This is a genomic window from Nocardia stercoris (assembly GCF_003696265.1).
Classification (GTDB): Bacteria; Actinomycetota; Actinomycetes; order Mycobacteriales; family Mycobacteriaceae; genus Nocardia; species Nocardia stercoris.
The window spans coordinates 1-110347 of the sequence record NZ_RFFH01000020.1 but is presented as its reverse complement, the minus strand read 5'-3'; the positions used below and the strand labels follow the sequence as shown (position 1 = coordinate 110347).

The following is a 110347-nucleotide window of genomic DNA, read 5'->3' as shown; positions in this document are numbered from 1 at the left end:
GGGCGCGCCGGTGGCGCGCCCGGCGCGCGATGCCGCGGCGCCGGGCCGGCGCGCGTCGCCGCCCACGGCCGGATCCGGCGCGGAGCCGGAATCGATGGTGACGAAGTCGAATTCGCTGGCAGCGTGACGCATCGGACTACCCTCCAGGGTGCGGTGGCGGGACGAGATCGACCAGTGACAGCCGGCTCTGTTCGATCATGTGTTCGAAGAACGTGTGTTCGATTTCTATCACGCCCCGGCGACAAAGTCACCCCTCGCACGACATATGTCGAACAGATGTTTGAAACCTGGCGATCGTCGGATTAGAGTCGGAACACGGCCACCGGCGAAGCCGGAGCACCAGCCCCACGGGCGAATTCACCTTCGCCGGGCCGGCGGCACGGCACGGCGCGACTCTGCCGGGAGCGCACCACACGTACACCGAGGAACGGAGGATGGCGACCGTGAGCGAACGGACGGCGGACGGACACGAGGGGCCGGCCATGCCGGCCACCGATGCCGACGGCGGCGAATCGCCCGGCACCGCAGCAGATCTCACCGCGCGGCAGCGAAAGGTACTGGAGGTCATCCGAACCTCGGTCAGCGACCGCGGCTACCCGCCCAGCATCCGGGAGATCGGCGACGCGGTCGGCCTGACCTCCACGTCGTCGGTCGCCCATCAGCTGCGCGCTCTGGAACGCAAGGGCTTCCTGCGCCGGGACCCCAACCGCCCGCGCGCCGTGGACGTTCGCGGCCTCGACGAGACGGCGGTGCGCGCCACCGGCACGGCCGCGGTGACCGCACTGCACCCGGTCGACACCGACGCCGGTTCCGAGCACCCGGTGCCGACCTACGTCCCCGTCCTGGGCCGGATCGCGGCCGGTGGGCCGATCCTGGCCGAGCAGGCGGTCGAGGACGTCTTCCCGCTGCCCCGGGAACTGGTCGGTGAGGGTTCGCTGTTCCTGCTGAAGGTCGTCGGTGAGTCGATGATCGACGCCGCGATCTGCGACGGCGACTGGGTCGTGGTCCGCCAGCAGAACGTCGCCGACAACGGCGACATCGTCGCGGCGATGATCGACGGCGAGGCGACGGTGAAGACGTTCAAGCGCACCGGCAAGGACGTCTGGCTGTTGCCGCACAACCCGCTGTTCGAACCGATCCCCGGTAACGACGCTCGCGTCCTCGGCAAGGTCGTCACGGTCATCCGCAAGATCTAGTAGCGGTCCGGTGAGCTCGCGGGACTAGCCGGTGGTCACCTCGGTGGCGGCACCGACGACGTGGGTCGTCACGTCACCGCGGGCCCGGTCCTCGCAGATCACCCGCACCCGGTGCCGCCCGGGCGGCAGCGCGCCGGAGTCCAGATCGGCGGTGCCGGCGCTGTCGACGGTCCGCCACGGCCCGTCGATGTCGTGGGCGGCGATCTGGCAGGAGTAGCCCGGTCGCTCGCCCTGCAGGTGCGCGGTGATCGTGGCGCCGCCCCGGTACGTCACCGCCGGCAGGGCACCGGCGGCGCCCGGTCCGGCGCTCACCCCGATCGCAACGACACCCGCGACCGAACCTGCGCACAGGGCGAGCCAGTGACGTCGAGTCATACCCCCATGGTGCCCCGCGCGCGCCCGTCCGGCGTGGACCTCACCGGGGTGTCGGGAGGCGCGCCGCTCAGCGGCGGAATCGCGCGCGTAGCTGCGGGTCGTTCTCCCACCACAGCCCGCTCGCGGCGGGTGTGGCCTCGGGTTCCGGGACCGCCGCCGCGTCCACGGCCGCCGTGGCGGCCGGAATCGGTTGCGCCGCATCGAGTTCGGCGTCGACCTCGGCGGCGCGCCGGCGTTCGTCCGAGGCCCAGGCCCGCATCAGCGACAGCAGGTACGGCAGACCCAGCACGTCGCCGAGCACCCAGATGATCCCGGCGCCGATGATCTGATCCATCCGCAGGTCGGGACCCCAGTGTCGGCCGACCTCGGTGTAGTAACCGGACGCGACCAGCGGGCCCATCCACAGCACCAGGCCCAGGATGCCGTCGGCCAGCGACTCGAAGATTGTGATCAGCAACGAGATTCCCTGCGAATACCGTTGCGGCACCGGGTCGACCTGCAGACGCGAGTAGAAGTAGCCGAACCCCACGGCCACCACCACGACCCGGCTCACCGCGTCGACGACACCGTGCCGCAGCACCGCCTCGTACCAGGGTGTCAGGAACAGCGCCCACGGCAGTACGAGCACGAAGACCGAACCGACCAGCGGATAGGTCAGTGTGCGGGCCCATTCCGAGTCCAGCAGCCGGTCCAGGCGCGCCTGCCCGCCCGGCCCGAGCGCGGCCCGCAGGACCGTGACCGGCCGGCCCTTGGCCAGTGCGAACGGCACCACGTAGAGCAGCAGCAGAATCTGCAGCGCCCGCACCCAGATCAGGGTCCCCGAATACGCTCCGACCACGCTGATCCCGGTCAGCAGCCACACCCCGAGGCCGGGACCGAGGAAGGCCGCCGCCTGCGTGCGTGCGACCGGGCTGCCGTTGCGGGCGGCTCGCCGCGCCGCCCAGCAGTAGCCGCCGGCGAGCGCCACGGTGAGTACCACCACCGAGGTGTCCCAGCGCCACGCTGTCAGCAGGGACGACAGGGTCAGCGGAGTCGACATCCAAGCCACGGGCCCAGTATCCCCGCGCCCGGGACGCGGCTGGAGCGCACCCCCGGCGGGTCAGGCGCGAGTGGGCGGCTTGCCAGGTTCCGGGATCTCCGCGCAGTGGGTGGCGGGGCGGGTGCCGACCTGTAGCGTGGCCGGCTGCGCGTGATCCACCTGCAGTGTGGTGTGTTCGATGTGGTGCTCGGATTCGAGCCAGTCGGCCAACTCGACGCGCACGGCGTGGCAGTCGCTACCGGGATCGACGAGGACGTGCGCGGAGAGCGCTGGCGAACCCGAGGTTATCTCCCAGATGTGCAGATCGTGGACCTCGACGACATTGTCCCGGGCGGCCATCGCGCGCCCGATCTGCCCGGGATCGACATCGGCGGGCGCGGCCTCGAGGAAGATCCGGCTGGAGGCCCGGACCAGCCCGGCCCCCGCCTTGATCATCAGCGCCACTACGACCAGGGTGGCGATGGCGTCGGCCCTCCCGAAGCCGGTCCACACCATCACCCCACCGGCGACCGCGGTGGCGACGAAGGCGAACAGGTCGGTGAGGATGTGCTGGAACGCCCCCTCCACATTGAGGCTGGTCCGGTCGGCGCGCGAGATCATCCAGGTGGCAACGAGATTGACCACGATGCCGATCAGCGCGGTGCTCAGCACCGCACCGCCGGTGACCGGCGGTGGCGAGATCAGGCGGCGGATCGCCTCGAAGCCCAGCCAGGCGGACAGCAGCAGCAGTGTGATCCCGTTCGCCTGCGCGGACAGGATCTCGACCCGGCGCCAGCCGAAGGTCATCCGGCCGGCCGGCGGCCGGGCGGCGAGCCGCATCGCCCACAGCGCCAGGGCGATCGAGGCGGCGTCGGTGAGCATGTGCGCGGCGTCGGAGAGCAAGGCCAGCGAACCTGCGGCAATACCGACGATCACCTCGCCACACATGAAGGCGACGATCAGCGCGAGGGCGCCGGCTAGCCAGCGCCGGTCCGCGTCGGCACCGGCGCCGTGCGTGTGCCCGGCGTGCCCGCCGTGACTGTGCGAGTGGCCTGCGCCCACCGTTTCACCCTTCCCTCGGTCCGTTACCACGGGCAATCATATGCACACATCGCTATGTGTACAAGCGGGTGGCTCCCGGCCCCCGACTTGACTTTTCCGGAGGTCGGCCCCACCATTTCCAGGTCAGCACCTCGCTAGGCGAGGCTCCTGTACGAACACAGGCCACTGATCCGACGACGTCGAGAGACGCCCAGGGTTAGGACAGATCTCCCCGGATTAAGGGGTGATCCGAAGTGGCTTCCCGAATCCGGGACACGTCGTACAGTGCCGAAGCTCTGACGAGAGGGGTGCTCGCCTACCGTTCCGGTGGGCGTTGTCCTCCATCGATGCTGATCCAGGGTGTAACGACGCGCACGTGCGTCTCGGCGGCAAGGAGGTGAGGGTACGAATGAAACCCGGCGATAGTCCGGCTTCGAGTCCGGTTCGAAAACCCCCCTCATCGTCGCCTGCCCGCCCAGGGCCCCGCGCCGCCTGAGTCCGGGAAACCGTAGCCATCCCACCCGCCGCCGTTCCGGCCGCGGGCCGGTGTACTGCTGCGCCCGTACTCGACCGCGTGATGCCCGTCGGCGGCAGCCCGCACCGAAGGAGCCGATCATGGCCTTCGTCACGCCGACCATCCGCGCCGCCGCACTGCGGACGGCCGTTTCCACCTCGGCCCGCCGCTTCTGGGCGCGCCACCACCTCACCGCCGCCGAGCGGCACAACCTGCGGGTCGCCATGAGCCCGGTCGCCGTCGTGACCGCCTCGCTCGGCGGCCACAGCCGGTAATCAGCTCCACCCGCTCCCCCCACACAGTTGTGGGCACGGTGCCGGGGACGCGGGACCGCGCGTGCGCGCGGTCACCGCATCACCCAGCTCGGTGTCCACCCTGTTCCGGATCCGTTCGAATCAGGAAGGGAGAGAACGGCAATGGCCTTCTTCTCCACCGGTGGCCGCCGCACCTCGGCCACCGCGACCGCCTCCGCCCCGGCCACCGAGGCCTCGACCGCGGTCATGGACAGCGCGCATGTCGGCGACATCGTCGGCGCGCTGGGCAGCATCGGTCAGCACGACACCCTCGAGGGCCGCAGCCGGTGGCAGCGGTTCCGCATGCTGCTCGCCGTGATCGGCCCCGGCCTGATCGTCATGGTCGGCGACAACGACGCGGGCGGTATCGCGACCTACGCCCAGGCCGGCCAGAACTACGGCATGGCCCTGGTCTGGACCCTGGTCCTGCTCGTCCCGGTGCTGTACGTGAACCAGGAGATGGTGGTCCGGCTGGGCGCCGTCGCCGGCGTCGGGCACGCGCGGCTGATCTTCGCGCGCTTCGGCAAGTTCTGGGGCGCCTTCAGCGTGGGCGACCTGTTCCTGGTGAACGCGCTGACCATCGTCACCGAATTCATCGGTGTCTCACTGGCTCTCGGCTATTTCGGGCTGCCGAAGACGATCGCGGTACCGCTGGCCGCGGTGGGCCTGTTCGCCATGGTGGCGGGCGGTTCGTTCCGGCGCTGGGAGCGGTTCCTGTTCGGGCTGATCGCGGTGAACATCGTGCTGTTCCCGATGGCGTTCCTGGTGCACCCGAGCTTCGCCACCAGCGCCCACGGCCTGGTCCCGTCGTTTCCCGGTGGCCTGAACTCGACGCTGCTGCTGCTGATCGTGTCGATCGTCGGCACCACCGTAGCGCCGTGGCAGCTGTTCTTCCAGCAGTCCAACATCATCGACAAGCGCATCACCCCGCGTTGGATCCGCTACGAGCGCATCGACCTGTGGGTCGGCATCGTCGTGGTGATGCTGGGTGCCGTGGCCATCATGGCCGCGACCGCGTTCGGGCTGGGTGGCACCGCGGCCTTCGGCGACTTCACCGACGCGGGCGCGGTGGCGCAGGCGCTGCACGACCACGCGGGCGGGTCGGTGGGCGCGCTGTTCGCGATCCTGCTGCTGGACGCCTCGCTGATCGGCGCCAACGCGGTCGGGCTGGCCACCACCTACGCCCTGGGCGACACCCTCGGCAAGCGGCACTCGCTGCACTGGAAGATCACCGAGGCCCCGGTGTTCTACGTGGGTTACGCCGCGCTGCTGCTGATCGCGGCTTCGGTGTCGTTCGCGCCGGACCACGTGCTGGGTCTGATCACCCAGGGTGTGCAGGCGCTGGCGGGTGTACTGCTGCCGTCGGCCACGGTGTTCCTGGTCCTGCTGTGCAACGACAAGGCGGTGCTCGGCCCGTGGGTCAACACCACGCGGCAGAACATCGTGGCCGGCATCATCGTCTGGGCGCTGGTGCTGCTGTCGCTGGCGCTGACCGCCTCGGTGTTCTTCGGCCACCTGACGGCGCGCACGATCGAGACCGGTTTCGGCGCGGGTGCGGTGATCGGGCTGCTGGGCGCCGGGGCCATCGCGGTGGCACGCGGCCGGGCCGAACGCCGGGCGGCGGTGCTGACCGCCGCCGAGCTCGGCGGCCTGGACCCCGGCCAGGTCGAGGAGCTCGACTCGACCCGGCTGTCCCGAGCCGAGCGCAAGAAGATCCTCGAGCAGGACCGGGACGCCTTCCGCACCCCGGCCCTGGACACGCTGGAACGGCCGGTGTTCTCCCCGCTGCGCGCGGGCGGCATGATCGCGCTGCGCGGCTATCTGGTGGTCGCGGTGACCCTGGTCGTGGTGAAGATCGTGCAGTCGATCGGCGGCTGAACCGGCCCACCGCGGCGGCCCCGGGCGTATTCGCCCGGGGCCGCTGTCGGTTTCGGGCCGGTCACGACTCTCGACGGCAAACCTTCAGCAAAGTAACATCAGGTTTCAATTTCCGTCGCACCGGCTACATATCAGTTAATGCAACAACCGGTCCCCGGATCGGTCGCCGATATTCCCTACTCGAGAGACATCGACCCTGTTCGAACTGTATCGAGAGAGGTGGCAATGACGCCGCATCGGAGACTTCGCGCGCAGCTCTACACGGTCTTATCGCTCAGCGGCATCATGTTCGCTATCGGCTCGTGGCACGGGTCGTCCCCAGCTCACGCCCTGCCCTTCCTGCACGACTGGGAAGGGGTCGCACGGTGTGAGAGCGGCGGTAATTGGCGAATCAATACCGGAAACGGATACTACGGCGGCCTGCAGTTCAGTCTGGCCACCTGGCGCTCCTACGGCGGATTCGGACTGCCCTCGGACAGCCCGAAGAACGAACAGATAAGGGTTGCCGAACTCGTGCTCGTGGGGCAGGGCGTCAAGGCATGGCCGGTTTGCGGCCGATTCTTGCGCGACGCCAATCCCCTGTCCTTTCTCAACACCGGGAGCGGATAAGTCCGAATTCACGGCGTGTATTACACCGGCGTTATCCGGATCCCGTCGGTAATGAATTTCGTCTGCGGCACAAACGCCTCCGCCCGGCCGGACGCGCGGCGCTTTCGACGAATCGGAGCGCGCGTCCGACCGGCAGATACGCCGTCGCGGTAATCTGGCATGGTTGCCAGTGCCGACAGGGGGCGGAGGTGCCAGACATAACCGCACACGAGACGTCCGACGTCGTAGCCCGGCGCTGGCGATCCGCACTGACCGAAACCGGGTTCGTCCCGATGACCGTGGCGGAGTTCGACACGCTCCTGGCGCACCTGCTCGCCACCCTGGTGAATGCCGTCCACTCCGAGCCGTTCGCGCCGCTGCCCGCCGCCGCCGTCGGCGCGGAGCTGGTCCGGCTCAACCTCACCGACCCGCGTGCGCTGACCGTCACCGCCCGCGCGCTCACCGAGGCGGCCGGATCCGGTCCCCGGCTGCCCGAGGTGGTGGCCGAGCTGGCCCGCGGGTACACCGAGGCCCTGCTGCGGGTCAGCACCCGCCGGACCGAGATGCTGCAGGCCGCGATGGCCGAGGCCCGGGAGGCGGCCGAGAAGCGCTTCCGCATCGTCTTCGACAACGCGGCCTTCGGGATCGCCATCGGCGACACCCGCGGGCGGCTGGTCGACGCGAACCCGACCCTGGTCGCCATGCTCGGCAAACCGCTCGCCGCCATACAGGGCAGTCTCATCTCCGGCCTGGTCTATCACGAGGACCGGGCCGGCGCGGTCGCGCGCATCGACGAACTGCTGGCCACGGGCGCCGGAACGGTCCGCATGCAGACCCGGTACCGGCGGGCCGATCTGCGGCTGGGCTGGGCCGAATGGGTAGCGACGCTGGCGCCCGCCACCGGCGGCCACGGCGCGTATCTGCTCGCGATCGGCGAGGACATCACACTGCGGCGGGCACAGCAGGACGAGCTGCAGCACGAGGCCCGCCACGATCCGCTGACCGGGCTGCCCAACCGGCGGCAGCTGGTGGACGTACTGACCGGGCTCATCGCCGCGAGCGATCCCACCGACCGGATCGGTGTGGGTTTCATCGACCTGGACGGATTCAAGACGGTCAACGACACTTTCGGCCACAGTGTGGGCGACCGCTTGCTGGCCGCGGCCGCCGACCGCCTCTCCACACATTCGGGTGACGCGATGCTGGCCCGCCTCGGTGGCGACGAATTCGTCATCCTGTTCTCCCCGCCCACCGATGCCGCGCAGATCAGCCGGGTGGTGGAGGCCCTGCTGGCCGCGCTGGTCGACCCGGTCCGCATCGACGAGCACCTGCTCACGATCTCGGCCTGCATCGGCGCGGTGGTGTCGACCGCGGTGGGTACGACGCCGGAGGAGTTGCTCGAAGCGGCCGACTCCGGGCTCTACCGGGCGAAGGCGGCGGGCCGTAACCGCTGGGTACTGCACAGTGTCGACACCACAGCCGGCGCGGGTCATGCAGGCGGCCCGGCGTGACGTCGGCCGGCTCGCCGGGGCCCGACTGGGCCGCCGACGCGATCGATCCGCAGATCCCGAGTCCGGCGCGCATCTACGACTACTTCCTGGGCGGCTTCGCGAACTTCGACATCGATCGCCGCATCGCGGCCCGGTTGTCGGCGATCCTGCCGGACGCGGCGCGGATCGCCCGGGCGAACCGGGCCCTGCTGCGCCGGGTGGTCCGGCACATGCTGGACGCGGGCATCGATCAGTTCCTCGACCTGGGCTCGGGTATCCCGGCGGCCGGGAGCGTGCACGAGATGGCGTGGGCGGTGAATCCGCTGGCCCGCGTCGCCTATGTCGACATCGACCCGGTCGCGGTGACGATGAGCCGGCGCCAGCTGGGTGCCGACCCGCGGGCCACCGCGGTGCGCGGGGATCTGATCGAGATCGACGAGATCCTGGAGAACGCCCAGATCCGCGGTGTGCTCGATTTCCGGCGACCGATCGCCGCCCTGCTGATCGGCGTCCTGCACCGGGTGCACGACGACGTGGCGGCCGAGCGGCTGGGCGCCCGGTTGTACGAGGTGATGGCCCCGGGCAGCCGGTTCGCGATCTCGCAGATCGGCCGGGCCGACGACGGCGACCGGGGCGAGCGAATCCAGGCGGTCAACCGGATCGTGATCGGGAAGGCGGACCGGTTGCGGTCCCCGGCGGAGATCGCCGCTCTGCTGTCGCGATTCACCCTGGTACCACCGGGCGTGGCGCGCGTGTCGGCCTGGCATGCGGAGCCCGAGCAGCCGGCGCCGGCGCCGCCGGTCCTGGACGGTTATGTGGCGGTCGGGCTACGGGAATGACGAAATGGCCCGTACCGCAGTGCGATACGGGCCATTCATGCCGAATTACGGGATTCAGACTACGATTCCGATAACCGCGGCGACTGCCCCGAGAGCCAAGCCGACCAGACCGACGATCACTAGTTCCGCCCTTCTGTTGCATTTCGGGATCGAGAACTGCACGGGCGGTATCGGTTACGCGCCCGAGCGGGCACGCTATCATGCTCAGCGGATCCGCCGGTCGTTGCGGACCGTTGCAGAATCACGCCGCTGATGTCGCGGGCGGCGGTGCAGTCTCACCACATGGAAATCACAATTCCCAGCAGATTGTAGAGCCCAGTGAGAAGCGTGCCGACAAGACTTGACAGCATCACTGTTACTTCCTTTCGCCCTAGTGTCGCGGCCATCTACTCATGATTCGGAGCCGACAACCGGACGTATGGGGCGAAGCGCTCAAAACCAGCCGAAGTTGCCGACGGCCCACTTCGCGTATTCGTCTTCGACCGCATTCCACAGGTCGTGCCACGTTTCGGGTAGCGCATGCCGCAGCACCGGCAGCGCCGGTTCCCGGCCGATGCGGAACGAGATCATGCCCGGCGGCAGGATCAGCGGCCGGTCGGCGTCGCCCCAGACCATGCCGGGATCGGCGACCCGCGGGTCACGCACGCCCTTCACCCGGATCGATGCCGGGGATTCCGCGGTCGCGAACCATTTGGCCCATCGACCGTCGGCCAGCTCGGTGTGAAACAGCCATCGGATGCCACCGCCACTGGATACGATCATGTCGGTCGCAATCGGGCGATCGCAGAATGCGGAACAATGCTCCGGTGGGCCGCCCGCGACTCGGCGCGAGACCCCATGCCCATGGCCCCCATCATCGGCACCGCCGCACTCCTCACGTGTCGACGTTAACCGACCGCAACGTTTCCCCACCAGCGTTCTCGCACGGCAGTGCAATTTCTCGCAGTGGCACGACTGCGCCACTTCTGTCCCATCGAGGTAACGAAAGTACCTCGGGCAGGCGGATGCCCGCCATCGGGATCTCGAATCCGTTGTGCCGCCGTCACAATCGCCGCACCCATCAGGTCGCTTGACCAGTCATTAGTCAGACTGGCTATCACTGCGAGGCCGGCTCCGGCCGGGATCAGTCAGCCGATTCGACTCTGGAGGAGTGCGATGCGTTCACTCAATCGCCGACACGCTCTGGCCGTTCTCGCCGGCGGTGCCGCCGCTCTGGCCGTCCCGTGGTCGCGCGCCGGTGCGCGCCCGCTCGCACCGACGGAGATCGCCCCGCTCGGCTCCGACTTCATGTGGGGTGTGGCAAGCGCCGGCTTCCAGTGCGAAGGCCATGCGCCCGACAGCAATTGGTCGCGCTATGTGCAGCAGCAGCCCTGGCAGTACGAGCCCGTCCGCGACTCCGTCGACTTCTACACTCGGTACAGCTCCGATATCGACCTGGCCGTGGGCTTGGGCGTGAACGTCTACCGGATCAGCGTCGAGTGGGCCCGCGTCCAGCCCCGCCGCGGCGTCTGGGACGAGGACGGATTCGCCTTCTACGACGCGGTTCTCGACACCCTGGCCGCGGCCGGCATCCGCCCGATGCTGACCCTGGACCACTGGGTGTACCCGGGCTGGGCCGCCGACCGCGGCGGCTGGGGGCACCCGGACATGGTCGGCGACTGGCTGGCCAATGCGCGAAAAGTGGTGGACCGCTACGCCTCCCGCAATCCGCTGTGGGTCACGTTCAACGAGTCGACGATCTACACCCAGATCGAGGTGGCCAACCTCACCCTCCCGCTGACCTCGGCCCCGATGATGCAGCAGGGAGTCGACTACGCGCACAACACGATCTACGACTACATCCACCAGGTCCAGCCCGGTGCCATGGTGACCATGAACATCGCCTTCACCACCGGCACCACCGAGCCGGTTTTCAACGGCCTGCTGTTCGATCCGGCGTCGCGGCATCTCGACTACATCGGCATCGACTACTACGACGGGTTCAGCGCGGGCACGCTGCCGCCGTTCACGCCGGGCCCGCTCGGCAAGGCGTGGCAGAAGAACCGGCAGCCCGAAGGCGTGTACTACGCGCTGAGCTACTACGCGAACCGGTATCCCGGCCTGCCGCTCTACATCGTCGAGAACGGCATCGCCACCCAGAACGGGCTCCCCCGCCCGGACGGGATCACCCGGGCCGACGACCTGCGCGACACCGTCTATTGGCTCCAGCGCGCCAAGGCCGACGGCTTCGACGTCATCGGCTACAACTACTGGAGCATCACCGACAACTACGAATGGGGTAGCTACGACCCGCGTTTCGGGCTCTACACCGTCGACGTGGTGAACGATCCGTTCCTGACCCGCCGGCCCACCGACGCCGTCGCGGCGTATTCGGCCATCACCCGCAACGGTGGCGTCCCCGCCGATTTCCGGCCGGCGCACCGGCCGGTGGACTGCTCCTGGGCGAACCTGCCCGACAGTTGCTCCGACCCGGTCCGGTTACCCGATTCGTAAGCGGCTCAACAGAACCCGGGCACAGTCTCCCACGCCTGCGGCACCTCTGCCGCGCCAGCGCGCTGGACGGTCGCCTCGATCAGGCCGTAGGGCCGGTCCGCGGCGAAGAACACCTCGTTGGGGTTGTCCAGCCCGAACGGCGCGAGATCGACGGCGAAGTGATGCTTGTTCGGGCACGACAGCTTGATCTCGGCGACCTCGGGGCAGGCCTCGAGGATCGCCGTGCCGATGGCGAACATGGTCTGCTGCAACGCCAGTGAGTGCACGCTCGCGAAGGTCCGCAAGGCCAGATCGACGATCTCGGCGTGCCGGGCGTTGAAGTCGACCTCGGTGTGGGCGTAGCGCCAGCGCGCGGTGATCGAGGTGGCCAGGATCCGGTCGTCGGTCTCGGCCAGGGTGGTGTATCGGTCGCGCGGGAAGCCGTGGAACTCCGAACCGGTCGACTTCAGCACCACGCAATCGGTGAATCCCGCTATCACCCAGGTGTTCTCGCCTGCCGTCTGCACCACGGCGGTGCGCACGAGCCGGCCGCCGCGCACGAACGCGTGGTCGTGCGGGGCGCCGTCGACCACGATCCGGTCCCAGCCGTATTCCTCGGCCGCCCACCGTCCGCCGGTCAGCCAGTCGTAGGAGACGGTGAAGTGCCGGGCGAGCGCGAGCAGGAACTCCTCCGGCGAGGCCACCCCGATCTCCTTGGCCAGGGCGTAGACGATGTTCTTCTGGGTGTCGGTGGCCACGACGAGCGAGTTGTCGCCTGCCGCATAGCAAGCCGAGAAGTCTCCGCGCAGCTGCGAGGTGACGTTCAGATCGATGATCCGGTGCACGGGGGTGTCGCGCACGATCCGCACCAGGCGGACCTCGGCCTTGCCGTACTGGTTCGCGCCCAGTACGACGGCGCCGGGGGCGGCCGGCTCCGATCCGGTCGATGTCATAGGCGATCTCCCTCGGCTGATGGGTGCGCGGCTGCGATCCCGCCATCGTAGGAACAGCGGGTCACCAACGGTGGACATCGGTGTCACGCGCCGGTGTCGGGTGCGACGCAGCCGAGGCGCGCGATCGTCCGAAACAACAGACAAAAGGAACTGTTCGAGCAGAACGAATTCGCTCCACCAAATTCGTTTTCCGGGCAGCGAATACCGACCGATCAGTAGTGCACGTTATTTATTCTATTGAATTCCTTCGATCGCTTTACGCTCCGTCATCGGCGGCTTTAAGGTTTGATCTCGAGCTAGTTCATCAGATCGAGATCAGAAATTATTCCTTACCAGGTGCCGTACCGCACCCCTGTCGTAGCTGCTTGCCGAGGAGTCTCGTGATCCGCAGAAGAATGCTGTCCGCCGCCGGAGTGCTCGTCACAACCCCGCTGGTCCTGGCCGTGCCGCCACCGGCGACGGCCAGTGCGCACGGCTATATCTCGTCCCCGCCCAGCCGCCAGGCGCAGTGCGCTTCCGGCGTAGTGTCGTGCGGCCCAGTGCAATACGAGCCGCAGAGTGTGGAGGGCCCGAAGGAACTGCACAATTGCAGCGCCGACAAATATCCGGAACTCGACGACGACAGCAAGGGCTGGGCGGCAACGAAGGTCGGCAACAGCGTGGATTTCTCGTGGACCTTCACCGCTAATCACCGGACCTTGAATTGGCAATATTTCATCGGCGACACCCTGCTCACCACCATCGCGGGAAACAATGAACAGCCACCGATGTCCGGCGTGACCCATCATGTCGATCTGGGCTCCTTCACCGGGAAGCAGAAATTACTCGCCGTCTGGAATATCGGCGACACAGCGAATGCCTTCTACAGCTGCGTCGACCTGGACATCGCAGGCGGAACGGGGACCACGCCGCCGACTACGACTCCGGTGGTCACCACCACCCCCACCACACCGTCGGCCACCACCACACCGTCGGCCACCACGACGCCCCACCGGTCACGCCCGCGGCCCACGACCACCACCGCGCAGCCCACCACCACCCAGCCCACCCCTGGCGCCTGGCGGGTCGGCGCGCACTACGCCGTCGGCGACACCGTCACCTACGACGACATGACCTACCGCTGCCTGCAGGAGCACACCGTCTACGACCCGAGCTGGACGCCCGAGGCCGCGCCCGCGCTGTGGCAGATGGTGATGTGACGCCGGTCGCCGTGCCCCGCGTCCGGGGCACGGCGGCCGTCTGTGAGGATCGCTGCATGCGCGCACTCGCCGAACTCCCCTTCGCCGCACACCTCGAGCCGGCCTCGGGCCCGGTCGCCGACGGCGACTACGAGTGCAAACGGTTCAACGGTGACGAGTACAAGGAACCGGACCTGCGCGGTATCCGGTTCTCCGAATCGGTGCTCACCGACCTCACGTTCGCCGGCGGCCTGCTGCTGCACGGCCGCTTCCACGATGTCTGGCAGCGCAATGTCACCATGACCGGCACCTCGCTGGCCGATACGTCGTGGCGCGACACCGAACTCGGCGAATGCGCCTGGAACGGGGTGGAGGCCCCGGGCGCGGAGCTGCGCCGGGTCGAGTTCGCCGGCTGCAAGCTCGACCACGTGAACTTCCGCGGCGCCACCCTGGACAAGGTCGTCTTCCGCGACTGCGTGCTGCGCGACCCGGACTTCGCGGGCGCCCGCCTGTCCGGGGTCACCTTCCCCGGTTCCCGGGTCGAGGGCCTCGCACTCACCAAGGCCACGTTGAAGCAGGTCGATTTCCGGGGCGCGCACAGCATCGGCGTCAGCGCGGGATTCGAGGCGCTGCGCGGCGCGATCATCGACCACGAGCAGCTGCTGTCCCTGGCCCCCACCCTGGCCGCCGCACTCGGCCTGATCGTCGAGGACTGAGCGCTGTCCAAGCCGAACACTCACGCGGACAGGCGATTATCGGCCGCCAGCCCGGCCAGCGCCGCGGGCAAGGGCCGCCGGTGCAGCACGCCGAGGCGCTGGGTGGCGCGGGTGAGCGCCACGTAGAGTTCCGCCGCGCCACGCGGGCCGTCGGCCAGGATGCGGTCCGGATCCACGACCAGCACCGCGTCGAACTCGAGTCCCTTGGTCTGCGCGGCGCTCACCGCCCCCGGCACGTCCGGCGGCCCGATCACCACACTTGTGCCCTCCCGCCCCGCTTCGTCGCGCACGAATTCCGCTACCGCATCGGCGATTTCGTCGTCGGCGACCTGCCGCGACCAGGGTTGCACCCCGCAGGCGCGCACCGATTCCGGCGGCCGCACGCCGGGCGCGAACTCTGCCAGCACCGCGCCCGCCACCGCCATGATCTCCGCGGGCGTACGGTAGTTCACCGTCAGCCCCCGGTAGGCCCAGCGGCTGGGAACGTACGGTTCCAGCATCGCGCCCCACGCGGTCGCACCCGCTGCCGAACGCCGTTGCGCGAGATCACCCACGATCGTGAAGGACCGGCCGGGGCAGCGGCGCATCAGCACCCGCCAGTCCATTTCCGACAGCTCCTGCGCTTCGTCGACCACGATGTGCCGGTAGGTCCAGTCCCGGTCCGCCGCAGCACGTTCGGCGAGTTCGCGGGTGTCGCGCTCGACGAACCGGTCGGCGAGGTCCGAACCGTAGAGCAGGTCGGTGGCGAACAGATGGTCCTCGTCGTCCATCATGTCCGCGCGGCCGACCATGAGGTCCAATACCCCACTGGCATAGGCGATCTCGGCGGCCCGCTCCCGTTCGGCGGTCGGGTCGACGGGGCGGTCGCCGCCCAGCAGTTCGGCCAGTTCGTCGAGCAGCGGCACGTCCGACACCGTCCACGCCGCGCCGTCGGCCCGCGCCAGCACCGGGTCGGCACCGGCCGCCCGCAGTCGCTCGGGCGACGAATACAGCTGCGCCAGCAGCGTTTCCGGGGTGAGGATGGGCCAGAACTCGTCCAGTGCGGCAAGGAAGGCGGCGTCCTCGGCGAGTTCGGTGCGCAGGTCCGCGCACAGGTTGTCCCAGGCCTCCCGGTCGTCGCGGGTCAGCCAGCCCCGGCCGATCCGCGCCGCGGCCCGCTCGGTCAGCACGTAGGCGACGATGTCGGTGAACACGGCACGCGCCTCGTTGTGCGGCTGCCCGCTCCCCCGCGCCTCCTCGCGGGCCCAGCTCACGATGTCGGCGTCGAGGCGCAGCACCACGTCGCGCAGTTCGACGGTCACCGGCGCCTCGGGCAGCCGTTGCCGGTCGGCGACCGCGGCCGCCAGCACGTCCACCATGGCCAGCGAGCCCTTCACCCGCGCGGCCGCCGGGGAGTCCTCGGCGGTGACGTGCAGCCCGGGCACGAGGTCGCCGGTGGTCGTGAACACCACGTTCGATTCGCCCAGCGAGGGCAGCACGCGGCTGATGTGGTGCAGGAACGCGGGATTGGGCCCGACCACGAGCACGCCGTGCCGTTCCATCCGCTCCCGCTGGGTGTAGAGCAGGTAGGCGACTCGGTGCAGCGCTACCACGGTCTTCCCGGTGCCCGGGCCGCCCTCGATCACCAGGACCCCGGGATGGTCGAGCCGGATGATCTCGTCCTGTTCGGCCTGGATGGTGGCCACGATATCGCGCATGCCCTCGCCGCGCGGCGCGTTCACCGCCGCGAGCAGCGCGGCGTCGCCGTGCTCGCCCGTGCCCGGCCGGCCCAGCACCTCGTCCGTGAAGGCGACGACTTGCCTTCCGCGGCTGTGGAATTGGCGGCGCCGCCGCATGTGTTCCGGATTGGCGGCGGTGGCGACGTAGAACGGCCGGGCCGCGGGCGCCCGCCAGTCGAGCAGCAGCGGTTCGAAGTCGTTCTCCTCGTCGAAGAGACCGATCCGGCCGATGTAGGAGTGCTCCCCCGATTCGGCGTCCAGCCGCCCGAAGCACAGTCCGTGGTCGGCGACGTCGAGGCGCCGGGCCTGCTTCGCCAGCGCGCGCACCTCGACGTCGCGATCGACGAGATCCTGCCCGTTGCCCCGCAGCGCCGCCGCGTAGCGCCGCTTCACCTGGGCGCGCTCGGCGTCCAGCCGGGCCTGCAGGCCCGCCACGTAGTTCTGTTCGGTTCGCAGTTCGTCTTCGTATCCGTCGGTTGCCACACGACTCCTGTTTCCGCTGGTCATTTGCTTCGGCCAGCGATTGTGCGCCATCACCCGGGCCTTGCCGCAAGCCCCGGTGTGCGTTGTATGGTGAAAGGGGCAGGGGAATCGGTCCCGGGTTTCGGGCGAATCACAGTGCGGTGCGGGAATGCCCGCGGGGGTGTGTGCGCTGTTATCGGAGAGCTTCGATACCCCTGAAAGGCAGTATTCGCATGTCCCCTGCGCTGTCCATTCTCGATCTGGCGACCATCGCCCGCGGCCGGTCCGCCCGGGAGAGCTTCGCGCACAGCGTGCGGCTGGCGCAGACCGCGGAACGCGCCGGGTATCGGCGAGTCTGGTATGCCGAGCATCACAACATGGGTTCGATCGCCTCCAGCGCCACCAGTGTGCTGATCGGTCACGTGGCCGAGCACACCGAGACGATCCGGGTCGGCGCCGGCGGCATCATGCTGCCGAACCACTCCCCGCTGGTCATCGCCGAACAGTTCGGCACCCTCGAGACCCTGTTCCCGGGGCGCATCGATCTCGGGCTGGGCCGCGCGCCCGGCAGCGACCGCAACACCATGTACGCGTTGCGCCGTGACCCCAACTCGGCCGACCGGTTCCCGCAGGACGTCCTGGAGTTGCAGGGCTACCTGAGCGGCGAGTCCCGGGTGGCCGGTGTGAAGGCGGTACCGCGCGCGGAAGGCATTGTGCCGCTCTACATTCTGGGCTCGTCGCTGTTCGGCGCGCAGTTGGCCGCGCAGTTCGGCCTGCCGTACGCCTTCGCCTCCCATTTCGCGCCGGCCGCGCTGCACGAGGCGGTGGCGGTGTACCGCGCGAACTTCACGCCCTCCGAACAACTGGCGCAGCCGTATGTCATGGCCGCGCTCAACGTCTTCGCCGCCGCCGACCACGAGACCGCGCAGGACCAGCGCGCGGCGGCCTACCGGGACCGTGCCCGCCGCATGATCGCGCGCGGCCCGGCACACGGCGAATTCACCGATGCCGAGATCGACGCATTCCTGGCCTCCCCCAACGGCAGTCAGCTCGCCGATATGACGCGGTACACGGCGGCCGGCACCCCCGACGAGATCCGCGACTACCTCACCGATTTCGCGCAGTCGATCGGGGCGGACGAGCTGATCACCGCCCATCACGCCATCGATATCGAGGACCGGATCCGCTCGGTGGAACTCACCGCCGCGGCCCTGGCCACCGAACCGGCCGCCGCCGGCTGATCGATCGACCCCGCGCGCCGGACACTGCGGACAGACCGGATGGGTTAGCCTGACGGTTGCTCTCGCCGACCCAGCCTGACTTGCTTCGCTGACCGCAGACGAAGGAGAACGCCGTGGTGGTCCGACGCATCGCCCGCCCGTTGCTTGCCGGAGTGTTCGTGGTGGACGGTCTCTACACGCTCACCCACCCCCAGCCGAGCATCGCCGTCACCGAGGATCTGGTGCTGCGCGGACAGCGGGCGCTGCCCGACCCGCTGGCGGCCCGGATCCCGGAGGACGCCGGGACTATGGTCCGCGCGAACGCGGCCGCCCGGGTGATCGGCGGCACGCTGCTGGCGCTGGGCCGGCTGCCCCGGTTGAGCGCGGCCGTGATCGCGGCCACGGTCGTACCGTCGACCATCGTCCAGCAGTCCTTCCCGACCGACGGCGACCCGGCGCTGCGGGCCGCCAAGCGCCAGGCCCTGCTCAAGGATCTGGGCCTGCTCGGCGGACTGCTGATCGCCGCCACCGACGCCAAGGGCACACCGACCTGGACCGAACGCGGCCACAATGCCGCACTGCACGTCGAGAGCGCCGCCCAGCGCGCGGCCGGCGCGGTCACCGCGGCCCTGCCGGCGGCCGGCGCGGTGGTCGCCGAACACGCCCCGATCTGGCGGCAGCGCGGCGAAGAAGCGGCCCAGCGCGTCGCGACCGTCGTGTCCACCACGATCCCGGAGGCCACGGCCGCGGTCGCCGAACACGCCCCGATCTGGCGGCAGCGCGGCGAAGAGGCCGCCCAGCGCGTCGCGACCGTCGTGTCGAACGCGATGCCCGACGCCACGGCCGCGGTCGCCGAACACGCCCCGATCTGGCGGCAGCGCGGCGAAGAGGCCGCCCAGCGCGTCGCGACCGTCGTGTCGAACGCGATGCCCGACGCCACGGCCGCGGTCGCCGAACACGCGCCGGTCTGGCGCCGGCGGGGTGAGGAGGCGGCGCAGCGCGTGGCGACCGCCCTGCCCGCCTACGGCGCGGTGGTCGCGGATTCCGCGCGGGAGGCCGGGCAGTGGCTGCACAGCGAGGCCGACCGGCTGCGCGACACCGTCGTGGCCACGCCCGCACCCGCGAAGAGCCGGCGCGGCCGGCGGCGCGGCCGGCGGCGGCGCTGAGCTACGACGGGTCCGCCCGCGGCCGGACCAGCAGTAGCACCGCCACACCGATACCGACGCCGATCATGGTGTCCAGGCCACGGTCCACGACGAGTTCGCGCGGTGCGGTGGGGCTCGCCAGGTCGGTCATGAGCATGATCAGCGGGGTGAAGAAACCCATGGCCAGGGCATAGTTGCGCGCCATGAACTGCTCGGTCGGGAAGATCAGCACCATGACCACGATCGCCAGCGTGCGCGGCTGCGGATGCGGTAGCAGCAGCAGCGCCGTCGCGACCAGGCCCGCGTAGGTGCCGACGATCCGGTGGACCGCCCGCTGCACGCTGTACCCGGTGTCGGCGGCCCGCGCCGCCAGCGGGACCGCCGCCGAGATCATCGCCCAATTGGCATGCGCGACACCGAGAGCCACGCCGCAGGCGCCGGCCAGCCCGACCGCGAGCGGATAGCGGATCGCGTTCAGCACCGGAGTGACCTGCCGATCGGCGTCGACGTGGGTGCGATGCCGGGTACGGGTGTCGAGCCGGCCGATCACGATCGCCCACACCGCGGTGGCCGCACAGATCGCCACCGCGACCCCGGGCCACACCGCGCCGGCCGGCACCATTGCGCACGCGCCGAGCGCGAACAACGCGAAGAACGGGCCGCGCGGCAGCAGTTGCCGGCTGTCGGCGAACACCGAGCCGACAGCGGCGAACACGGTCTCCACCACGACCAGCCGGACCGAGGTGACACCGGTCGCGGCCAGGATCACGCCGACGGTCACGCCGGTGATCAGGAACGCCGCGGCCTCGCACTGATGGCGCAGCCGCGTCCGGCGGTCGTCGATCCGGCCGTACATCCCGGTGAACGAGCCGAACACGGCGTACAGCAGCAGGTCCGGGCGGCCCACGGCCACCAGGATCACCCCGGGTACCGCCAGGCCCGCCGCCACGCGCAGTGCGTGCTGGCGGTCGTCGGCGCGCGGTCCGACGGTGAACAGGCTGCCGATCGCCCTGCCCAGCATGCGAAGTACCTCCCGATGGTGCGGACTCGCATCATATGTGCTGCCTGATTGCTGTCCTTCCGCGAAGCATGCGCCCGCACCGCCGACCGGCCCGGCGTGTGGACCGCGGCGTGGACCGCCGCGGCGGCGGTGGCGATCGGTGGCGCCGGTCACCGCGGTCCGTGCTGGTTGTGTGGGCGGCGCTGCGGGTGGTCGTGCGCGACGCCACCGCGTGGCGGCTGCTACTGGCGGGCCTGCTCACCGGGCTGGGTGTTGTCGTCGTCAGGCACTGTCTCGGCATATGTCGGGCTCACCGAGTCCGAAGATCGTGAGGCCGCCGGAAGACCGAGCGGGACACGACGATCGGAAGCCACCGGCGCTAGGCGTCCGCCCGTCCCCGCGATGCGGCGGGCATGCCCGGAAACGGACAGTGCGTTCGCACGGCTGCGAGTGGGTAATTTCCAGTATTCCGCCGATCGGGTGGGACATGCTTCCGGAGACGAATCCGGAAATCACCTGTTTTGATCGTAATCCACTGTCGAACCACGGAATCGGCGGCCCGGCGAGGACAATGCCGACCTAATTTATTGCTATTGGCCGCTTTTCGAATGCCGGTGATCGAATAGTTGTAATCGGCGCGCGAATTCCCCCGTTCCGGCTACAGCAGATCAGCTAAGTTGGGCGCCTGTCCAAACATGAAACATGTTGCAGGACTATTTATCTCGATCGGGAGTCGTTCCATGTTTGATCCCATTTACGAAACCCCTGGTAAAAGCACCTACGGCCGCGTCAACCGGCGCGGCTTCCTGGCCGCGAGCGGTGCCGTCGTCGGCGCCGCACTACTCGCCCGGTCCGGCCGCGCGAGCGCCCTACCGACCCAGACCATCGCCGACGGCGCGAGCGTCCCGATCCTGATCATCGGCTCCGGCTACGGAGGTGCGGTGGCCGCGCTGCGCCTGGCCCTGGCCGGGCAGCAGGTCGCCGTCGTGGAGAAGGGAATGTCCTGGAGCACACCGGGTTCCGACGGCAAGGTGTTCTGCAACATGCTCAGCCCGGACGGCCGGTCGTTCTGGCTGCGCACCATGACCGATCAGCCGATCAACCACTTCCTCGGCGTGCCCTACAACAAGTCCATCTCCCGCTATACCGGCGTGCTGGACTCCGAGCAGTTCAGCGGGATCCGCATCTACCAGGGGCGCGGGGTCGGCGGTGGCTCGCTGGTCAACGGCGGTATGGCCGTGACGCCGAAACAGCAGTACTTCGGCAGCATTCTGCCCTCGGTCGACGCGGCCTCGATGTACAGCACCTACTATCCGCGCGCCAACGCGAACCTCAAGGTCAACAACGTCGACCAGACCTGGTTCGAGAGCGCCGACTGCTACCAGTTCGCCCGCACCGGCCGCCGCACCGCCCAGGCCTCCGGCTTCACCACCACATTCGTGCCCAACGTCTACGACTTCAACTACATGAAGCAGGAACAGGCCAATACGGCCCCGCGCTCGGCCCTGAACGCGGAAGTCATCTACGGCAACAACTACGGCAAGAACTCGCTGGACAAGACCTACCTGGCGGCCGCGGTCGCCACCGGCAAGGTCACCATCACCCCGCAGCACGTCGTCACCACCGTGAAGCCCTCCGGGTCGGGCTACAGCGTGGTGATGAACCAGATCGACACCAACGGCAGCACCGTCGCCACCAAAACCGTGACGGCACAGAAGGTCTTCTTCGCCGCGGGCAGCGTCGGGACCAGCAAGCTGCTCGTCACGCAGCGCGCCACCGGCGCCCTGCCGAACCTGCCCGCCTCGGTCGGCACCGGCTGGGGCAACAACGGAAATGTCATGGTGGCCCGGCAGAACCAGGCCTGGGACCCGACCGGCAGCCTGCAGTCCTGCATCCCGGTGATGGGTATCGACAACTGGGCCGACACCGGCGGCCCCGCGTTCGCCGAGATCTCCCCGTTCCCGGCCGGCCTGGAAACCTTCGCCAGTCTTTATCTTGCGATAACGAAGAATCCGAACCGCGCCACGTTCAGCTACAACTCGACCTCCGGTGGAGTGGACCTGAACTGGCAGCAGGCCTGGAATCAGCCCAGTATCGATGCCGCCAAACGCATCTTCGATCCGATCAACGCGAAACAATGGACCATCTACCGCACCGATCTGTTCGGTGAATACAAGACCTGGGGTGACGATTTCGCTTACCATCCGCTCGGCGGCTGCGTGCTGAACGTGTCCACCGACAACTACGGGCGCCTGCCCGGATATCCGGGTCTGTACGTCATCGACGGTTCGCTGATCCCCGGCTGCACCACGGTGAATCCGTTCGTGACGATCACCGCGCTGGCCGAACGCAATATCGAGAACATCGTCGCCAACGACTTCCACTAGTCACGCAGGGCGGCACGGGGTTTCGGGAATCCCGACCCGAAATCCCGTGCCGCCACCGGCGTTCAGTCCGGGAGCGGACGGCGGCCGGTGATGGTGAGCAGGATGTCCTTGGCCGGCAACAGCACCTCGGTGCCGGAGCCGATGGTCAGGTCCGCGTCGGTGGCGCGCAGTTGCCGACCGTCGAGGTCGACGCCGAAGTACGCCAACGACTTCGGGGTCGCATGCCGTACCACCGTGGCGATCCGCTCCGGCGGGGCGGGCGCCAGCCCGAGCGGCTCGGTGATGTCCAGGCCGTGGATCACGTCGTGGGACAGCGCGCCCGCCGGTCCGCCGCCCGGCGGCCGCCACGGGTGCTCGACATTGTCACGCAGCGCGGCGAGCAGGTCGGCGTCGCTCATCCGGGCGGTGTCGGCGCGCGCGGCGCGGTCGGCGAACCGGTGGAACGAGAATCCGGCGCCGACCAGGCCGAGCAGGAACCTCGGCGGCGAGAGCCGGAACGGCATGGTGAGGTGCGCGACGACCTCCCGGACCGTCCAGCCCGCGCACAGCGAGGGCGTACCCCACTCGTCGCGGGTGCGGCCGGTGAGCAGGTCGGCGAGGCGCTGCCGCTCGGCCACGGTCTGTTCGCGCAGGTAGGCATCGGTGTCAGGCATGTATCCGTCGTTTCGTCGGGGGCAGGTTCACTACTGATACGACCGCCCGGGCCCCGACTCATCGGCCGGCGGACACCAACTTCTCCGGCAGCCCGAACTCCGGGAACCGGTCACCGGAACCGAGGAAGGTCACCGTGCGCGCGATCCGGCCGTCGCGGGCCTCCACCGCGATCAGCGCGAACGGCCGCAACACGCCCGCGGTGTCGGGCCGGTACTGACCGAAACCCGCCGACCCGTTGAACGCCACCGGGACCAGCCGGTCGTCCACGCAGGCGTCGGTGGCCGCGAACATCGCGAGGAACGCGCCCCGGCCGGTGACCCGCCAGGCGAACGGCGGCATGCTCGTTTCGACGTCCGCGCACAGCAGCGAGGCCAACAGCTCGACGTCGTGGGTCTCGAATGCGGTGGTGTAGCGGTCGAGCAGCTCGCGATCGCGCGCGTCGGCGAGGTCGAGCGCGGCGGTCGGCGCGGGCCGCACCTCGTTCAGCGTCGCTCGCGCGCGCTGCACCGCGCTGTTGACCGCGGCGGTGCTGGTGCCCAGCATGCCGGCCACATCGGCGGCAGTGAACTCCAGCACCTCTCGTAGCACCAGGGCGGCGCGCTGTCGCGGCGGCAGATGCTGCAGGGCCGCCACGAACGCCAGTCGCACCGATTCCCGCCGGATCACCACGTCGGCCGGATCGTCAGGCCCGATCAGCCGGGCGTCCGGCGCGGGTTCCACCCACCGCTCCCCCGGCAGCACCGCGTCGGGATCGAAATCCGCCCCGGCCGGGCCCTCCCACACCAGCATCCGGCGCCAGGCGGCACGCAGCATGTCGAGGCAGATATTGGTCGCGATGGCGTGCACCCAGGTGGACAGCCGGGCCCGCGCCGGATCGAAGGTGTCGAGCCGGGCGCAGGCGCGGATCAGTGTCTCCTGCACGGCGTCCTCGGCATCGGCCGCCGAACCGAGCATGCGATAGCAGTACCCGGTCAAGGGGACGCGCAGCGCGTCGAGCGCGCCCGGCGAGACGTCGACCTCGGCAGCCATTCCACCCATGATGCCAGCCGGCGGGGTGGCGACCGGATCCGGCGGGTTTCCCCCCGGGCCGGATAGTTACCGAAAGTTTGCTCAACTCGGCTCAAGATCACGTAGCGTGTGCCGTTACGGCAGCTGCGCGCGGTGGCTGACGCCCCGCAGCAACGCCTCGATCTCGATCGGACCAAGCAATTCAGTACCGAACAGCGGAACTTCCGTAGGTAGAGGAGTACGCGTCAGGCAACCCCAGCTTCCGAGCAGAGGAGTTCGCGAGATGATTACTCGACGCCAGTATCCGAGCTACGTCTTCACCCTCGGCGGCGCCACCGCATTGGCCTTCGGACTGCTGACCGGGCCGCACTCCGCCACCGCCGACCCGGCCGCGGACGCCGCCGCCATCGACGCCCGCTACGCCGAATACGGCGGCGCCGGGTCGTTGCTCGGTGAGCCGCTCGGGCCGGCGACCGAGATCGCCGGCGGCGCCGAGCGCGACTACCGCGGCGGATACATCTACTACTCGCCGTCCACCGGCGCCAAGGTGATCTACGGCGATATCGCCGAGAAGTACCGGGCGATGGGCGGTCCGGCGAGCCCGCTCGGCTTCCCGATCAACGACGAGTCGCCCGCGACCGACGGGATCGGCCGGTTCAACGACTTCGCCGCACCCGGCGGGGCCGCCATGTACTGGAAACCCGACGGCGGCACCTGGCTGGTCAAGGGCCCGGTCCTGACCGCGTGGCGGGCCAGCGGCGACGTCACCGGACCGTTCGGGTATCCGACCTCCGACGTGACCGGCGTGAACGGCACCGACAGCGCGCAATTCGCCGGCCCCGGCGGCACCGAGATCTCCTGGTCGCCGGCGGCCGGTCTGGTCACCACACCGGCCGACCTCGCGACGAACCTGCCCGGCTACCACGTACCGGGCGGCGGCACCGAGGGCGCGCCGGCGGCACCGCCCGCGGCCGCGGCGTCCACGGACAACGGGATCAACCGCTGGTGGGGGCTGCCGATCGGCCTGGCCATCGCGGCCGCCGTCGGTTGGCTGCTGTCGCTGATCGGCAAGCAGCTGGCGAGCGAGCCACTGGTCGGGCGCAAGCCCGCCACCCGTACCGCCGAGCCCGAACCCCGGTACCGCACCACGGGCGACCACGTCACCCGCCGGCCGGAGGCGCCGCCGATCCCCGAACGCCCCGCCCCGACCTACCGCTCCGCCCGGCCCGACCTCCCGACCGAGCGGTCCGGCCGGGAGAAGCCGCGGATCACACCGGAGTCGGCGGAGGACGTCCCGTTCTCCTACGACCACAAGACCCTCGGCGACCAGGACCGGTAACCCGACTCGCAGCTCAGAAAGGGAAACGACCATGGATTGGTTGCTGGGTTTGATCGGCGGACTGGTCGGCGGCAATCTGGCCGGTCTGGGCAAGAACGCGCTGAGTCTGGGCGTCGGCGGTAACAGCGTCGCCGGTGCCGTCGGCGGTGGCCTCACCGGTGCGCTCATCGAGGCGCTGAGCAGCGGCGGCCTCGACTTCGGCCAGGTCATCGCGCAGGTCGGTGGTGGTGGCGCGGTGGGCGCGGTCCTGACCACACTGGTCGGCATGCTGACGAAGGGGCGAGCGACCGCGCAGCCCAGGTGATCTCGGCCCAGGGCGCCCGCCCCGGCACCCGCCGGCGGCGGGCGCCGCGCATCGATGCCCGGATGTCGGCCACCGCCGGTACAATCACGGCATTCCGAAGAGTAAGTAGTGGAGACAGTTCTCGTGCCGGACCGTGCCGTGGGCGCACCCGCCACCACCAATGTTCAACTCCTGCAGGCGGTGCTGCAGTCCTCCGTGCAACTCGGGGTGTCACCCGAGGCGCTCACGCGCGAATGCCGGCTCACCACACCGCTGCCCACTACCGAGCATGCCAGCATCCCCAGTACACAGTATCTGCGTGCCTGGGAAGTCATCGAATTTCTCACCGGCGCAACCGATATCGCGCAGCAGGTGGCGGAGCGCTACGACCCGCGCCTGATCGGGATCCACCATTACCTGACCATCACCGCACCCACGCTGCGCGACGCCATGGAGATCAACAACCGCTATCGCGCGACGCTGAGCACCGACCGCGGCGCCCGGGCCCGCACCTCCGGCAACGGCGCCGGCAGTTTCGATTTCGCGTCCGACCCGCGCGGCCCCCGCGGCGCGCAACTCTCGGCCCAGTTCGGTGTGTTCGCCTATTTCGTGCGCGCCTGTGACCTGACCGGCGCGCCGCTGGCCGCCGAACACGTGAGTTTCCGGCAGCCGGCGCCGGCGCACCACCGCCACCTGATCGAGTTCTTCCGGACCGATTCGATCGAATTCGACGCCCCCGCCGACCGGGTCACCTTGCGCGCGGCCGACCTCGAACTCCCGTCCCGCTTCGCCGACCCGAACCTCGCCGCCGTCCTGGCCGCCGCCGCGGCCGATATGCAGTCGCCGCCGGTCACCGACTGGCCCGGCCGGCTCGCCGAGATCCTCGTCGCCGCCCTGGACGACGGCCCGGTCACCATCCACCAGGTCGCCCACAACCTCGCCATGAGCCCCCGCAGCCTGCAACGCCGCCTCGCCGAGGAGGGCACCACGTGGCGCGCCGAACTCGACCACGCCCGCCGCCTCCGCTACGAACGCGGCCGCGCCGCCCACCTCAACGACACCGAACGCGCCCGCGCCCTCGGCTACACCGACCCCCGCTCCGCCCGCAGAACCATCAGCCGCTGGGCGAACTCCCAACCCTGACAGCGCTTTACGTCTTCTCGGCGGTCACGTATTCCATTCTCTCGGTGAGGCCGCGTAGTTCGGGAGGCAGGTCGTCGACCGCGCGGCCGTATTCGGCGGCGAGGTCGAAGGGGTTGGCGGTGTGGACATTCCAGCCGCGGCGGGACAGCAGGTCGGCGGGATCTTCGCGAGGGTCGTCGTACCAGAGGTCGCCGATGTCGACGGTGCCGAAGGGGTTGCTGCCGAAGTACTTGTCTTCCAGGGCGGCGAAAGTCGCGGGATCTACGCGACCGGTGAATTCGTCGGCGGCCACGCTGCTGCCGGGCGCGGATCGGGCGTCGATGCGGGTGAAGAGCGCGTCGTGGGCCGCGCCGGGCAGGAACGGGAGCAGGCCCTCGGCGGACCATACGGTGGGGCGGGCCGGGTCGAAACCGGCCGCGGCCAACGCGTACGGCCAGTCGTCGCGCAGATCGACCGCGATCGCGCGCCGTTCGGCGGCGGGAACGGCCCGATGGTCGGCGAGCACCCGGTGCTTGAACTCCAGGACCAGGGGCTGATCGATCTCGTAGACGACCATGTCGGCGGGCCAGTCCAGGCGGTAGGCGCGGGCGTCCAGGCCGGCGGCGAGGATCACCGCCTGGCGGACGCCGCTGGTCCATGCGGCCGCGAAGAATTCGTCGAAGAACCTGGTCCGGACGCCCATGAACCGGCCGAAGCGCTCGCGCGGGCCGGCCGCCGCCGGATCCGCCAGCAGCTGCACGAAGTGCGGTTCGTCGGCGGCCGCCACGAACCAGGGCGCGTAGTCGTCCCGGATCAGCCCGTCGGGATCGTTGCTCTCCAGTGCGCGAAAGGCCGCGACGCCCAAGGCGGTCAGGCCCACACTCGTCACGATGTCCCAGCTGTCTCCGTCGGTTCGCATGTCGTCACCTCGTTCAGCGATGTGTCAGGCGAGCATTCGTTGCCTTCAGTTGCCGGGCCGTGCCGGCGGTCAGCCGGTCGACCGCGTCGGCGTCGAGCCGGCCGCACACGTGGTCCCAATGCAGGGCCACCTGATCGCCGCAGGCAATGTCCGCGGCGACCACGGCCGTACCCGGGGTCACCGATACCGTCCAGACGTCCTCGGCCGACAGGGTGAGCCGATCGCCGGTCCAGCCCAGGCGTTTCCCGCACACCGTGAGCGTGCGGCTGTCGCGGGCACACACGCGGGCCGGTGTGATCCGGCAGCTGTCCAGGATCCGGATGGGCTGGTCGGCCGGTACCCGGCCCAGCAGATGGGTCCACGGGTAGATGCCGAAGACGTGGAAATTGTGGTCGGGCGCGGCCTCGGTGGCCAAGGCCGGGGTCAGGTGCTCCCAGTATCCGCCGACGATGGGGGCGATGATCGCCAGCAGCTCGGCCAGGAACTTCGCCGGCGCCACGCCGGAGCCGAGTCCGCCACCGAGCCAATAGGATTCGACCAGGCGCGGGTCGAGCGGGTCGGCGATCCCGGTGAGCGCGGACAGCACCCGCAGATACGGCCACGCCCCCGTGAAGTGCCGAGCCAGCACTCGGATCTCGGCATCGGTGCGATCGGCCAGGCCCTCGGCGGGACCGCAGTAGCCCAGCGCGTTCGGCGCATACGCGTAGCGCGCGAACAGTTGCGGCCCGCTCGGCGCGGTCACGGTGCGGGCTCCGCCGCCGGTCGAGTGCGCTTGGCGTCGCGGTAACGCCACGTCGCGACGGCCAGCAGCCACACGCCCAGGAACAGCGCCGCGATCGCGAACCCCAGCGATCCCAGATCCATGTTCCCGATCCACGCCACCGGACCCGATGTGATGCGCAGCCGCTCGGCGACCACCGACACGATCTGTTGGCCGCCGATCAGCAGCGCCACCAGCACCGACAGCCCCGTCACCACCAGGTTGTAGTAGATCTTGCGGCGCGGCTCGGCGAACGCCCAGCCGTAGGCGTAGCTCATGTACGCGCCGTCGAGCGAGTCGAACAGCGTCATGCCCGCCGAGAACAGCACCGGCAGTACGAGAATCGCGTACCACGGCACCTCGCCGGTGGCGGCACCACCGGCGAGCACCAGCAGGCTCACCTCGGTGACGGTGTCGAACCCGAGGCCGAACAGCAGTCCGATCGGATACATGTGCCGCGGCTCGCGCACACCGCGCACCAGCGGCGACAGCAGCCGGTTGATCGCCCCCCGCGTCTCCAGCAGCGCGTCGAGTGCCGTCTCGTCGTAGTGACCGCGGCGTTGCGCGCGCAGCGCCCGGCCGATGCCGAACAGCGACACCAGGTTCAGCAGGGCGATGAGGAGCAGGAACGTCCCGGAGATGCCACTGCCGAGTATCCCCGCGTAGGTGTGCAGCCGGGAGTGCTCGTCCCGCACCCCGGACGCCAGCGCCCGCACCCCGAACGCGAGTGCGAGCACCATCACGAAGACGACCGACGAATGGCCGAGCGAGAACCAGAACCCGACCGACAGCGGTTTCCGGTTCTCGGCCACCAGTTTCCGGGTGGTGTTGTCGATGGCGGCGATGTGATCGGCGTCGAAGGCGTGCCGCACGCCCAACGTGTACGCGGTCAGGCCCAGGCCGGCGCCGAAAACCGCTTCACTGGAAGCGAAACGACCGGGCACCACGACCGTGAGCAGCATGCCCCAGCCCACCACCTGCAGCAGCACCACGGTCGCGACCATGACCGTCACGCTGCGGCGCTGCGGCCGATCCCACTCCGACCACTCCCGCGTGACCATCGCCGACGTTGCTCGCCACATCGCTGCTCCCGATTTCGCGCCGCCTGCCGTTCAGCAGATCCGGGGCAGCTGTTCGCCGGCAGGCAGGTCCACCACCCTGGTCCCGCCGAGAGCGGTACGGGCGACCACCATACCGGGGTGGTCCGCGACGCATTCACCGATGATCGCGGCCCGGCTGCCCAGCGGATGCGCCCGCATCGCCGCCAGCACACGATCGGCGTCCTCGGGCGCGACGAACGCGACCGCCTTGCCCTCGTTCGCCACGTAAAGCGGGTCCAAACCCAGTAGACCACAGGCGTCACGGACCCCGTCGGGGATGGGCAGCAGCCGCTCGTCGAGCCGCACACCGACTTCCGCTACCTTCGCGATCTCGTTGAGCGTGGCGGCGACCCCGCCGCGGGTCGGGTCGCGCAGCACGTGCACGTCGGCACCCGTGGCCAGGACTGCGGCGACCAGACCGTTCAGCGGCGCGGTGTCGCTCAGCACGGTGGTGCCGAATTGCAGGCCTTCGCGGCAGCTCATCACCGCGATCCCGTGCACCCCGATATCACCGCTGATCAGCACGATGTCGCCGGGCCGTGCCCGCTGCGGGCGGATGTCCACCCCGTCGGGCACCACCCCGATACCGGCGGTGTTGATGAACACACCGTCCCCGTGCCCGGCATCCACCACCTTGGTGTCGCCGGTGACCAGCTTCACCCCGGCCGCGCCGGCCGCGGTGCCGAGAGCCTCCGCGACCCTGGCGATCTCGGCCAGTTCGGTCCCCTCCTCGAGGATGAACGCGGTCGACAGCACCAGCGGCCGCGCGCCGACCATGGCCAGATCGTTCACCGTCCCGTTGACGGCCAGCTCGCCGATCGTGCCGCCCGGGAACACCAGGGGTTTCACCACGAACGAGTCGGTGGAGAACGCCAGCCGGACGTCACCGACCTCCACCACCGCCGCGTCCCCGAGTTCGGCCTGCGCGGCCGCGCCGAACGCCGGCAGGAACAGGTACTCGATCAGCTCGCCGGACATCGCGCCGCCACCGCCGTGCGCCATCACGATGGTCGGCGAATCCCGCAGCGGCAGTGGACATACCCAGCCACCGGGATCGATCACCGGTAGCGGCGTGGACGTTTCGGCTTCGTCAAGCATGTGCCACCTCCGCGGGCTGGTCCAGCCGCCGGTACAGGTAGTAGGCCGCGCACGCGCCCTCGGCGGATACCATGGTGGCACCCAACGGGTTCCGCGGCGTACAGGTCTTGCCGAAGGCCGCGCACTCGGTCGGCTTGATCAGCCCCTGCAGCACCTCGCCGGAGCGGCAGATCGAGGATTCGTCGGTGTGCAGATCCTGGACGTCGAACCGGTGTTCGGCGTCGTAGGCCCGATACTTCGGCGACAGCCGCCACCCGCTGCGCGGGATGACACCGATCCCCCGCCAGCCGCGGTCGGTGACCTCGAAGACGTCCTCGAGCATGGCCTTGGCCGCCGGGTTGCCCTCGGCCGGCACCGCGCGCGGGTACGCGTTCTCCACCTCGTAGCGGCCGGCCTCCAGCTGCGCCACCGTGCGCCGGATCCCCTCGAGGATGTCCAGCGGCTCGAATCCGGTGACCACCATGGGAACCCTGTACTTCGCCGCCAACGGCGGATACTCGCCGGTGCCCATGACCGCGCACACGTGCCCGGCCGCGAGGAAGCCCTGCACCCGGCAGTCCGGAGACTCCATGATGGCGGCGATGGCCGGCGGCACCAGCACATGGGAGACCAGCAGGGAGAAGTTCTCGATCCCGAGCCGCTGCGCCTGGTACACGGTCATGGCGTTGGCCGGGGCGGTGGTCTCGAATCCGATACCGAAGAACACCACCTGCTTGTCGGGGTTCTGTCTGGCGATGGTCAGCGCGTCCAGCGGCGAGTACACCACCCGGACGTCGCCGCCCGCGCTCTTGATCCGGAACAGATCCTGGGAACTGCCCGGGACCCGGAGCATGTCGCCGAACGAGCAGAAGATGACGTCGGGGCGGGCCGCGATCTCGAGCGCCTTGTCGATGATCTCGAGCGGGGTGACGCACACCGGGCAGCCGGGGCCGTGGATCATTTCGATCTGGTCCGGCAGCAGCTGGTCGATGCCGTGCCGGATGATCGAATGCGTCTGCCCGCCACAGACTTCCATGATCGACCAGCGCCGGGTGGTGGTGGCGCGGATCCGTTCGAGCAGATTGCGGGCCAGTTCGGGATTGCTGAATTCGTCCAGATACTTCATCGGTTCACCTCGTTCACGGACGGGGACTCGGGCGGTGTCGTGGTGGGATCCGGGAGCCCGGCCTGCTTGGCCGCGGTCGCGAACCCGCCGCCGAACTCCTCCTTCAGCACACCGAGATGTTCGAATTCGGCCAGCGTGCGCAGCGCCGACTCCTCGTCGAGCCGCTGGATGGCGAATCCGACGTGGACGACGACGTAGTCGCCGACCGCCGCGTCCGGGATGTACTCCAGGCAGACGTCCTTGTGCACGCCGCCGAAGTCGACCACCGACATCTGCGTGCCGTCGCTTTCGTAGAGGTCGAGCACCTTTCCCGGGACTGCCAGGCACATGATGCGCTCCTTTCATTGCGCCCCGGCGACGAGCAACTGCCCGAACGCCAGACCGCCGTCGTTGGGTGGCACCCGGTGATGGGTGAGAACCTCGAAACCCGCCGCCCGCAGCCCCCGGTCCGCCCGGGCCAGCAGCAGGGCGTTCTGGAAGACGCCGCCGGACAACGCGATCGGCGCACCCGGCTCGCCGAAGCGCCGCGCCAGGTCCACGATCAGCGCGGCCACCGCCGCGTGGAAGCGGGCGCCGATCAGCCCGGGCCCGGCACCGGCCGCCTGGTCGGCCACGACCGCCGCGATCACGGGCGCCGGATCGATGCGCGCGACCCCGGTGTCATCCGGGTCGGTGATCGGGAACCGGTACGCGGCACCGGGATCGATGTCGCGGGCTCGGCCTTCCAGTTCGATCGCGGCCTGCGCCTCGTAGTCGACCACGTGCCGGACGCCCGCGAGCGAGGACACCGCGTCGAAGAGCCGGCCCATGCTGGAGGTCGGGACGCAACCCAGTCCGGTCTCGAGCTGGTGCGCCAGCACGCGGCGTTCGGCGGGAGGGCACGCCGCGACCGCCGGAATCGATGGCGTCCAATCGATTCCGGCCGACCAGAGGTGCGCGAGCGCCATTCGGTAGGGCCGCTGCACGGCGGCGTCACCGCCGGCCAGCGGAACGTAGGCCAGATGCGCGAGCCGGCGGAATCCCTTGTACCCGGCGGAAAGTACCTCACCACCCCAGACCGCGCCGTCGGGCCCGAAACCGGTGCCGTCGAACGCGATTCCGGTGATCGTGGCGGTGGCGGGCAAGCCGTGCTCGCCCATGACCGCCGCGAGGTGCGCGTGGTGGTGCTGCACGGTGTGCACCGGCCGCCCGTCCGCGCTGCGCCGAGCCCAGGCGCTGGACCGGTAGCCGGGGTGCGCGTCGACGGCCAGCTGCGCCGGGCGGACGCCGGTCAGCTCCTCCAGATGCTGTTCGGCGCCTTCGAAAGCGCGCAGGGTGGCGAGATCGTCCATATCGCCGATGTGCTGGCTCAGCCACGCATAGCGGCCGTCGGCGACCGCGCAGGTGTTCTTCACCTCCGCGCCCACCGCCAGCGCCGGTGTCGCGGACATCGGCAGGGCCAGCGGCAGCGGCGCGTAACCGCGGGAGCGGCGGATCGGCAGTTCGGTGCCGCCGACCAGGCGGACCACCGAATCGTCACAGGGCACGAGAATGCGGCGGTCGTGGCCGAGGACGGCGTCGGCCAGTTCCGGAAGCCGTTGCGCGGCATCGTCGTCGGTGTAGCAGATCGGTTCGCCGCCGAGGTTCGCCGAGGTCATGACCAGAACCTGCGGGCCGGGTGGGTCGCCGGGCAGACCGAACAGCAGCAGGTGCAGGGGGGTGTAGGCGATCATGACGCCGAGGTCGGGGTTGCCGGGGGCCACACCCGGCGCGACCGCCAGCGAGCCCGCGCCCGGCAGTGTGCCCGAGCCCGCGCCCGGCAGTGTGCCCGCACCCGGCAGTGTGCCCGAGCCCGAGCCCGGCAGCGTGTCCGAGGCCGGCCGCGTGTCCGAGGCCGGCCGCGTGTCCGAGACCGGCAGCGTGCCCGAGGCCGAAGCCGAGCGTGCCGAGGCTTCAGCCGACTGCCGATCCTGAGCAGCATCGGGCCGGATTGCGCGCGGCAGCAACACGATCGGGCGCTGCGGGCTGCACAGGACCGCGGCAGCCGCGGCGTCGACACGCGTGATCGCCTGTGCGGCAGCCAGATCGGCGACCATCACCGCGAAGGGCTTGTCGCCGCGCCGCTTCCGGGCGCGCAGCCGGGCGACCGCGTCCTGGTTGTCGGCAGCGCAGGCGAGGTGATAGCCACCGATGCCCTTCACGGCGAGAATTCCGCCGTCGCGCAACAGCTTTCGCGCCTCCGTGATCGGATCTCCCGGACCGGAGTACGAGAGGGTGGGGCCGCAGTCCGGGCAGGCGATCGGCTGAGCGTGGAAGCGGCGGTCGGCGGGGTCGTGGTACTCCCGGGAGCACCGCTCGCACATGGCGAAGTCGGCCATCGAGGTCCGGTCCCGGTCGTAGGGCAGGCTCGCGATGATGGTGAACCGCGGACCGCAGTTGGTGCAGTTCACGAACGGGTGGCGGTAGCGGCGATCGGCCGGGTCGGCCAGCTCGCGCGCGCAGTCCGCGCAGATCGCGACGTCGGGTGAGGCCAGCGTGCGGCCGCTGCCGCGGGTGGTCCCGGCGATGTGGAATCCGGTGCCGCCGCGCACCGGCAGGTCAGTGCGCTCGACCGACTCGACGACCGCGAGCGGCGGGGGCCGATGCCGCAGTCGCGCGGCGAACTCGGCCAGCGCGCCCGGCGCGCCCTCGATGTCGATGATCACTCCGCAGCTGTCGTTGGAAACGCTGCCGGTCAGCGCGAGTTCGGCGGCCGTGCTGTAGACGAACGGCCGGAAGCCGACGCCCTGGACGACGCCCCGGACCACCAACCGGCACCGTGCCCGCCCGGCGTTCACGGCAGCTCACCTCGGCCCATGAGTTCGAGACCGGCCAGTGCCGCCCGGGCACCGGCCGCGTCGGTGCGTTCCACGGCCAGCCCCATGTGGATGATCACCCACTCCCCCGGCCGCACCGGATCGTCCTGCAGCAGGCCGATATTCACCTTCCGCTGCTCACCGGAGACGTCGACCAGGGCGAGCTGCCCGTGGTAGCCGTCGAGGATCTCGACGACCTGTCCCGGGATACCGAGGCACATGATCACACCTCCGCTCGTTCGGCCCGCAGCGTGGCCAGCACCTCGGCGACGGTCTCGATCGCGGGCCCGACCGCCGCCGCGACCGGTTCGGACAACCCGATGCCCTCCGCGACCGTCAGCACCTGGCAGCCGACCACCACGGTCGGCGGCACCGTGCCGCCCAGCGCCCGCACGCCGGCGAACACCGCGGCCGGATCCATGCCGTGGGCGTCCAGATCGGCCGGGCGATCAGGTTCGGGTTCAGCCCGCAGCACCTCGAGGCGGCCGGGACTTCCCCGATTCGGAAGGGCGTCGACGAGCACCAGTGCCGTCCACGGTTCGAGCAGGTCGTAGGCCAAGTGCATGCCGCGGATGCCGTAGTCCACGATCCGCACCGAGTCGTCGGCCGGTGCCGGCATCGTGCGAACCACCTCGGGCCCGAAGCCGTCGTCCCCGAGGAAGATGTTGCCGATCCCGGCGACCAGCACCCTGGCAGTCACATGCGCCGGATTCGCAAATAGCGGTTGATATCCGGGATTGACCGCACACCGACGGCCACCGCGCTCAGGACCGCCAGCCCGACGATCACCAGAGCGATCATTCCCACTACAACCACGGCTGCTCCTTCCGTCGTGCCCGGCCGGACGGCCGGGCAGGGTTCAGTTGTCCGGCCCGGCAAGCGGTTCCAGCTCGTCCGGGTCGAAATACAGGTAGCGCCCGTACCATTCGTGCAGGTCGGCGCCGGGGTCGTCGAGGATGACCACGCCCACGTGGGTGCGGCCCTCGACGTCGGCGTGCACCGAGGTGACGCGGGCGTCGCGGCCGTCGAAGAACATGTCGTGGATGTCGGCGCGCCGTGCGGGATGCAGCCGCACCCGGCTGCCGCGCCGCACCAGGACACCGGCGATCGGTACCGCATCCGAATCCGGTCGCACCGCGGTGTCGGCCTCGGGCTCCCACCAGTCCACGCCGGGCGGGATGTCCGGGATCGGGTGGACCTCGTCGGCGTGCGGATCCCGCAGCACCCCGTGCAGGCGGGCCAGTTCCTCGGCGGTCATGGCCTCGCAGCGGTCGACGATCCGGGCCGCGCGCGGGTCGGTGGCCCGGGCGGTGGCCTTCTCCTCGTCGGTCATGGTCATGACGCGCAGGGTGAGGATCTCGTCGATCTCGGTGGCGTCGTAGAGCGGTTCGACGCTCTGCGCGGCGATCTCGGGGTGGTCGTACAGGATGATCGGCGACACCAGCAGCAGGCTGTGGTCGCCGGGCGGGCCGGCCAGCACCGGGAAGCAGCGGTGGTGGGTGCACCGGTCCACGGCCGCGGCGGCGTACGGTGGCGGTTCGAGCAGCGAAACGAACTCGCCCCCGGTCACTTCCGCGATGATGTGGGCGCCGATCAGCGAGCGGGTGGCGGCGTCGCGCTGGTCGGTGGCCGGTGTCCCGGTGTTGCGGACGGTGAGGGTGAGGCGCAGCAGACCGTCGTCCGGCTCGACACCGAGCTCGAATTCGCCGTGCAGCTCGCACCGGGTGCGCACGATCGACCCGGTCGGCCCGCCCGCCGGATCGTCGAGCTGCTCGATATCGGTGCCGTCCGCAATCGCGATCGGCACGGCGCCCGGCGCGGGCGGCGCCGGGCCGAGCACGATCTCCTGTTCCACCGCCTCGTCCCAGTCCAGCCAGGTACGCCCGGCCACGGTCGACTCCGGGACTGCTCGGCCGTCCGCGTCCCGCACACCCCGGTGCTGCAGCTGCAGGAAGCGAATCGTGATCCGCAGCATCGGATCACCCGCCGGGGCCAGCAGCGCCTGCCCGATCAGTTCGCTGTCCTCACCGAGTCCGGCCGCCGCGGCACCGGGCGGACCGAGCACGCCGAACTGCCAGCGGGACCGGTTCTTTCGCGAATCCGCCCGATATGGATAGAGCAGGTAGCCCTCGTAGAGCACCGCGTCGGCGACCGCGCGGGCACGCATCCGGCCGGGGGTACTCACGCCGACTCCTCGGCCGTGGCGAGCAGGTGCCCGACGGTGTCGTCGAAGTTGAGCAGCCCGTGCTGGGCCTTGAACTGGGCCAGCGCGGCCATGGTGTCCTCGCGCAGCCGCACCCAGCCCGTCTCGGGGAACTGGGTCGCCATCAGTTCCTGCCACACCGCGACCGGCATGTCGTAGCGGTCCTCGCGGTCCCACGGGATCTGCTGCACCGCGAATCCGGTACTGCCGCGGATGAATACCGTCCCGCTGAACAGGAACAGCAGCGGCACGGTGCCCGCGCGCAGGGCGTGCAGGTATTTCGAGGCGGCGACCTCGAAGTCGTAGGTGCACGACATCGGCAGATCCACCTCGGCGCCGCCGGAGAAGCCGGGAATCGTGGTGGCGCAATGCATCCAGAGGAACGACCGCTGGGTCTGCGACCAGCGCTCACGCGGGCCGAACAGGTCGAGCAGTCCGGCGGTCTCCACGTCGGAGTAGGAGCGCCGGCCTGGGTCGATCCGCACCTGCGCGCGTAATGCGATGGCGTGCACCGGTTCCTCGCCGATCGAGGCGATCCCGACCCGCGCCGACAGGATCGGTGTCACCGCGTAGGGCTCGGGACGGATGTCCAGCACCGCGAAGGTGGTGGCGTAGGCCGGGCTCATACCGCCACCTCCGGACCGGGAGTGCCGGCGGGGCGGGCCCGAGCGGCAGCCGTGGCGAAGAACTCGTCCACGAATCGGCGTACGTCCGAGCCGCCGTCGAAACCGCGCCACAGCAAGCGGATTCGGCCGATGAACTCGTAGCAGGCGTCGATCGGCAACAGCAGGCACTCGGCGGCGGCGGTGTCGCGGTCGGGCACCCGGATCAGCAGCGCCTCCACATCGGCCGCGGGCGCGGCGAATTCGGGGTGCTGCTCGATCAGAGTCTGCCGATCCGGCAGCGGCAGTTCGGATTCGGTGGCGCCCGCCGGTCCCGGATAGAGCACGACGGTGCGACCGGCGGCCGAATTGTGGAAGAAGATCGCCAGACCGACCGGGATCTCCAGCGCGTCCCATTCCGGCCGGGTCATGGTGAAGTCCGGGAACGACAGGTACCGCTGCGGGACGGCCCGGTAGCGCAGCGCGGCGTGCTCGTCGGTGAACAGCAGATAGCAGCCCCGGCACACGCACATCAGTTGCCGCCCTTCGACATCCACGACGTGCTGGTGTTCCGCGGCGACCGGTTCGGCGCACATCTCGCACCGCTCGCCCGGCGCTGGGCGCGGTGCCCGGTCGGCGGCGATCCGCCGCAGTATCCACGCGGTCGAGTTCATCCGCCCACCCCCGCCGGTACCGCCACCGACAGCTCGCCGGAGCGGACCAGCACCGGGAACGGCTCCAGATGCCCGTCACCGTCCAGCCGAGCTCCGGCGTGCACGACATCGAAGTGGGCGCGGCAGCTCGGGCAGCGCAGCACCGGATCGTTCGAGCCGAGCCCGCGCTGCAGGACCGCGCCGGCCAGCGACCGGGTGCACACCGGGCAGCGATCGCGGTAGACGTAGATCCGGTCGCCGATCCGCCCGGCCAGCACCGTGGTCCCGCCCAACGCGAAACCGCCCACCTCCCCGGACGCGAGTTCCGCCAACTCCGGTGCGGCGACCCAGTTTCCGGAACCGTGCAGATGCCCGAACAGGGAATCCGGGGCGATCAGCCCGGCATCGGCCCGCTCGGCCGCCACCGCCTCGATCGTGACGATCTCGGGTGCGGCCGCGCGCACCGCGTCCTCCACCGCCAGTTCCAGGGTGACCGACGACGACGGGCAGCTACGGCAGCTGCCCGTGAGTTCGAGCCGGACCACGCCGTCCGTGGTGACCTCCAGCAGGCGCACGTCACCGCCGTGCGAGCCCAGATAGGGCCGCACACTGTCGAGGGCGCCCGCCACCCGGGTCTCGACGTCCTGCGGATGCAGGCCGTGGACCAGCAGCAGGCTCGCGACCAGATCGTCGCCGATCAGCCGCTGCACCGCCGCGTCGTCGAGCGTGGCCACGATGCGACGCAGGCCCGCGCCGTACAGGTCCACGACCTCGCCGACGAGGGCCTCCGCCCGTTCCCGGGCCAGGACGCCGCTCGCCGAACTCGCGTCGAGCAGGTTCTCGATGCGGTCACCGGCACCGCGCCACCGATCGTCGTCGGCCGCGGGGTCGTGCGCTTCGTCGGGACGCGTGGACACCGCCTCCTCTCACAACGGGCCGCCGCCGCGGCAACGCGGGTTATTCGGCGGTCAGTGCCTGGGTCGGCGAGTGCAGGGCGTCGAGCGTCTTGCCCTGACCGAGATACATGTGCACACCGCACGGCAGGCAGGGGTCGAAGCTACGGACGGTCCGCATGATGTCGATGCCCTTGAAGTGCTCGCGGTCGTTCTCCTCGAAGATCGGCTGGCCCTGCACGGCGTCCTCGTACGGTCCCGGCGTGCCGAAACTGTCGCGGGGGCTCGCATTCCAGGGCGTGGGTGGGTACGGGTGGTAGTTGGCGATCTTGCCGTCGCGGATCACCATGTGGTGCGAGAGCACACCCCGCACGGCCTCGGTGAAGCCGCATCCGATCGCCTCGTCGGGCACCTCGAACGGCTCCCAGGTCTTGGTGTGCCCGGCCCGGATCTCCGCCAGCGCTTGCTCGGCGAAGTGCAGGGCGCACGCCGCCGCATAGGCCTGGAAGTAGGTGCGGGCCCGGTCGCGTTCGATGGTGTTGCTGCCGTGGACGGGGATCTTCCACTCGAACTCCACCGGCCCCTTCAGGGCGGTCTTGGGCAGGTTGATCTGCACGCTGTGCCCGGTCGAGCGCACGTAACCGATGTCGACCAGCCCGGCCAGCGCCGTCGCCCACAGTCGGGCCAGTGGCCCGCCACCGGTGTCGAGCGCCAGATGGTCGGTGCCGTCGAACCAGCGCGGCGACATCACCCAGCTGTACTTGTCCTCCAGGTCGCGCTTCTGCGGCTTGGGGTTGGTGTGCTGGTTCCACGGGTGCCGCCGGTCCACCGGATTGCCCAGCGGATCGGTCTTCACGAACATCTCCTGATCAGTCCAGTCCTCGTAATACGAACTGCCGAGCAGGATCCGCAGGCCCAGGTTGATGTCGACCAGGGAGGTGGTGACCAGTTTCCCGTCCACCACGACGCCGGGCGTCACGAACATCCGGCGGCCCCAGTCCGCCATGGTCCGGTAATCGAACCTGCAGACCTCCGGGTCCTGGAACGAGCCCCAGCAACCCAGCAGCGTGCGCCGCAATCCGACCTGCTCGTAGCCGGGTATCGCGTCGTAGAAGAAGTCGAACAGGTCGTCGTGCATCGGCACGACCTTCTTCATGAACTCGACGTACCGCATCAGCCGGGTCATGTAGTCGGTCATCAACTGGACGGTCGCCACCGTGCCTACCCCGCCGGGATACAGCGTGGACGGGTGCACGTGCCGACCTTCCATGAGGCAGAACATCTCTCGCGTGTAGCGGCTGACCTGTAACGCCTCCCGGTAGAACTCACCGGTGAACGGGTTCAGCGCCTCCATGATGTCGCCGACGGTGCGGTAGCCGTGCATGGCGGCGTGCGGCGCCTCGGTCCGGCGCGCCCGGTCCAGCACACTCGGATTGGTCTCCGCGACCATCTTCTCGCAGAAGTCCACGCCGACCAGGTTCTCCTGGAAGATGTTGTGATCGAACATGTATTCCGCGGCCTCGCCGAGGTTGACGATCCACTCGCCCAATGCCGGCGGATGCACTCCGTAGGCCATGTTCTGGCAGTAGCAGGAACAGGTGGCGTGGTTGTCGCCGCAGATACCGCAGATGCGGCTGGTGATGAAGTGCGCGTCACGAGGATCCTTGCCGCGCATGAAGATCGAGTACCCGCGGAAGATGGACGAGGTGCTGTGACACTCGGCCACTTCGCGGTTCGCGAAATCGATTTTCGTGTATATGCCGAGGCTGCCGACGATTCGGGTGATCGGGTCCCACGCCATTTCGACGAGCGAATCCGGCTCGATCTTCACATGCGACGGCTCCGGGATGATCTGCGTCATCGGGACGTCCTCCTACCAGGTGCGGGTGGCCCCTGTGTCGAGTTTCTCCCCCTTGTGCCGCCAGTGCGGCTCCTTGTCGACCGTGCGGCCGGTGATGTGCCGCAGGCTGCGGATCACCGATCCGTACAGCCCTGACGCCGTCGACGACAGCTTCCCGCCCGGCGGTTCGTCCATGAACGGCATGAACTTGTCCGGGAAACCGGGCATGGTGCAGCCGATACAGATGCCGCCCACGTTGGGGCACCCGCCGACACCGTTGAGCCAACCACGTTTGGGCACATTGCATTTCACGACCGGACCCCAGCATCCCAGTTTCACGATGCACTTCGGTGATCCGTATTCGTGCGCGAAGTCGCCCTCTTCGTAGTAGCCGGCCCGGTCGCAGCCCTCGTGCACCGTCGCACCGAAGAGCCACTTCGGGCGCAATGATTCGTCGAGCGGAATCATCGGCGCCTGGCCGGTCGCCATGTAGAGGAGGTAGGTCAGCGTCTCCGACAGATTGTCCGGCTGGATCGGGCAGCCGGGCACGCAGACGATCGGAATTCCCGCCTTGGACTTCCACTCCCAGCCCAGATAGTCCGGAACACCCATCGCGCCGGTCGGATTCCCGGCCATGGCGTGGATACCGCCGTAGGTGGCGCAGGTACCGGCCGCCACTATCGCGGTGGCCTTCGGCGCCAGCCGGTCGAGCCATTCACTGGTCGTCATGGGCTGGTTCGTCTCTGGGTTGTTGCCGAAACCGCACCAGTAGCCGTCGTCGTGGAGTTGCTCGTTCGGAATGGATCCCTCGACGACCAGCACGAACGGCTCGAGTTCACCCCGATCGGCCTTGAAGAACCATTCGAGGAAGTCGTCGGCTCCCCCGGTCGGGCCGCATTCGAAGTCGATCAGCGGCCAATGCACGGCGATCTTGGGCAGGCCGGGCAGCGCTCCGAGAGCGATCTCCTCGACACTGGGCTGGGTGGCGGCAGTCAGCGCCACCGAATCACCGTCACAGCTGAGTCCGGCGTTGATCCACAGGACGTGTATCAGCGCTTCCTCGGCCCGGACTGCTTCCTGCGTGGGCATCAGCGCCACCTTCCCGAGCCGGGCGGGGCAGGCCGATCCGGCTCGAAGCCGTCACAAGTCAGGCACACGAATGTGCACTACAGACCCTCACAGTCTATGCCTGCGGAATTGGAACCTCAACGGATCGGCAACCCGCCCGCAACCAGTCGTACCAGCTGCTCAGACCCGCGCCGGTCGTCGCCGACACCGCGCACACGGCCAGGTCCGGGTTGGCCGAGCGGGCGTACCGGACGCAGGCGTGCAGGTCGAAATCGACGTACGGCAACAGGTCGATCTTGTTGATCAGCATCAGGCCGGCGGCGGCGAACATGTGCGGGTATTTCAGCGGTTTGTCGGTGCCCTCGGTCACCGAGATCACGACTACCTTCGCGTACTCGCCGAGGTCGAACAGGGCCGGGCACACCAGATTTCCGACGTTCTCGATGATCACCACACTGCCGGGCGGCGGGTCCAGGGCATCGAGCGCGCCACGGGTCATGGCGGCGTCCAGGTGGCAGCCGGAACCCGTATTGATCTGCACCGCACGGCATCCCGTCGCCTCGATCCGCTGCGCGTCGAGCCGGGTCTCCTGATCGCCCTCGATGACACCGATCGGGATGTCCGTGCAGTCGCGGACGGTGCGTTCGAGCAGGGTGGTCTTGCCCGCGCCGGGGGAACTGGTGACGTTCAGCGCCAGGATGCCGCGGTCGGCGAGCCATTGCCGATTGCGTTGGGCCAGTTCGTCGTTCTTGGCGAGGACCTTTTGTTCGAGGGTGACGGTCTCGGTCGCCACATGGGTGTGGTCATGGGGGTGCTCATGGCCGTGCGAGTGCGCATGGTCGTGTTCGTGCGCATGGTCGTGTTCGTGCGCATAGTCGTGGTCGTGCGCATCGTCGTGGTCGTGCGCATAGTCGTGGTCGTGCGCATCGTCGTGGTCGTGCGCATAGTCGTGGTCGTGCGAGTGCTCGTGGTCGTGGTCGTGCGAGTGGTCGTGCCGGCGCTCGCGGCCGTCCGCCCGATCGTGCTCGCGGTGGTCCGCGTCGTGGTCAGGCCGACGACCGTCGCCGTCGTACTGCTCGTCGTGCGGGCCGGTGATCACCGCTCCACTGTTGCCGCCGCAGCCGCAGGTCGCGCACATGGATCACTCACCTCCATCGAACTGATTCGCAGATCCAGCCCGGACCGGACCGAGATGTCGGCACTTCCGCAGGCGCACAACGGAATCGGATCACGCAGGACGAAGTCGGCCCCACAGGACCGGCACGCGGCGCGGGCGGGCACGTCCTCGACGATCAACTCCGCACCCTCGGCGACGGTGCCCTCAGCAGCCAGCTCGAACGCGAAGCGCAACGCATCCGGCACCACCGCGCACAGCGCCCCGACAGCGACGGTCACCTGGTGCACGCGCCGGGCACCCGCGTGCTCCACCACCCCGTCCACGATCCCCTGCGCGATTGCCAACTCGTGCATCGGACATCTCGATTCATCGGATATCGTCGCCGGTCGCCTACCCGCTCAGCATACGCCGATGATGATTTGCCAAAAGTTCGCTAAGCCGCCTGCCCGCATACCAGACCCCGGTATGTGCTTCCGCGCCTGCTCGCCGACGGGTATCGGCCGGTCTACCGGGTGCCGGTGTGCGTCGCGGTGATATCCGCGGCCCCGGCCATCCGCTGGACGGCGGCGTTGAGCCCGGGCGCGACCGAGCCCAGTCTCGCGGCGATCCGCATCTCGAGCGGGGCGGCGACGATCTCACCCTTGTCGCGCCGGACCGCCCGGACCACACAACCGGCGACCCGCTCCGGACTGACCGTGCGCACGCCGGGTGGCAGCTGCATGCCGGAATCGACGAACATCCCGGCATCCCGGACGAATCCCGGCATGACCAAGGAGACACCGACCCCGGTGCCGTGGAGGTCCTGGCGCAGACCCGCGGCCAGACCACGCAGCCCGAACTTCGTTGCGCTGTAGATGGATCCGCCGGGAGATGCGGTCAGACCCGACACCGATCCGATGAACACGAGGTGTCCGCTGCCACGCTCGAGCATGCCGGGCAGCACGGATCGCGCCAGAATGATCGGCGCGCGCAAGTTCACGGCCAGGTTGCTGTCGAGCTTTTCCGTGCTGAACTCGGTCAGCGGTCCCACCCCGGGCAGCGCCGCGTTCGCGATGAGGACGTCGACCCGGCCCGCCTGCTCGAGCAGCTCCTGCGGCGCCTCGGGCCGGGCCAGGTCGGCGGCGAGCGCGGTGGCGCTCAGCTCCGCGGCCAGCGCGTCGAGCGCCTCGGTGCGGCGGCCGGTGATCGTGAGCACCGCGCCCTGGGCATGCAGGGCGCGGGCGATGGCATGCCCGATGCCGCCGGTGGCTCCCGTGAGCAGCACGCGGGCGCCACGCAGGTCGATGGTCATGAATCTCCTCGAGGTCGCAACAGCACGACTTGCATACCGCACCCGGTGCGCGCGCTGCTACTACTACGCCCGAATCGGCGGGCGCGCGGCGGTCCGGCGCCGAGTCGGGGGCAGGAGCACTACTTCCAGCGCGTCCGCACAGGCGGCGGCCTCGGCGGCGAACCAGGCGAGACGATGGTCGGGGATGGACGCCGGAGAGGCACGCAGCGCCAGCGCGAAGCACGCGCGGTCCGCCGCGTCCAGGACCGGCACCGCGACCGTGCGGACCCCGGAGGCGGACTCGCCGTCGTTCAGCGCGAAGCCCGCGGCCCGGACCCGCGACAGTTCCGCTCGCAGCGCCACCGGGTCGGTGATCGTGCGGTCCGTCAGCGGGGCCAGCGGGGACAGCGCCGCGATCTGCTCGTCGGACAGGTCCGACCAGGCCAGCAGGACTTTGCCCAGCGCCGTCGAGTGCAGCGGCCGGCGCAGCGCGCGGCCGTGGTCGCCGTCCAGGGAACCACCGGCCAGGATCACGGCGTGGGCGCCGACCCGCACGGCGAGGTCGGCGGTGACGCCGGTGCGCTGCGACAGCGCGGCGAGTTCCGGTTCGGCGCGGTGCAGACCGCGGCGATGGCGGGCCACTCGGCCCAGTTCGGCGACCGTCGGTCCCAGCCGGTAGCGAGCGGTATCCGGGTCCTGCTCCAGGAAACCGGTCGCCGTCATCGCCTGCAGCAACCGGTGGGTGGTCGACAGTGCGAGACCGGCCCGGCGGGCGAGTTCCGATGCCGAGACGTCGTGCGGGCTGTCCCCGAAACACTGCAGCAGGGCGAGCGTCCGATGGACCGCCTGTGCGCCGTCGCGCGGTTGAGCCGAATCTCTGGTCACGCCTCGACAATTCCACAATGCGGAAGGGGCGTCGACAATTCGGCACCTAATAATCCGGCTGATTCCATATCGTGGATGTCCGATTCGGCTGCGGCAGTCTGATTCCGGTCGCCGGCAACCGAGTCCGGCGCCCGATTCCTCTGTCCCTCCGAACGATCCGGGGCCCGCCATGACCGCCACCCTCGACACGCTGTGGTTCACCCGCTGCCCGGTGCCCACCGCCACCGGCATCGCCGCGGACCGAGGCTCGCTGGTCGCCGAATTCGCCGCCGACGGCCTGGCCGTCCGTTCCCTGCAGGACGCCGGAGCCGATGTCCCGCGCGACCGCCACTTCACCCATTCCCTCACCGGCCTGGTCCGCGAAGGCGGCAACGTCCCCGCGCTGTGGGCGCGCGCCAACGGGGAACCGACCCGGCTGATCGGGCTGACCTGGATCGAGGAGCGGCAGGCGATCCTGGTCCGGCGCGGTCGCGGTGCCGTCACTCCGGACGATCTGGCTCGGCTGCGGCTGGCCATCCCGCGCCGCGCCATCGCCATCGACTTCTGGCGGGCCATGGCGCTGGCCGGGTTCGCCGGCGCACTGGGTACTTCCGGTCGCGGCCTCGACGACGCGACACTGATCGACGTGGACGCCGCGCCCGGCGCCGACCAGTGGGTCGCGGAACTGGAGGCCCTCGACGCCGGCCGGGTGGACGCCGTCTACGTCAAGGGCGCGCTCGCCGTCGAGGCGGCCGCTCGCTACGACGCCGTCGTCGGGATCGATCTGGATGCCTTCGCCGACCGGTCCGCCCGGGTCAACAACGGCACTCCCCGGCCGGTCACCGTGCACCAGCGGCTGCTCGACGACCATCCCGACGTGGTGGTGCGGTTCCTCGCGGTCCTGATCGAGGCCGCCGACTGGGCAGCGACGAATCCGGCCGGTGTGGCCCGCATCCTCGCCGCCGAAACCGGTGCGGGCGCAACCGGAGTCGCGGGCGCCTACGACTGGACCGACCACGCCGACCTGCACCTCGACCTGTCGCCGGCGCGGCTGGCGCTGTTGGGGCAGCAGGAGCGGTTCCTGCACAGCCACGGCTTCCTGGCCCGGCCGGTCGACCTCGCCGCCTGGGCCGACCCGGCGCCCTTGGCCGCCGCGCGGGAACTCGCCCGCGCCCGCGCTCACCGCAGCTGATCCACCCCTACGTTCGGAGAACCATCGATGATCACCGTCACCCGGGCACTCGCCGTCGCCGCCGCGCTCACTCTCACCACAGTCGTCACCGCCTGCTCCGCGCCCAGCAGTTCCCCCGCCTCCGGTGCGACGATCACCGTCCGGATCCCCGACCCCGGCAACTCCGGCGCGCTGGCGCTGGGCAAGAAGGACGGCAGTCTCGACGCCGCGCTGGCCAAGGTCGGCGCGAAGGTCGAATGGACCGGCAGCGCGGGCCCGTTCGCCCCGGCCGCGCAGGAGCTGGACAACAACGAGCTCGATCTCGCCGAAGGCTCGATCACCTCGGCGATCGCGGCGCTCGCGCAGAAGCCGGGGTTCCGGCTGTTCGCGGCCGTCGCCCCGGACAAGATCGCCGAAGGCATTCTGGTGAAGGACAATTCGGGGATCAACTCGGTCGCGGACCTGGCCGGCAAGAAGGTCGTGGTCTCACACGGCGGGTCCGCCGAATACCTGCTGCTGCGGGCACTGGCACAGAACCACGTCGCCGACGCGGCGGTCACGCGGGTCTACCTGCAGCCCAATCAGAGTGCCGCCGTATTGCATTCGGGGCAGGTCGACGCCTGGGCCACCTGGTCGACCTTCTCCATCGCCGAGCGGGCGAACGCGGGCGAGCACTTCCTGGTCACCGGTGGTGACATCGGATCGCAGAACTACGCGGTCTGGGCGGTGCGCAACGAGTTCCAGCAGCAGCATCCGGCCGTGGTGGCGGCCTTCTACACCTATCTGCACGACGCGGAGGTGGCCCTGCGGCAGCATCCGGAGGCCGGGATCAACGTCGTGCACAGCGCCGGTCCCGACGCCGTCGACGGACGGGCGAAGGACCTCACGATCGAGGATCTGCGGGCGCTGAGCCCCGTGTCCGCGATCACCGACGCCGACCGGGCCGCGTTCGCCGAGGTCGCCCGGTTCTTCGCCGACCAGCACGTCACCGACGGAATCGTCGATGTCGCACCACATCTGATCGATATCACCGCGGCGGGCAACCGATGACCGCGGTCCAGGCGCCGGACCTCGACCTCGAGCCGGGCAGCTCCGAGCTGGAGACTCCGCGGGTCCGGCTGCCCCGGCCGCGGCCGCGCGGGGTGGCGCTCGTGCTGCGCGCCGTCGGTCCGCTGCTGATCCTCGCGGCGTGGTGGACCGCCTCGGCGACCGGCGTGCTCACCCCGGATCTGCTGGCCTCGCCGCCCGCGGTGCTGCGTGCCGCCGGAAAGCTCTGGGACAGCGGGCAATTGGACGATGCGCTGACCGTGTCGCTCGGCCGCGCCGGAACCGGGCTGTTCTTCGGCGTCACGACCGGGCTCGTGCTCGGCGTCGTCACCGGCGCGTGGCGGCTCGGCGAGGACCTGATCGATTCCGCGGTCCAGACCCTGCGGGCGCTGCCGTTCCTGTCGCTGGTGCCGCTGTTCATGGTCTGGTTCGGGATCGGGGAATCCGCGCGGATCGTGCTGATCGCCGTCGCCACCACCTTCCCCATGTACGTGGCGACCTTCGGCGGCGTGCGATCCGCCGACCGCAAACTGCTGGAGGCGGCACGCACCTTCGGGATGAGCCGGCCGGCGCTGGTCGGCCGGGTGATCCTGCCGGGCGCGTTGCCGGCGTTGCTGTCCGGGTTGCGGCTGTCCACGACGCTGAGCGTCATCGCGCTCATCGCCGCGGAGGAGATCAATTCGACCGCGGGCCTGGGTTATCTGATGGCCCAGGCGCAGAACTTCTCCCGCACCGACATTCTCACCGTCGTCATCCTGATCTACGGCCTGCTCGGGCTGCTCGCGGACATCGCGATCCGGGCGCTGGAGCGGGTACTGATGCCGTGGCGCACCGCCGGAGGCCACCGATGAGCACCGCGATCCAGCTGAACGGATTGACCCGCACCTTCGATACGCGCAGCGTGCTGGACGGCATCGACCTGACGGTGCGGCGCGGTGAATTCCTGGCCCTGCTCGGTGCGAGCGGCTCGGGAAAGACCACCCTGCTGCGCATTCTGGCCGGGTTGGACCGGCCCGACGCCGGTACGGTCCTGGTTCCGCGCGCTCGTACCGTGGTATTCCAGGAGCCGCGGCTGATCCCCTCCCAACGGGTTCTGGGCAACGTCACCATCGGACTGCCCCGCGGCACGCGGACCCGGGCGACCGCGCTGGCCGCGCTCGGCGAAGTGGGCCTGGCGGCGCACATCCGCGCCTGGCCCGCGACGCTCTCGGGCGGCGAGGCACAGCGCGTCGCCTTGGCCCGGGCACTGGTTCGCGAGCCCGAATTACTGCTGCTGGACGAACCTTTCGCGGCCTTGGACGCTCTGACCCGGCTTCGGATGCAGGACCTGGTGGCCGATCTGCGCGAGCGGCATCACCCCGCGGTCCTGCTGGTCACCCACGATGTGGACGAGGCCATCCGGCTCGCCGACCGGGTGGCCGTACTGCGCGACGGGAAGCTGGTCACCGACGAGCCGGTGGCCGTGGCCCGCCCGCGTGACCCGGGCGATCCGGAGTTCGCCGCACTCCGGCGGCGGCTGCTGACCGACCTCGGGGTCGGGTCGTGACCACGCCGTCCGACGCCCGCACCCGGCAACCGGAGCCGGTCCACCGTGCTGACCGAACTCACGCTACGAAGGAGTCGATTCCTGTGACCCATATCGTGCTGCCCGGAGCGGCGAGTGCGCCACCGCCGGTGCGGCTTCCGCGATTCCTGACCGACCTGCGGCCGCCGCCGCAGGCGCCGGAACTCGCATCGGCCCGCGCCGCCGACCTCGCGGGTGTGACCGGCGTCCTGGTCCCCTTCGATCCCGACGGCCCCGAATCGCTGGTGACCGCCGCGGCATTGTTGCGCGCCACCCGCCACATCGAGGTCGTCGCCGGCTTCCGGACCGGGCTCGCGACACCGCAATACACCGCGAAACTGTCCGCCTCGCTGCAGCGGTTCTCCGGCGGGCGGCTGGGCTGGCACCTCGACGCGGACGATCCGGGCCGGGCGGAGTTCGTGGCCGTGGCCCGCGAATTCTGGACCTCCCCGGACGGGCTCCCGAAACCGTTGTCGGACACGCCCTTCCCGAATGTGTACGTCGGCGGGGTCGACGGACGTGGATCGGCGGGATTCGTCGAGGTCGGACACGATCCCGGCGAGGTCTACCGACTGGCGGAACAGGAGGCGGCACATGCCCGTTGACATCTACTGGCGGATCGCGATGGAGGGCGACCAGACCTCGCTGTACCGGCCGGGCGGCAGCCGCGGCGGATTCGCGGCCGACCTGCCCGGCGCCCTGGCCCCGGGCACGCGCGACGGCGGCGGCGACGGGTTCACCCATGCCGACTACATGGCCGAAGTGATTCGGGCAGCGGAGGATTCGGGGTTCGTGGGTGGTCTGCTGCCCTCGTTCCCGCACACCGACGACCCGTGGGCGGCCGCGGCCACGCTCGCCGCCGAAACCCGCAGCTGGCGGTTCATGGTCGCGTTCCAGCCGGGTTTCCTGCACCCGGTGCAGGCGGCCCGGATGACCGCGACGCTGCAGCGGGCCTCCGGCGGCCGCATCGTCTACAACATCATCTCCGGTGGTGGCGGCCCGGCACAGCGCTGGTGGGGTGACACCGTCACGCACGACGACCGGTACGCGCGCACCTCGGAGTTCCTCGACGTCCTGCACGGCGTCTGGCACGGCGACGGCACGTTCCGCCACGACGGCCGCTTCTATCAGGTGACCGACGGCGGCCTGCCGGAACTGCTTGCCGGGCAACCGTTTCCGGAGATCTTCTTCTCCGGCTCCTCGCCCGCCGCGATCGAGGCCGCGGGACGGCACGCCGACTACTACCTGTCCTGGCTGGAACCGTTCGACGCCTTGGCGGCCAAATTCGCCGCGGTGCGGGAGAAGAGCCCGAAGCCGCCGAAATTCGCGGTGCGGATCGACATCCTGGCCCGCGACACCGCGGACGAAGCGTGGGAGCAGATCCGGTTGGGCTGGACCGGGGACGCGAAAGACGACGGCGCCGAGGGTGATTCGGTGGGCTGGCAGCGCGGGCAGGCCTTCACCGCCGGGGCCGACCGCTCCGACTACCGGTCGCTCGAGGTGCAGCCGAATGTCTGGGGCGGTTTCGACCGGCTGCGCCCCGGACCGGCCTTCGGCCTGGTCGGCTCGTACCGCGAGGTCGCCGACCGGCTGAACGAACTGATCGAACTCGGTGTGGACGCCTTCATCCTGGCCGGCGTCCCGCACCTGGAGGAGGCGCGCCGCGTGGGCCGCCACGTCCTGCCGTTACTGAAGGAACGCTCCGGAAAGGCTCTGCTCTCATGACTGTTCGCGTCGGCTACTTCCCCCAGAACAACACCCTGTGGGTGCTGCGGCACCTCGGCATCCTCGAGCAGACGCTGCCCGACGTGGCGTGGGTGGATCTGCGAACCCTGGACAACCCGCGGGTCGATCCGACGGCCGGCCTGCCCTCCGGGCACGGCGACCATCTGTTCGACGGCGGCTACGACGTCATCGGCACCGGCTCGACGCCGCCGGTGACCGCGCAGGCCAAGGGCCACGACATCGTCTATCTGGCGGTGTCCGGGCCGCGGGTGGAGAACGGGCGCCTGGTCGTGCACGCCGCCTCCGGAATCCACGACCCGGCGGACCTGAAGGGCAAGCGGGTCGCCCTCGGCCACGGGTCCTGGCAGACGACGTTGCTGCTGCTGGCGTTGGAGCGAGCGGGACTGACCTGGGGCGATATCGTCCCGGTCGACGCCTACGGGGACGCCGCCGAGCTGTTCCTGACCGGTGAGGTCGACGCCTGGGTGGGCTCGTATCCGTTCCTGACCCGGGTCGAACAGCAAGCCGAACTGCGCGAGGTGATCCCGACCGAGGGGCTGTTCAGCCACCGCTCGCTCTGGTTCACCAGCCGCGAGTTCGCCACCACGCGCCGTGCCGAACTCGCCGCCGTCACCGCGGCGCTGCAACTGGCCGACGAGTGGATCCGCGACCACCCGGCCGACGCCGCCGCGCTGTTCAGCGCCGACGACGGCCGGCCGGTCGCCGAGTGGGAGCACGCGCTGCGCACCCGGCCGTGGGGTCTGTTGCCGATCGACGACGACTTCGTGGCCGAGCAACAGCACGCCGCCGACCTGTTCTACGCGAACGGATTGGTGCAGCGCAGGATTCGCGTCGCCGACGCCGTCCTGCCCGAACTGGGCGAGCTGGTCGCGAGCCGGTGACACCCAGCCGAACGGGGCACCCGCGGTGGGTACCCCGCTCGGCGCGAACGGATTTCGGCTCGGGTCGGTATGCAGCCAGGTGGGCCGTCACACAGGCCGGAGAGTGAACAGGTTGTCGGCGGGGTCGACGACGGCGTCGAGACGCGCGCCGAGCCGCATCATGGGCTCGGGGTGGCATCTGACGCACCCCTCGAACATGGGCACGTCCGGACCACTGATCCGCAATGTCATTGTCGCCCAATCACTTTCACCGTCATTGGTCACCGTCATCGCGACGACCTCCGCGACCGCCGGCAGACCGGATGCGCGCAACCGCGCGAAGTCCGCCTGCTGCTCGCCGGCGTCGCTCCACAACGACAGACTCGCGGCCGCCAGGAGCGGGACGCAGAGGATGCCGACCAGGCCACGCTCCCACCAGGCGATGCCGGAGACCATGAGCCCGGCGAGCACCCCGGCGGCTGATACTCCGACACCGATCGCCGCGCAGCGCGCCGCGACGACACCGCCACCGGTGAATGTCGCCGCCCGCCCGGTCATGCCCTCGTCCGCGGTCACAGCGAGATCGTTGCATACCGCGGCGATGACCTCCCGGTGATCGAGAGTGGCCCGCTACCGCGGGAGGTGCAGATCTAGCTTCGGCTCGTGACCAACCAGAACTTCCGCCACCTGCTCGCTCCCGCGACCATCGGTCCCATCACAGTCCCCAACCGTGTCGTGCTGCCCGCCATGGACATGAATCTGTGCGTGGACGGGGAGATCGAGCAGGGCGACATCGACCATTTCGTCGCCCGCGCGGCCGGCGGTACCGGGCTGATCATCACGGGATGCTGTGCTGTTGCCTATCCGGTCGGGTGCGCGAGCACCAAGGAACCCGGGCTGTCGGAGGATCGGTTCGTTCCGGGGATCAGGGCGCTCGCCGACGCGGTACACGCGGCCGGGAGCAAGCTGTGCGTTCAGATGACCCACCACGGCAAGGTGGCGCGGATCGACACCGTCGAAGGCCGGCCGCTGCTGGTTCCCTCGCCGCCCGGCGCGGCGCTGGACCTGTCCGCACTGGGCGACAACACCCCCGAAGAGCTGCGGCGCATGGCGGCGGTCACCGGCGGCAAGCAGCCCACGTATCACGAGGCAACGCGGGAGGATCTGGCCTGGCTGGTGCGCTGCTTCGCGGAAGCGGCCGGGCGGGTGCGGGCGGCCGGCGGCGACGCGGTGGAGATCCACTGCGCCCACGGCTATGTACTCGGCGGCTTCCTCAGCAGCGCGGACAACAAGCGCACCGACGAATACGGTGGCTCGCTGGAGAACCGGGCGCGGCTGGCCGTCGAGGTCATCCGGGCCGTCAAGGCGGAAGTCGGTGACGCGCTGGCGATTCTGGTGCGAGTGGCCGGACGCGAGTTCGGGGAGGACGGGGCGCTGACCACCGCGGAGGCCGTGCGGGCGGCGGCGTTGTTCGAGGCGGCGGGCGCGGACGCCATCCATGTCACCGGCTGGGGGCGTAACCCGTTCTCGAACTTCACCGATGGCCCGCTGCCCGATCGGGTGGGTGCGTACACCGACCTGGCCGCCGAGGTGAAGCGGGCGGTGTCCATTCCGGTGATCGCGGTCGGCCGGGTGCTGCCGGAGGTCGGCGAGCGGGCGATCGCCGCGGGCCGGGCCGATTTCGCCGCGATGGGACGACAGCTGCTCGCGGATCCGGACCTGGTGCACAAGTTGCGGGCGGGTGAGCCGGAGCGCATCCGGCCGTGCATCAATTGCTATGTGTGCGTTCAGGAGAACTTCTGGGACGGCACTCCGGTGTGTGCGGTGAACCCGGCGCTGGGCAACGAGGCCCGGCTTCCGCCGGCGCCGGCCGCGCGGCGCAAACATGTGGTGGTCGTCGGAGCCGGGCCGGGCGGGCTCGAGGCGGCCCGGGTGGCAGCCGAGCGTGGACACCGGGTCACGGTGCTGGACAAGTCCGATCGGATCGGCGGCACGCTGTGGTTCTCCAGCCTCACCACGCCCGATAATCAGCGGCTGCTGAACTGGCTGAAGGTCGAAGTCGAACGCCTGGGCGTCGACATCCGCTTGAAGACCGAGGCCACGGTGTCCTCGGTCACGGCGTTGCGTCCGGATGCGGTCGTCGTCGCTACCGGCGCGGTGCGGGAACGCCCGGCCGTCCCCGGCGGCGATCTGCCCCACGTGCACACCCGAGACACCTTGCGGGCGTTGCTGACCGGCGTCGGCGAGGTCGCCCGGATCCCGCGCCTGCTGCGCGTCATCGCCGCGTTGGGCAAGCTGTCCGGAATCACCACGAGCCCCGCCGCGATCCGCGCGGTGACGCGCAGGTTCCTGCCGACCGGCAAGGACGTGGTCGTGATCGGCGGTTCCCTTGTGGGGCTGGAACTTTCGGAATTCCTGGCCGCACGCGGACGCCGGGTGACCCTGCTGGAGGAAGGGCAGCAGCTGGGGGTCGCGATGGCGATGCCGCGCCGGTGGACCGCCGTCCGGCACGCGGGCGAGCTGGGTGTGACCATCCATCGCCATGCGACCGTGCAGCGAATCACCCGCGAGCACGTGGAGTTCCGCGTCGGCGACCGGACGTTGACCGCTCGGGCGGCCATGGTCGTGACGGCCTCGGGGGTATCGGCGCTGGCGCCGCTCGCCGAGGAGCTGCGCGGTGTGGTCTCCCAGGTGCACGTGATCGGTGACGCCGGCCGGGTCGGCTACATCGAGGGCGCGATCCACTCCGCATGGAACGTGGCCGCGCTGTTGTGAGAGCCCGGCGGTGGAGTCCGGGCCCGGCGTTCCGGTTCCTCGGGTCGCCCCCGGGAATGTGTCAGGCCGCCTTGGGGTTCAGGATCCGGGACACCGCACGGGCCGCGCCGGCCACCAGTGGCGCGACATGCTTCAGTCGCCCATCGCGGCCGTCACCGCACAGTGAGACGGCCGCGATGGTGGCATCACCGCTGCGCACCGCCGCTGCGACGCAGGCGAATTCCGATTTCGCGGGGTCACGGTGGAAGGCCAGTCCGCCGCGCTGCCGGATTCGACTGAGCTCGAGGTGCAGTGCGGGGGTGGCGACGGTGTGGCTCGGTGGCGTGGGGAGGTAGAGGGAGTCCACCGTCTCCGGAGCGAGCCCGGCCAGCATCGACTTACCGTCGGCCGTGTGGTGGGCGGCCACGCGGCCGCCGACCCGCGACGGCACCTGCCGGGCCGACGCCCCGCCGACCTTGTCGAGGAAGACGACGTCGCAGCCGTCGAGCACGCTGAGGTGCGCCACCAGCCCGGTGCGCAGGTGCAACTCGTGCAGGCGGGCCGCCGCCGCTTCCCGGATCTCCCCGTGCCCTCGCTCGTCGCCACAGGGTCCCAGGGCTCGGCGACCGAGCCGATAGCCGAACGTCTCGTGCTCGATCCACTGGAACCGCAGCATCTGGTTGAGGATGCGGTGGACGGTCGAGCGCGGCAGTCGCGCCCGGCGGGCGACCTCCTCGAGGGAGAGCGGCACCCTGCGCCCGTCGAACGCGTCCAGGATCAGGGTCATGCGCTCGACCATGGACGGCGATGGCTCGGTGTGGCGAGCTTGTGTCGCTTCAGTCGAATTGATGACAGCCATCGAGCCCTCCAAAGATGCACTTCAGTGGCTACTTGTCGCGCCAGAACTGAAATTGATTCTGGTCGCAGGTTAGCATCGTAGGGCGGTTTCACAACGGAAAACGGCCCCGGCGCCTGTTCCACCCACCGGGATCACCCGACCTGCGTCCCCGCGCCGGAGGTACAACGGCTACGCCCGCCGCAACCCCAGCCGAGAGGTACATCCGAACATGCGCATCGGACTGTCGTCACCGATCGTGGTCGCCCACCCGGCCGCCCACGCCGAGTGGGAGCGCGACGCCGGAATCGACGAACTCGCCCGGATCGCCGAAGCCGCCGACCGCCTCGGATTCGACCACCTGACCTGCAGCGAGCATGTCGCCGTGCCCGTCGACGTCGCCGCCGAACGCGGCGGCGTCTACTGGGACCCGCTGGCCACCCTCGGCTTTCTCGCGGCGCGGACCAGCCGGATCCGACTCGCCACCGAGGTTCTGGTGCTCGGCTACCACCACCCGCTCGAGATCGCCAAACGCTACGGGACGCTGGACGCCGTCAGCGGTGGACGGCTGATCCTGGGGCTGGGCGTCGGCAGTCTCCGCGCGGAATTCGACCTGCTCGGTGCCTCGTTCGAGGACCGCGGCGCGCGCGCCGACGACGCGCTCGCCGCGCTGCGGGCCGCACTGTCGCGTCCGCGGCCCGAATATCACGGCAGCTTCTACGACTTCGCGGACATGCTGGTCCAGCCGCATGCCGTTCAGGACCGCGTACCCCTGTGGATCGGCGGCCGGACCCGACGGTCACTGCGCCGGGCCGTCGAACTCGGCGACGGCTGGGTCCCGTTCGGGCTGTCGCTCGACAGCACGGCGGAGATGCTCGCGGCCGTCGAACTGCCCGCCGGGTTCGACGTCGTGCTCGGCCCAGGTACCCCGCTGGATCCGCTCGGCGCGCCGGCCCGCGCCGCACGCGCCCTCGACCGCTGCGCGGCGGCCGGCGCCACGATCGCGAATATCTCGCTGACCAGCTCGGACGCCGACCACTACCTCGATCAGCTCACCGCCCTGCGCGCGCTCGCCGTCGAACTCGGCTGCACGCTTCCGGCCGACCACACCGAAACAGGAGAATCATGACCGACACCGCCGAACTGGTGACCCAACTCGCCGCGCGCGTACGCACACTCGAGGACAAGCTCGCCATCAGCGGGCTCATGGCCGCCTACGGGCCCGCGATCGACAGCGGCAGCGCCGACGCCGTCGCCGCACTGTGGACCGATGACGGCGTCTACGACATCGACACCGGAGTATTGCGCGGACACGCCGAGATCATCGCCATGGTTCGCTCGCGCGCACATCAGGACTTCATCGCCGGCGGGTGCGCGCATCTGCTGGAACCGGGACACATCCATGTCGACGGCGACACCGCGGTGGCGACCGGCAAGTCGCAGTTGGTACTTCGCGGTGGCGACGGCTTCCGGGTCGCGCGGATCACCGCCAACCGCTGGGAATTCGCCCGCGTCGGCGGCGAGTGGAAGGTGACACGGCGCACCAGCCGTCTGCTCGACGGTCGCGCCGACGCGCGAGAACTGCTCGCGCTCGACACCTCGGACACCCGAGGTCTCACTCAGCGGTAATCCCGCTTCGGTGAATGTCGCACAGTGAAATGTTGTGCGCATCACAACTCGAGGAAAGACAGCCGTGATGACGACACAGGAAGCGCAAGTGCACGCACAGATCGAAGCGGTGATCACCAGACTGACCGGGCCGGGCGGCCGGTTCGAAATCGTGCCCGAGACGGTGCTCGGCGTGACCATGCCGGTGATGCGCCGTCGCGGCCGGGCCGTCGGTGACCTGATGGCGGCCAGCCGGGCCTGGGGAGATCGGGACTACCTGGTCACCGCGGACCGGCGGATCTCGTATGCCGAGCATCTGGCCGCGGTCGCGGCGCTCGCGACCGCGTTGCGGGACGATCTCGGGGTGCGGGCCGGGGATCGGGTGGCGATTCTGGCCGCCAACAGCCCCGAGTGGGTGATCGCGTTCTGGGCGACGCAGTGCCTGGGCGCCATCAGCGTCGGCCTCAACGGCTGGTGGACGCCCCGCGAAACCGATTACGCGCTGCGGCATTGCCGTCCGTCGGTACTGATCGTCGATGCCAAGCGCGCCGAATCATTGACCGGCCTCGACACTTCCGGGATCGCGGTCCTCACCGTCGAATCGGATGTGCCGCGGCTGATCGCCGCCCGGGCCGGCGCCGAACTGCCACGGGCCGAGGTCGACGAGGACGATCCGGCGGTCCTCCTCTACACCAGCGGAACCAGCGGAAAACCCAAGGGCGCGTTGCATTCTCAACGCAACGTGCTGGCCGTCGCCGACTACCACCGGTTCTCCGACGCGTTCGCGATCGAACTGTCCGGCCACACCTACACCGACACCGAACCGAGCCCGCTGCGCTATCTGCTGACCTCACCGCTGTTCCATATCGCGAGCCTGCACAATCTGGTGGTCCCCCGCCTGGCGACCGGCAGCGCGGTGGTGATGCATCAGGGCGCGTTCGACGTGCCGGCCGTGCTCGGTCTGATCGACCGGGAACGGGTCACCAACTGGGCGCCGGTGCCGACCATGGCCGGGCGCCTGCTGGCCTGCGAGAACCTGGACGACTACGACCTGTCCTCGCTGACGGCGTTCGCCTTGGCGTCGGCGCCCTCGTCGATCGCGTTGCAGGACCGGCTGCGGGAACGATTCGCGTTCGCGCGCGACGCCCTCGTCGACAGTTACGGCCTCACCGAATGCAGCACGGCCATCGCGGTGGCCACCTCGGCGGATCTCGAACAGGCGCCGGGCACGCTCGGGCGGCCGATCCTCACCGTCGATCTGGAGATCCGGGATCCCTTCGGCGTCCGCGTTCCCGACGGCACCGAGGGCGAGGTGTGCGTGCGCAGCCCGTTCGTGATGCTCCGATATTGGGAAGACGAAGCCGCCACCGCCGCTGCCATCTCCCCGGACCGGTGGTTGCGGACCGGCGATTTCGGTGTGCTCGAAGCGGGCCGGTTGCGGCTGGTCGGCCGCCGCTCGGACCTGATCCTGCGCGGCGGGGAAAACGTCTATCCCACCGAGATCGAGCAGTGCCTGGAGGAGCATCCGGAGGTGCTGGAATGCGCGGTGATCGGTGTGCCGCACGAGGATCTCGGCCAGGAGGTCGCCGCGGTCGTGGTGGTACGTCCGGGGACAGCGGCCGACGAGCCGGAGCTGCACCAGTTCGCTGCCGGGCGGCTGGCCTATTTCAAAGTGCCCTCGCGGTGGCTGATCCGCACGGAAGCCTTGCCGCGCAACGCGACCGGGAAAGTGATCCGCCGGTCGATCAGCCTCTGACCGGGGTTCCGCCGGGTGGTCCGATCGCGGACCGCCCGGCGGTCAGCCGCGCGTGTCCGGCCACTCGGCGAGCAGCAGATCGCACGCCACCCGCAGATCCTGTTCCGCGTCGGGGATACCGATTCGCCCGTTGAGGCAGGACTGGAAGATTCCGAAGGCCGCCTGGATCAGGACTCGGGTCAGCATGGCTTCTCGTTCGGTCGGCCGCTCGATGCCCGCCGCGTGGTAGAGCAAGCCGCGGAAATTCCGTTCGACCTGCGTGGTGTCCGGTACGACAGACGGTTTGGCCGTGCTGTTGGCTTGGATCATCGCCGCCGACAGCAACGGCCGGCGCAGCAAACCGCGCACCACTCGCACCAGGGTTTCGTAGACCGCGTCCGCGGGTCGCTCCGCGGTGCTGGGGCGACGCCGGAAACCCTCGCCCATGCGGTCGATCTGGCGAAGCATGACAGCGACGAAAAGGTGTGTCTTGGAAGGGAAGTAGCGGTACAGCGTGGCGACCGCCACGCCCGCGGCCTTCGCCACCTCGCTCATCTGGACTCGGTCGAATTCCTTCTCGGCGGCCAGGGCGGCGGCGGCTTCGAGGATGCGTCCCACCCGAGCGTGCTGCTCGGTGGAACTCGGCGCCGCGGCGTCGCGTTGCTCGGCGATTCTCGCCATGTGCTGCACCTCCTTTCGCTGTCGTGCCGATACGTTCGGCCTCGATGCTGTCAAACCCGCGCGACGACCGTGGCTGCCTTCCGATGAGTGGGATGCCACGGCGCGGCCTCGCACATCCCATTGACCGGAATGGTCCACAACCTGCCGAACATTGTTGCCTAGCGTGACCTCGCCGGGCCTCGAGTGCCCGGACCGGTCGGCACCGCCGCCCGGCGGAAGAGGAAGGCCCCACAGATGATCGACAAGAACCGGTACGGGCCCTGGGCCGTCATCGCCGGCGGCTCGGAGGGGGTGGGCGCGGCCTTCGCCGACGAGTTGAGCCGAGCGGGTGTGCATCTGGTGCTCATCGCACGCAAGCCCGATCCGCTCGAAGCGACGGCGGCCCGTGCCCGGGCCCACGGCGTCGAGGTGCGCACGCTGGCCGTGGATCTGCTCGCACCCGACGCGGTGGACCGCATTCGAGCCGCAACCGACGATATCGAGGTCGGGACCCTGATCTTCAACGCCGGTGCCAACAGTTACGGGCACGAGTTCGTCTCGGGTGATATGCGCCGGTTCCGTGCGGTGATCACACTCAATGTCGATCGCCAACTGGAGCTTTCGCAGCATTTCGGTGCCGGGATGAAGGAGCGCCGGCGCGGAGCGATCATGCTGCTCGGTTCCCTGTCGGGCTACATGGGCGCCGAACACGAGGGCATCTACGCGGCGGCCAAGGCGTTCAGCCGGGTCTTCGCCGAAGGACTGTGGCTCGAACTCGAGCCGTACGGGGTCGATGTCGTCGAGTTGGTCCTCGGCGTGACCCGAACCCCGGCGATGGAGCGGGCGGGCTTGAATTTCGACATCCCCGGGTTGGCGGTGTCCGAACCGGAGGACGTCGCCCGCGAAGGTTTGGCGCATCTCACCGACGGACCGGTGTGGGTCGCGGGCGGAAACTACCGGATGGCACAGAAGCGCTCCGCATTCCCCCGCGCCGAATTGGTCCGTGCAACTGCGCAATTGATGCGAAAACTACTGAACCGCACCTGACGCCAGGGTGTTGTTCCACGCCCACCACCTTCCGAACAATCACGGGTACAGGAGAATTCGATGCGTTTGGATCAAAAGGTCGCGATCACCGGTGGTGTCGGCGGTATCGGTCGCGGCAAGGACAGCGCGGCGAGAATCCGGGACTTCGCGGCCCGCGAGTTCGGGCCGGTGAGCGTGCTGTGAACAACGCCCACGCCTCTCGTCAGGCCCGTTGGTCGAGACCACCGCGCAGATGCTGGACCTCTCGTTCGGCACGGGCTTCCATCCCACGTTCCGGCTGATGCGGGCCTGCTATCCGGATCTGCGCGACACCCGAGGCTCGGTGATCAATTTCGCCTCCGGCGCGGGCATCGAGGGCCATGTCACGCAGGCGTCCTACGCCGCGGCAAAGGAGGCGATCCGCGCCATCAGCCGGCGGGCCGGTAGTCGGTGATTGCGCCGATCCGGCCGCCGGCTTCCGCTACAGCCCGTGGATCAGCTGAGTTTCAGTCTCCGGCCGACGATCTCCTTCATGATCGGCCTGCCCGAACGCGATCGCTGGCCGGATCGACACAACCGGGAGCGTGCTTGGTCGGGTAGTCGCCGACGGAGATTCGTGGAGCTGAGCGTCCAGAACCCCTACCCCCAGAAAGAGATTCATGAGACTCATCAGTCCGGCGAGGTGACGACGGTCGGGTGCTGACACCGGCGATCATCTCCACGACGGCGTCAGACGTGACCGAACCGACCAGCCACAAACCCAACGAATCAATGTCCGGATGGTCGGTGGCTGGCGGCGCGCCCGAGACGCCGAGCCCACAGGCCCGCCGATGGCCGTACTCCAGGGGTTGCAGGCCAGTGCCCGGCGGAGTTAGATTCATGTACATGCATGTAAGCCGGGTGCCGAACGACAGAGCCCCTTCCGTGGACAGACTGCTCGACGACTGGCTACAGATCGCGGCGTTCGTCGGCTCCGCGGACGCCAACGCGAGCAAATGGCTCATGACCCACCACGGGATCTCACTGACGGAGTATCGCGCACTGCGGAGCCTCGCCGCCACGCCCGACAAGGAACTACGCGTGAACGTGCTGGCCGCCCAGATCGGCCTGAACCAGAGTTCGGCGACCCGACTGCTGGACAGGCTCGACACAAGGGGCCTCACGCGCCGCGATATCTGCACCGACGACGGCCGTGGCGTCTACGCGGTCATCACCGACCGCGGTGAAGGGGTCCTGCGCGACGCCAACGGTCCGCTCGCCGACCACATTCGGCAACTGCTCGACCAAGCACCCGCTACCGACCCAACACTGGACCCAGCCCACATCGGCCGCATCATGACCTCGTTCGGCGATCTGCTCAACCGCGCGACCGACTGACCCCACAGGCCGGCACGATCGGCCACGTCTACCCATATAGATGCATGTACAGACAATTGATTGGAGTGGATTCCCATGCACTGGCTCTACCTCGCCGTCGCGGTCGTCTTCGAGATCACCGTCGCGGTCGCCGCCGGCCGGGCCGCCGGATTCACCAACCTACGATGGACCGTCGTCACGCTGGTCAGCGGCGCGATCGGCACCTACTTCCTCAGCCTGGCCCTGCTGACATTCGACGTCGGCGTCGGCTACGCCATCTGGACGTCCATCTCCGGCATCGGCATCGTGCTACTGGGCGCGCTGCTGTTCGAGCAGCGCCTGGACTGGCGTCGGTTCGCCGGCATCGCCCTCGTCATCGTCGGCGTCGTCGGACTACAGCTCAGCGGCGCGGCATGACGCTCATCCACGAAACCATCTCCATCGAGCTGATCGGACATTCACATGACCACTGAGTCGACCACTTCCACCGACCACACCACCGATCTCCGCAACTGGCTCGTGCTGCTCCTGGCCGGCGCCTTCGAAGTCGGCTACGCCCTGTCCGTCGGGGGCAGCCGTGGATTCACCATCGTGACGTGGTCGCTCGTGGCGATCGCCTTCTTCCTGCTGACCCTCTTCGCCTTGAGCGTGGCGCTGCGCACCATCGACGTCGGCATCGGCTACGCCATCTGGGCCGGTATCGGTGCCGCCGGAGCTGCACTACTGGGCCCGGTCTTCTTCGCCGAGAAGCTGTCCGCCGCCAAGCTCTTCTGGCTCGCGGTCATCATCGTCGGCGTGATCTGGCTCAAGCTGGCCGACCGTACCAAGATCGACTGAGGAGCGATCGTGCGCCTTTTGATCCGCACCAGCTCGGGCTGCCGGCCCTCCCCCACCGGGTGACTGGCCTTCCACGCCGCGGCGAGCATCTGCCGGGCCACGTCGCGGACGATCTCATCGATCAACGACCGCGATGATGCGGCCTCGACACCATCGGCGTCGACGTTCTGGACTACCGTGAGCACGGACGTACCTTCCCGGCCGGCGTTGGCGCGTCGGAGTGATCAAGACTTGTATCTGTCGTAGATCATCCAGGAAGGTGCGTCCTTCCCGTCATCCGCAGGTCTTGATCATTTCTCCGCTATTCACGCGCACTGCAGCGATCCTGCCGACACGTGGGGGCCGAGGAGCGTGATCGTTCGGCCGAGCGGGGCGATCCTGTCGTTCCATCTGCCGGGGCTGAGGGATATCCGTGCGAGAAGTAGCTGTCGGAACAGCGCGGTCCTCGCGGGGGGGGAGCGCGGGCTTATGCGGCCCTTGATTTTCGACCGGTTCCACGCAGTCCACGCCGATGTCCGGCGCCGCTGATGGTATACAGCGCCATGCCGCCGGCGATCATCATGATCGGCCACGTGATGAGGCTCAGTGGTCCGACGAACAGTGGATCGGGCGCGTGGTCCGACGCGGCGGTGAGCTGCGGCAGCGGCAGTGCGAACTCGTTCAACCCGAGGTGGGCTGCGACGGCGGGCCAGACCGAGTGTGTGCGGATCCGGATCACAGCGATAATTGCACCCGCGGCGACTGCCACCGCGACGGCGGCGGGGATCGCGACGTAGAGCGGATGGCCGGGATAGCTTCCGCCCAGCGCGGTCATGGGCATATGCCACAGACCCCAGAGCACGCCGCCCACGCAGATACCCGTGACGGTACCGAAGCGAAGTGTCAACCGCGGCATCATGTACCCCTGCCAGCCGATCTCTTCGCCGAGATAGAGGGGCAGCGAGACAATCGCCGACAACGGCATAGCCAGCAGCGACCACGCGGACTGCGGCCACGCTGGCCGATACACGCCCGACAGCGCCGCGGGTATCAATCCCACCAGGGTGATTGCGACGAAAACTGTACTCGCCCAAAGGCATTGAACCAGCGCGCGCCCCCGGGGGCTGGGCAGTCCCAGCGATAGAATTCGCGGCACGTCACGCCACGGATGACGCCATCGGGTCAGCAGGATCGCGACCACGGCGGGAACGACCATCATGGCGAACAGGCAGGCCGCCACCAACGGGCCCGCGTGCTGCGACGGCGCTTCACGCCGAAATCCCGTCAGCCACAACGGTGTTGCCACCAGCCATGCGCCGAGATAGGCCGCCGGCACGAAGTACCACAACTCCTTGACTGCCCGACCGCGTGAATCGTCCCGCTGGTGTCGGGGAGGTGTTCGCAATTCGTTCCTGTTCGTCACACTCGGTAACGGTAGGCAGGTCGACGAGCCGGGGCGGTGACACAATCACCCCGATCGAAGGTGGAGTCAGCTACACCGTCCCGGCCTCGACACGGAACCGGCAGTGGTCATGAGAAAGGGACACCCTGTGCGGGTGCCCCTTGGAGAAGGTCGTCTCGGCGCGAGGCGCTTTCGCGTCCGGTTGCCTGTGTTCGTCCGTGGCGGCCGAGTTATCCGGTCGACCCGGAATCGGGCTGGCGGGGATTGTTGTCGACCTCCGCGCCCAGGTATTCGATGCCGACCACGTAGGTCTGCTCCCAATCGCCGAAGTCGTTCCACCTCATCGTCATGTGGGGTTGCCCGTTGGCTCCGATAGTGGTCTGAGGTCTCATTGTGCCGGGTCTGGAGATGCCCGGGCATTCGGCATTCACGCGACCGGCCGAGTGCGGGCCGATCCAACTGTCGATTGTGTAGCCGATGGCGCCGTCGGTGCATTCCGCGCGGGAAGTCACCCGGTAGGTGTCCTCGGTGTCGTTGCGGCAGTTGAGGTCTTTTTCGCAGGTAAGGCCGGGGGCGATCTCCAGTGCCGCGGCCCGCGGGGCGAGGACCCCGACCGCGGTGGCAGCCAGCGCGCTGAGGCACAGACCGGCCGCCAACCGGCGAACTGCAGACGCACTACCTGTGTCGGCCCTGACCTGTCGACCGTTGATTTCGTTGCTGCTAATCACGATCGCAACGTTAGGTACGACAGCGGGCCGATGCCCGGGAGCACGCACCCCATCTGGTGGTGGTACCAGCTACACCGTCACGGCCGGATCAGGATGAAAGACTACCGGGGTGTCTGTATCAGTCGCTTCGTGGTGGGATCGGGTAGGCAATGGAGCCCGCGCCAGTGCAACCACTTTCGGAATAGGCCTGTACGCGATTGTCGCAGTGCCCCTGTTGATCTACACGGCCGTTGCCTGCCTCGTGGGCATCGGGTTCGTACTCGTGCCGCCGCAATTGTGGGTGCTCGGTCGAATCGCCGATTCCGAGCGGATCCGGCTGGCCCGTGAACTGGATAGTCCGGAAGTACCGACCGGCAGGCCCTTTCGGTGGCTGCCCGCGCTCGTCGCCGACCGAATCGTGTGGCGTGAAGTACGGTGGGTCGTCGCGATGCTTTTCGTCGGCGTTGTCCTCGGCGCGGTAGGCCTCGCCCTCGCTGTGCTACCGGTGCTGAGTTTTGCGGCTATCTGGTTGTGGTGGTTGTTTCCGCAGGGCACTGTCCGGGTGGTGGCCAACGTGCCAATCACCGGATGGGCGTCGGCGTTCACCGTGGGAATCGTGCAGACGGTCGTCACCACGGCAGTAGCCGTCGTCTGTGTGCCGCTGATCGCGCGTAGCGGCATGCGAATATCGGAGGTCTGCCTACGAGCGGGAATGAACCAACAATTGGCGCATCAGATCACCGAACTTCAACGCACCCGTTCCGGGGCAGTCGACGCGCACACCGCCGACCTGAGGCGCATCGAACGCGACCTGCACGACGGCACGCAAGCCCACCTGGTGGGTCTCGCGATGCGGTTGGGTTTGGCGATGCGGGTCCTCGAGCGTGACCCCGAGGCAGTCGGCCCGCTGCTGGAACAAGCCCGCGACGGTGCCGAAGCCGCGATGAGTGACCTGCGGACCGTCCTGCGCACCACCTATCCACCGATTCTCGCCGATCAGGGCCTAGACGGTGCGGTCGCCGCCGTGGCGGCACGCTGCACTGTTCCCACCCATGTGCAGATCGAGGTCTCTGGTGACATACCCGCCTCGGTGGAAGCAGCTGTGTATTTCGTGGTCGCCGAGGCACTCACCAACACCGCACGCCACTCCGGCGCGACCACCGCCCGTGTCGAGGTGCGCAAGATCGGCCGGTACGTCACCGTCGAGGTACACGACAACGGGCGTGGCGGTGTCGACGAGTCCAAGGGCACGGGGGTCGCCGGCATGCGCAGGCGGCTGGAAGCGCTCGACGGTGTTCTCGCCGTCGACAGCCCGCTGAACGGACCGACCGTATTGCGGGCGGCGTGCCCATGCGAGTAGTGATCGCCGAGGACAATGTGGTTCTCGCACAAGGGCTCGTGCTCCTGTTGCGCGAGGAGGGTCACGAGGTCGCGGCGGTCACCACCGACGGCGACTCGTTCATCGCTGCCGTCGCCGAACATTGCCCCGATGTCACCGTCGTCGATGTACGGCTGCCGCCGACCTTTCGGCATGAAGGTATCCGCGCGGCGCTCGAGGTGCGCTCCCGCTTTCCGGGGCAACCCGTGCTCGTCTTCTCACAGTACGTAGAGCACAGCTACGCCCGCGATCTGCTGCGCGATGGCGGTGGCGTCGGCTATCTGCTCAAGGACCGTGTCGCACGGGTCGACGACTTCCTGCGCACCCTGCAACACATCGCCTCGGGCGGCACCGTGATGGACCCAGAGGTGCTCGAACAGCTCATGACCCGCCACGATCCGGTATCCACACTCACCGCCAGAGAACGCGAAGTCCTCGAGCTGATGGCCCAAGGTTATGCAAACGGCGAGATCGCCCTACGCTTGCAGGTCACCGAGCGTGCGATCCATAAACATGTCGGCAATATCTTCGCCAAGCTCGACCTCCCCACCGAAGACAGCGGCCACCGTCGGGTACTCGCGGTGCTGGCCTACCTCAGCCGTTAGAACGGCGCAAGCGGCTGAATACCCGCTGATCGCACTGTCTGCTGGCTCATCGTTCGACTTCTCGCCTCACCGTCCAGACTTGCGCGACGCCCCCTGATCGAAGAGGGCACCGCGCCGCTCACCGACGTCATGTCCACGTCACCCCTCGGCCCTGCCAGTGACCACCGAGATCGGCCGGTCGAGGTCGACCTGCCCCGCGACATGAACTCGAGCTTCGATCCGCAGATCGTGAAAAGGTCAGCGTGGGTCTGTCATGACCGGCCCCGATCGAAACACATTCTGTGTCACCTTCAGGCAGGGTCTTCGGCGCCGCGGTAGGTGTACAGGTCTTCAAGGAATTTGCGGCGCAGGGCGGGGATCTTGCTGGTGAGGCTGAAGTAGGTGCGGGCGGCGAAGAGCGCCAGGCGGCCGGTGCCGGGCTTGTAGAGCGGGTCGTCGCCGCTGGTGCCGTTGTTGTCGAGCGAATCGGCGACGCGGGCGAAACCGTAAGGGATCATTTCGGCTTCGTAGTCCGCGAGCGCGGAGAGCAGGGACTTCTCGCCGTGCGCGGCGGCGACCAGTTCGCGGCACAGCAGGGCGGCGTCGCGCAGGGCGGTGTTGGCGCCGACACCTTGGCCGGGGGTCATGGTGTGGATGGCGTCGCCGAGCAGGGTGATGTTGGTGGTCTTCCACGGCTCGACCGGCACGGAGGTCGAAATGCGCAGGGGGAAGGCGGCTTCGGGGTCGGACAGCTCGAAGATGCGGCGCAGGTTCGGGTGCCAGTTGCGGGTGACCTCGAGGGCGGTGGCGATGAGTTCGGTGCCGCGCTGGTCGACGGTGCCCTCGGGAAAGTGGTCGTGTGAGCTCCACACCGAGAGGTTGACGTAGTCGCGGGTGTTGTCGAATTGCAGGCCGTTCCAGCTGTCCAGCAAGGCCGCATCGGCCGGGTTCTTGGGGTTGCCGTCGGCGTCCCACTTGAACTCCATGACATGCAGCATGCCGATCAGGCCCTTGGTGGCGAAGATGAGGTTGATGCCGTTGAGCATTTCGTCGGTCAGCAGGGCACGGATCTCGGGGGTGAGCGCGGTCTTGGTGGCGATGGAGGTGATGCCGGCGTCCTTGATCTGGGCGTGGGGCAGATACTGTTCGCGGACCTTGGAGCGGGTGCCGTCGGCGGCGATCAGGACATCGCCGGTGTCGGTGGTGCCGTCGGCGAAATACGCGGTGACGGTGCCGTCCTCGTGCTGTTCGTAGTGGGTGAATTCCTTACCGAAGCGCACCACGTCCTCCATGCCGGTGAACAGCACCTGTCGCAGCGTGGACCGCGAGACCGAGCGCTCGCTGTTGACCTCGTCGCTGTCGTCGCGCAGCGGGATGCTCGCGGTGGCATGCATGGACTGGGTCAGCACGTTGAAGTGCCGCGGCCCACGCGCGCAGGTAGCGACGAAGGTGTCGAACAGCTCCGGCGGCAGGCACTGCTTCAAGGCCCGGTTGCCGGTGGGGTCGATGCCGACCCGATAGCCGTAGAGGCCGTCGCTGCGGGAGCCGTAGCGCTCGTAGACGGCGACCTCGACGCCCGCCCGCTTCAGGCCGTGCGCCAGGCACATGCCGCCGGTGCCGCCTCCGATGATCATGACCCGCATGTCAACCACTTCCCTTGAAATTCGTTCTTCTTGTTTGTCAAGCAAATACAGGTTGTCATTCAAGATACTTGATTGTCAAGTCTATTTTTCGGGCGATGTGCCACGACCGCCGCAGAGCCCGGTCCGGGCCGTGATAGACCCGAAGGTCAACCGGCATGGTCGGCCTCGGCGCGGGGGATGATCGCCGCGCAGGTTATGACACGGCACAGCACTGCGCAGGCCGCGCACGCCACCACCGACCACTGCCCCGCGCGGCCGATCGCATCCCCGTGACCGGCGCCGACGCGGGCGAAGAACGCGTTGCCGATGACCGCCACGCCCAGCGCGCCACCGAATTGCTGGGCAGTGATGAAGACACCCGACGCGACGCCGGCCAGATCCTCCGGCACGGCGGTGAGCATGATGTCGGCCAGCGGGATCACCATCAGCCCAAGGCCCGTGCCGGCGACCAGAAGTCCCGGCACCAGAGGCCAGGCCGCCGCGTGGGTGCACACGTGGCCGGTAGCCCGCACAACCCAGCAGAGCCCGCCGACCAGGATCAGCCCGCCGGCCGCCGGGACGCCGCGGCCGAACCTCGCCACCAGCCCGTCGACCATCGGAGCGGCCAGGAAGGTGCCAACGCTGAACGCCACCATCAACAGCCCGGCCCGGGCCGGCGAATAGCCTTGACCGGACTGCAGCCAGATGGTGAGGATCAGCATGAAACCCGACATCGCACCGCAGAACAGCAGCTGCACGACCAGTCCGGCGACGAATACCCGCGAAACGAACAACCCGGAAGGCAGCATCGGCCGCTGCTCATCGAGCACCTGTTGCCACTTCGCCAACCCAGCCAGGCCCGCAACGCCCGCGCCCAGGCGCAACCACCCCCACAATGACCACCCCACGGAGCGGCCCTGCACCAGTGGCAGCACGATCGCCGCCAGCGACAGCGCCAATGCGCCCGCGCGTACGACACCGACCCGGCCGGGCCCATGGTCGCGGGCAGCGGGAATCCACAATGCGCCCAACACGATCAGGACGGCGGCCAGCGGCACGTTGATGGCGAAGATCGTCCGCCAGCCCCACCCGAACAGGTTCCAGTCCGTCAACACCCCGCCCAATACCACTCCGGCCGCCATCGCGAGCCCGGCGATCGCGCCGTAGATCGCGAACACCTTGCCCCGCTCCGCGCCGGTGAACAAGACCCGCAACGAGCCGAGCACCTGCGGCATGATCACCGCGGCAGCCACACCCTGCGCAGCCCGCGCCACGATCAACTGGTCCGGCCCCGCCGCCACGGCACCGGCCAGGCTCGAGACCGCGAACCCGGCCAACCCGGCCAGGAACAAACCCTTGCGGCCGAACCGATCGCCCAGATGCCCGGCGACGATCAGGGTGGCCGCGAACCCCAGCAGATAGGCCGACACCGTCCACTGCAGCTCGGCGGGAGTAGCGCCCAGCCCACGGCCGATCGAGGGTAGCGCCGTATTGATGATCGAACCGTCGATCACGTCCAGCAAGGCCGCCGGGATCATCACGACCGCGGCAGCCCACCGCTTGGGGTGGGGTGACAGCGCGATGGCCGGCGCCGCGCCGGTCGCCTTCACGGACTCGGGACATGAGCGGCTCCCCCATCTCACTTGACTGCTATGAATCTTGAACATAATGTATCTTGATTATCAATTTATTTTTGCGTGTAAGGAGATGAAACGGATGTCAAGTGAGATGGCGGAAGCGCTCGCCGAACTCGGGCAGGCGACCCAGGCCTACCAGGCCGCCGTCGACGACTTCGACCGCGAGACCGCCCGCCTGCTGGGCGTCAACGGCACCGACCTGCGCTGCCTGGAAGAACTACTCACCACCGGTGAACTCAGCCCTAGTGAACTCAGCGACCGGCTCAACCTCACCACCGGCAGCGTCACCGTCATGCTCGACCGGCTGGAGAAACTGGACCTGCTCGTCCGGGCGCCACACCCGGTCGACCGGCGCAAGGTGGTGATCCGCATCACCGACGAGGGTGCGCGACGCTGCTTCGACCTCGTCGGCCCGCTGATCAGCGACGGAGAGCGCGAGCTTGCCGCGAAATACGATGCCGGACAGCTTCGGCTGATCACCGACTTCCTGCGCACCAACACCACGATCCAGCAACGCCACATCGATCGCCTCCGCGACCGGCCCACCCCGTCGACCGGCCGCCGCCGCACCGGCACACGGTGATCGCCTCGGAGCGTGCGACGCGCAGCCGCTGCCCGCACCGCGAAACCAGCACAGGCAGCGGCGAATCGCCGTACCTCAGACCGAATCGAGGACGACGACGGCGCGGTCGCCGGGCCGCAACAGAGTGAGCCGGTCACGCAGCCCAGCATCGGTGAACGCCGCGAGCAGTGCGGCGCCACCTTCGGTGAAGTGCTGCCAGCTGTCGAAGTGCAGCGGCACCACCTGTCCGGCACCCAGGATCCGGGCAGCCGTGGCGGCCTCGGCGCTGGTGAGCGTGAGGTGACCGTGCTCGATCAACTCTGTGCGCGCCGCACCCGCGAACAGCATTGCCACGTCGATGCGCGGGAATCGCTCGGCGACCGAGCGGACGACATCGAGCGACGCGTTGTCGCCGCTGATGTACACCGTTGGCAGATCCGCGCCCGTGAGCACGAACCCGGCCACCTCACCGACCAGATGCTCGGTACCGTCGGGACCGTGGCGTGCCGGAACACGGGTGATTCGCAAGGTGCCGCCGGCCGGTCGGGCGAGATCGACGTACTCCCAGATCCCGACCGCGCGGCATGATCCGGCCAGCCGTGACTCGGCGGCCGCGGTGGTCAGGACCAGCGGCACCTGCGCGAGATAGTGGCGACCCGCGGTATCGAGATTGTCAGGATGCTGATCATGGGACAGCAGTACCGCATCGACCGGGCCGAGCTGCTGTGGTGACAGCGCCGACGGAGCGGTTTTGACCAGTACTCGCCCCGCTCCGAGCGGATACTCGCCCGGCCCGTCGAAGGTCGGATCGGTGAGCAGCCGCAGTCCGGCGACATCGAGTAGCGCTGTAGGTCCGCCGAGTGCGCGGATCTCGATGCCCGGTTTCATCGGGCGCCGCCCGAAGTGGCTCGGGCAGTAGCCCGCACGATAGCAACGGCATTGGCGATGGCATAGATCGACACCGCCACGGGGACCAAGATGCGCTCGTCGGTGGCGATAAGCACCACTGTGGCAAGTGCGAGCAGCACCGCGCGCTGGGCCGCACCGTTGCGGGCGATCGCCGTGAGAACTGTCGTGTTCATTGGATGCTCCTGCGTGGGTCAGTAACCGACGGTGAATCGAGTGCGGAGGAAGTAGTTGTTCTCCACGGCGTCTACGACGGCCGAGGCGTAATCGCCTACGCTGATCCGGCTTTCGCCGTGTTCGTCGACGATGGGAGTGTCGCGCGCCTCGGCGCGGTAGGTTCCGGTCCGGTCTCCGGGCACCAGATGCACCGGTGGCGGACTGGCATAGGACCACGCGACCGGCGTCTGCATCGCCGCTCGGAACAGCTGTAGCGCCTCGCCCTGATCGCGGGCCGTCTCGAGATACTGCGGCGGAAAGTCCGGTGCATCGATAAACCGTTGTCCCGGTGCGTATTCCAGGCTGCCGCCGCCACCCAGGAAGACGAGCCGATCGACATCGGCCTTCGGCAAGGCCGCCAGCACGGCTTCGGCGGCGCGTGGCACCAGCCGGTCGCCGCCCTTGACCGCGACCACTACAGCGTCGTGCCCGGCCACCCGGGGCACGATCGATTCGACGTCGGTGACATCGACATCCGCCCGCCCCAACGCGGTGACCCGATGACCGCGGGCCCGCGCTTCCCGTGCCACCGCACCTCCGAGGTTGCCCGTCGCGCCGATCACGGCGATCCGAGCCCGGCCCAGTGCCCACGCCCGATCGAGGAATTCGGTGATGATCGGAACCACGTGCGGCAGTGTCTCTTCCAGTGCGAAATGGCCGGTGTCGAGCAGGTGCAGTTCGGCATCCGGCAGATCGCGCAGGTATGAGGTCGCACCCGATTCGGGAAAGAACAGATCGTGGCGGCCCCAGAGGATCAGTGTGGGTGGCTGATGCTCGCGCAGCCACCGCTGCCAGGTCGGGTAGAGCTCGACATTGGCGTGATAGTCCAACGCGAGCGCGATCTGGGCTTCCTCCCGGCCTGGTTGGTCCAGGAAGTACTGGTCGAGGGTCCATCCGTCCGGGGAAACATGCTCGGGATCGATTGTGCCGCCTTCATATTGCGCCCGGGTGACCGCGAGAGTGAGGATCTGCCGTACCTGGTCTTCCGCGCCCGCGACGCCGGGCCGATTGGCGATCAGCTCCCGGGCCGCCTCGGACAGGCCCTCGACGTAGGAATTCGCGTTCTGTATCACCAGGCCGGCGATCCATTCCGGATGCCGGGTAGCCAGTCGAAGACCCACCGGGCCACCGAAGTCGAAGGCGTACATGACGAATCGGCGCAGCCCGACAGCCAGCACGAAGCCCTCGACGGTGTCGGCGAGTGCCTCGAACGAGTAGTGGTAGTCCGCTGGAACCTCGGTGTGACCGAAGCCGGGATAGTCGGGCGCGATCACCCGGTATCGGGAACCCAGCGCATCGATCAGCCTCCGGAACTGATGCGAAGCGGAGGGAAAACCGTGGAGCAGCAACAGGACCGGCGCATCGTCGGGTCCCGCGCTGCGGTAGAACACGCGGGCGCCGTCGACATCGACGAACCGGTGCACGATCTGGGGTATGCCCATGGCAATCCTAACAGGAATCGATTTGCGTTAACATGGGAAGCATGACCGGCACGGAGGCTTAATGCAAGAGAATTCTCATTTACCGAGGTCGGCGGAGGCCCAATCCGGGACACGTCGGCCCGGTGGACGCACCGCACGCACCCGCACCGCCGTACTCGACGCGACACTGGCCGAATTGGCCGAGTTCGGTTATGGCGGTGCCAGTCTGGACCGGATCGCCCAACGGTCCAACGTCGCGGTGTCGACGATCTATCGGCGCTGGGGCACTCTGGAGGCGCTCATTCGCGAGGTGGCCGACCAGCTCACGACCGAATTCACCATGCCCGACACCGGAGATCTCGAGCAGGATCTGCGCTATGTCGCCGGCGCTATAGTGCGGCTGCGGGACAGCCCGGCGCATCGGGGATGGCTGGACTGCATGGTCTCGACCGCCGTGCGCGATCCCGCGGCGCGGAGAACGCTGACCGTCGCGATCGATGACCGGGCCGAGCGGGCGTCGGTCGCGGTACTGCGCGCGATCGACCGGAGCGAGGTGCCGGCCGACACCGACCCGATCCAGGTGATTCGCTGGCTCGCCGCCCCGCTCTATCAGCGGATCTACATCACCGGAGAGCCGGTAGACCTCGACCTTGCGGGCCGTTGTGCCGCCGTCGCCGCGCACGCCGCGCGCGCTGGTCTACTGTCCGGCTTCAGCACCGGTAACGGATGAGCAGTCCGGCGGAAGACGCCAGCCCGTGCGTCACCACCGTCTCGCCGGCACCCGTAGCGTTCGAACACGTCGCACAGCGAGCACCGCATCGGAGAAATTCGCAGGTCCCGCGCGCAGCGAGCCCTCGGGGTTGCTGACAGCGCTGCGGCGACGCCTGCCCGCACTTCCCCGGGTATGCCGGTACCTGGGACCGCGTCTCATGCCGTGGCGGATTCTTCGGTGAATTCGTTGATGCCGGTAGTGAGATCGAGGGCGTGGGCCGTGCGGGCGGCTGCTTCTTCGAGGGCGATGCGAGGCAGCGTGGGGAGGGTACTCGGGTAATACGTTCCAGGACCGTAGAACTGGCCGTATTGGACTACGCCGCGTGCCGCAGGCACCGACTGCTCCAGGAAGTCCTTGGCGGCCTGGCCTTCTCCGCTCATCTCCCAGGCGACGCTCTGGGCGATGAAGCGCGAGACGCCGGCGGCGCGGGTGGCAGCCAAAAGGTTTGTGGTGCCGTCGCGGCGGATACGAGCGTTGGCCGCGCGGCCCGCAGGAAGGCGTGTCGCGTCGTCGGGGAGAGCTGGTGCATAACCCAGTTCGGGGGCGAACGCGGTGACGGCTGCGGCGAGGCCGTCGGCGTCGAAGGCGTTGCACACCACTGGTTCCGCACCGATGGCGGCGAGCAGCCGCGCCTTTTCCGGTGAGCGTGTCATGCCCGCTACCTCGTGTCCCGCCGCGACAAGGAGCGGCTCCGGCCGTCGATCTGCACACAACGTTCGTCGCCCCGGACCCGGCAGGTGACAACCGCCGGGTCCGGGGAGATGGTTGGCCAGGGCTGTACGTACACAACGCAAAAGGGTCGCGACGTACACAACGCAAAAGGGTCGCGGCACCAGTGGCGGATACCGTACCCCCGTATCTCGGCTGTTCGAAAATTTCGAGGTTTGCATCAGCCATGGCAGCAGAGCGGGAGCACGGTCCTCTCACGAGACCCGAAACCCCCTGTGATCAGCTGAGTTTCAGTCCCCGGCCGATGATCTCCTTCATGATCTCGGTCGTACCGCCGTAGATCGTCTGGACGCGCGAGTCCATGTACGCCCGGGCGACCGGGTACTCACGCATGAAGCCGTAGCCACCGTGCAGCTGGAGGCAGCGGTCGATCAGGTCGATCTGCTCCTCGGTGCTCCACCACTTCGCCTTGGCGGCGTCCTCGACCGAGAGGTCGCCGGAGTTCAGCAGGTTGATGCAGTGGTCGACGAAGACCCGGACAGCGGTGGCCTTGGTGGCCAGTTCCGCCAGCACGAACCGGGTGTTCTGCTGCGCGCCGATCGGCTTGCCGAACGCCTTGCGGTCGCGCACGTACTGGATGGTCTGCTCCAGCACGGATTCCATTGCGGCGGCGGCGACTACGGCGATCGACAGCCGCTCCTGGGGCAGGTTCTGCATCAGGTAGAGGAAGCCGTGGCCCTCCTCGCCGAGCAGGTTGGCGGCCGGCACCCGGACGTCGGTGAAGCTGAGCTCCGCGGTGTCCTGCGCCTTCATGCCGATCTTGTCCAGGTTGCGGCCGCGCTCGAACCCGGCCATACCGCGCTCGACCACCAGCAGCGAGAAGCCCATGGCGCCCTTCTCGGGGTCGGTCTGGGCGACCACGATCACCAGGTCGGCGTTGATGCCGTTGGTGATGAAGGTCTTGGCGCCGTTGAGCACCCAGTCGTCGCCGTCGCGGACCGCGCGGGTCTTGATGCCCTGCAGGTCCGAACCGGTGCCGGGCTCGGTCATGGCGATGGCGGTGATGATCTCGCCGGAGACGAATCCGGGCAGCCAGCGCCGCTTCTGCTCGTCGTTGGCCAGCTTCAGCAGGTACGGCGCCACGACATCGTTGTGCAGCGTGAATCCGAGACCGCTGAAACCACCGCGGGTGGCTTCCTCGGTGACGATCGCGTTGTAGCGGAAGTCCTCGACCCCGCCGCCGCCGAACTCCTCGGGCACGTCGGTACCCAGGAAGCCCTGCTTACCGGCCTCGAGCCACACCTCGCGAGGGACCAGGCCCTCGTTCTCCCACTCCGCATGATGTTCCGCGACATGCTGGTCCAGGAACTTACGGAACGATTCCCGGAACAGTTCGTGCTCGGGCTCGAAAAGCGTGCGCTTCACGCAGGTCCTCCTTGTGACGACATCGGCACTCAGCCTCGATACAACTGTATCGGAAATCCGAATCGTTGTTAACTTAGACCGACGGGAAGGCGCCCGAACAGGCAATGGACCGGCTCAGCGGAAATCGGAACCGAGAGTTCCGCTGAACCGGCCCGTCGCCGACGAGGAAACGAACGGCGCTACTTCGGCGCGGCGAGCGCCTGCTGCACCCGGCCGACCAGGGTCCGGCCCCGGTCCCGGTCGCGTTCCCGCAGCAGGAAGTCGATCTCGTCGGCCAAGGCCTTCTGCGCGATCTCCTGCAGCTCCTCGGCGGCCGCGTCGAGATCCTCGGCATCGGCCCACGGTGTGGTGTCGATCGGCTCGGCGGCCGAGTAGTACAGCCGCTCCGGCTCGGGCAACACGGTGGGCCCGAAACCACGGATCAGCGGCGGCGTGAGGCTGGTACGTAAACCCAACGCCCGCACCGTCATCCGCAACGGCGCCATCAGTGGATGATGACTGTCCAGCACCACCTGGTACAGATCGTCGCCACCCACCATGGCGATCGGCACGATCGGCGCCCCGGTCTCGATCGCCATTCGAGCGAACCCGGCCCGCCCCTTCCAGTGCAGCTTGTACTTGTCCTCGGACTTGCGGCGCAGCGCCTCACGCCCGCCACCGGGGAACACCAGCACCGCCTGACCGTCCGACAGCAACGTCCGGCAGTTCGCGCGACTGCCGCGCACGCCGCCCAGCATGTGCACGAGCTGGCGGGCGCCCGGCACCATCAGCACGTTCTCCGCCAGACCGCGCGCCACCCGGCCGTGCCGCTGCAGGATCTCGTGCAGCAGGACCGGCGCGTCGACCTGCACCGACAGTGTGTGATTGCCGACCAGCAGTACCGGCCCCTCCGCCGGTATCCGGTCGAACCCGAAAAAGCGCGGCGCATGCCACATCCGCATCGGCGTCAGGATGGCGTCGACGACCCGACGCTCCAGCTCACCGTACGAAAAACGCAGCGACGCACCGTCGCTCAACCCTGCACCCAACTCGGATTCCGTCGTACCCCCGACGGAATCGATCCCCCTGCTCATCGGCATACCTCCACGTTGTGAACCGATACGTCTTCGGCCGGAGGCGACTGTGACCCAGCACCACACATGGTAGCGAAATGAGCTGCGTCACACAGGATGAGGTTGCTGTCAGGGGTGATCTTCCGCAATTTCTCCGGCGTGCGCGTATGCGGCGAGCGGGCCCGCCAACGCCCGGGGAACCAGGGCGCGCAACCGGGTACCGCCCTCCTCGTGGGCCGATTCCACAATGCGGCCGTCGGCGTGGATGCGGGCCAGCAGGTCGCCCCGCGAGTACGGCAGCAGGATGCTGATCTCCACGTCCAGACCGCCCAGGATGCGCGCCAGCCGGTCACGGAGCTCGCCGAGCCCCTGCCCGGTGCGGGCCGAGACGAACTCGGCGTCGGGCAGCTGCCCGCGCAACTGGGTCAGGCCGGTCGGATCGAGCGCATCGATCTTGTTGACCACGAGCAGTTCGGGCGGCATCACCGCGTCCTGCTCGCGCACGACCTCGGTGATCACCTCCCGCACGGCCTTGATCTGCTCGAACGGCAGCGGATCGGAACCGTCCACCACGTGCAGCAGCAGGTCCGCGCCGGTGACCTCCTCCAGCGTGGAGCGGAACGCCTCGACCAGCTGGGTCGGCAGGTGCCGGACGAAGCCGACGGTGTCGGTGAACACCACTTCGCGGCCGTCGTCGAGCGCGGCACGGCGGGTGGTCGGGTCCAGGGTCGCGAACAGCGCGTCCTGCACCAGCAGGCCGGCGCCGGTCAGCGAGTTCATCAGGCTGGACTTGCCGGCGTTGGTGTAGCCGACGATCGCCACCTGCGGTACCCCGCTCGAGGTGCGCTTGGCCCGCTTGGTGTCGCGAGCGGTCTTCATCTCGCGAATCTCGCGGCGCAGCTTGGCCATTCGTTCTCGAATGCGCCGCCGGTCGGTCTCGATCTTGGTCTCACCGGGACCACGCAGACCCACACCGCCGTTGCTGCCGGCGCGGCCACCGGCCTGCCGGGACATCGACTCACCCCAGCCGCGCAGCCGGGGCAGCATGTACTCCATCTGGGCCAGCGACACCTGCGCCTTGCCCTCGCGGGAGGTGGCGTGCTGGGCGAAGATGTCCAGGATCAGCGCCGTCCGGTCGATGACCTTGACCTTGACGACCTTCTCCAGCGCGGTCAGCTGCGCGGGCGTCAGCTCACCGTCGCAGACCACGGTGTCGGCGCCGCTGTCGAGCACCACACCGCGCAGTTCCTCGGCCTTACCCGAGCCGATATAGGTGGCCTTGTCCGGCTTGTCGCGGCGCTGGATCAGCGCGTCCAGGACCTCCGAACCGGCGGTCTCGGCCAGCGCGGCCAATTCGGCCATGCTGTTCTCGGCCTGCTCGGTGCTGCCGTCGGTCCAGACTCCGACCAGCACCACGCGCTCCAGACGCAGCTGCCGGTACTCGACCTCGGTGACATCGGCGAGCTCGGTGGACAGACCCGCGACGCGGCGCAGGGCGGCACGTTCGTCGAGCTGCAGCTCACCGACCGTGGGCGCGGCCGACCAGCCGTCACCGGACTCGGCGGAGTCGGTCTCACGGTCGGTGTCGGCGGCGTCGTCCAGCTCGTCGGCGGGGGTGAACTCGAATGATTGCGGTTTCCTCATATGCCACCATCGTCCCACGTGCCGACGCCGGCCCGCATCCGAGTTATCTCTGGGCGGACACGCACGGCCGGCCCGCCGAGTTGTTTCCGCGCAGGCAGGCCCCCGGCCTGCCGAGCCGATTACGCGGTGAGCGGTAGAGCACCGACCGGCTCGCGACGGCTATCGGTCGCCCTCCCACCACGCGCCCGCGAGCCGGCCCGTCGCGACCAGCTCGGACGGCCCGCGCAGCCAGGCCTCACCGGCCTCGATCCCGACCGTGACCTCACCACCGGGCACGCGCACCCGCACCGAGCCCTTGTCCTGGGCCAGGTCGAAACCGCCGGCGGCCAGCGCGGCCGCGGCCGCCGCCACCGTGCCGGTACCGCAGGAGCGGGTCTCCCCGACCCCGCGCTCGTAGACCCGCATGTCCACCGCGCCCGGCCCGCCCGGCTCGTCGCGCAGCGCGGTGAGGATCTCGATGTTCACCCCGCGCGGGAACATGGCCGGATCGAAACCGGGCGACACCGTCAGGTCGAGACCCGCCAGGGCCGCCGCGGTCAGCTCGGTGTCCACGCACGCCAGATGCGGGTTGCCGACGTCGATCCCGATCCCGGGCAGCGCGCGGCCCTCGAGCGTGGCCACCGAATCACCCAGTACCCGAACGGGTCCCATGGTGACCGTCACCTCCCCGGCCACCGGCCCGGCACTGTGCACGACCACCGGGCGCGCCCCGGCCCGGCTGCCGACCACGAACTCGCTACCGCTGTGCAGCCCGCTCGCCACCAGATAGTGCGCGAAGACCCGCACCCCGTTGCCGCACATCTCCGCGATCGAGCCGTCGGCGTTGCGGTAGTCCATGAACCAGTCGGTGGGGTCGATCCCGTCCGGCACCTCGGCCAGCACCCCGGCGGCCACCAAAGCACCGGTGCGCGCCACCCGCAGCACACCGTCGGCGCCGATCCCGCGCTGCCGGTCGCACAGCCGGGCCACCCGGTCCACCGTCAGATCGAGCGCCGCCTGCGGGTCCGGCAGCACCACGAAGTCGTTCTGGGTGCCGTGTCCCTTGCTGAACTCGATATCCGCGCTCACCTGTCCCATGTGCTCCACGATCTCATCCGGCCGGGAAGCGGCCGGGGTCAGCCCTGGCGGCGGCGCGCGATCTCGTAGAGCGCCACCGACAACGCGCACGGCGTCGGCAGGCCGGCCACGACCGGCAGGTGCACCACGTCGTCGCAGATCCGGTGCCAGGTCTCGCCCAGCTCGTCGCCGACGACCAGCACCGTGGCGGCGTTGAAGTCGTACGCGGCGATCTCGCGCGGACCGGCACCGTTCGCGTGCGGGTCCGGATGCGCGGCCGCCACACCGACCAGCGCCATGGCCTGCCCGGCGGCCGCCCGCTCGGCCCGGTAGGCGGTGACCGCACCGGCCCCGGAGACCCGGAACACCGGCAGCGCGAACAGCGCACCCGCCGAGGCCCGCACACACTGCGGGTCGTACAGGTCGGCACCCGACCCGCTGACCACGACCGCCGCCGCGCCGAACGCCTGCGCGGACCGCAGGATCGCACCCAATTGTGCTGCGCCGGTGGGTCGTTCGACTACCACAAGCACCGGCGGCTCGGCCGCGTCCGGCACGAAACCGGCCAGCGTGTACTGCCGCGTGTGCGCCACCGCCACCAGATCCGGCACGCCGTAACCCGGTTCGGCGAGATCGGCCATCACCTCGGGAACCAGTCCGACACTGGGCAATCCGCTGCTGTCCAGCGTCTCGCGCGCCCACGACGACAACCCGCCCAGCCGGTAGACCAACCGCTCGATCGGCCAGCCGTGCGCGATCGCGGCGGTCAGCAGCTCGTGGCCGTGGATCAGGAACCGGCCGTCGCGCTGGCGGCGGCTCCGGTTGGTGAGATACGCCTGCCAGTCCCCGACGGCGGCGCTGCGCGTTGTCACTGCGAATCCCGTTTCTCGTGGGCGGTGGTCCGGGAGGCGAGGTGGGCGAGCGCGGTGGCGCACAGGGCCGGATCGGCACCGTCGAGCCATCGCACCCGCGGATCCCGGCGGAACCAGGACCGTTGCCGCCGCACGTAGCGGCGGGTGCCGATCAGAATGCGCTCCCGAGCGTGGTCCAGATCGTATTCTCCGTCGAGGTAGGCGAGGACCTGTGCGTAGCCGATGGCGCGACGCGCCGTCTGCCCGTCCCGCAGGCCGTGGTCGAGCAGGCCGCGGACCTCGTCGACCAGTCCTTGGGCGAACATGAGATCCGTGCGCCGGGCGATCCGGTCGTCGAGCTCGGCGGTATCCCGGTCGACGCCGAGAACGACTGTACCCCAACGTGGTTCACCGATCTGCGGCTGCGACGCGGCGAACGGGCGGCCGGTCAGTTCGACCACCTCGAGCGCCCGCACCATGCGCCGCGCGTCGGTCGGCAGGATGGTCTGCGCCGCAACCGGATCCGCGTCCCGCAATGCTGCGTGCAGCGCCGTCACGCCGCCGTCGGCCAGCACCGCCTCCCAGCGCGCCCGCACCGCGGGATCGGTTGCGGGGAAATCCCATTCGTCCAGCATCGCCTGGACGTACATCATCGAACCGCCCACGATCACCGGCGTGCGACCGCGCGCCCGGATCGCCTCGACGTCCGCGACCGCCGCGGCCTGGTACGACGCCACCGTGGCCGTCTCGGTGACATCGAGCACGTCGAGCTGGTGGTGCGGGATCCCGCGCCGTTGCGCGAGCGGCAGTTTCGCGGTACCGATGTCCATCCCGCGATAGAGCTGCATGGCGTCGATATTGACGATCTCGCCGTCGAGCCGCTCGGCCAGATCGAGGGCCAGATCCGACTTCCCGGTGGCGGTCGGCCCGATCACCGCGACAGGTGTGGTCACCGCGCGCCCCCCGGCCACCATTCACCCACGTGATAGCCGACCCCGAACGGCGCTGCGGCATAACCACTCTCGACCCGCGGCTCGGCCGGGTCGGCGTCGAACAGGCCGTCGAGCACCTGGTACGCGGCCCGGCCCGCCAGCTCCAGCTCGGCACACAGCGCCGGATCCAGCGCGCGCAAAGCCGCCCGGTCACCGGAGCACAGCGCACGATCCAGGTCCCGCTGGACGGCCGGTGCCCGCTCGTCCAGGTACCCGGGGGCCGCGGCGGTCAGAGTGGCCGCGCCGTCGGCGACCACCAGGACACCGTCCGCGCCCGGCCGGCTGTCCAGCTCCGCGCGCAACCGGGCACCCAGCTCCCGGCACCGGGCCGGCGGCGTATCCGCCGCGACGATCCGGGCCCGAGCCGTGGCCGCGGGCGCGCAGATCTCCCGCAGCCAGCCGCCCAGCAGCACCGGCAGCGGCAACGCGGGATCCGGGTCGGCCGTCGCGTCCGCCGACAGCCCGACCCGCACGTCAGCGCCGAACCCCCGGAAGGTCCCGACCGCGTCCGCTTCGACGACCCGGTCGTGCTCACCCACGCCCACCACCGTCCACCGCTGCGCGGCCTCGGCCAGCGTCGCCCCGGCACGCAGGACAGCGGCCCGCAACGGCGGCACCTCGGCAGCCGGATGGCCCGGTTCGCGGTCCGGGCTGCCCCCGCACAGCTCCGGCACGAGTACGGGCGGCGACGGAATCAGCACGGCTACTCGCAACACCCGGTCCACCGTAGTCGTCCGCCGTCGCGCGCAGACCCGCGCTGTGTTTTTCGGCATCCGGGCCGTACACGCGGCGTCTATGACCACAGACGGACGCATCGGACACCACCGCGAGCGCACCTCCGGCACACCCGCTCGGGCCTGCGCGTACCCGATTCCCGCGCCCGGTTTCGGCCCACTACCACGAACGGAGGGTGCGCCGCCGGGGCAAGACCACGCAATTCCGTCGCCTGCCTGGTTGAATGAGGTGAGCAGTCGGCGATGAGCAAACGTCTGGTCCGATCGGCGGTGGGACACACGAACGCGGTGTGACCACGCAGGCCGCCCGGATCGACCACAGATACAGCGTAACCAGGCAGCCGTGACGCGCGGCAGGGACGAGGAGCACGGATGAGCGACAACAGCGGAACCGACAAGTCCAACCGTCCGGAGCGGAAGCCGGCGGAAACGACCGGTACACCGGGTGCGCGTGCCACTCCCGCCGATGCCGCCGGCCGACCCGCGGCGCCGAAGCCGGGTGCCCCCAAGCCCGGCGGCGGTCCCCGGCCCGAGGCACCGAAACCGCACGCCGTCAAACCGGCCCCGGTCGCGGCCACCGACCACCCGCACCCCGTCGTCGTCCCCACCGTCAGCGACCCCAGTCAGTGGGGCCGGGTCGACGAGGACGGCACGGCCTGGGTGAAGACCGCCACCGGCGAGCGGATCGTGGGATCGTGGCAGGCCGGTGACGCCGCCGAGGGCCTCGCGCACTTCGGCCGCCGCTTCGACGACCTGGCCACCGAGGTCGCGCTGCTGGAGGCCCGGCTGGCCGCCGGCACCGACGCCCGCAAGACCAAGGCCGCCGCGCTCGCGCTGTCCGAGTCGCTGCCGACCGCGGCCGTGATCGGCGACGTCGACGGGCTCAGCGAGCGGCTGCGGGCCATCGTCGAACACTCCGACGAGGCCGCCGCGCACGCCAAGGAAGAGAAGGAACGCACCCGGCACGAGCACACCGAGCGCAAGGAAGCGCTGTGCGCGGAGGCCGAGCAGATCGCCGCCGACTCCACCCAGTGGAAGGCCGCCGGCGACCGGCTGCGCGAAATCCTCGACGAGTGGAAGACCATCCGCGGCGTCGACCGCAAGGTGGACGACGCGCTGTGGCGGCGGTTCTCCAAGGCCCGCGAGGCCTTCAACCGCCGGCGCGGTGCCCACTTCGCCGAACTGGACCGGGAACGGGCCGCGGCCAAGACGCGCAAGGAAGAGCTGTGCGTCCAGGCCGAGGAATTGTCGGCGTCCACCGACTGGGCCGGCACCGCCGCGGTCTTCCGCGACCTGCTGACCGAATGGAAGGCCGCCGGTCGCGCACCCCGCGAGGCCGACGAACAGTTGTGGCGGCGGTTCAAGGCCGCGCAGGACGTGTTCTTCGCCGCCCGCAACGCGGCGGTATCCGAACGCGATGCCGAGTTCGACCAGAATGCCGCCGCCAAGGAAGATCTGCTGGCCGCCTTCGAGAGCCGCATTCCGGCGCAGATCGCTCCGGAGGCACTGGAATCCGCCCGCCACGCCCTGCGCGAGCTGCAGGAGAAGTGGGACGCGCTGGGCAAGGTGCCGCGCGAGCGTATCCAGGAACTGGAAGGCAAGCTACGCACGCTGGAGAAGCGGGTCCGCGACGCCGCCGACACGGTGTGGCGCCGCACCGACCCGGAGGCGATGGCCCGCGCCGCGCAGTTCCGGGAGCGGGTCGCGCAGTTCGAGGAGCAGGCCGCCAAGGCCCAGGCCGCCGGTCGCACCCGCGACGCGGAAAAGGCACTCGAACAGGCCAAGCAGTGGAAGGAATGGGCCGACGCCGCCGAAGGTGCCGTCAGCCAGCGCTGAATCAGGCACAGTACCGCGAACGGCGCCGGGCATTCCGCCCGGCGCCGTTCGTGTTGCGCGACAGCCTTATTCGTCGCCCTGCTGGTCGTCCTTGTCGCCGAACAGGAAGCGGCGGTTGCGCTCCTCGGCATCGGCGGCCGCCTTGCGGCGCTCCTCTTCCGCGGCGAGCTGCAGCGCGGTGCGGCTCCAGATCACCTTCAGCCAGTGGAAGGTCAGGAAGATGATGCCGAGCACCGCGATGATCAAGCCGATGCCCGGCCCGGCGCCGCGATAGTCGCCGATCCCGACCGTCTGACGGTGCCAGATCGACAGCACGCCGAACACGGTGCCGACCGCGGTACCGGCCGACGCCACCCAGGCCATCGTCCAGCGGCGGGTGACCAGCGCCAGCGACGAGACCAGGATCCCGAACAGCACCACCAACCACTCGAAGACCCGCGACGGCAGCCCGATGTGCTCGGCGACCGCCTTGTCGTCGTAGAACAGCACGTCCAGGCCGCGCGCGCCGCCGGCGTGCGGCAGCACCAGGGTCAGCAGCAGCACGAACACCGCACCGGCCACGAACATGGCCCGGTACCCGGGGTCGATCTCGCCGGCGATCTTGCGTTCCACGGCCTCCAGATCGCCGCGGAACTGCTCGAACACCTTCGATTGGTCGCCGTTCATGTTCTCCTCGTTCGACTCACCGGGCACTCGATCGTCCTCATCGTCCATGGCGCACCACCGCGATCATCATGCGCTGCAACCGGATTCGCAGCCGACGGCCGAGACCGCGGGCGCCGGTGCGCCGATCGAGGGCAGGCCCAGACCGACGCCGATCGGAGCGGTCTTCGGAGTGATCCCGGCCTCGTGCGCGTCACCGGCCCGGGTGCGGCGGTGACTCGAGATCGGAGCGTCGGCGATCAGGTGGTGCGGCGCGGCGGCGGTCACCTCGACGGTGACGACGTCACCCGGGCGGATGTTCGCACCGGCGGGCTGGAAGTGGACCAGGCGGCCGTCGCGGGCACGCCCGCTCATCCGGGCGGTCGCCGCGTTCTTCTTGCCCGCGCCCTCCGCGACCAGCAGCTCGACCTCGGTGCCGACCAGCGCCTGGTTTGCTTCCAAGGAGATCTGCTCCTGCAGGGCGATCAGCCGGTCGTAGCGTTCCTGCACGACCGCCTTCGGGATCTGGTCGGGCATCGTCGCCGCCGGCGTGCCCGGGCGGATCGAGTACTGGAAGGTGAAGGCGCTGGTGAACCGGGCCTGCCGCACCACGTCCAGGGTCTCCTGGAAGTCCTCCTCGGTCTCGCCCGGGAAGCCGACGATGATGTCGGTGGTGATCGCGGCGTGCGGCATGGCGGCCCGCACCCGCTCGATGATGCCGAGGTAGCGGTCCTTGCGGTAGGAGCGGCGCATCGCCTTGAGCACCCGGTCCGAACCGGACTGCAGCGGCATGTGCAGCTGCGGGCACACATTCGGGGTGGCCGCCATCGCCTCGATCACGTCGTCGGTGAACTCGGCCGGGTGCGGGGAGGTGAAGCGGACCCGCTCGAGTCCCTCGATGGTGCCGCAGGCGCGCAGCAGCTTCGCGAACGCGCCGCGGTCACGCTCCTCGTCCGCGGACGCGAAGTTGACGCCGTAGGCGTTCACGTTCTGCCCCAGCAGGGTGACCTCGGACACGCCCTGCTCGACCAGCGCCTGCACCTCGGCGAGCACGTCGCCGGGTCGCCGGTCGACCTCCTTGCCGCGCAGCGCGGGGACGATGCAGAAGGTGCAGGTGTTGTTGCAGCCCACCGAGATCGACACCCAGCCGGCGTACGCGGACTCCCGCTTGGCGGGCAGCGTGGACGGGAACGCCTCCAGCGACTCCAGGATCTCGACCTGGGCTTCGGCATTGTGCCGGGCACGCTCGAGCAGGGCGGGCAGCGAACCGATGTTGTGGGTACCGAACACCACGTCGACATAGGGCGCCTTGCGCACAACGGTGTCGCGGTCCTTCTGGGCCAGGCAACCACCGACCGCGATCTGCATACCCGGACGCTCGGCCTTGAGCGGGGCCAGATGACCGAGGGTGCCGTACAGCTTGTTGTCCGCGTTCTCCCGGACCGCACAGGTGTTGAACACCACCAGGTCCGCGGTCGTGCCCTGGTCCGCCCGGGTGTACCCGGCGTCCTCGAGCAGGCCCGACAGGCGCTCGGAGTCGTGCACGTTCATCTGGCATCCGAACGTGCGCACCTCGTAGGTGCGCGCCTGGTCGGGAACGGGGCGTGCGGCGGCCGGACTGGACGAATTCACCGGTCCAGGGTATCGGCTGCGCCGAACCGCCCCGCTGCCGGACCGCCGCCTCCGGCTCGCACCCGTGACCCGCGTCGCATCTGCCGGTCAGGGCCGGCGCGGGCCGCGCAGAATCCGGTCGATCCGGCCCTCGGACACGCCCGCGCAGCGGGCCCGGTCGGCCAGTTCGTCGCGGATCCCGCCGAGCTGGTCGAGCATGCCGGAGGTGACGGCCAGCGCATCCAGCGGCGCCAGCGGGGTGATGAGCGCCGCGGCCTGCCGGTACCGCTCGGCCCGCTCCAGGTCGCCTGCCACCGCGGCCGACGTGGCGGCGGCGCTCGCGGTCCGATGGTCCTTGTAGTCGGCCCACACCGCGGCCATGGCGGGCCAGCAGTTCCAGAGTTCGAGCAGCGCGAGGCAGTTGCGGCGCTCGCCCGGATCCGGTGCCGGTATCTGGCGGGTGCCGAATCCGGCGAACACATCGGCCACGAGCTGGGCCCGCTCGGCGTCGAGCACCGCGCTGAGTTCGACGTTCACCGCGAGCGCTTCGACCGCGGTGCACGGCACGGTCACCCAGCCCGGCGGTGTGTCCCCGCCGGAACCGGCCAGGTGATCGGCCCAACGGGCAAGCAGCCCTTGCCATCCGGCCAGCGGTGGCGCGCTCGTGGGGTCGCAGCGGCGGTGGCTGCGCCGCCCCCAGCCCTCAGTCGTCAAGGCCGTATCCGTTGTAGCTCTGGGGTTCACCGAAGACGGCGAACAGGTCGACGTGATCGACGCGGTCGATCGGATCGTCGGGGGTCACCGTCGGCGGTAACCGGCGCAGCGACGCGAGCGCGCGTTCGGCGTCGTTCTTGGTGCGAATGACGTAGGTGCCGCTAGGAAACGGGTCGTGGCCGGGGAGCGGGTCGGGCACCACGGTGGGGCCGGCCGGATCCCGGCGCGGCAACACCGCGCCGCCACCCATGCGTAATGTCCTGGTGGCGTTGGCCATCGGCTCCCACGAGCCGGTGGACAGCGCCGACGCGCGACCGCTGCGCGCGGCCGGCGCGGCGGGTGGTTCGGCGGGCGGCTGCGGCGGGACCTCCATCGCCCGGGCGATCGCGGCACCGTAGCGGCTACTGGCCGCGTCGTGGATGAGCACCGCGACCGCGGTCATCATCGGGGCGATGGCGTGCAGCCCCGCGGTCGACCAAAGATGTTCGGTGGCAGCGGGATACACGGTGAGGGCGATGGTCAGTGCCAGCAGCGCCAGCTCCGCGGCCGCCACCTTGAGCCGGTCCTCCTCGACGCCCCACGGCGCGGTCTGGTCGCGGCCGACCATCACGATCACCAGGCAGGCGGCGACCATCGCCTCGATCAGATAGCTGAACCAATAGAGCGGATCGTCCGGCCCCGCGGGAGCCAGATTGCGCTGCACCGTGACCGCGGACCACATCAGGCCCGCCACCGCTACCGCGATGAGCACTCGCGCCGACCAGGTACGATGTCGGTACAGCGCGGTCAGCACTTCGGACCCAGCGTGCTCGTGCGAGATTGCCTGTTCGTCGCGCATAAGGCTCCCAAAAAACGGGTAATCGTGAATGATTTCACCGAACTTCGGTAACGCTCCGATTCATGGTGCCAGTTTTCTGATGAGTTGCCAGGCTTCTCGGCAATAAACCCGCCGATGAACTCAAATCAGTCCGAATTGTCGCGAACCGCAGGCAGTCCCACGGTCCCGAGTGCGATGCATCCGATTTTCGTGGCGGATTCTACTGCGCCACACAATTGCTGACGACAAACCAGTCGGTCTTGCCTGATCAGTCCTGTTCGGCGAGCCGGGCATCCAGGCCCGCCCGCACCACCGGCCAGTCCTCCACCGTCACCGCGAACAGCACCGAATCGCGGACGGTTCCGTCGGCCCGGCGGAAATGCCGCCGCAGCGTGCCCTCGTACACGGCACCGAGCCGCGCGATCGCCTGCTGCGAACGATGGTTGCGGACATCGGTCTTCAACTGCACCCGGCCGGCGCCGAGCACCTCGAAGGCATGGCCGAGCAGCAGGCGCTTGGTCTCCGGGTTCACCGCCGTCGCCCACACTTCCGGGCGGTACACCGTGTACCCGACCTCCAGCGCGGCATTGTGCACCTGAACATCCAGGTAGGCGGTCATCCCCGCGATCGACCCCGCGCGCAGGCCGGCCACCGGGCGCCGCAGGCGGACCGTCCACAGCTGCCAATCGGGCTGCGCCACACGCTGTTCCAGGTTCCGGACGAATTCCGCGACGCTCCCCGGGCGTCCCGGCACGTGCGCCCACACCCGGTCGTGGTCGAGCGCGGTGAACAGTTCGGGTCCGTCGGCCCGCGGATCGAGCGGGCGCACCGTCACCGTGTCACCGGCGAGTTCGATTCCCGGCTCGACCGGCCAGCGCATCGCCGGCCACGGCGACTCGTCCGGGCGGGTATCCGGACGCGGTTCGAAACGGTCGGTGGAAACGGGACGCATCCCCCGACCCTACGGCTGGGGCTGCAACCGGCTGACGACGGCCTGGATCATCTGCTGGGCCTGTTCGACCGGGAACGGAGCATTGACCCCGGTGAAGGTCAGGGTGACCAGGGCACGGCCGGAACGCACCGAGATGACGTCGGAGTACGCGGTCACGTCCGCGCCGGAAGCGTTCGAATGCGACACGGTCTGCAGGTCGACGGTGTCGTCACCGATCCGCGGGAAGGTGACCGGTTGCATCGAGTCCACCGAGATACCGTTGGACTTGGCCGCCTGCTGCAGTGGGGGCAGGGCGCAGCCGGACAGCTTGTCGTTGCGCATGAGGTCCATCTCGGCGGCCGCCCGGACGGTGCTGGGCTCGAACTCGACCTTGGAGCTGACCGACGGCCCGTCCGGCGCGCGGAACGACGGCGACATCGCGGCCGGGCCGTACCGCCCGAGCGTGGCCCGCTTGACACCGATGCAGTCCAGCACCGGCTGGCCCCAGACGTAGTCGCTGGAGCCGGAGCGATCCGCGCTCGAGGACGGCGTGCCGGTCGGGGTCCACCCTTCGGGAACATCGGCCGGTGTCAGCACGGCACCCGCGGCCAGCTTCAGGTCACCGTCCGGGTCGGCCACCTTCGCGGGCGCCGAAGAGGTAGGCGCTGCGGCCTCGGACGAGTCGCCCTTGGAACATCCGGCCGAAACACCCGCCGCCAGGACGAGAAGGGTCGCTGCCACCAAAATTCGCCGCACGGTCCGCGGTCCTCCTGACACACCTACAAAAATCGAGCGCGCCGATACTATCGACAATCCGACCGTTCTACTCGATATTCGCCAACAGGACGATCGGGGCAGGCGCGATCCCGCCGCCGACCGCAGGCCGCATCCACCCGCCCGGTTCCCGCCATCCAGCCAGCTCAGGGCGCTACCGGCCCGACCGGCTACCAGCCCAGCCCGTCTGCGACTCGGCACGCTGCCGGCACGGTACCCAGCCGGCTCGGATCACACCGCTGTACTGGTCCCCAGCCGGCTCACCCTCCACCTGCCGACTCAGTTCACTCGCCGTCCCAGATCGCATTCCGCTGCCGTCGTGACGACGCTTCAGGGTGCGCACCAGCCCGACGCCGGTGGTTGGTCGAGTTCCGGATTCATGACAGCGACGTAGGCGAGGGCCGGACATGCTCGCATCGATCGGGCGTTTCGCGCTCGGCTACGGCGCCGCATTCCTTCTGTCCACTCGGCCCATGCCGACAGCGCTGCGTCGCACGGGCGGCGCGCCTACTCCTCCGACTCCGCTCGCTCGGCCAATTCCGCCTTCACGACGGCGTAGGCGAGTCCGGATCCGTACCCGCGGCGGGCGAGCATGCCGACCAACCGCCGGATCGTCTTCTCGCGGTCGAGTTCGGGCGATCGGGTGCGGAGTTTCGCCCGGACCAGTTCGGCGGCGCGAGCGTATTCGTCGTCGTCGGTGAGGCCGGCCAGGGCGGGTTCGGCGTCCTCGTCCGAGATCCCTTTCCGGCGCAGTTCCTGGGCCAGCGCCCGCTTGCCCTTGCCGGAGTAGGTGTGCCGTGAGTGCACCCATTGCTCGGCGAACGCCGCGTCGTCGATCAAGCGGACTTCGGTGAGGCGGTCGAGTACCCGCTCGATGATCGCCGGTGTGAAACCCTTCTCCGTGAGCCGGTCGGCGAGTTCGGCGCGGCTGCGCGCCCGATCGGTGAGCAGCCGCAGACAGATATCCTTCGCCTGCGTCTCGGTACCGCCGGTCCCGGCCGCGGCGGATGTCCACCGCCCACGCCGCCGATCACCCTCCCCGTCGAGGTCCTGTGCACGCCCGCCTGCCGGACCGTCCGCCTCGCCCGGATCGGACCTATCCGCACCGAAACCGTGCTCCGCCGGCCCGGTGCTCGAAGCGCCACCCGACTCTCCCGCAACCTCCCCGAAGTTCCCACGAGACTTCCGCCGGCCACGCCGTCGACCACGCTCCCGCGAAGCCGCCGCACCGAACTCGGACTCCCCATCGAACTCGGAATCCACATCCTGCCGCGCCTGCACTTCCGCCACCGCCCGGCGCAATCCGGCCACCACATCCCCACGCGGATCGTGACCACCCCGGCTCGACTGCGGACCGACACCCTCACCGGCCCACCGATCGCCGCTCCCGGAATCCCCCGTTCGCGCAACACCACTCAGCTCCGAGAGCTCATTACGGTTCGCACGAGCCGACAGATCGGTATTGCCCGAATCCTCATGCGCCCCGGCATATCCGGCAGCCGCCGACCTGGCGGGACCTGCCATATCCCCGGACGCTCGCTCGGGTTCCGAGCCGCCGATGCGAGTGCCACCGCTCGGGCGCCGGGCCGCGAAGTCGAAAACCTCGGCGTCGCCGTCGGTTCGACTCGCGACAGCGGGCGGGTGCCACCGCCGGATACCGATTGGTTCAGCGTGCTTGGCGGAATCGGTGTCGTCGAACCAGGAGTCCCAGCCGGCGCGCTGTTCGTATTCGGGTGCGTCGGTGGGAGATCCGAGATCCGGCGGAAAGTTCGGCGGCCAGACCGGACTACCCGGCAGGCGGTAGGTCTGCGCGGACTGTTCGACGGACTCGGACTCCGGCTCGGGCGCGGCGAGGTCGGGCACCGGGTCGAAGGCCGACGGCTCGGGTATCGGGCCGCCGTCGGAACGGAACAAACCGCGATGTGCCGCACCGGAATTGCGCGCGCGTGCGGGACGCCGGCGGCCGCTGCGCCGCGGCGAATCGTCCGCCGACTCCCCCGCAGCGGAAAGCTCACCGGCCGCCTTCCCCTCGAACTGCCGGCGCAACCGTTCCACCGCATCGAGCCGGGTTACGCCGGGGCGCTCGGCAGCAGAGCCGGGCCCCGGCGCTTCCCGGTCGGACACCGGTTAGAAGTCGACGGGTGCCTCGGCACCCGCGTCTGCGGTGACATCCGCACCGATGCCGAGCTTTTCCTTGACCTTCTTCTCGATCTCGTCGCGCACGTCGGGGTTCTCGCGCAGGAACTTGCGGGCGTTCTCCTTGCCCTGACCCAGCTGGTCGCCCTCGTAGGTGAACCAGGAGCCCGACTTGCGGATGAAGCCGTGCTCGACACCCATGTCGATGATCGAGCCCTCCTTGGAGATGCCGATACCGTAGAGAATGTCGAACTCGGCCTGCTTGAACGGCGGGCTGACCTTGTTCTTCACCACCTTGACGCGGGTGCGGTTACCGACCGCGTCGGTACCGTCCTTCAGGGTCTCGATGCGACGGATGTCGAGCCGGACCGAGGCGTAGAACTTCAGCGCCTTACCACCGGTGGTGGTCTCGGGCGAGCCGAACATGACGCCGATCTTCTCGCGCAGCTGGTTGATGAAGATGGCGGTGGTACCCGAATTGTTCAGCGCACCGGTCATCTTCCGCAGCGCCTGGCTCATGAGGCGGGCCTGCAGACCGACGTGGCTGTCACCCATCTCGCCCTCGATCTCGGCGCGCGGCACCAGCGCGGCCACCGAGTCGATGACGATGATGTCCAGCGCGCCGGAACGGATCAGCATGTCGGCGATCTCGAGCGCCTGCTCACCGGTGTCGGGCTGGGAGACCAGCAGCGCGTCGGTGTCGACCCCGAGTTTGCGGGCGTAGTCCGGGTCGAGCGCGTGCTCGGCGTCGATGATGGCGGCGACGCCGCCGTTGGCCTGGGCGTTGGCGATGGCGTGCAGGGCGACGGTGGTCTTACCGGAGGATTCCGGACCGTAGATCTCGATGACACGGCCGCGCGGCAGGCCGCCGATACCCAGCGCCACATCCAGCGCGATCGACCCGGTCGGGATGACCGAGATGGGCTGGCGGGCTTCCTCACCGAGGCGCATCACCGCACCCTTGCCGAAGCTCTTCTCTACCTGCGCGAGCGCGAGCTCGAGCGCCTTGTTGCGGTCGGGCGCCTGTGGTGCCATGGTCGGTATCCCCTCTTCGCCGGGAGTTCACTGTCTTGGTTGGCCCCCACGTTAGAGGCACCCACCGACAAGTTCTGCGACCGAGCTTAGACGAACACCTGTTCGATGCAAACGACGCGCCGTGCGACACGAACACCGGCGCCCGCGGGCCGGCGCCAGCGGTTCACCAGCGGTCGCGGGGAACGTCGAAATCGGCGCACAGCGCCCGCCAGACGTCGCGGGGATCGATCCCGGACTCGATCGCCTGAGCGCCGGTCCGGCCGCCGAACGACGCCAGCGTGTGATCGCTGAGCAGCATGTCGCCGCGGGTGGTCCCGAATTCGGCGTGCAACAGGTCCTGGAATTCCGTCAACCGCACCCGGCCGAGGGTACCGGCACGGCCACATCGCGCACATCGCGCCGTACGACCGCGCGGCTCACCCCACACGGTCGAGTACCCGGTGGCAGATCTCGACCGGATCGGCGACCTCCGCCGCGCTCGCCGCGGCCGCGCGCGCCGCGGTCCGATGGCCCGGCTCGTCGAGCATCCGGCGCACCGCGTCGCGCACCGATTCCGGCGTGAACGGCCGCACCAGGATCGAACTACCTTGCCGGACAGCACGATTGGCCAACTCCCACTGGTCGCCGCCACCGGGCACGGTAACGATCGGCACCCCGGCCAGCAGCGTCTTGGCGAGCAGCCCGTGCCCGCCCCCACCGACCACCACGTCGGCGTGCCGCAGCAGTTCGTCCTGCCGGCCCAGCCCGGCCGTGACCCAGGACGGCAGCCCGGCCGGCGGAGTGTCCAGCATCGAGATCGCCACCCGCACCCCGAGTCCGTCCAGCCCGGCGACCACACCCGCGGCCATATCCACGACCCCGGTCCCCGCGGTGGACGGCGCGACCATCACCAGCGGGCCGTCCCCGGGCGGCAGCGGCAGCGTCGCGTCGGTGGGCTCCCACAGCAGCGGCCCCACGACGTGGGTGTGCTCCGGCCAGTCCGGCCGCGGCACCTCCAGCGCCGGCAGGGTCGCGATCAGCCGGGCGGCCGGGCCGGGATCCGTTGCGGGCAAGCCGATTCCGACCCGGGCCGCGCCGCGCTGCCGGTGCCCGCGCGCGACCGCTCGCGCGGTCAGGCCGCGCAACACCACATCTCGGGTCCAGCCGCGCACCCCCTCGCCGGGCGCGAGCCCACTTCCGATGGGCGGCAACGCCTTCGAGGGCAGATAGAGCGGATGCGGCGACAGCTCCACCCACGGCACCCCGATCCGCTCGGCGGCCAGGGCGCCGCCGACGGTCAGCACGTCGGACACCACCAGATCCGGCAGCATGGCGCTGAGGTCCGGCTGGATCATGGTCGCGATGTGCGCGGCGCGTTCGTGGATGCGCCGTCCGGCATCGGCGTCGTCGTCTTCGGGGCGTGGCGCCAGACCCTTCAGCCGGCGCACCGCCAGGCCCGCGTCGCGGGCGGCGTCGAGCCAGCGCGGTCCGGTGAACAGCACCGGATCGTCACCGGCGGCCCGCAACCGCAGGCACAGGGCGATGGCCGGAAACGCGTGCCCAGGATCGGGTCCGGCGACCACAGCGACTCGCATGCCGATCAGACTGCCACACCCGCCGCGGCCACCCGGCCGGGGTCCGGCCTGCCGCTTCCGGCGCACCGGACCACCGCGACCTCAGAATTTGTACAGCTGGAACCCGACGGCGCGTTCCGCCGGGAATTCCGGAAGCGGACCGGTCGCGTAATTCACCACTTCCCGCGCCTGTTCGTCCACCGGCTTCGGGCTCAACGCGGCTAGGTAGCGTTCGTGCGCCCGCAGCGACCGCACCGCGGCTTCGACGTTGTCGGTCACGTCGACGGCATGCGTCGCGCCCGGCCCGGCGACCGCGACATAGCGGGCCTGCCAAGCCGGCAGGTCGGCGAGCTCGGGGAAAATCCATTCGTTGCCGGCGTCGGAGACGGCATCCAGCGTGGCCCGCCCGACGGCCCGGTGGTCGGCACTGTTGGCCATGCCCCGCGCCCAGACGTCACCGAAGAACGTCGCCACCACCAGTTCGGGCCGGTGCCGCCGGATGGCGGCCGCCAGGTCACGCCGCAGGTCGAGGGTCAGTTCGATGCGCCCGTCCGGATAGTCCAGGAACTCGACCTCGGAGACGCCGACCTCGGCGGCGGCCGCACGCTGCTCACCCTCCCGCAGCGGCCCCGCCTCGGCGGGCGGCAGCCCCGCGATCCCCGCCTCACCCCGGGTCGCCAGCAGATACCGAATGTCCTTGCCCTGCCCCGTCCACCGCGCCACCGCGGCGGCGACCCCGTACTCGATGTCGTCGGGGTGGGCGACGATCACCAGACCGCGCTGCCAGTCTTCGGGAAGCTGTTCCACAGGGTCTCCTTCGGCCTCGGAATCGATTCGGGCCGTGGGCATCTCGCCACACGGCCCGAACCACGCTACAGCTTGGTCGGCGTCTTGTTCCCGCCGGACACCAGCTTGTACAGCGTGTACAGCCCGAACACCACCAGCGTGATCATCAGGATCGGGAACAGCGCCTTGATCAGTGCCCCGACCAGCAGCAAAGCCAGCCACACCAACACAACCGCACCCAGAATCTTCCAGAACATTGCTCTTCCTCCCGCGAGTTCTCGCATCGCGTCGGCGCGGTGCGTCACCATTCACAATGCCCTGTGCCGGACCGAAATTCACCAGGTCAGACCGGATATCGGGGAAAGTTCAGGGTCTACCCCGAGATCCCGCGGGGTCGGTCCTTGGCCGGCAGAAGCCCGCGCCGGCTCTACGGTCAGAAGGTGAACTGGTCGCCGTAGGCGGTGGTCTGCACCAGTCCCTGCGCGGTGCTCACCGTGGTGGTGGTGAACGGGACGGCCGATACCGGCGACGCGCATTGCGCGACGTTCACCGCGGCGTTCTCGAAGGCGATGTGGAACGGGAACGCGGTGTCGCGGTTCAGGGCCGCCGTCGCCGTTGTCAGGACGGTGACCCGACCGGGCCGCAAGTTGAAGGCCGAGATTTCTGTCCCGCTCAGCGTCCCGCCGAGGCTGGGCTCCAGGCTCACGCGGGGTGACCTGACGGTGCCGTGCGGCGTATCAGGTGCCGGTGCGGGCATTGCTTCGGGCAGAACGACCGAGTCTCGCGGAGAGGTGACTGTCGACGAGATTCCGGCTCTTATGCGTTGAGAGAGCTCGATTCCGACGGAAACGCCACCGGCCACACTGATCCCACAGCCGAGGATGACCCCCGCGACAGCCTGACCGGAGGTGATCGGGTCACCCTCCACACCGACCGAGTAGCTGCCCGACATCTGCACGGCATGCGAGAACGTCATCAGGACGTTCGGAGTTCGGTCACCGGACGGATTCACCTCGACGCTGTCGACCGACGCCGTCACATGCACCCCCGAACCGGACACGTCCGTGCCCGGCGGCTGGGCTCGGCCCGGTTCGCCATCCCAGGCCCACAAGGTCAGGCTTGCGGTGACCGTAGAGATCACCGCGACGACGAACTGACATCGCATACCCGATCCTGTTCTCTGAGATGTGCGCCGACATGTCTCCCAAGGCTCGGTTCGGACGGGATAGACCCAGATGGCTATCGACTGGCAAGCATAGCCGGGGAACGGGCCCGGTCGGCGTCACATTTGTCCGGAAAGCGACAACTGCTACGGCCGGCGGCCCTTGGTGTGGCCGCGATTGCCGGACCGGTCGGCGAGTTCGGCCAGGGCGTGCGCCCAGCCGTCCAGCCGGTCGGCCGCGTCCCGGAGGTCGCCCACGGCCACCGACAACGAATCCGGTGCCACCGCGGTCGCGGGGGCGGCGAGGATCTGGCCCGCTGCGGTGACCAGCTGTTCGTACTCGGTCACGCCCGCGTCCAGGCGGGCGGTGATGGCCCGGATCTGTTCGGACAGGCCGGGAATCGCGGTGGTGGTGACGCGGTTCAGATGCCCCGCGGCTTCTTCCGTGGCGACGATGTCGGCGGCCAGGGCGTGCAGGGCGGCGGCGCCCGAGGCTGCGGTGGCCATGGTGTCGGCGACGTCGTCGGCGGGGAGGCGTTGGGCGCGGGCGATCTGGGTGTAGAGGGCGTGCAGGGCCTTCTCGGCGCGTACCAGGCGGGCGATGGGGGCGCGGGCCGCCGAGCGGACAGGTGGCAGTTTGCGGGGGACGAAGGTGGCTTCCGGCAACGGGTTCCGGCGGGCGTCCAGGTAGCGGCGGGCGGAGACCGCGGTGCCGGTGACCAGGGCGGCCGCGCCGCCGCCGACCACGACGACCGCCCACACCGGGGCGGAGATGACGACCAGGCCGGCCGCACCGACCGCGGTCATACCGCCGGCGGCACCGAGGCGCAGGCTGCGCCGGCGCAGCCGCCGGCGCTTGCGCAGCTCGCGTTCGCGGGGATCGGACCATTTCCGGACCGCGTGCAGGGCGTGCTCACCGACCTCACGCAGCGTATCCGGCAGGCGCCGAGCCTGATCCAGATGTTCGGGCTCGACGCCGGATTGCACCAGCACCTCCCGCAGCGCCCGCGCCGCGGCCCGCGCAGTCGACGGCGGTGCCGCGGCGTCTGCGGGAACACCCTGAGCCGCATACTGATTCGCGGAATTGTGCGGTACCGCGCCGGGTGTCGCCGGGCCAGCGGGAACGCCCTGGCCCACCTGCGGATTCGCGGTGCTCTGCGGCGCGATTCCCGAGCCGTACGCAGCCGAGGCGGCACCTCCGGAAAGACCCTGGCCCGCATGCTGATTCGTGGCGCTCTGCGACGTTGTTCCCGAGCCGTACGCAGCCGAGGCGGCACCTCCGGAAAGACCCTGAGCCGCACGCCGATTCGCAGTGCCCCGCGACGCGGTGCCGCGGCCGGGCGAGTCAGGAGCTGCGGGACTGCCGTGGCCCGCGCGCGGATTCGCGCCGACGGGGCCGGATGCCGGGCCGCTCGTTCGCGCCGGACCGGCCTGCGGTACCGAAGCCGCCGTGGGGTCGACCGGCGAATTACGCGGCGGCACAGTCGAACCGGTGGCAGCTTGGGTCGGGACCGCACCCTGAGGAGCCGAAGCTCCACGACGGGAGCGGGCCGGTGTTTTTCCGGGCGCCGTACCCTGCTCAGCCGCCGCGCCGGTACCGCGCCGGCGCCGCCCCTTGGATGCGGGCGCGGGGTCGCCCTCGGCAACCGGGTAGGGCTCGGTCGGCGGCACCGGGGTTTGCGGCGATCGGCTTCGCATCGGATCACCGTACGAGACGGCACCGACAGATTCCGGCGCCGCGGCCGCCGGAAAGGCAGCTCGCCAGTCCGGAATACCTTGGCTCACAGGGCTTTCCGCCACCGGGAAAGTCACCGATGGACGTTCGGCGACCTCGGCCGGACGGGCGCGGGGCCGCCACAGCCGGCCCCGGCCGGCCGCGGATCGATCCGAGGAAGAGCGGCCCATCACCGCACCTCCCCGGAGACGGGTTCGGGCACCGCGTGGCCGTAGTGCGCCACCGCCGTGCCCGACTCGTTCATGCCGATACCCGTTGCCCGCGCCGCCTGCTACTGCGGCGCGGCCTGCCCACGGTTGATCTGGGTCTGCTCCGCCGGGTTCGCCTGCGGCGCAGCGGCGTTCGGCAGAGCCTGACCGGACGCGCCACCCGAGGGCAGCGCGTCGCCCTTGAGCGAGGCGCGGATCTGCTCCAGGCGGGCGTGGCCGGCCATCTGGACGCTGGCCTGCTGCACCTCGAGCATGCGGCCCTGCACCGAATTCCCGGCCAGCTCCGCCGCGCCCAGCGCGTTGGCGTAGCGGCGCTCGATCTTCTCACGCACCGCGTCCAGGCTCGGGACCGAACCCGGCGCCGACAGGGTGGAGTCCATCTGCTGCAGCGAGGCCGAGACCTGCTCCTGCATCTTGGCCTGCTCCAGCTGGCTGAGCAGCTTGGTGCGCTCGGCGACCTTCTGCTGCAGCACCATGGCGTTCTGCTCGACCGCCTTCTTGGCCTGTGCGGCGGCCTGCAGCGACTGATCGTGCAGCACCTTCAGGTCCTCGACGGACTGCTCGGCGGTCACCAGCTGCGCGGCGAAAGCCTCGGCGGCGTTGGTGTACTGGATGGCCTTGTCGGTGTCGCCGGCACCGGCGGCCTGGTCGGCCAGCATGACGGCCTGGCGCGCGTTGGCGTTGAGCTTCTCGACCTCGTCGAGCTGGCGGTTGAGCTTCATCTCCAGCTGGCGCTGGTTGCCGATCACCGACGCAGCCTGCTGCGACAGGAGCTGGTGCTGACGCTGCGCTTCCTCGATGGCCTGCTGGATCTGCACCTTCGGATCCGCGTGCTCTTCGATCTTGGCGTCGAAGAGGGCCATCATGTACTTCCAGGCCTTGACGAACGGATTAGCCATCGATTGAACGCCTCCATATGACGTGCCGCGCTCCCACGCGACTGTTGTGCGCGACCGTCACGCACCCCTGCACTTGTGTCCTGTGTTCTCGATCGCGCGGTGCCGGAAGAGGAGAACCCGTCCGTAACCGTCGCCTACAGAGAATCTATCCGGTTCCGGGCTCCCGCACAGCCTCGCCGTGCGCCGATCGAGCCACGGAACCGGAACGGCTCATTTCGCTTGTACCAGAACCAGCTTCTCTGCCCGCGGCGCGGGAATGACGATCCGGGTTTCCTCGGCGATGGTGCCGAAGGCCCGCGCCGACGCACGCGCGCCCGCGCCCGCCGGCTGCGCGGCCGCGGCGGCCGGTTCGGCGGCCGCCATCGACGCGCTCACATCGGACAGCACTCGCGACAGCGGAACGTCGAGGGCACCGCAGATCGCGGCGAGCAACTCGCTCGACGCCTCCTTGCGACCGCGCTCGACCTCGGAAAGGTAGCCGAGGCTGACCCGCGCCGAAGTGGACACCTCCCGCAGCGTCCGGCCCTGGGCGACCCGAGCGCGCCGCAAACTTTCACCAAGTGCTTCTCGCAGCAGCGTCATCTCGTTCTCCTTCACGTCTCCACCTGGCCGGACCGAGCGTCGTCGGTGATCCCGTTCGCAGAGATCCCGTTCTCACAGATAACGCTGCCCCGGGGTCGCTTGGTTCCCGGCGCCACCGAATTCTCACCGTCGAGTGCCCGGATCAACTCGGCAACCGCGGCGCGAACCGCGCCGATCCGGATGCTCCACCGGTCACCCGGCAGTGTCAACCGGACAACGTGCACCGCGTCGGGTCCTGCTACCCCCAGGAATACCGTGCCGACCGGGTGTCCGTCCTGGGATTGCGGACCGGCGACCCCGGTGAGCCCGATTCCCCAGTCCGCGCCGCAGACCGTGGCGGCACCGACGGCCAGCTGTTCGGCGGTGGTGGCCGCGACCGGGCCGTCGGCCGCCAGTGTCGCGCCGCTCACACCCGCGAGCTGCTGTTTCAGGTCGGTCGCGTAGACGATCAGGCCGCCGCGCAGCACCGCGCTGGCACCGGGTATCCCGGCGATCGTCGCGCTCAGCAGGCCCGCGGTGAGCGATTCGGCCGTGGCGACCGTCTGCCCGGCCGCGACCAGCCGACGCACCAGTTCGGTGGCGGGCACAGCCGCGACGAGCGGATCGGTCATGACTGCTCGCCACTCCTGGGTGTCGCAAACCACAGTCGCGCCGCCTGCACCACGTACTCCACTCCGGTGCCGACGGTCAGCAACACGGCGACCACCATCAGCGCGGTACCGGCCGTGTGCGCGACCCCGGACAGCGGCAGCAGCAGCATCGCGATCGCCACCGACTGCACCAGCGTCTTGAGTTTCCCGCCGCGACCGGCCGGGATCACACCCCGGCGCACAACGGCCAACCGCAGCAGGGTGATGCCGACCTCGCGCACGCAGATCACGATCGTCATCCACCACGGCAGATCACCGAGCAGCGACAACCCGATCAGCGCGGAACCGATCAGGGCCTTGTCCGCCATCGGGTCGGCCAGTTTGCCGAAGTCGGTGACGAGACCGTATTTGCGGGCCAGTTGCCCGTCGAAGCGATCGGTGATGGCCGCCAGCCCGAACAGCGCGGCCGCGGTGACCCGCCACCCGGTGTCGTGGCCACCGGCGGCGAACAGGGCCACCAGGAACAGCGGAACCAGGATCAGCCGCACAACGGTGAGGACGTTGGCGATGTTCAGCACCGGTACCGGTTCGGTGCGAGCGGGTAGCCCGGACCCGTTCGGAGGTAGCTCGGCCGCCTGCTCCATGTCGTCGCTCTGCACGCTCACCGGCACCACCGGGACCCGGCGGCCGCGCGCACCGGGAAACCAGCGGACCCGACGCCGACGACCGGTCCGGGGGCCCCGGTCGAACAGGGCGGGCGAGCGGTCGAGGTGTGCAGCACTCGACCAGAATATCGTTTGCCCCGGCGACTACTGTGCAGCACATGACGACACGGGCATCCCAGGACGATCAGATCGGCGGCGCGACGATGGACGTCCCGATGGTTCGCCGTGCCCGCACCTCGGATGTCCCCGCGATCAAAGCACTCGTCGATCTGTACGCCGGCAAGATACTGCTGGAGAAGAACCTGGTCACGCTGTACGAGTCGGTGCAGGAATTCTGGGTGGCGGAGCTGGCCGGCGAGGTCGTGGGCTGCGGCGCGCTGCACGTGCTGTGGTCGGATCTGGGTGAGGTCCGCACGGTGGCCGTGCATCCCACGGTGAAGGGCAAAGGCATCGGCCGGCTGCTGGTCGACCAGCTCGTCGCCACCGCGCGCGAACTGTCGCTGCGCCGGCTGTTCGTGCTCACCTTCGAGGTGGAGTTCTTCGCCCGGCACGGTTTCACCGAGATCGAGGGCACTCCGGTGACGGCGGAGGTGTTCACCGAGATGTGCCGGTCCTACGACACCGGTGTCGCGGAATTCCTGGACCTCAGCTATGTGAAGCCCAACACACTCGGCAACACCCGCATGCTGCGCGCGCTCTAGCACCTTTGGCGCTCCCCGCGGCGCGCGCGGTAGCGTTCCACCGCGTTCCCCTGCCTTCGAGGAGTCACCGTGCCGATCTTCGCCGTCCACTACACCTACGCCGGGACCACCGTGGCCGGCCGCGATCAGCACCGCCCCGAACATCGGCAGTGGCTCACCGGCAACCTCGAGCAGCGCGCGCTGCTGAGCTCGGGCCCGTACCTGGACGGCTCGGGCGCCCTGTTGCTGTGGCGTGCCGAGGACGCCGACACCCTGGCCGAGATCCTCACCGCGGACCCGTTCGCCCGCGAGGGCCTGATCGAGGCCGTGCGCATCACCGAATGGCTCCCGATCATGGGCGCGCTCGCCGAGTAGGCCCGCGACGAACGCGGAATATCCGCGCTCCCAACAGCGTTGACCCCTGTGAGGCGCGAACTCTGTCCTGGCCCGTGAACCTCGACGACGTGGCACGGTGTCAACGGCGACACCGACCGCGGGTCAGGACACCGCGCGACTCATTCGGAGTCGTCCTCCCCGACCTCCGGTGCCGCTCCGCCGCGGACGGTGTAGAGCAGCCCCTCGAGTTCGTCGGGTTTGATCAGCACGTCGCGCGCCTTCGATCCCTCGCTCGGGCCGACGACGCCGCGCGTCTCCATCAGGTCCATCAGGCGGCCGGCCTTGGCGAAACCGACGCGCAGCTTGCGCTGCAGCATCGAGGTGGAACCGAACTGCGAGGTGACCACGAGTTCCACCGCTTGGACGAACAGGTCGAGGTCGTCGCCGATATCGGGGTCGACATCCTTGGCTTCGGCCGTCTTCGCGGTGGTGACGCCGTCGGTGTAGTCCGGTTCGGCCTGGGTCTTGGCGAAGTCGACGACCGCGTGGATCTCCTCGTCGGAGATGAACGCGCCCTGCATGCGGGTCGGTTTGGCGGCACCCATGGGCAGGAACAAGCCATCGCCCATACCGATCAGCTTCTCGGCGCCGGGCTGGTCCAGGATGACCCGCGAGTCGGTCAGCGACGACGTCGCGAACGCCAGCCGGGACGGCACATTGGTCTTGATCAGGCCGGTGACCACGTCCACGGACGGCCGCTGCGTGGCCAGCACCAGGTGGATGCCGGCGGCGCGCGCCTTCTGCGTGATCCGCACGATCGCGTCCTCGACGTCGCGGGGCGCGGTCATCATGAGGTCGGCGAGCTCGTCGACGATGGCCAGGATGTACGGGTACGGCTTGTAGACCCGTTCGCTGCCCAGCGGTGTGGTGATCTGCCCGGACTTGACCTTCTTGTTGAAGTCGTCGATGTGGCGGACCTTGCTGGCCTGCATGTCCTGATACCGCTGTTCCATCTCCTCCACCAGCCAGGCCAGCGCCGCGGCGGCCTTCTTGGGCTGGGTGATGATGGGGGTGATCAGGTGCGGAATGCCTTCGTACGGTGTGAGTTCCACCATCTTCGGGTCGATGAGGATCATCCGGACCTCGTCGGGCGTGGCGCGGCCCAGCAGCGACACCAGCATCGAGTTCACGAAGCTCGACTTACCGGATCCGGTGGAACCGGCCACCAGTAGATGCGGCATCTTGGCGAGGTTCGCGTGGACGAAGTCGCCCTCGATGTTCTTGCCCAGCCCGATCACCAGTGGGTGGTGGTCGTTGCGCACCGACGGCGCCTTGAGCACGTCGGCCAGCCGGACCAGTTCCCGGTCGGTGTTGGGCACCTCGATACCGACGGCGGACTTGCCCGGGATGGGGGCGAGCAGCCGGACGTTGTCGGTGGCGACCGCGTAGGCGATGTTGCGGGCCAGCGCGGTGATCTTCTCCACCTTCACGCCGGGGCCGAGCTCGACCTCGTAGCGGGTGACCGTCGGACCGCGCACGAAACCGGTGACCGCGGCGTCGATCTTGAACTGCACCAGCACCTCGGTGATCGCCTCGATCATCGATTCGTTGGCGGAGCTGCGCTTCTTGGGCGGATCACCGTCGATCAGCAGGCTCAGCGGCGGCAGCTGGTAGTCGCCGTCGACCTCGCGGTCGGCCACGAATTCGAGCTGTTGCGGTTCCGGTGGCGGCGGGGTCTGGTCGACGACCTTGGCGCGCTTGCTCTTGGCCTTGACCGGGGTGGCGGGCACCGGTTCCGCGGCCGGCTCCTCGGCGTCCTTCGCTGCGCGCAGCGGCGGTTCACCGATGATCTCGGTGACCGCGTCGGGGTCGCCGAATTCGTCCTCGGGATAGTTGTCGGCCGGGGTTCGCCCGCGACGGCCACCGCGACCGCGATGGACCGGAAATCCGTCGGCGTCATAGTCTTCCGGGTCGAAGTCCTCGTCCGCCGTTGGGATGCCGAACAATTCGCGCAGCCGCTCGGGCACCTCGCGCACCGTCGTGCCCGTGATCAACAACACACCGAACAGCAAGACCAGCAACAACAACGGGACCGCGAGCCAGGCGGTGAGCCCGTCGCGCAACGGGCCACCGACCACGGCGCCGAGGAAACCGGCCGAGTGCGCCCGGCCGTCGGAGTCGGCCGGGCACCCGTCGGCGATGTGCCACAACCCCAGTGCCGCAAGGACGGTCAGGACACCGCCCAGCACCAGCCGGGGCCGGATCTCGGGGTGCGGCTCGGTGCGCATCAGCACCACCGCGAGCCCGACGCCCGCGAAAGGCGCGAAGGCGGAAGTGGATCCGGCGAACGCCCGGACCAGGGCGTCGACCCAATGACCGACCGGACCGCCGGCCCCGAACCACACCGACGCGGCGACCAGACCACTGATCGCGATGAGTACCAACGCGATTCCGTCGCGCTGGTGCCCGTGCTCGATGTCACCGGCGCGGCTGACCGCCCGGGTGGTGGCGCCGACGCCGCGCGCTACCGCGTTCCAGCCGTTGCCGATTCCGCGACCGATCACGGTCACCGGATCGGTGCCGCTGCGCCGGGCGGGGCGGCGGGCCGGGGCGGGCTTGCGGCGCGTAGACGCGGTGGTCCGGCGCGCGGCGGCGGTGGATCCACGCGCCGCCGCGGTGGTTCCGCGCTTGGCACTTGCGGTTCCGCGGGTCGCGGCCTTCGCGCGCGACGGCGACTTCCCCCGGGCCGTACCCGCCCGCGAACCGGTTGCCGAGGTGCCGCGGGACTTACCTGCCATGGTCCTCAGGCTAGCCGGAACGGCGCCCGACCGGGGCCACAACCCCCGGTCGGCGCGTCATGTCGCGCCGCCGCGACGGCGGTGTCAGAAGCTCCGGTCGCTGCTCAGGACGGCCGCCACGGCCTCGGGATCGCCGTCGGCCTCGATCCGAACTTCGTCGCGTCCGAACGCGTGCAGCAACAATTCGGCGGGTGCGCCGGTGAGGACGACCTCGGGTTCGCCGCCGCGCGCGGTCAGGCGGCGGCCCCGCGGATCCACCAGCACCACGCCGACGGGCGACTTGCGGTAGGCCAGCCGTGCCGCGCGGCCCAGCGCGCGCCACAGGTGCTCCTGGTCGGCGTCGGTCAGTTCCCTTGGTTCCCAACCACTTCCGGCGCGGCGCACATCCTCGTGGTGGACGAACATCTCGGTCAGGTTCGCGACCGCGTCGACCGGGCGCAGCGGCGACCACCAGGGCGGACCGGTGCGGACCAGTTCCACCAGTTCCTCGAACGGCTGCCGGACCACCTTCGCCTGCACGCGGTCGAGGTATCCGGCGAAGGCGGGCACCAGGATTCCCGGTGCGGCGTCCGGGCGGCGCTCCCGCACCACGAGGTGGGCAGCCAGGTCGCGCACGGTCCAGTCACCGCACAGCGTCCGGGCGTCGGGACCGATCTCCGTCATCGCCGCAGCCAGCGACCGACGTTCACGTTGCGCCATCGTCACAAGTCGGAACCCTACGTCACCACCGCTGAGAGGTCGATCGGCCCGGGCCGAAAACGAAGTGGCACAATCCCGGACCGACCTGTACTTTCTGTCCCGATCCATATGGGTCGTGGGTCGAAAAGCAAACCGAGGGAACACAGATGAAGAAGTTCACCACCATGGTCGCGGTATTCGTGGCCTCCATCGCCGCGGTACTCGCCAGCAGCGCGGCACCCGCGCGGGCGTACACGGACTACTACGGCGCGATCGCGCTGTCGCGCTCCACCGGTACGTACGGCTATTCCTATGACTACGACAGCTTCTCGCAGGCCGAGGACGCCGCGGTCAGCCAGTGCCTGCGGGCCGGGGGTGGTAGCGACTGCGAGGCGAAGATCTCCTGGGCCAACGGATGTGGCGCCATCGCGCTCTCGCGTGACTACTGGAGCTACGGCTCGGCCGCCACCCTGGCCGGCGCGAAGCGTGACGCGCTGTCGTCGAACCCCGAGCCCGCCTCGATCGAGCACTGGAACTGCACCAGCGGCTACTCGCTGTAACCCGGTCACCCGTTTCCGAAATCCCAGCGAGGAAAGAATCTTCATGAACAATCGTGCCCTGCGTACCGCGGCCGTACTCGTCGCCGCCGTCGCCACCCTGACGCTGTCCGCCTGCTCGTCGTCCTCCAACTCGTCGACATCGACGTCCACCACCACGACGGCGCAGACCGACGGGTTCCAGAACAACGGCGGCAAGAAGCCCGGTAAGGACGACGGCGCCCAGCCCGCCCCGGCCACCTCCACGGACCTGCCGAAGCCGACCGTCGCCGAACTGAACGAGAAGATCAACAAGGCGTTCGACCCGTCCATCCCGGCCAAGACCAAGGTCGACTGGGTCGAGAACGCCGGCCAGGACCCCGACCTCGTCGACAAGCTGGCCCAGGCCGCCAAGCAGAACGACGTCAAGGTCACCATCACCAAGGTGGAGGACCCGTCGGGCGGCAAGCTCAAGGCCGACGCCGATGTCACCATGGGTGGCACCCCCGTCAACGGCGCGAGCGTCCCGTTCGTGGCCGACGGCGGCCAGTGGAAGGTCGACCACGCCTACGCCTGCAGCATCGTCAAGCAGGCCAAGCTCGACTCGGCCGCCTGCCAGTAGTCCCGCGTTCTCGGCGCCGAACGGGATCCTGCCCGGATCCCGTTCGGCGGCAGCCGAATCGGGCAGCTACCACCACCCTCGGCACCCGCGCGGCCGGACCGTGATCGCGTTACCCGGTCCGTGCACCCGGCACGACGCGGGCCGCCACGACCTGCCTGGCGATACTGCGCAGCTCCCCTACAGTGGGTCCGTGGCCTCTCCCGTGGTTCCGCAGGCGATCGATTCCGGTGTGGTGACCCGGGTTCTCGACGAAGTCTACACGCTGTGCCGCACCGAGATCGGTGGCGCACCCGCCGACTACATTCCCGAACTGGCTGCGGTGGAACCGGATTCGTTCGGCCTGTGCCTGGCCACCGCCGACGGGCGGGTGTACAGCGTGGGCGATACCGATATCCCCTTCACCATCCAGTCCATCTCCAAGCCGTTCACCTACGCGCTGGCCCTGGCCGACCGGGGCGTCGACGCGGTCGGGCAGCGCATCGATGTCGAACCCTCGGGTGACGCCTTCAACGAGATCAGCCTCGACCCGGTCACCGAGCGGCCGCGCAATCCGATGATCAACGCCGGAGCCATTACCGCCACCTCGCTCATCACCGGCCGCGACGCCGCCGAGAAGACCGAGCGCATCGTCCGCTGCTATTCCCGCTTCGCCGGGCGCGACCTGAGCATGAACGAGTCCGTGTACACCTCCGAGGCTCGCACCGGGTTCCGCAACCGGGCCATCGGCTACATGCTGCGCTCGTTCGGCATCATCGACTCCGACCCCGACGAGGCGGTGGACCGCTACTTCCGCCAGTGCTCGCTGGAGGTGACCTGCGGCGATCTGGCGATCATGGCGGCGACGCTGGCCAACAACGGCGTCAACCCGCGCACCCGGGAACGCGCGCTGTCGGCGGCGCTGACCGAGCGGGTACTCAGCGTGATGACCACCTGCGGCATGTACAACGCGGCCGGCGACTGGGTCACCACGGTCGGGCTGCCCGCGAAAAGCGGTGTGGGCGGCGGCATTCTGGCCGTACTGCCGGGCCAGATCGGGATCTCGGTGTTCTCTCCGCGCCTGGACGAGCACGGCAACAGCGTCCGCGGGGTCGCCGCCTGCCGGGAGCTGTCGCAGCGGCTGGAACTGCACTTCCTGCACGTGACCCGCTCGGCGCGGACCGCGATCCGCACCGAGTACTCCGTCGACGAGGTACCGTCGCGGTTGCAGCGCAACGAGACCGAACTCGAGGTGCTCGCCGAATTCGGTGGCCGCGCCCGCATCTACGAACTGCACGGCGACATGCTGTTCGCCGGCGCCGAGCGTGCGGTCCGCACCATCGAGAGCCGGGCCGGCGAACTCGACGCTCTGGTCATCGATCTCCGCCGGATCGGCGACCTGGCCCCGATCGCGGTCACCATGCTGAACTCGCTGCAATCCGAGCTGGCCGCGGCGGGCTGCCAGGTGGCGCTGGTCGACCCCGACGGCAAACTCGGACACGATATTTCGAGCCTGGACCCGTCCGATCCGCGTGGCCGCGTCTTCATCGACCGCGACGGCGCGACCGAATGGTGCGAGGACGTCATCCTGGAACGGCACGGGCCGCCGAGCGAACCCGAATGCACGATGGTGGCCGATCATCCGCTGCTGGCCGCCTTGCCGGTCGACGCGCGGGCCGAGCTGACCGCCGAGTTCGAGCCGCTGACCTTCGCCCGCGGTGAGATCATCGCCGAGCCGGGCACACCACGCTCGGGGCTGTATCTGATCCTGCGGGGCCGGGTGCGGGTCACGTTCGTGGGCAGCGACGATCGGACGCACCGGCTGGTGACGCTGTCGTCGGGCATGTCCTTCGGCGAGATCCCGATGTTGACCGGGGAGCCGTTCGTCAACCAGGTCCGCGCCGAGACCGTGGTGCGGCTGGCGGTGCTGAAGCCGCAGCGCTTCGACGAAATCGCCGCGCAGCGACCGGATCTGGGGCTGGCGCTGCTGCGCCGCCTGGCCGCGGGCGCGTACGCGCAGATGGACGCCGCGGTGCGGGCCATCGCGGTGCGCGGCGGCGACTACTGACAGCGAAGGGCCGGCGGGATCGAAAATCCCACCAGCCCTTGGCTTTTCGAAATCAGACCTCGATGACGTTGGGCACGATCATCGGCCGGCGCCGATAGGTGTCGGCGACCCAGCGGCCCACCACCCGCCGCACACCCTGCGCGATCCGGTGCGTGTCGGTGATCCCTTCGCCCGCAAGGCGAATCAGCTCCGCCTCGACCAGCTTCCCGGCGGCGTCGAGCGCGTCCGGGTCGTCGGAGAAGCCGCGGCCGGCGACCTCCGGGTCACCGACGGTCTTGCCGGTGGCGGAGTCGACGGCGATCGTGATCGAGATGAACCCGCCCTCACCGAGCACCAACCGGTCCGACAGCGTGGACTCGCCGACGTCACCGACCGAGAGGCCGTCGACGTAGACGTGACCGACCGGGACCCGGCCCACGATCGAGGCGATCCCGTCGACCAGGTCCACGACCACGCCGTCCTCGGCCAGCACCACCCGGTCCTCGGGCACGCCGGTCGCCACGGCCAGTGCGGCGTTGGCGCGCAGGTGCCGCCACTCGCCGTGCACCGGCATGGCGTTGGTGGGGCGCACCGCGTTGTACAGGTACAGCAGTTCGCCGGCCGAAGCATGGCCCGACACATGGACTTTCGCGCTCTGCTGGGTGACCACGGTGGCCCCGAGCCGGGCCAGGCCGTTGACCACCGCGAACACCGAGGTCTCGTTGCCGGGGATCAGCGAGGAGGCCAGCACCACGAGATCGTCGGGGCGGATGTTGATCTGGCGGTGCTCGCCGCGCGCCATCCGCGACAGCGCCGACAGCGGCTCACCCTGCGAGCCGGTGGAGATCAGCACCAGTTTGTGCCCGGGCAGGGTCGCGGCCTGGTCCAGGTCGACCACGACGTTGTCCGGGATGGTCAGGTAGCCGAGGTCCTGCGCGATCTGCATATTGCGGACCATGGACCGGCCCACGAAACACACGCGGCGGTCGTAGTTCCGCGCGACCTCGACGATCTGCTGGATGCGGTGCACGTGCGAAGCGAACGAGGCCACGATGACCCGGCCCTTGGCCTTGCCGATCACCCGGTCGAGCACCGGGCCGATCTCCCGCTCCGGAGTGACGAACCCGGGGACCTCGGCATTGGTCGAGTCGACCAGGAACAGGTCGACGCCCTCGTCGCCGAGCCGGGAGAAACCGGCCAGGTCGGTGAGCCGGCCGTCGAGCGGCAGCTGGTCGAGCTTGATGTCACCGGTGTGCAGCGCCAGACCGGCCGGGGTCCGGATGGCGACGGCGATCGCATCCGGGATGGAGTGGTTGACCGCGAAGTACTCGAGGTCGAACGGGCCGAAGGTGCCGCGGTCGCCCTCCCGGACTTCCTTCAGCTTGGGCTGCAACCGGTGTTCGCGGCACTTGGCGGCCACCAGCGCGAGGGTGAACTTGGCACCGATCACCGGGATGTCGGGACGCAGGCGCAGCAGGAACGGCAGGGCGCCGATGTGATCTTCGTGACCGTGGGTGAGCACCACCGCGGCGATATCGGCCATGCGGTCCTCGATGGGACCGAAATCGGGCAGGATCAGGTCGACACCGGGCTGCTGGTCCTCGGGGAACAACACACCGCAGTCGACGATCAGCAGCTTGCCGCCGTACTCGAAAACGGTCATGTTGCGGCCGATCTCGCCGATGCCGCCGAGCGCGAACACCCGCAGGCCGCCCTTGCGTAGCTTCGGCGGGGCGCCGAGCGCGTGCGGGTCGGGCAGCGGCTCGACGCGCGGGCCGTCGGTGCGGCGTCCCCGGCCGCGGCCGCGGCGGTCGCCCTTCTCGCCGCCGCGGGCGGGCTTGTCGGCGCGAGCCGCCTTGGGCGCCTTCTCCGTCTGGTCGGCTTTCGCTGTGCGCGTGGACTTCTCGGCCCGCACGGGGGCCTCGGCGGCGGGTGCAGCGGCCGGGGCGGCGGCGGGTGCCGCGGCCGGGGCGA

Annotated in this window: 107 protein-coding genes, 3 pseudogenes and 1 riboswitch; of the genes and pseudogenes, 42 read left to right on the top strand and 68 right to left on the bottom strand. The window is 69.4% G+C overall.

Annotated elements, in window-relative coordinates; all coding sequences use genetic code 11:
• Positions 1–482 precede the first annotated feature (482 nt).
• The gene (gene lexA, locus EBN03_RS29820; RefSeq protein WP_122191503.1) at positions 483–1196 is read left to right on the top strand and encodes a transcriptional repressor LexA; all 714 of its coding nucleotides are present in this window, start codon (positions 483–485) and stop codon (positions 1194–1196) included.
• A gap of 24 nt (positions 1197–1220) precedes the next feature.
• Here the strand turns inward: lexA and EBN03_RS29815 are convergent, their stop codons facing one another.
• The 3 genes from EBN03_RS29815 to EBN03_RS29805 all read right to left on the bottom strand — a co-directional run bounded on the left by EBN03_RS29815 (position 1221) and on the right by EBN03_RS29805 (position 3651).
• Positions 1221–1571, bottom strand: coding sequence for a hypothetical protein (locus tag EBN03_RS29815; protein WP_147471751.1), 351 nt, complete (start codon positions 1569–1571; stop codon positions 1221–1223).
• 67 nt (positions 1572–1638) lie between these two features.
• A complete protein-coding gene (locus tag EBN03_RS29810) occupies positions 1639–2610 on the bottom strand; it encodes a cytochrome c oxidase assembly protein (protein WP_122191479.1) in 972 nt (323 codons plus the stop codon).
• Positions 2611–2670: 60 nt separating this feature from the next.
• Positions 2671–3651, bottom strand: coding sequence for a cation diffusion facilitator family transporter (locus EBN03_RS29805; RefSeq protein ID WP_122191478.1), 981 nt, complete (start codon positions 3649–3651; stop codon positions 2671–2673).
• Between the two features lie 123 nt (positions 3652–3774).
• A riboswitch (M-box (ykoK) riboswitch) is annotated at positions 3775–3945 on the top strand.
• 300 nt (positions 3946–4245) lie between these two features.
• Here EBN03_RS29805 and EBN03_RS34715 point away from each other — a divergent pair.
• The 5 genes from EBN03_RS34715 to EBN03_RS29785 all read left to right on the top strand — a co-directional run bounded on the left by EBN03_RS34715 (position 4246) and on the right by EBN03_RS29785 (position 9232).
• Positions 4246–4419: a hypothetical protein gene (locus tag EBN03_RS34715; RefSeq protein ID WP_199743023.1), complete on the top strand. Its 174-nt coding sequence runs from the start codon at positions 4246–4248 to the stop codon at positions 4417–4419.
• Positions 4420–4560: 141 nt separating this feature from the next.
• The gene (locus tag EBN03_RS29800) at positions 4561–6315 is read left to right on the top strand and encodes an NRAMP family divalent metal transporter (protein ID WP_407671267.1); all 1755 of its coding nucleotides are present in this window, start codon (positions 4561–4563) and stop codon (positions 6313–6315) included.
• 225 nt (positions 6316–6540) lie between these two features.
• Positions 6541–6924, top strand: coding sequence for a transglycosylase family protein (locus tag EBN03_RS29795; RefSeq protein ID WP_122191477.1), 384 nt, complete (start codon positions 6541–6543; stop codon positions 6922–6924).
• A gap of 188 nt (positions 6925–7112) precedes the next feature.
• Positions 7113–8414, top strand: coding sequence for a sensor domain-containing diguanylate cyclase (locus EBN03_RS29790; protein ID WP_158675782.1), 1302 nt, complete (start codon positions 7113–7115; stop codon positions 8412–8414).
• Positions 8411–9232, top strand: a complete 822-nt coding sequence (locus tag EBN03_RS29785) for an SAM-dependent methyltransferase (RefSeq protein WP_158675781.1) — start codon at positions 8411–8413, stop codon at positions 9230–9232. The genes EBN03_RS29790 and EBN03_RS29785 overlap by 4 nt, the downstream gene beginning before the upstream one ends.
• Positions 9233–9664: 432 nt before the next feature.
• Here EBN03_RS29785 and EBN03_RS29780 read toward each other — a convergent pair whose 3' ends face one another.
• The gene (locus EBN03_RS29780) at positions 9665–9994 is read right to left on the bottom strand and encodes a hypothetical protein (protein ID WP_122191474.1); all 330 of its coding nucleotides are present in this window, start codon (positions 9992–9994) and stop codon (positions 9665–9667) included.
• Positions 9995–10387: 393 nt separating this feature from the next.
• Between EBN03_RS29780 and EBN03_RS29775 the strand changes: the two genes are divergently transcribed.
• Complete coding sequence (locus tag EBN03_RS29775; protein WP_122191473.1) at positions 10388–11725, top strand: family 1 glycosylhydrolase; 1338 nt, start codon at positions 10388–10390, stop codon at positions 11723–11725.
• A gap of 5 nt (positions 11726–11730) precedes the next feature.
• Here EBN03_RS29775 and pucL read toward each other — a convergent pair whose 3' ends face one another.
• A complete protein-coding gene (pucL, locus tag EBN03_RS29770) occupies positions 11731–12657 on the bottom strand; it encodes a factor-independent urate hydroxylase (protein ID WP_122191472.1) in 927 nt (308 codons plus the stop codon).
• A gap of 380 nt (positions 12658–13037) precedes the next feature.
• Between pucL and EBN03_RS29765 the strand changes: the two genes are divergently transcribed.
• Together EBN03_RS29765 and EBN03_RS29760 are read left to right on the top strand one after the other, a co-directional pair.
• Positions 13038–13856, top strand: a complete 819-nt coding sequence (locus tag EBN03_RS29765; protein WP_233608728.1) for a lytic polysaccharide monooxygenase — start codon at positions 13038–13040, stop codon at positions 13854–13856.
• 56 nt (positions 13857–13912) lie between these two features.
• The gene (locus EBN03_RS29760) at positions 13913–14551 is read left to right on the top strand and encodes a pentapeptide repeat-containing protein (protein ID WP_122191470.1); all 639 of its coding nucleotides are present in this window, start codon (positions 13913–13915) and stop codon (positions 14549–14551) included.
• 20 nt (positions 14552–14571) lie between these two features.
• Here EBN03_RS29760 and helR read toward each other — a convergent pair whose 3' ends face one another.
• The gene (gene helR / locus EBN03_RS29755; RefSeq protein ID WP_199743022.1) at positions 14572–16752 is read right to left on the bottom strand and encodes an RNA polymerase recycling motor ATPase HelR; all 2181 of its coding nucleotides are present in this window, start codon (positions 16750–16752) and stop codon (positions 14572–14574) included.
• A gap of 212 nt (positions 16753–16964) precedes the next feature.
• Between helR and EBN03_RS29750 the strand changes: the two genes are divergently transcribed.
• On the top strand, positions 16965–17972 hold the full coding sequence (locus EBN03_RS29750; RefSeq protein ID WP_122191469.1) for an LLM class flavin-dependent oxidoreductase: 1008 nt from the start codon (positions 16965–16967) through the stop codon (positions 17970–17972).
• A 113-nt stretch (positions 17973–18085) separates the two neighbouring features.
• Positions 18086–19117 (top strand): DoxX family protein, encoded by a 1032-nt coding sequence (locus EBN03_RS29745; protein WP_122191468.1) that lies wholly within the window; start codon positions 18086–18088, stop codon positions 19115–19117.
• Position 19118: 1 nt separating this feature from the next.
• On the opposite strand, the gene EBN03_RS29740 is transcribed toward EBN03_RS29745, so the two are convergent.
• Positions 19119–20117: an FUSC family protein gene (locus EBN03_RS29740; RefSeq protein ID WP_122191467.1), complete on the bottom strand. Its 999-nt coding sequence runs from the start codon at positions 20115–20117 to the stop codon at positions 19119–19121.
• Positions 20118–20836: 719 nt separating this feature from the next.
• On the opposite strand from EBN03_RS29740, the gene EBN03_RS29735 reads away from it, so the two are divergent.
• Positions 20837–22483 carry a GMC oxidoreductase gene (locus tag EBN03_RS29735; protein WP_122191466.1) on the top strand — a complete coding sequence of 549 codons (1647 nt, stop codon included), beginning with the start codon at positions 20837–20839 and terminating at the stop codon, positions 22481–22483.
• Between the two features lie 62 nt (positions 22484–22545).
• Here the strand turns inward: EBN03_RS29735 and EBN03_RS29730 are convergent, their stop codons facing one another.
• Positions 22546–23136: a maleylpyruvate isomerase family mycothiol-dependent enzyme gene (locus EBN03_RS29730; RefSeq protein WP_122191465.1), complete on the bottom strand. Its 591-nt coding sequence runs from the start codon at positions 23134–23136 to the stop codon at positions 22546–22548.
• A 58-nt stretch (positions 23137–23194) separates the two neighbouring features.
• The gene (locus EBN03_RS29725; protein ID WP_233608727.1) at positions 23195–24166 is read right to left on the bottom strand and encodes an RNA polymerase subunit sigma-70; all 972 of its coding nucleotides are present in this window, start codon (positions 24164–24166) and stop codon (positions 23195–23197) included.
• Between the two features lie 262 nt (positions 24167–24428).
• On the opposite strand from EBN03_RS29725, the gene EBN03_RS29720 reads away from it, so the two are divergent.
• The 3 genes from EBN03_RS29720 to EBN03_RS29710 all read left to right on the top strand — a co-directional run bounded on the left by EBN03_RS29720 (position 24429) and on the right by EBN03_RS29710 (position 26910).
• Positions 24429–25484 carry an LGFP repeat-containing protein gene (locus EBN03_RS29720; RefSeq protein WP_158675780.1) on the top strand — a complete coding sequence of 352 codons (1056 nt, stop codon included), beginning with the start codon at positions 24429–24431 and terminating at the stop codon, positions 25482–25484.
• A 31-nt stretch (positions 25485–25515) separates the two neighbouring features.
• Positions 25516–25788, top strand: coding sequence for a hypothetical protein (locus EBN03_RS29715; RefSeq protein WP_122191462.1), 273 nt, complete (start codon positions 25516–25518; stop codon positions 25786–25788).
• A gap of 108 nt (positions 25789–25896) precedes the next feature.
• Positions 25897–26910, top strand: a complete 1014-nt coding sequence (locus tag EBN03_RS29710; protein WP_122191461.1) for an AraC family transcriptional regulator ligand-binding domain-containing protein — start codon at positions 25897–25899, stop codon at positions 26908–26910.
• Positions 26911–26917: 7 nt separating this feature from the next.
• On the opposite strand, the gene EBN03_RS29705 is transcribed toward EBN03_RS29710, so the two are convergent.
• The 20 genes from EBN03_RS29705 to EBN03_RS29615 all read right to left on the bottom strand — a co-directional run bounded on the left by EBN03_RS29705 (position 26918) and on the right by EBN03_RS29615 (position 45236).
• Positions 26918–27808 (bottom strand): class I SAM-dependent methyltransferase, encoded by an 891-nt coding sequence (locus tag EBN03_RS29705; RefSeq protein ID WP_122191460.1) that lies wholly within the window; start codon positions 27806–27808, stop codon positions 26918–26920.
• Between the two features lie 13 nt (positions 27809–27821).
• The gene (locus EBN03_RS29700; protein ID WP_122191459.1) at positions 27822–28550 is read right to left on the bottom strand and encodes a DUF6390 family protein; all 729 of its coding nucleotides are present in this window, start codon (positions 28548–28550) and stop codon (positions 27822–27824) included.
• On the bottom strand, positions 28547–29650 hold the full coding sequence (gene nicT / locus EBN03_RS29695) for a Nickel transporter NicT (RefSeq protein WP_233608726.1): 1104 nt from the start codon (positions 29648–29650) through the stop codon (positions 28547–28549). Before nicT ends, EBN03_RS29700 begins: the two co-directional genes overlap by 4 nt.
• Positions 29651–29680: 30 nt before the next feature.
• Positions 29681–30766 carry a hydrogenase expression/formation protein HypE gene (gene hypE / locus EBN03_RS29690; protein WP_122191458.1) on the bottom strand — a complete coding sequence of 362 codons (1086 nt, stop codon included), beginning with the start codon at positions 30764–30766 and terminating at the stop codon, positions 29681–29683.
• Positions 30759–31871, bottom strand: a complete 1113-nt coding sequence (hypD, locus tag EBN03_RS29685) for a hydrogenase formation protein HypD (RefSeq protein WP_122191457.1) — start codon at positions 31869–31871, stop codon at positions 30759–30761. Before hypD ends, hypE begins: the two co-directional genes overlap by 8 nt.
• On the bottom strand, positions 31868–32200 hold the full coding sequence (locus EBN03_RS29680) for a HypC/HybG/HupF family hydrogenase formation chaperone (protein WP_122191456.1): 333 nt from the start codon (positions 32198–32200) through the stop codon (positions 31868–31870). The genes hypD and EBN03_RS29680 overlap by 4 nt, the downstream gene beginning before the upstream one ends.
• 12 nt (positions 32201–32212) lie before the next feature.
• Positions 32213–34687 carry a carbamoyltransferase HypF gene (locus EBN03_RS35340; RefSeq protein ID WP_122191455.1) on the bottom strand — a complete coding sequence of 825 codons (2475 nt, stop codon included), beginning with the start codon at positions 34685–34687 and terminating at the stop codon, positions 32213–32215.
• The gene (locus EBN03_RS29670) at positions 34684–34926 is read right to left on the bottom strand and encodes a HypC/HybG/HupF family hydrogenase formation chaperone (protein WP_122191499.1); all 243 of its coding nucleotides are present in this window, start codon (positions 34924–34926) and stop codon (positions 34684–34686) included. Before EBN03_RS29670 ends, EBN03_RS35340 begins: the two co-directional genes overlap by 4 nt.
• A gap of 2 nt (positions 34927–34928) precedes the next feature.
• Entirely contained in the window at positions 34929–35405 is a 477-nt protein-coding gene (locus EBN03_RS29665; RefSeq protein WP_122191454.1) for a hydrogenase maturation protease, read from the bottom strand.
• Entirely contained in the window at positions 35402–35521 is a 120-nt protein-coding gene (locus tag EBN03_RS35915) for a DUF6893 family small protein (protein ID WP_407671266.1), read from the bottom strand. Before EBN03_RS35915 ends, EBN03_RS29665 begins: the two co-directional genes overlap by 4 nt.
• A gap of 43 nt (positions 35522–35564) precedes the next feature.
• Complete coding sequence (locus EBN03_RS29660) at positions 35565–36872, bottom strand: hypothetical protein (RefSeq protein WP_122191453.1); 1308 nt, start codon at positions 36870–36872, stop codon at positions 35565–35567.
• A 14-nt stretch (positions 36873–36886) separates the two neighbouring features.
• Positions 36887–37534: a DUF6084 family protein gene (locus tag EBN03_RS29655; protein WP_122191452.1), complete on the bottom strand. Its 648-nt coding sequence runs from the start codon at positions 37532–37534 to the stop codon at positions 36887–36889.
• The gene (locus EBN03_RS29650) at positions 37531–38184 is read right to left on the bottom strand and encodes a DUF5947 family protein (protein ID WP_122191451.1); all 654 of its coding nucleotides are present in this window, start codon (positions 38182–38184) and stop codon (positions 37531–37533) included. Before EBN03_RS29650 ends, EBN03_RS29655 begins: the two co-directional genes overlap by 4 nt.
• Complete coding sequence (locus tag EBN03_RS29645) at positions 38181–39080, bottom strand: NifU family protein (protein WP_122191450.1); 900 nt, start codon at positions 39078–39080, stop codon at positions 38181–38183. Before EBN03_RS29645 ends, EBN03_RS29650 begins: the two co-directional genes overlap by 4 nt.
• Before the next feature lie 40 nt (positions 39081–39120).
• Entirely contained in the window at positions 39121–40917 is a 1797-nt protein-coding gene (locus EBN03_RS29640; protein ID WP_122191449.1) for a nickel-dependent hydrogenase large subunit, read from the bottom strand.
• Between the two features lie 12 nt (positions 40918–40929).
• The gene (locus tag EBN03_RS29635; RefSeq protein WP_122191498.1) at positions 40930–41985 is read right to left on the bottom strand and encodes an NADH-quinone oxidoreductase subunit B family protein; all 1056 of its coding nucleotides are present in this window, start codon (positions 41983–41985) and stop codon (positions 40930–40932) included.
• A gap of 94 nt (positions 41986–42079) precedes the next feature.
• Positions 42080–43063: a hydrogenase nickel incorporation protein HypB gene (gene hypB / locus EBN03_RS29630; RefSeq protein WP_233608725.1), complete on the bottom strand. Its 984-nt coding sequence runs from the start codon at positions 43061–43063 to the stop codon at positions 42080–42082.
• Positions 43060–43434, bottom strand: coding sequence for a hydrogenase maturation nickel metallochaperone HypA/HybF (locus tag EBN03_RS29625; RefSeq protein WP_122191447.1), 375 nt, complete (start codon positions 43432–43434; stop codon positions 43060–43062). Before EBN03_RS29625 ends, hypB begins: the two co-directional genes overlap by 4 nt.
• A gap of 152 nt (positions 43435–43586) precedes the next feature.
• Positions 43587–44372, bottom strand: a complete 786-nt coding sequence (locus EBN03_RS29620; RefSeq protein ID WP_199743021.1) for an SDR family NAD(P)-dependent oxidoreductase — start codon at positions 44370–44372, stop codon at positions 43587–43589.
• A 63-nt stretch (positions 44373–44435) separates the two neighbouring features.
• A complete protein-coding gene (locus EBN03_RS29615) occupies positions 44436–45236 on the bottom strand; it encodes an IclR family transcriptional regulator (RefSeq protein WP_122191446.1) in 801 nt (266 codons plus the stop codon).
• Positions 45237–45405: 169 nt separating this feature from the next.
• Between EBN03_RS29615 and EBN03_RS29610 the strand changes: the two genes are divergently transcribed.
• The 7 genes from EBN03_RS29610 (at position 45406) to EBN03_RS29580 (ending at position 51624) form a co-directional block, all read left to right on the top strand.
• Positions 45406–46407, top strand: a complete 1002-nt coding sequence (locus tag EBN03_RS29610; protein ID WP_122191445.1) for an ABC transporter substrate-binding protein — start codon at positions 45406–45408, stop codon at positions 46405–46407.
• A gap of 27 nt (positions 46408–46434) precedes the next feature.
• Positions 46435–47436 (top strand): NrtA/SsuA/CpmA family ABC transporter substrate-binding protein, encoded by a 1002-nt coding sequence (locus tag EBN03_RS29605; protein ID WP_233608724.1) that lies wholly within the window; start codon positions 46435–46437, stop codon positions 47434–47436.
• Entirely contained in the window at positions 47433–48284 is an 852-nt protein-coding gene (locus EBN03_RS29600) for an ABC transporter permease (protein ID WP_122191444.1), read from the top strand. The genes EBN03_RS29605 and EBN03_RS29600 overlap by 4 nt, the downstream gene beginning before the upstream one ends.
• Positions 48281–48979, top strand: coding sequence for an ABC transporter ATP-binding protein (locus tag EBN03_RS29595; RefSeq protein ID WP_122191443.1), 699 nt, complete (start codon positions 48281–48283; stop codon positions 48977–48979). The genes EBN03_RS29600 and EBN03_RS29595 overlap by 4 nt, the downstream gene beginning before the upstream one ends.
• An 83-nt stretch (positions 48980–49062) precedes the next feature.
• Entirely contained in the window at positions 49063–49602 is a 540-nt protein-coding gene (locus EBN03_RS29590) for an LLM class flavin-dependent oxidoreductase (RefSeq protein ID WP_158675779.1), read from the top strand.
• The gene (locus tag EBN03_RS29585) at positions 49592–50722 is read left to right on the top strand and encodes an LLM class flavin-dependent oxidoreductase (RefSeq protein WP_122191441.1); all 1131 of its coding nucleotides are present in this window, start codon (positions 49592–49594) and stop codon (positions 50720–50722) included. Before EBN03_RS29590 ends, EBN03_RS29585 begins: the two co-directional genes overlap by 11 nt.
• On the top strand, positions 50719–51624 hold the full coding sequence (locus EBN03_RS29580; RefSeq protein ID WP_122191440.1) for an ABC transporter substrate-binding protein: 906 nt from the start codon (positions 50719–50721) through the stop codon (positions 51622–51624). The genes EBN03_RS29585 and EBN03_RS29580 overlap by 4 nt, the downstream gene beginning before the upstream one ends.
• 87 nt (positions 51625–51711) lie before the next feature.
• Here EBN03_RS29580 and EBN03_RS29575 read toward each other — a convergent pair whose 3' ends face one another.
• The gene (locus EBN03_RS29575; protein ID WP_122191439.1) at positions 51712–52179 is read right to left on the bottom strand and encodes a hypothetical protein; all 468 of its coding nucleotides are present in this window, start codon (positions 52177–52179) and stop codon (positions 51712–51714) included.
• An 87-nt stretch (positions 52180–52266) separates the two neighbouring features.
• Here EBN03_RS29575 and EBN03_RS29570 point away from each other — a divergent pair, with 87 nt between their 5' ends.
• Positions 52267–54378, top strand: a complete 2112-nt coding sequence (locus tag EBN03_RS29570) for an oxidoreductase (RefSeq protein ID WP_267899316.1) — start codon at positions 52267–52269, stop codon at positions 54376–54378.
• A gap of 61 nt (positions 54379–54439) precedes the next feature.
• Here EBN03_RS29570 and EBN03_RS29565 read toward each other — a convergent pair whose 3' ends face one another.
• On the bottom strand, positions 54440–55144 hold the full coding sequence (locus EBN03_RS29565) for an IclR family transcriptional regulator (protein WP_233608723.1): 705 nt from the start codon (positions 55142–55144) through the stop codon (positions 54440–54442).
• Here EBN03_RS29565 and EBN03_RS35335 point away from each other — a divergent pair.
• From EBN03_RS35335 to EBN03_RS29550, 4 genes are all read left to right on the top strand, one after another.
• On the top strand, positions 55143–55289 hold the full coding sequence (locus tag EBN03_RS35335) for a hypothetical protein (RefSeq protein ID WP_233608722.1): 147 nt from the start codon (positions 55143–55145) through the stop codon (positions 55287–55289). The two genes, EBN03_RS29565 and EBN03_RS35335, sit on opposite strands and share 2 nt — an antisense overlap.
• A 135-nt stretch (positions 55290–55424) precedes the next feature.
• The gene (locus tag EBN03_RS29560; RefSeq protein ID WP_122191437.1) at positions 55425–56321 is read left to right on the top strand and encodes a TIGR03619 family F420-dependent LLM class oxidoreductase; all 897 of its coding nucleotides are present in this window, start codon (positions 55425–55427) and stop codon (positions 56319–56321) included.
• Positions 56318–56821, top strand: coding sequence for a nuclear transport factor 2 family protein (locus tag EBN03_RS29555; RefSeq protein WP_122191436.1), 504 nt, complete (start codon positions 56318–56320; stop codon positions 56819–56821). Before EBN03_RS29560 ends, EBN03_RS29555 begins: the two co-directional genes overlap by 4 nt.
• Before the next feature lie 67 nt (positions 56822–56888).
• The gene (locus EBN03_RS29550; protein ID WP_122191435.1) at positions 56889–58556 is read left to right on the top strand and encodes a class I adenylate-forming enzyme family protein; all 1668 of its coding nucleotides are present in this window, start codon (positions 56889–56891) and stop codon (positions 58554–58556) included.
• A 42-nt stretch (positions 58557–58598) separates the two neighbouring features.
• Here the strand turns inward: EBN03_RS29550 and EBN03_RS29545 are convergent, their stop codons facing one another.
• Complete coding sequence (locus EBN03_RS29545) at positions 58599–59216, bottom strand: TetR family transcriptional regulator (protein WP_122191434.1); 618 nt, start codon at positions 59214–59216, stop codon at positions 58599–58601.
• Positions 59217–59450: 234 nt separating this feature from the next.
• Between EBN03_RS29545 and EBN03_RS29540 the strand changes: the two genes are divergently transcribed.
• From EBN03_RS29540 to EBN03_RS29520, 5 genes and pseudogenes are all read left to right on the top strand, one after another.
• The gene (locus EBN03_RS29540) at positions 59451–60242 is read left to right on the top strand and encodes an SDR family NAD(P)-dependent oxidoreductase (RefSeq protein WP_122191494.1); all 792 of its coding nucleotides are present in this window, start codon (positions 59451–59453) and stop codon (positions 60240–60242) included.
• Positions 60243–60302: 60 nt separating this feature from the next.
• Positions 60303–60669, top strand: a pseudogene (locus EBN03_RS34700) (SDR family NAD(P)-dependent oxidoreductase); the annotation flags it as partial.
• Between the two features lie 476 nt (positions 60670–61145).
• A complete protein-coding gene (locus tag EBN03_RS29530) occupies positions 61146–61598 on the top strand; it encodes a MarR family winged helix-turn-helix transcriptional regulator (RefSeq protein WP_233608721.1) in 453 nt (150 codons plus the stop codon).
• Between the two features lie 60 nt (positions 61599–61658).
• Positions 61659–61994, top strand: coding sequence for a DMT family transporter (locus tag EBN03_RS29525; RefSeq protein ID WP_233608720.1), 336 nt, complete (start codon positions 61659–61661; stop codon positions 61992–61994).
• A 45-nt stretch (positions 61995–62039) separates the two neighbouring features.
• On the top strand, positions 62040–62414 hold the full coding sequence (locus EBN03_RS29520; protein WP_122191432.1) for a DMT family transporter: 375 nt from the start codon (positions 62040–62042) through the stop codon (positions 62412–62414).
• A gap of 466 nt (positions 62415–62880) precedes the next feature.
• Here EBN03_RS29520 and EBN03_RS29515 read toward each other — a convergent pair whose 3' ends face one another.
• Together EBN03_RS29515 and EBN03_RS29510 are read right to left on the bottom strand one after the other, a co-directional pair.
• A complete protein-coding gene (locus EBN03_RS29515) occupies positions 62881–63816 on the bottom strand; it encodes a type II CAAX endopeptidase family protein (protein ID WP_147471750.1) in 936 nt (311 codons plus the stop codon).
• Positions 63817–64025: 209 nt separating this feature from the next.
• Positions 64026–64451, bottom strand: coding sequence for a hypothetical protein (locus tag EBN03_RS29510; RefSeq protein ID WP_122191430.1), 426 nt, complete (start codon positions 64449–64451; stop codon positions 64026–64028).
• Positions 64452–64632: 181 nt separating this feature from the next.
• Here EBN03_RS29510 and EBN03_RS29505 point away from each other — a divergent pair, with 181 nt between their 5' ends.
• Together EBN03_RS29505 and EBN03_RS29500 are read left to right on the top strand one after the other, a co-directional pair.
• Positions 64633–65862, top strand: coding sequence for a sensor histidine kinase (locus EBN03_RS29505; RefSeq protein WP_122191429.1), 1230 nt, complete (start codon positions 64633–64635; stop codon positions 65860–65862).
• Positions 65853–66485, top strand: a complete 633-nt coding sequence (locus EBN03_RS29500; RefSeq protein ID WP_122191428.1) for a response regulator transcription factor — start codon at positions 65853–65855, stop codon at positions 66483–66485. Before EBN03_RS29505 ends, EBN03_RS29500 begins: the two co-directional genes overlap by 10 nt.
• Before the next feature lie 290 nt (positions 66486–66775).
• Here EBN03_RS29500 and EBN03_RS29495 read toward each other — a convergent pair whose 3' ends face one another.
• Together EBN03_RS29495 and EBN03_RS29490 are read right to left on the bottom strand one after the other, a co-directional pair.
• Entirely contained in the window at positions 66776–68098 is a 1323-nt protein-coding gene (locus EBN03_RS29495) for an FAD-dependent oxidoreductase (protein WP_199743020.1), read from the bottom strand.
• Between the two features lie 155 nt (positions 68099–68253).
• Positions 68254–69696 carry an MFS transporter gene (locus EBN03_RS29490; RefSeq protein WP_199743019.1) on the bottom strand — a complete coding sequence of 481 codons (1443 nt, stop codon included), beginning with the start codon at positions 69694–69696 and terminating at the stop codon, positions 68254–68256.
• A 106-nt stretch (positions 69697–69802) separates the two neighbouring features.
• On the opposite strand from EBN03_RS29490, the gene EBN03_RS29485 reads away from it, so the two are divergent.
• On the top strand, positions 69803–70306 hold the full coding sequence (locus tag EBN03_RS29485) for a MarR family winged helix-turn-helix transcriptional regulator (RefSeq protein WP_233608719.1): 504 nt from the start codon (positions 69803–69805) through the stop codon (positions 70304–70306).
• A gap of 75 nt (positions 70307–70381) precedes the next feature.
• Here the strand turns inward: EBN03_RS29485 and EBN03_RS29480 are convergent, their stop codons facing one another.
• Genes EBN03_RS29480 through EBN03_RS34360 form a run of 3 tightly spaced genes read right to left on the bottom strand, consistent with a single transcriptional unit; the run spans position 70382 to position 72849 of the window.
• Complete coding sequence (locus EBN03_RS29480) at positions 70382–71173, bottom strand: MBL fold metallo-hydrolase (protein WP_122191424.1); 792 nt, start codon at positions 71171–71173, stop codon at positions 70382–70384.
• Positions 71170–71367 carry a hypothetical protein gene (locus tag EBN03_RS29475; RefSeq protein WP_122191423.1) on the bottom strand — a complete coding sequence of 66 codons (198 nt, stop codon included), beginning with the start codon at positions 71365–71367 and terminating at the stop codon, positions 71170–71172. The genes EBN03_RS29480 and EBN03_RS29475 overlap by 4 nt, the downstream gene beginning before the upstream one ends.
• Before the next feature lie 18 nt (positions 71368–71385).
• Positions 71386–72849, bottom strand: coding sequence for an alpha/beta fold hydrolase (locus EBN03_RS34360; protein ID WP_158675777.1), 1464 nt, complete (start codon positions 72847–72849; stop codon positions 71386–71388).
• Positions 72850–72910: 61 nt separating this feature from the next.
• Between EBN03_RS34360 and EBN03_RS29465 the strand changes: the two genes are divergently transcribed.
• A complete protein-coding gene (locus EBN03_RS29465) occupies positions 72911–73558 on the top strand; it encodes a TetR/AcrR family transcriptional regulator (RefSeq protein ID WP_122191422.1) in 648 nt (215 codons plus the stop codon).
• Between the two features lie 197 nt (positions 73559–73755).
• Here the strand turns inward: EBN03_RS29465 and EBN03_RS29460 are convergent, their stop codons facing one another.
• From EBN03_RS29460 to EBN03_RS29425, 8 genes are all read right to left on the bottom strand, one after another.
• A complete protein-coding gene (locus EBN03_RS29460) occupies positions 73756–74313 on the bottom strand; it encodes an NAD(P)H-binding protein (RefSeq protein WP_267899317.1) in 558 nt (185 codons plus the stop codon).
• Positions 74314–74548: 235 nt separating this feature from the next.
• Positions 74549–75694: an acyl-CoA dehydrogenase family protein gene (locus tag EBN03_RS29455; RefSeq protein ID WP_122191420.1), complete on the bottom strand. Its 1146-nt coding sequence runs from the start codon at positions 75692–75694 to the stop codon at positions 74549–74551.
• Between the two features lie 179 nt (positions 75695–75873).
• On the bottom strand, positions 75874–76767 hold the full coding sequence (locus EBN03_RS29450; protein ID WP_122191491.1) for a lysophospholipid acyltransferase family protein: 894 nt from the start codon (positions 76765–76767) through the stop codon (positions 75874–75876).
• Positions 76768–76875: 108 nt separating this feature from the next.
• Entirely contained in the window at positions 76876–78390 is a 1515-nt protein-coding gene (hflX, locus tag EBN03_RS29445) for a GTPase HflX (protein WP_122191419.1), read from the bottom strand.
• Between the two features lie 159 nt (positions 78391–78549).
• On the bottom strand, positions 78550–79446 hold the full coding sequence (gene dapF / locus EBN03_RS29440; protein ID WP_122191490.1) for a diaminopimelate epimerase: 897 nt from the start codon (positions 79444–79446) through the stop codon (positions 78550–78552).
• Positions 79447–79505: 59 nt separating this feature from the next.
• Entirely contained in the window at positions 79506–80318 is an 813-nt protein-coding gene (locus EBN03_RS29435) for a TrmH family RNA methyltransferase (protein WP_233608717.1), read from the bottom strand.
• The gene (gene miaA / locus EBN03_RS29430) at positions 80315–81271 is read right to left on the bottom strand and encodes a tRNA (adenosine(37)-N6)-dimethylallyltransferase MiaA (protein ID WP_122191417.1); all 957 of its coding nucleotides are present in this window, start codon (positions 81269–81271) and stop codon (positions 80315–80317) included. The genes EBN03_RS29435 and miaA overlap by 4 nt, the downstream gene beginning before the upstream one ends.
• Positions 81247–82005 (bottom strand): class III extradiol ring-cleavage dioxygenase family protein, encoded by a 759-nt coding sequence (locus EBN03_RS29425; RefSeq protein WP_122191489.1) that lies wholly within the window; start codon positions 82003–82005, stop codon positions 81247–81249. Before EBN03_RS29425 ends, miaA begins: the two co-directional genes overlap by 25 nt.
• Before the next feature lie 390 nt (positions 82006–82395).
• Between EBN03_RS29425 and EBN03_RS29420 the strand changes: the two genes are divergently transcribed.
• Positions 82396–83859, top strand: coding sequence for a DUF349 domain-containing protein (locus tag EBN03_RS29420; protein ID WP_122191416.1), 1464 nt, complete (start codon positions 82396–82398; stop codon positions 83857–83859).
• A gap of 66 nt (positions 83860–83925) precedes the next feature.
• Here EBN03_RS29420 and EBN03_RS29415 read toward each other — a convergent pair whose 3' ends face one another.
• The 18 genes and pseudogenes from EBN03_RS29415 to pgsA form a co-directional block, all read right to left on the bottom strand.
• Positions 83926–84573, bottom strand: a complete 648-nt coding sequence (locus tag EBN03_RS29415; protein ID WP_122191415.1) for an Rv2732c family membrane protein — start codon at positions 84571–84573, stop codon at positions 83926–83928.
• Positions 84574–84591: 18 nt separating this feature from the next.
• On the bottom strand, positions 84592–86133 hold the full coding sequence (gene miaB / locus EBN03_RS29410; protein ID WP_122191414.1) for a tRNA (N6-isopentenyl adenosine(37)-C2)-methylthiotransferase MiaB: 1542 nt from the start codon (positions 86131–86133) through the stop codon (positions 84592–84594).
• A gap of 87 nt (positions 86134–86220) precedes the next feature.
• Positions 86221–86826 (bottom strand): hypothetical protein, encoded by a 606-nt coding sequence (locus EBN03_RS29405; protein ID WP_147471749.1) that lies wholly within the window; start codon positions 86824–86826, stop codon positions 86221–86223.
• Entirely contained in the window at positions 86816–87664 is an 849-nt protein-coding gene (locus EBN03_RS29400) for a hypothetical protein (RefSeq protein ID WP_122191412.1), read from the bottom strand. Before EBN03_RS29400 ends, EBN03_RS29405 begins: the two co-directional genes overlap by 11 nt.
• 247 nt (positions 87665–87911) lie before the next feature.
• Positions 87912–88595, bottom strand: a complete 684-nt coding sequence (locus EBN03_RS29395; RefSeq protein ID WP_122191411.1) for a GNAT family N-acetyltransferase — start codon at positions 88593–88595, stop codon at positions 87912–87914.
• A gap of 9 nt (positions 88596–88604) precedes the next feature.
• Positions 88605–89315, bottom strand: coding sequence for a hypothetical protein (locus tag EBN03_RS29390; RefSeq protein ID WP_147471748.1), 711 nt, complete (start codon positions 89313–89315; stop codon positions 88605–88607).
• A gap of 540 nt (positions 89316–89855) precedes the next feature.
• Positions 89856–90380, bottom strand: a pseudogene (recX, locus tag EBN03_RS35910) (recombination regulator RecX); the annotation flags it as partial.
• 1095 nt (positions 90381–91475) lie between these two features.
• Entirely contained in the window at positions 91476–92519 is a 1044-nt protein-coding gene (gene recA / locus EBN03_RS29380; RefSeq protein WP_122191409.1) for a recombinase RecA, read from the bottom strand.
• A 163-nt stretch (positions 92520–92682) separates the two neighbouring features.
• Positions 92683–92877, bottom strand: a complete 195-nt coding sequence (locus tag EBN03_RS29375; RefSeq protein WP_122191408.1) for a DUF3046 domain-containing protein — start codon at positions 92875–92877, stop codon at positions 92683–92685.
• 58 nt (positions 92878–92935) lie between these two features.
• A complete protein-coding gene (locus EBN03_RS29370; RefSeq protein ID WP_122191407.1) occupies positions 92936–94093 on the bottom strand; it encodes a glycosyltransferase in 1158 nt (385 codons plus the stop codon).
• 81 nt (positions 94094–94174) lie between these two features.
• The gene (locus EBN03_RS29365; protein ID WP_122191406.1) at positions 94175–94879 is read right to left on the bottom strand and encodes a PIG-L deacetylase family protein; all 705 of its coding nucleotides are present in this window, start codon (positions 94877–94879) and stop codon (positions 94175–94177) included.
• 65 nt (positions 94880–94944) lie between these two features.
• Positions 94945–95115, bottom strand: coding sequence for a hypothetical protein (locus EBN03_RS34695; RefSeq protein WP_199743018.1), 171 nt, complete (start codon positions 95113–95115; stop codon positions 94945–94947).
• A 176-nt stretch (positions 95116–95291) separates the two neighbouring features.
• Positions 95292–96023, bottom strand: coding sequence for an MspA family porin (locus EBN03_RS29360; RefSeq protein WP_122191405.1), 732 nt, complete (start codon positions 96021–96023; stop codon positions 95292–95294).
• Positions 96024–96167: 144 nt separating this feature from the next.
• A complete protein-coding gene (gene pspM, locus EBN03_RS29355) occupies positions 96168–97157 on the bottom strand; it encodes a phage shock envelope stress response protein PspM (RefSeq protein ID WP_233608716.1) in 990 nt (329 codons plus the stop codon).
• Positions 97158–98026: 869 nt separating this feature from the next.
• Positions 98027–98863 carry a PspA/IM30 family protein gene (locus tag EBN03_RS29350; protein ID WP_122191404.1) on the bottom strand — a complete coding sequence of 279 codons (837 nt, stop codon included), beginning with the start codon at positions 98861–98863 and terminating at the stop codon, positions 98027–98029.
• Between the two features lie 210 nt (positions 98864–99073).
• On the bottom strand, positions 99074–99445 hold the full coding sequence (locus EBN03_RS29345; protein WP_122191486.1) for a helix-turn-helix domain-containing protein: 372 nt from the start codon (positions 99443–99445) through the stop codon (positions 99074–99076).
• Between the two features lie 140 nt (positions 99446–99585).
• Positions 99586–100056: pseudogene (locus EBN03_RS29340) on the bottom strand (CinA family protein); the annotation flags it as partial.
• Positions 100053–100679 (bottom strand): CDP-diacylglycerol--glycerol-3-phosphate 3-phosphatidyltransferase, encoded by a 627-nt coding sequence (gene pgsA / locus EBN03_RS29335; RefSeq protein WP_122191485.1) that lies wholly within the window; start codon positions 100677–100679, stop codon positions 100053–100055. The pseudogene EBN03_RS29340 and the gene pgsA, both read right to left, overlap by 4 nt.
• A 179-nt stretch (positions 100680–100858) precedes the next feature.
• Here pgsA and EBN03_RS29330 point away from each other — a divergent pair, with 179 nt between their 5' ends.
• Together EBN03_RS29330 and EBN03_RS29325 are read left to right on the top strand one after the other, a co-directional pair.
• Positions 100859–101401, top strand: a complete 543-nt coding sequence (locus EBN03_RS29330) for an amino-acid N-acetyltransferase (RefSeq protein WP_199743017.1) — start codon at positions 100859–100861, stop codon at positions 101399–101401.
• 69 nt (positions 101402–101470) lie between these two features.
• Positions 101471–101755 carry a YciI family protein gene (locus tag EBN03_RS29325; RefSeq protein ID WP_122191402.1) on the top strand — a complete coding sequence of 95 codons (285 nt, stop codon included), beginning with the start codon at positions 101471–101473 and terminating at the stop codon, positions 101753–101755.
• A 140-nt stretch (positions 101756–101895) separates the two neighbouring features.
• Here EBN03_RS29325 and EBN03_RS29320 read toward each other — a convergent pair whose 3' ends face one another.
• Both EBN03_RS29320 and EBN03_RS29315 read right to left on the bottom strand, forming a co-directional pair.
• Positions 101896–104514 (bottom strand): DNA translocase FtsK, encoded by a 2619-nt coding sequence (locus tag EBN03_RS29320; protein WP_199743016.1) that lies wholly within the window; start codon positions 104512–104514, stop codon positions 101896–101898.
• Between the two features lie 84 nt (positions 104515–104598).
• Positions 104599–105219, bottom strand: a complete 621-nt coding sequence (locus EBN03_RS29315; RefSeq protein ID WP_199743015.1) for a TIGR03085 family metal-binding protein — start codon at positions 105217–105219, stop codon at positions 104599–104601.
• A gap of 140 nt (positions 105220–105359) precedes the next feature.
• Here EBN03_RS29315 and EBN03_RS29310 point away from each other — a divergent pair, with 140 nt between their 5' ends.
• From EBN03_RS29310 to glsA, 3 genes are all read left to right on the top strand, one after another.
• A complete protein-coding gene (locus EBN03_RS29310) occupies positions 105360–105752 on the top strand; it encodes a DUF4189 domain-containing protein (RefSeq protein WP_122191401.1) in 393 nt (130 codons plus the stop codon).
• 43 nt (positions 105753–105795) lie between these two features.
• Positions 105796–106350 (top strand): hypothetical protein, encoded by a 555-nt coding sequence (locus EBN03_RS29305; protein ID WP_122191400.1) that lies wholly within the window; start codon positions 105796–105798, stop codon positions 106348–106350.
• Between the two features lie 190 nt (positions 106351–106540).
• Positions 106541–108394 carry a glutaminase A gene (gene glsA / locus EBN03_RS29300; RefSeq protein WP_122191399.1) on the top strand — a complete coding sequence of 618 codons (1854 nt, stop codon included), beginning with the start codon at positions 106541–106543 and terminating at the stop codon, positions 108392–108394.
• A 52-nt stretch (positions 108395–108446) separates the two neighbouring features.
• On the opposite strand, the gene EBN03_RS29295 is transcribed toward glsA, so the two are convergent.
• The coding region (locus EBN03_RS29295) for a ribonuclease J (RefSeq protein WP_325052112.1) at positions 108447–110347 on the bottom strand (1901 nt) is incomplete at its 5' end.

What these genes read in the sequence shown, in the direction of transcription:
- lexA (WP_122191503.1), top strand. Translation starts at nt 483, where the DNA reads ATGCCGGCCACCGATGCCGACGGCGGCGAATCGCCCGGCACCGCAGCA.
- EBN03_RS29815 (WP_147471751.1), bottom strand. Translation starts at nt 1,571, where the DNA reads ATGACTCGACGTCACTGGCTCGCCCTGTGCGCAGGTTCGGTCGCGGGT.
- EBN03_RS29810 (WP_122191479.1), bottom strand. Translation starts at nt 2,610, where the DNA reads ATGTCGACTCCGCTGACCCTGTCGTCCCTGCTGACAGCGTGGCGCTGG.
- EBN03_RS34715 (WP_199743023.1), top strand. Translation starts at nt 4,246, where the DNA reads ATGGCCTTCGTCACGCCGACCATCCGCGCCGCCGCACTGCGGACGGCC.
- EBN03_RS29800 (WP_407671267.1), top strand. Translation starts at nt 4,561, where the DNA reads ATGGCCTTCTTCTCCACCGGTGGCCGCCGCACCTCGGCCACCGCGACC.
- EBN03_RS29795 (WP_122191477.1), top strand. Translation starts at nt 6,541, where the DNA reads ATGACGCCGCATCGGAGACTTCGCGCGCAGCTCTACACGGTCTTATCG.
- EBN03_RS29780 (WP_122191474.1), bottom strand. Translation starts at nt 9,994, where the DNA reads ATGATCGTATCCAGTGGCGGTGGCATCCGATGGCTGTTTCACACCGAG.
- EBN03_RS29775 (WP_122191473.1), top strand. Translation starts at nt 10,388, where the DNA reads ATGCGTTCACTCAATCGCCGACACGCTCTGGCCGTTCTCGCCGGCGGT.
- pucL (WP_122191472.1), bottom strand. Translation starts at nt 12,657, where the DNA reads ATGACATCGACCGGATCGGAGCCGGCCGCCCCCGGCGCCGTCGTACTG.
- EBN03_RS29760 (WP_122191470.1), top strand. Translation starts at nt 13,913, where the DNA reads ATGCGCGCACTCGCCGAACTCCCCTTCGCCGCACACCTCGAGCCGGCC.
- EBN03_RS29750 (WP_122191469.1), top strand. Translation starts at nt 16,965, where the DNA reads ATGTCCCCTGCGCTGTCCATTCTCGATCTGGCGACCATCGCCCGCGGC.
- EBN03_RS29740 (WP_122191467.1), bottom strand. Translation starts at nt 20,117, where the DNA reads ATGCTGGGCAGGGCGATCGGCAGCCTGTTCACCGTCGGACCGCGCGCC.
- EBN03_RS29735 (WP_122191466.1), top strand. Translation starts at nt 20,837, where the DNA reads ATGTTTGATCCCATTTACGAAACCCCTGGTAAAAGCACCTACGGCCGC.
- EBN03_RS29730 (WP_122191465.1), bottom strand. Translation starts at nt 23,136, where the DNA reads ATGCCTGACACCGATGCCTACCTGCGCGAACAGACCGTGGCCGAGCGG.
- EBN03_RS29725 (WP_233608727.1), bottom strand. Translation starts at nt 24,166, where the DNA reads ATGGCTGCCGAGGTCGACGTCTCGCCGGGCGCGCTCGACGCGCTGCGC.
- EBN03_RS29720 (WP_158675780.1), top strand. Translation starts at nt 24,429, where the DNA reads ATGATTACTCGACGCCAGTATCCGAGCTACGTCTTCACCCTCGGCGGC.
- EBN03_RS29715 (WP_122191462.1), top strand. Translation starts at nt 25,516, where the DNA reads ATGGATTGGTTGCTGGGTTTGATCGGCGGACTGGTCGGCGGCAATCTG.
- EBN03_RS29705 (WP_122191460.1), bottom strand. Translation starts at nt 27,808, where the DNA reads ATGCGAACCGACGGAGACAGCTGGGACATCGTGACGAGTGTGGGCCTG.
- nicT (WP_233608726.1), bottom strand. Translation starts at nt 29,650, where the DNA reads ATGTGGCGAGCAACGTCGGCGATGGTCACGCGGGAGTGGTCGGAGTGG.
- hypE (WP_122191458.1), bottom strand. Translation starts at nt 30,766, where the DNA reads ATGCTTGACGAAGCCGAAACGTCCACGCCGCTACCGGTGATCGATCCC.
- hypD (WP_122191457.1), bottom strand. Translation starts at nt 31,871, where the DNA reads ATGAAGTATCTGGACGAATTCAGCAATCCCGAACTGGCCCGCAATCTG.
- EBN03_RS29680 (WP_122191456.1), bottom strand. Translation starts at nt 32,200, where the DNA reads ATGTGCCTGGCAGTCCCGGGAAAGGTGCTCGACCTCTACGAAAGCGAC.
- EBN03_RS29670 (WP_122191499.1), bottom strand. Translation starts at nt 34,926, where the DNA reads ATGTGCCTCGGTATCCCGGGACAGGTCGTCGAGATCCTCGACGGCTAC.
- EBN03_RS29660 (WP_122191453.1), bottom strand. Translation starts at nt 36,872, where the DNA reads ATGCGTGCCCGCGCGGTCGCCGACGCGGTGCTCTACGAGGGCTACCTG.
- EBN03_RS29655 (WP_122191452.1), bottom strand. Translation starts at nt 37,534, where the DNA reads ATGAGCCCGGCCTACGCCACCACCTTCGCGGTGCTGGACATCCGTCCC.
- EBN03_RS29650 (WP_122191451.1), bottom strand. Translation starts at nt 38,184, where the DNA reads ATGAACTCGACCGCGTGGATACTGCGGCGGATCGCCGCCGACCGGGCA.
- EBN03_RS29640 (WP_122191449.1), bottom strand. Translation starts at nt 40,917, where the DNA reads ATGACGCAGATCATCCCGGAGCCGTCGCATGTGAAGATCGAGCCGGAT.
- EBN03_RS29635 (WP_122191498.1), bottom strand. Translation starts at nt 41,985, where the DNA reads ATGCCCACGCAGGAAGCAGTCCGGGCCGAGGAAGCGCTGATACACGTC.
- EBN03_RS29625 (WP_122191447.1), bottom strand. Translation starts at nt 43,434, where the DNA reads ATGCACGAGTTGGCAATCGCGCAGGGGATCGTGGACGGGGTGGTGGAG.
- EBN03_RS29620 (WP_199743021.1), bottom strand. Translation starts at nt 44,372, where the DNA reads ATGACCATCGACCTGCGTGGCGCCCGCGTGCTGCTCACGGGAGCCACC.
- EBN03_RS29610 (WP_122191445.1), top strand. Translation starts at nt 45,406, where the DNA reads ATGACCGCCACCCTCGACACGCTGTGGTTCACCCGCTGCCCGGTGCCC.
- EBN03_RS29605 (WP_233608724.1), top strand. Translation starts at nt 46,435, where the DNA reads ATGATCACCGTCACCCGGGCACTCGCCGTCGCCGCCGCGCTCACTCTC.
- EBN03_RS29600 (WP_122191444.1), top strand. Translation starts at nt 47,433, where the DNA reads ATGACCGCGGTCCAGGCGCCGGACCTCGACCTCGAGCCGGGCAGCTCC.
- EBN03_RS29595 (WP_122191443.1), top strand. Translation starts at nt 48,281, where the DNA reads ATGAGCACCGCGATCCAGCTGAACGGATTGACCCGCACCTTCGATACG.
- EBN03_RS29585 (WP_122191441.1), top strand. Translation starts at nt 49,592, where the DNA reads ATGCCCGTTGACATCTACTGGCGGATCGCGATGGAGGGCGACCAGACC.
- EBN03_RS29580 (WP_122191440.1), top strand. Translation starts at nt 50,719, where the DNA reads ATGACTGTTCGCGTCGGCTACTTCCCCCAGAACAACACCCTGTGGGTG.
- EBN03_RS35335 (WP_233608722.1), top strand. Translation starts at nt 55,143, where the DNA reads ATGCGCTCGACCATGGACGGCGATGGCTCGGTGTGGCGAGCTTGTGTC.
- EBN03_RS29565 (WP_233608723.1), bottom strand. Translation starts at nt 55,144, where the DNA reads ATGACCCTGATCCTGGACGCGTTCGACGGGCGCAGGGTGCCGCTCTCC.
- EBN03_RS29560 (WP_122191437.1), top strand. Translation starts at nt 55,425, where the DNA reads ATGCGCATCGGACTGTCGTCACCGATCGTGGTCGCCCACCCGGCCGCC.
- EBN03_RS29555 (WP_122191436.1), top strand. Translation starts at nt 56,318, where the DNA reads ATGACCGACACCGCCGAACTGGTGACCCAACTCGCCGCGCGCGTACGC.
- EBN03_RS29550 (WP_122191435.1), top strand. Translation starts at nt 56,889, where the DNA reads ATGACGACACAGGAAGCGCAAGTGCACGCACAGATCGAAGCGGTGATC.
- EBN03_RS29545 (WP_122191434.1), bottom strand. Translation starts at nt 59,216, where the DNA reads ATGGCGAGAATCGCCGAGCAACGCGACGCCGCGGCGCCGAGTTCCACC.
- EBN03_RS29540 (WP_122191494.1), top strand. Translation starts at nt 59,451, where the DNA reads ATGATCGACAAGAACCGGTACGGGCCCTGGGCCGTCATCGCCGGCGGC.
- EBN03_RS29520 (WP_122191432.1), top strand. Translation starts at nt 62,040, where the DNA reads ATGACCACTGAGTCGACCACTTCCACCGACCACACCACCGATCTCCGC.
- EBN03_RS29500 (WP_122191428.1), top strand. Translation starts at nt 65,853, where the DNA reads ATGCGAGTAGTGATCGCCGAGGACAATGTGGTTCTCGCACAAGGGCTC.
- EBN03_RS29495 (WP_199743020.1), bottom strand. Translation starts at nt 68,098, where the DNA reads ATGATCATCGGAGGCGGCACCGGCGGCATGTGCCTGGCGCACGGCCTG.
- EBN03_RS29485 (WP_233608719.1), top strand. Translation starts at nt 69,803, where the DNA reads ATGTCAAGTGAGATGGCGGAAGCGCTCGCCGAACTCGGGCAGGCGACC.
- EBN03_RS29480 (WP_122191424.1), bottom strand. Translation starts at nt 71,173, where the DNA reads ATGAAACCGGGCATCGAGATCCGCGCACTCGGCGGACCTACAGCGCTA.
- EBN03_RS29475 (WP_122191423.1), bottom strand. Translation starts at nt 71,367, where the DNA reads ATGAACACGACAGTTCTCACGGCGATCGCCCGCAACGGTGCGGCCCAG.
- EBN03_RS34360 (WP_158675777.1), bottom strand. Translation starts at nt 72,849, where the DNA reads ATGGGCATACCCCAGATCGTGCACCGGTTCGTCGATGTCGACGGCGCC.
- EBN03_RS29465 (WP_122191422.1), top strand. Translation starts at nt 72,911, where the DNA reads ATGCAAGAGAATTCTCATTTACCGAGGTCGGCGGAGGCCCAATCCGGG.
- EBN03_RS29450 (WP_122191491.1), bottom strand. Translation starts at nt 76,767, where the DNA reads ATGAGCAGGGGGATCGATTCCGTCGGGGGTACGACGGAATCCGAGTTG.
- hflX (WP_122191419.1), bottom strand. Translation starts at nt 78,390, where the DNA reads ATGAGGAAACCGCAATCATTCGAGTTCACCCCCGCCGACGAGCTGGAC.
- miaA (WP_122191417.1), bottom strand. Translation starts at nt 81,271, where the DNA reads ATGGTGGCCGGGGGGCGCGCGGTGACCACACCTGTCGCGGTGATCGGG.
- EBN03_RS29420 (WP_122191416.1), top strand. Translation starts at nt 82,396, where the DNA reads ATGAGCGACAACAGCGGAACCGACAAGTCCAACCGTCCGGAGCGGAAG.
- EBN03_RS29415 (WP_122191415.1), bottom strand. Translation starts at nt 84,573, where the DNA reads ATGGACGATGAGGACGATCGAGTGCCCGGTGAGTCGAACGAGGAGAAC.
- EBN03_RS29400 (WP_122191412.1), bottom strand. Translation starts at nt 87,664, where the DNA reads ATGCGCGACGAACAGGCAATCTCGCACGAGCACGCTGGGTCCGAAGTG.
- EBN03_RS29395 (WP_122191411.1), bottom strand. Translation starts at nt 88,595, where the DNA reads ATGCGTCCCGTTTCCACCGACCGTTTCGAACCGCGTCCGGATACCCGC.
- recA (WP_122191409.1), bottom strand. Translation starts at nt 92,519, where the DNA reads ATGGCACCACAGGCGCCCGACCGCAACAAGGCGCTCGAGCTCGCGCTC.
- EBN03_RS29370 (WP_122191407.1), bottom strand. Translation starts at nt 94,093, where the DNA reads ATGCGAGTCGCTGTGGTCGCCGGACCCGATCCTGGGCACGCGTTTCCG.
- EBN03_RS34695 (WP_199743018.1), bottom strand. Translation starts at nt 95,115, where the DNA reads ATGTTCTGGAAGATTCTGGGTGCGGTTGTGTTGGTGTGGCTGGCTTTG.
- EBN03_RS29360 (WP_122191405.1), bottom strand. Translation starts at nt 96,023, where the DNA reads ATGCGATGTCAGTTCGTCGTCGCGGTGATCTCTACGGTCACCGCAAGC.
- EBN03_RS29350 (WP_122191404.1), bottom strand. Translation starts at nt 98,863, where the DNA reads ATGGCTAATCCGTTCGTCAAGGCCTGGAAGTACATGATGGCCCTCTTC.
- EBN03_RS29345 (WP_122191486.1), bottom strand. Translation starts at nt 99,445, where the DNA reads ATGACGCTGCTGCGAGAAGCACTTGGTGAAAGTTTGCGGCGCGCTCGG.
- pgsA (WP_122191485.1), bottom strand. Translation starts at nt 100,679, where the DNA reads ATGGAGCAGGCGGCCGAGCTACCTCCGAACGGGTCCGGGCTACCCGCT.
- EBN03_RS29330 (WP_199743017.1), top strand. Translation starts at nt 100,859, where the DNA reads ATGACGACACGGGCATCCCAGGACGATCAGATCGGCGGCGCGACGATG.
- EBN03_RS29320 (WP_199743016.1), bottom strand. Translation starts at nt 104,514, where the DNA reads ATGGCAGGTAAGTCCCGCGGCACCTCGGCAACCGGTTCGCGGGCGGGT.
- EBN03_RS29310 (WP_122191401.1), top strand. Translation starts at nt 105,360, where the DNA reads ATGAAGAAGTTCACCACCATGGTCGCGGTATTCGTGGCCTCCATCGCC.
- EBN03_RS29305 (WP_122191400.1), top strand. Translation starts at nt 105,796, where the DNA reads ATGAACAATCGTGCCCTGCGTACCGCGGCCGTACTCGTCGCCGCCGTC.